Below are 115343 nucleotides of genomic sequence, written 5' to 3'. Positions count from 1 at the left end.
TCGGCGACGATCGAGGGGACCGCCTCGCGGGACGCCTTCAGGTAGGCGGCGCGGACGTCGGGCGGGATCGTGGTCGGGTCGCCGGCCCAGAGGTCGAGGAAGTGGCCGAAGAACGCGTCCGCCGAGGCGCTGATCATGGTTTCGGGCAGGCCGGGCGGCTGGGCCATCAGGTAGAGGTGGAAGCCGACGGCGGCGGTGGTGCCGCGCAGGACGTCCCACATGTCGAGGGTCGGCAGGACGTCCAGCGAGGCCAGGTGGGTGACCGCGTCGGGGTGGTCGAGCCCGGCGCGGATGGCGACCAGGGCGCCCCGGTCGTGGCCGGCCAGCGCGAAGCGGTCGTGGCCGAGGGCGCGGGCGAGGGCGACGACGTCGGCGGCCATGGTGCGCTTCGAGTAGGTCTGCCCGTCGGTGTCGGCCGGTTTGTCGCTGTCGCCGTATCCGCGCAGGTCGGGGCAGATGACGGTGTGGTCGGCGGCCAGGTCGGCGGCGACGTGCCGCCACATCAGGTGGGTCTGGGGGAAGCCGTGGAGCAGCACGACGGGGCTGCCCGAGCCGCCCACGGCGACGTTGAGCGCCACGTTGTCGGCGACGGTGACGCGCCGTTGGGTGAACGAGGTGATCTTCGGTGTCATTTCTTGTGCTCCCTGTGTGTCCGGGTCGTACGTGACGAATCTGCCGGGCGCCGATCAGTGCTCGATCAGCGCTCGATCAGCGGTGGATCAGCGCCGGCTCGGGCGGCCGGCGTCCGGTGGGTCGGCGTCCGGTGGGTCGGATACGTTGTCCGCGATGGTGCGTTTCAGGGTGTTGGGGCCGCTGGAGGCCGAGGACGAGCGCGGGCCGGTCGACCTCAAAGGGCTGCGGCACCGGGCCGTGCTGGCGCGGCTGCTGGTCGCCAGGGGGCGGGTCGTGCCGGTCACGCGGCTGATCGACGACCTCTGGGACGACGGCGCGCCGGAGGGTGCCCTCGGTGCGGTGCAGACGTTCGTCGGCGCTTTGCGGAAGGCCCTGGAACCGGACCGCCCGCCACGTGCGCCGGCGCGCCTGCTGGTCACCGTGCCTCCTGGTTATGCGTTGCGTGCCGAGCCTGGGGCGGTGGACGCGTGGCGGTTCGAGGTCGCGGTTCCGGAGTCGGCCCGGTTGTTGGCCGACGGTCGGGCCGAGGACGCCCACGGGCTGTTGGACGAGGTGCTGGGGCTGTGGCGGGGACCGGCTTACGCGGAGTTCGCCGAGCACGGCTGGGCACGTGGTGAGGCCGCTCGGTTGGACGAGGTGCGACTGCTGGCCGTGGAGCGGCGGGCCGAGGCGGCGATGGCGCTCGGGAAGGCCGCCGAGTCGGTGCCGGATCTGCGGGCCCACGTCGAGGGGCATCCGCTGCGCGAGGACGGCCGACGGCTGCTCGCCCTCGCACTGTATCGGACGGGACGGCAGGGCGAGGCGTTGGCCACGCTCCGGCAAGCGCGCGAAGTGCTGCGCCGCGAACTAGGCGTCGACCCCGGCCCAAGCCTGCGCCGGCTGGAGGCGGACCTCCTGGCCCAAGCCCCACACCTCACCGCTCAGCCCACTCCACCACCGCACCCCGCTCGGCCTCCGCAGTCCGCTTCATCCCACCCCGCTTCACCACAACCGCCGAGCCTGCCGCCGCCGAGCCTGCCGTCGTCGAGCCTGCCGTCGTCGAGCCCGCGACCGACCGGCCTGCCCACCCTGGTCGAGCGTCCGTTCGTCGGCCGTGCCGATGAGATCGCGGAACTGGAGCGAGCGGCGGCGGCGGCCGTTGCGGGCGGCCGGCCGCGTCTTGCGCTGATCTCGGGAACCGCCGGAGCGGGCAAGACCGCGTTGGCCCAGACCCTGACCGAACGTCTGACCGCCGCCGGCTGGACCACCGCCTGGGGCGCGTGCCCCGAACTCCAAGGCGCACCCGCCGCCTGGCCGTGGACGCAGATGCGCGAAACCCTTGCCGCAGCAGGAAACGAGCCCACACCCACCGACCCCACCGCCGACGACCCCCTGACGGCACGGTTCCACCGGCACCGCGCGATCGGCTCCTACCTGGCCACGATCACGACGAACAGCCCGGTCCTGCTGGTCTTCGACGACCTGCACTGGGCCGACGAGGAAACCCTCGCCCTGCTGACCGCGTTGGCCGCCGACCCCGACACCGGGCCGCTGCTGATCCTCGGCACGTACCGTTCGACCGAGATCTCCGCCGCCCTGGCCGACGCGCTGGGCCGGGCCGCCCGCACCGAACCGACCCGCGTCTACCTGAGCGGACTGACCGAACCTCAAGTGCGCGAACTGGTCGAAGCCATCACCGACCGCCCGATGACGGCCGCCGACGCACGCACGATCCACGCCCGCAGCGCCGGTAACCCGTTCTTCGTCCGCGAACTCACCCGGCTCTGGGAAACCGAGGGCGACCAGGCCCTGCGCACCGTCCCCGCCGGCGTCCGCGACGTCATCCGCCACCGCCTGACCGGGCTCACCGAGACCGCGCGCACCCACCTGCGCCAGGCATCGGTCCTCGGCCAGGACATCGACCTCGACATCCTGATCCCCCTCGCCGGCGATGAAAACGAGGTCCTGGACTCCGTCGAATCGGCACTACTAGCGGGTTTCCTGGTCGAGCAGAACGCCGACCGCCTGCGGTTCGCCCACGCGCTCGTCCACGAAACGCTGTACGACGACATCACCCGCGCCCGCCGTGCCCGGTGGCACGCCGCAGCCGCCGACGTCATCGAGCAGACCCGACCCGACGACGTCGAGGCCATCGCCCACCACCTCCTGCGCGCGGAAAACCGGGCCACCGCCGCACGCACCGCCCACTACACCCGTGCCGCGGCCGAACGGGCGGAACGCCGATTCGCACCGCACCAAGCCGTATCGCTGTGGCGGGAGACGGTCGCGGCCCTGGACCGGTCCGGCCAGGTCGACACCCGCCTGGAAGCCGTCATGGGCATGGTCCGGGCGCTGGCCGTGACCGGTGATCTGGAGCAGGCACGGCGGTATCGAGCGGAGGCGGTGGCCGAGACCACCGACGATCCCGTGTCGGCCGCCCGCACGATCGGCGCCTTCGACGTGCCCGCGATCTGGACCACCAACGACGACGAGGCCCTGTCCGCCCGACTCGTGACGGCGGCCGAACGCACGCTGGAAGTCCTGCCGCCCGGTCACGAGACCGAGCGCGCCCGTCTCCTGATCACCATCGCGATGGAACGACGTGCCGACACCGAACAGCGCGGGGTGGAGGCCGCACGGGAAGCCGAGGCGATCGCCCGCGAACTGGACGACCCGTCGTTGCTGGCCTTGGCGCTCAACGGCCGTTTCATGCAGACCTTCCACCGCGCGGGCCTGGCACCGGATCGCGCCGCGATCGGCGAAGAACTGCTCGACCTCGCCCGCGGTCACGGCCTGGTGACCTTCGAAGTGCTCGCACACCTGATCCTCGTCCAAGCCCGCACCGCGCTGGCCGACCTGACTTCCGCCGACCACCACGCCGCCGCGGCGGACGCGCTGGCCGAACGCCACGACCTACCGCTCGTCGGCGTCTTCACCGCCTGGTGCTCCGCGCTCCGCCTCGCCGTAACCGGCCGACCGGACGAGGCCAGAACCGCCTACCGCGCCGCCGCGACCCGGCTCACCGGCACCGGCATGTCGGGGTTGGAGCGAGGAATCCTCCCGCTGGCCCTGCTCGGCCTTGGCGACGTGGACGACGCCGACTGGGGCCCGTACGAGCCGTGGGCGCGCCCGATCGTCCTGCTGGCACAAGGCAAGCGCGACGAAGCCGCAACCGCCGCCCGAGCCGTCCCGGATTCCCCGCACGACCTGCTGTTCGAAGCCAGGACCTGCCTGCACGCCATGATCGCGATCGAGCTCGACGACCGCCCGACGATGGAACGCCTCTACACCCGACTGCTCCCGGCGGCCGAAGAACTGGCCGGCGCGGGAAGCGGCCTGCTCACCTTCGGCCCCACCGCCCACCACCTGGCCAACCTCGCCACCGCCCTCGGATGGCACGCCCAAGCCGCGGAGCACTACGCGAAATCGCCGACAGACTCCGGCATGCGACATCCCGTCCTCAGGCGGATCTCACAGGTCGGTCGGTGATCCGCTGGGGCTCACCAGACCGGTCTCGTAGGCGACGACGACGGCCTGGACGCGGTCGCGCAGTTGGAGCTTGGCCAGGATGCGGGCCACGTGGGTCTTGACGGTCGCCTCCGATAGGTGGAGCCGGCCGGCGAGTTCGGCGTTGCTCAACCCCTGTGCCAGCAGGCGCAGGACTTCCAGTTCACGAGGCGTCAACGCGGCCAGGTCGCGGTGGAGCGCGGCGGTGTCCGCGCCGCGGTGGGCGAACCGCTCGACCAGGCGGCGGGTGATGGCCGGCGCGAGCAACGCGTCACCGGAGCGGACCATGCGGACGGAAGCCACCAGGTGTTCCGGCGTCACGTCCTTGAGCAGGAACCCGCTGGCACCGGCGGACAGCGCCGCGTACACGTAGTGGTCGAGGTCGAACGTGGTCAGGATGATCACGCGTGGTTCCCCGTCCGCACCGGTCAGGATGCGCCGGGTGGCTTCCAGGCCGTCCAGCTCCGGCATCCGGATGTCCATCAGCACCACGTCGGGCCGGGTGCGCCGGACCGCGTCGACGGCTTCCGCGCCGTTGGTCGCCTCACCGACCACGTCGATGCCGTCGGCGGTGAGGATCATCCGGAAACCGGTGCGCACCAGCACCTGGTCGTCGGCGACCACCACGCGCAGCGAGCCGGTCACGGTGCCTCCAAAGGGACCTGCAGGGGTATCGACGCGGTGACGCGGTACCCGCCGCTGAGGCGTTTCCGAGCCTCCAACGTGCCGCCGTACACGGCCAGGCGTTCACGCAGGCCGATCAGCCCGTGCCCGTTGCCGGTGGCCGCGCCCGGACCCGGCCTGCCGCCGGTGTCGACCACTTCCACCCGGAGGTGGTCGACACCGTAGTCGACGGTCACCGACGCCGACCCGCCCGCCGCGTGCTTGACGGTGTTCGTCAACGCCTCCTGCACCACCCGGTACGCGGCCAGCTCGACCCCGGACGGCAGCGGGCGCGGCTCGCCGGTCACGGTCGACGAGACCGACACACCGGTGTCCCGCACCCGTGCGACCAGGGCGTCCAGCTGGTCCAGACCCGGCTGCGGCGCGAGATCGGCCGGGTCGGGGCCGCCCATCGTCAGCAGGCCCATGACGTGCCGCAGCTCGGTCATCGCCGCCCGTCCACCCGCCTCGACCGCGAGCAACGCCTCCTGCGCCTGATCGGGCGCCGTCGCCATGACCTTGCGGGCCGCGCCCGCCTGGATCGTCATCACGCTGACGTGGTGCGTCACCACGTCGTGCAGCTCGCGGGCGATCCGGGACCGTTCGTGCTCGACCGCCCGCCGCAGCGCCTCGGCCCGCTCCCGTTCCAGCGCGGACACCTGCGCCCGGCCCTCGTCGGTCCGGATCTTCCACGTGCGCAGACCGTTCGCCGCCACGATGAGCGGGACCAGGACGATGAGCGGGACGTACTGGTGCGGCACGGCCGGCAGCGCCGAATCCCGGAACACGGCGACCGTCAGCACCGTGGCCGCCAGGGTCGCCAACGCCGGGGGCCGGTACGGGCTGTAGGCGGCGGCGGAGTAGGCGGCGATGACGCAGGCGTAGAACGTGAGCCTCGGCGACTCGGTCGGCGCCGGCAGGGTCAGGATCAGCACGGCCCACAGCACGGCCAGCGGATACCTGCGGCGCAGCGCCAGGGACGCCGAGGCGAGGAACGCCACGAGCACCGCGCCGATCACATTGCCCGGTTGGGGCGGGCCCACGGGGTGGACCACGCCGAAAACCACCTTGTACGAGACGTCGTCCCCGTGTTCGATCGCGTAGTCCACCGTGCCGACGGTGACGACCAGCGCGAGCAAGACGTCGAACACGTAGTTGCGCGTCGTGGGCCGGGGCAGCGGACCGGTCGGGACGGCCACCGAGGAGATCCAGGCCCGCAGTCGGTCCACCGCCGGCGCGTTCGTCACCGGCCCATTCTCGCGGACGGTCCCGGCACCGGGCATCCACCCGGCAGACCCCTTCGGTACACCGCTCGCCTACATCTCAGGGATGACCCGGACCGCCCTCATCCCGGTGGGGTACCGGAAATGCCTCGGTCGACCGACGCGCCCTGACCGGCCGCGCTCCTAGCGTCCACCGCGCCAGAGCGAGGCCGACTTCCAGGCGGCCTCGCCGCCGTCTGCGGAGCAGCGGCCATGAAGCACTGACGACACAAGGAGCCGAACATGACCACGCCGGTGATCGAACTGCGCGACGTGAGCCGCAGGTACGACGACGGGCCGCCGGCGTTGAGCGACGTGTCGCTGACCGTGCACGCGGGGGAGGCCGTCGCGATCCTCGGCCCGTCCGGCAGCGGCAAGTCCACGCTGCTCAACCTGATCGCCGCCCTCGACCGACCGGACACGGGCACGGTCACCGTGGACGGCGTGCGCGTGGACGGGATGGGCGAGGCCGCGTCGGCGCGCCACCGGCGGGCCAAGATCGGCATGGTCTTCCAGTTCTTCAACCTGCTGGACGACCTGACCGTGGCCGACAACGTCGTGCTGCCCGCGCAACTGGCCGGCATGGCGCGCGGCGAGGCGGGCAGACGTGCGGCGGAACTGCTCGAAGCGCTCGGCGTCGCCCGGCACGCCCGCGCCTACCCCGGTCGGCTGTCCGGCGGTGAGCGGCAGCGCGTCGCGGTGGCCAGGGCGTTGATGAACCGCCCCGCGCTGCTGCTGGCCGACGAACCGACCGGCGCGCTGGACACCGCGTCCGGTGAGGACGTGAGCGCGCTGCTCACCGAGCTGAACGCCGACGGCCAGACCATCGTCGTGGTCACGCACGACCTCGCGCTGGCCCAGTCGTGCACGAGGCGCACGATCCAGCTGGTCGACGGCCGGATCGCCGGTGACGTCGTGGCGGAGCCCACCCGATGAGCGCGCTGGGACGGGTCGTGCGCTCGGGCGTGGGACGTCGCCGGGTGCAGACGGTGGTGATCGGGCTCGCCACCACGATGGCGGTCACGTCGTCCGTGTTGGGCGGTTCGCTGCTGGTGGCGTCCACCGCGCCGTTCGACGACGCGTTCGCCGAGCAGCGCGGAGCGCACCTGTCCGCTCAATTCGACGCGGGCAAGGCGACGGTCGAACAGGTGTCGGGGACCGCGACCCTCTCCGGTGTCACCGACGCGGCCGGACCGTTCCCGACCGCGTCGGTCACCCCGGACACGAGCGTCGGCCCCGAGAACCCGCCGACCTTGACGGTCGTGGGCCGGACCGATCCCGGTGGCTCGGTGGACGCCGTGACGTTGACCGAGGGCACGTGGGTGGACGGGCCGACCGAGATCGTGCTGTCCGCCGACGGTCCGCTCTCGAAGACCCCGACCGGGTCGGCGGTCGGCACCCGGTTGACGTTCCCCGACCTGCCGGGCGCACCGACGTTGACCGTGGTGGGCCTGGCCCGGTCGGTCAGCCGCACCGCCGACGGCTGGGTGGCGCCGTCCTGGATCACCTCGCCAGAGGGGTACCAGATGCTCTACCGCTTCTCGGCCGCGGACACCGCCGAACAGGTCGACGCGGGCCGTGCGGCGGTGACGGCGGCGGTTCCCGAAGGGGCGTTGAACGGGTCGCAGTCCTGGCTCGTGCTCAAGAAAACCGCCGATCGCAGCATCGCGGTGTTCGTGCCGTTCCTGATCGCGTTCGGCGTGCTCGGCCTGTTCATGTCGCTGCTCGTGGTCGGCAACGTGGTCGCCGGCGCGGTCGGCGCGGGGACGCGGCGGATCGGGATCCTCAAGGCCCTCGGGTTCACGCCCGCGCAGGTCGTGCGGGCGTACATGGGGCAGGCCCTGATCCCGGCGGCGGTCGGCACCGCTCTCGGCGTCGTCGCGGGCAACCTCCTGGCCATCCCGATGCTCGCGGAGACCGAGGAGGTCTACGGCGCCGTGACGTTGACCGTGGCGCCGTGGGTCGACGTCGTGGTGATCCTCGGTGCGCTGGCGATGGTGTCGGTGACGGCGTGGGTGAGCGCGTTGCGGGCCGGGCGGTTGCGCACGGTGGACGCGATCGCCGTCGGACGCACGCCGCGTCCCGGCCGGGGCCAGTGGGCGGCCCGCCTGACCGCACGGCTCCCGTTGCCGCGACCGATCAGCCTCGGGTTGGCCAGGCCCTTCGCCCGTCCCGCCCGTGCGGTGGCGATGACGGCGGCGGTCCTGTTCGGCGCCACCGCGGTCACGTTCGCCGTGGGGCTGGCGGCGTCGCTCAACCAGGTGCAGATCGCCAGGAACCACGACTCGGCCGACGTGACGGTCGGCTCCATGGGGCCGGGCATGATGGGGCCCGGTGGGCCGAGTCGCCGACCCGCGGCCGATCCCGCTGCCATCTCCGCCGTGATCGACGCCCAACCCGGGACACGCGCGCACTACAGCACCGCCACCACGCGGATGACCGTCCCGGGAGTGGCCGATTTCACCAAGGTGGTGGCGTTCGACGGTGACGCCACCTGGGACGGCTACCAGATGACCTCGGGGAGGTGGTTCGACAAGCCGGGCGAAGCCGTCGCGCCGACCACGTTCCTGACCGCCACCGGCACGAAGATCGGGGACACCGTCACCCTGAAAGACGCCGACCGGACGTACACCGTCAAGATCGTCGGCGACGTCTTCGAGATGAGCAACGACGGCATGGTGCTCTTCACCGACGCCCGGACGGTGACCATCACCGACTCGGAGCCTCAGCGCGCCGGCCATTTCATCGCGCTGCAGCCGGGCACCGACGTCACCGCGTACACGAACACTTTGGACACCGCGCTGAAGCCGCTCGGGGTCAACGCCGAACCGGGCGGCAAGAACCAGGCCAGCGAAACGCTCATCCTGATCAACAGCCTGACCGCGACGCTCACCCTGATGCTCGTCGCGGTCGCCGCCATGGGCGTGCTCAACGCCGTCGTGCTCGACACCCGCGAACGCGTCCGCGACCTGGGTGTCCACAAAGCACTCGGCATGACCCCGAGGCAGACCATCGCGATGGTCATCGCGTCGGTCGTCGTGATCGGTGCGGTCGGGGGTGCGGTCGGCGTGCCGGTCGGGGTCGCGCTGCACGACGTGGTCCTGCCCGCCATGGGCGACAGCGCCGGCATCGGCCTGCCCGCCTCGGTCTTCACCGTCCACAACCCGACCGGACTGGTCCTGCTCGGCATCGGCGGCCTCCTGATCGCCGTCCTGGGCGCCCTGCTGCCGGCGACCTGGGCGGCCAGGACCCGCACCGCCACCGCCCTGCGCACCGAGTAGCGCGTCGGCCTACCGGGAAGCGGTGCTTCCCGGTAGGCGCGTCGGCGGGTGTGTCGGTGAGCGTGTCGGCGGGCGCATCACAGGGACGAGGGCGAGGGCGGGCAGCAACAGCAGCGGCACGACCAGCAGTGCGCGCAGGATGCCCACCTGGTCACCCAGCAGCCCGACCACCGGTGGACCGGCGAGGAATGCCGTGTACCCGATGACCGCCACCACGCTCACCCGTGCCGCCGCACGGCTCTTCTCGTCGGCCGCCGCGCTCATCCCCACCGGGAACCCGAGCGACGTGCCCAAGCCCCACAGCGCCACCCCGGCCACCGCCACCGCGGGCGATCCACCCAGGACCGCCACCGCCACCCCGGCGATGGCCAGCACCATCGTGACGACCAGCACCGGCACCCGTCCCCAGCGGTCGAGCGCGAGGGTGCCGACCACCCGCCCGAACGTCATCGTGGCCACGAACACGCCGAACACCACCGCGCCCGCCGCCGGCCCGAACGAGTACCCGTCCACGAACGCCACCGCCACCCAGTCGTTCGCGGTGCCCTCGGTGAACGCCAACACCAGCACCAGCAACCCGATCAGCAACGTGCGCGGCTCACGCCAAGCCGCCAGCACACCGCTCCCGCCCTTCGCGCCGACCGGGTCACCGCCGTACCGGAACGAACGCGCCGCGACCACCGTGCCGACCAACACCACCACCGCGACGCCCGCCAGGTGCGCGGTCACCGGCACACCCGCCCACGCCGCCGACGCGGCCAACCCGGCGGCGGCCACCGTGCCCAGGCTCCAGACCGCGTGGAACCGGGGCATCACCGTCCGCCCGACGACCCGCTCGACCGCCGCCGCCTCGACGTTCATCGCCACGTTGCAGACGCCCGTCCCGTAGCCGAGCACGAACAGCCCGACCGCCGTCGCCGGCACCGAAGGCCAGGCGCCGATGGCGACACCGGTGACCACCAGCCCGGCCGAAACCCCCGCCGTCGACACCCACACCGCCCGCCGCGGCCCGAGCCGGTGCGTCACCTCGCCCGCCGTCAGCATCGCCAGCGTCGCGCCGGCCGACATGGCGAGCAGCAACAACCCGAGCGCGCCCGCGCCGAGCCCCAACGCGTCCCGGGCGGCGGGGACGCGGGCGAACCACGACGCCACGGCCACACCGTTGAGCCCGAACGTCACCGCCACACCGATCGCGGTAACCCGGACGGCGGCCGGATCAGGCTTCGTCTCAGCCAACGGTGTCGACATGCGGACTCCTCTCCCAGATGTCCCGACCCCACACGTGGAAGCGCTTCCACCACAAGAGCCGGCACACTGGCGCGGTGGTCGGGAAGCGGCGTGATGCGACTCTGGACGACGTGGCACACCTCGCCGGCGTGTCGGTGGCGACGGCGTCCCGGGTGCTGAGCGGCCGGGGACCGGCGTCGAAGGCGGCGCGCCAACGGGTCGCCTCGGCCGCCACCGAACTCGACTACGTCCCGCACGCCGCCGCACGTGCCCTGGCCACCCGCAGCGGCACGCGCCTCGCGGTGGTGGTCGGCGGCCCGACCGCGCACGTGCTGAACGACCCGTACGTCGGCCGGGTCCTCGCCGCAACCGCCGAAGCCGCCGCCGCCCGCGAAGTCGGCGTGTCCCTGCACTGGCAACCGCTGCACGACCCGGCCGAACTCGGGCGGTTGGCGGAGAACCGGGGCATCGGCGGCGTCATCCTGGTCAACCCCACCGAACCGGCGCTGGCCGTGGTGCCGAAATCCGCGCGGGTCGCGGCCATCGGCATCGGCACGCGCGACATCCCGTCCTTCGAAGTCGACAACCGCACCGGCACCGCCCGCGTGGTGGAACACCTCCTGGCCGGCGGCCGGCGCAGGGTCGCCATGGTCACCGGCCCGTCCTGGCTGCCGTGCACCGGACGTGCCGTCACCGCCTACCTCCGGGCGGTGGACGAGGCAGGCGCCCCACCCCGGCTCGTGCCGGGCGACTTCACCGCCGCACGGGGCGAGGCAGCGGCGGCGGAGATCATGGCCCGCTGGCCGGACACCGACGCCGTCTTCGCGCTGGGCGACCTGTCCGCGCTCGGCGCACTGGACGCGCTCCGCCGCGCGGGCGTGGACGTGCCGGGCGACGTCGCGGTCGCGGGCTTCGACGACATCGCGTTCGCCGCCCTGAGCCGCCCCGGGCTGACCACGACTACGAACCCGGTCGAGGACATCGCCGCCGGCGCCGCGACAGCGGTGCTGGACCGCCGCCGGTCGAGCCCGTTGACGTTCTACCCGTCCACGTTGGTTCTGCGCGAGAGCGCCTGACGCCGACCGGATGTCCACCCACGCCGACTTCGGGCGCCGAACAACCCCTTCTGCGTAATGCCCCTGGCCGAAGGGGACCAGGCGGCGCGCGTCGATGAGCAGCGTCGGAAGCATGTGCATGAGGGTCGTATGCCGGCCGTTCACACAGGCTCGCCAGGCTATGTTCCGGACACTCTCGCCGCTCTGGGTCTGATGGGGCGTTACAGTTTGATGCCCGCCCAGCGGGCGAAGCCCGAGAGTGAATCGGATCGGCGCCGGTCGTGCGCGGCCAAGGTCAGCAGGGTTTCCCGGACCTGGGGGTTGTACCGCGCCTGCTGCGGAGTGGTTTTGCGTGCCTTGTGCAGAACGGACAGTGCACGCTCACGGTCGCCGTGAAGCTGGTATGCCCGTGCGAGGTCGATCCAGTGGTGTCCGATGCGCTCGCGGGGCGTGCTGGCGCTGAAACGCAGGCCCTGTGCCCGCTTCACCGCTTCGGTTCCATCGAGGCGCTCGACGGCCAGGCCGACAGCCCAGATGTTTACGTTGTCCTCGTCGAACGCCAACCGGTAGTGATCACTCCCCAGGCGCACCCGCTTCGCGGCACTACGAGCCTCTGTGAGATGAGCGTCGGACGTGGTTGTATCGCCGGCTCGGGCTGCAGCGAGGCCGGATTTGAGGTGCAACATGCCGTACATCGCCAGAGCCGCCTCATCTCCGGTCCGGACGAAATCCTCAATCCGGCCTCGGGCGCGTTCGCAGAAGATAAGTGCGGTGGACCACTGCGCAGTAATGATCAGTTCGCCGGCGACGCAGAAGTCGGCTGCGGCCGCGGCGAGCGGATCTTGCGACTGATGAGCGGCCCATTCGAGGCGATCGGTTATCAGCGAAGAGAGGTCGGCGTAGCCCAGCTTCCAGGCGACCTGACCGGCTGCGGCATACGCCTCGGCCAACAATCCGAACAACCGCTCGCGCTCGTTCCCCGTCGCCTCGGCGATGGCCACTCTGATTTCTGAGAGTAGGCCTGGTATTTCGACGCCGAGGGAATCCAGGGCCACCGAGTGGCGGAGCTTGGATGCTTTCGCCACTGATTCCGATATCTCAGAAAACGACCGTGGGTGAACTCCGTCGTCCGATGGCATGCGGTACGCGGCAATTTCACGCCGGAGGTCGGGAATCACGGCGTGGACACGGTGGCCTTCGCTGTCATCGGCTCTTTGTGGCAAGTCCAACAGGTAGGCGCTGTCGGTCTTCAGTGCGCGTGCCACAGCGGCCACGAACGCAGGAGAGGCCGGGACCCTGCCCTGCTCGACTGCCTTCACGAGGCTCAGGCTCACGAGAGCGTCTGTCGCCAATCGCTGTTGGGTCATTCCGGCGAGGAATCGGGCCCGTTTTACGCGAGCGCCGATACTGTCGACCTGCTCATTAGCTGACATGGGAGACCTGCTTCCCACTCGGGATCAACCAAGACCGATGGTACAGCGAACCGGGCGCGCGACTTCTTGTCCCTTCTTTGTCCCTTCGGGACATAGCGATGACCTACCGTCACACTTCGCTACAGACCGTAGCTATCTAAGGGGAGTTGATGGAGACCGACGAGAAGAGCACCACCGCCCCGTCGCGGTTGAGCACTGCCCACAGCCGTGAACTCGGTGAGGAGCTGCGTCGGATCCGGCACCGGGCGAGGTTGTCGTCCGGGTTCGTCGCCGAGGCTCTGGGTTGGTCGCTGGGCAAGCTGTCCAAGCTGGAGACCGGCAGCAGGGGCACCAGTCCGTGGGAGATCGGCAGCCTGATCGGGCGGTTGGGTGCCGACAAGCCCACCCGTGACCGGATCCTGGCCATCGCCACCGAGCCCGACACCGGCAGCTTCCTGCGACCCCACGGCGACGCCCCGGACACGCTGGTCGCCCTGTCGCTGCACGAGCGTGCGGCGCGGAGCATCACCGCCTACGAGCCCCTCACCATCCCGAGTCTGGCCCAGACCGAGGACTACGCCCGTGCCCTGACCGGTGACGGGGAGCTTGTCCGGGCCCGGATCGCCAGGCAGGACGGGCTGCGGGGCTTCGGGCACCCGGACACGGTGCTGTACCTGTACGTGCACGAGGCGGCGCTGCGTTCGCTGGTGGGAGGCCCTGCGGTGATGCGGGACCAGATGTTGCGGTTGACGCTGATGTGCGGGTGGACGCGGTTCACCCCGCGTCTGGTCCCGGCGTCCGCGCGGTTCGCCCCGGCTCTCGCGCGGCCCGTGGCGGTGCTGACGTTCGCCGCTCCGGCCAGGCCGTTGGCGTATGTGGAGACCGACACGGTGACCGTGTTCCAGGACGATCCGGACGCGGTGGCCCGCTACGAGGCGAAGATGCGGCACCTCGACTCGCTGGCCCTGTCCCCGACCCGGTCCCGCGAGGTCTTCGCCCGCTGGGCCGACGTCTACGACCGGGAGGCGGGCTGATGCGACCCCCGCGCCCGTTCCGCCGGCTGCCCCACGACTCGCGGTGCCGGGACGGGCACCCGGGTGAGTGACGCCAGGCGCGCGGCCTCGCGGCTGCGTCGGGACCTGCGAGGCACCCACGACCACGAGGGCCGCGCCCGGCTCGCCCCGGACCGTGTCCTGACGACCCTGCACGCGGTGACGGGCGAGCCGGAGACAGCGGTGGCCCTGCTGGCCGAGGTATGGTCGGCGGTCCCCGCCGACACGGACCAGGCCTGGCTGCACCGGTTGTGTGACGTCGGGACCGAACTGGCACTTGTGCTGCCCACCTCGCTGCTGCTGGCGGCGGCGTTCCGCCGCGCCGCGCAATCCCTGCGCGCCCACGGGCTTCTCCGGCTCGCCGCCGTCCAGGGCATGCGGGAACTGGCGATCCACCGATTGCGGGACGACGACCCGGACGCCACCGCCGCCGCGCTGCACGACCTGGCCGACACCTACCGCGCCCAAGGCCGCCCGCACAAGGTCATCGACTGCGCCGACGAAACCCTGGAGACCTACCACCTGCACCACCACCCGATCGGCATCGCACACACGCTGGCCCGCCTCGGCACCCTGATGATCGAAGTCGGCCGGCACGACTCGGCAGTCGGCTACCTCACCCGCGCGGACAAGGCGTTCGAGCACATGCCCGACACCACCGGACGGGCCGAGTGCCTGGTCCTGCTCGGCCGCGCACTATGGCTGTCCGGCAACCAGACCACCGCCCACCGTGCGTTCAACCGTGCCCTCGCCCTGGCCATCCGCCTCGACACCACCACCGCACAGCGCGTGCGCCACCTCGTGGAGGAAGCTCGGCAGCCGGACTTCGATGATCCCGCTGGACACGGCGAAGCGAATACGGATTTCCCATTCTCTCCAGACGATCGTTGAATCACACGAGGGGATGGCTGACGGCGGCACCAGGACTCCACCGGACGAAGGTGACAACTGCTCGACAGCCTCCAACTGGCAGTCGACGTCTCGATCCACCCGTCCACGTTGGTTCTGCGCGAGAGCGCCTGACGCAAGTGGAGCGACTGACGCCGGGTGGTTGGTCGCGCGGTCCTCGTTGTTTCAACCGACGTTTCAGTTGAAATATTACGCTGTTTTCGTAGGGTCACGGGTCATGATCACTCGATCGTGTACCCCGCAACCAGGTAAAAGCCCTGGTCAGCGGCGCGTATGCGGTCCTCGCTCGAACGGTCGACAGCGTACCGATGCGCGTGCCTCGCGTGCCTATGGCGAGTGGTGCGATCTGATCAGGCGGATGCCTCCGGGTGGGTTCTCGGTCGGGTCGGTGAACTCCTCGGTGACCGGTTCGGAGCACCGGTCGCGGTTCGATCCGCCGTTGCGGTGACCGAGGGGTGGTCGGCCAGGCACGGCAGCTGTCCGTGGGTGCTGCGGTGCCCGGTCGACGGCGCGGGGCCGGCATCGGTCATCGTGAAGACCAGGCGACCGGACGGCCACTTCCGTGCGGGTGACACGACGAGCCGCGAGTCGGCGGCGTTGGCGTTCCTGGAGGAGATCGGGTCCGACGCGGGGGCCGCGCTTGTTGGCCCACGTCGACGCCGCGCAGTTGCGTCTGCCGTTCCACGGTGGCCCGTGCTGGTCGCGGATCCCCGCCGAGGTCGGTCACCAGGTCGAGCCCGCGTATCGCGACGAGTTCGGCCGGAGCCGGCCGGACGTGCTCGATGACGTGACCTACGCGGCGGGCATGGCGGCGGCGACCGCCGCGTGGACGGTGACGAGGCTGGTGCGACTGCCCGAACTCCTCGCCCGCGACGACCCGCACCCGATGGGCATCTCCCGGCGAGGACAACTGCTCGACACCCTCCAGACGGCCGTCGACGCCTCGACCACCTCGGGAACCCTGCCCGACCTGCGCGCCTGGTTCGAGCAGATCACCGCCGCCCTGCGAACCCGATGGCCACACCTACCGCCGACCCAGGACGTCCACCCGGCCTACCGGTGAGTGCCGGCGGTCGACCGCCACTGCCGCCATCAACACGCAACCGAGCATCGGCAGCAGCAGCGGAGGCAGCTGCCACGTCACGACCAGCAGCACCCCGAGCGCCATGACGAGCAGCAACGACCCACCAAGATCCGCAACGGCACGACGTGGCGCCTCCCGCACCAGAACCGCCCACCGCACGCCCGGCGACCAAGCCGCCGCCGCACGGAGGACGACCACCGCGAGCCCGACCGCCGCAACACCGCACACCACAGCCACGAACCCGCCGCCGACAACGCGGTACCGCAAGAACACCACGTCAACGGCCAACACCGCGAACCCGACGATCACCCCGATCGACACGGGCCAACTCCCCGGAAGCGCCGCCCGGAAGCGCAAGAAGAACGCCCGGACAGCCGTCGTCTCCCCGTCGACGTGAGCCTTGATGTGCGCGCACCCGGCGGCCAGCGCCGGCAGCAGGGTCACCACCGGCAGCGCGACGAGCAGGACCAGCAGTCCGGCCGTCAGGCACTCCCCGAACAACGCGAACCGCCTCATCCCGTCACCCCTTCAGCCCCGACGTCGACACGCCCTCCACCAGGAAGCGTTGGAAGAACAGGAAGAACAGGATCACCGGCACCAACGCCAGCATGGACATCGCCATCAGCGCGCCGAAGTCCGATCCCGTCGACTCGTCGATGAACAGCTGCAACGCCAACGGCAACGGGTACTTGTCCGGTGTGCTCAGGTAGATCAGCGGCCCGAAGAAGTCGTTCCAGCTCCAGATGAACGTGAAGATGGCGGTCGTGATGAGCGCCGGCCGGCACAGCGGCAGGATGATGTGCCAGAACACGCTCCAGTGGTTCGCCCCGTCGATCTTGGCCGACTCGTCCAGCTCGCGCGGCAGGTTCCGGATGAACTGCACGATCAGGAAGACGAAGAACGCCTCCGACGCCAGGAACTTGCCCGCCAGCAACGGCACGTAGGTGTCGATCAGGTCGAGCTTCTGGAACACGATGTACTGCGGGATGATCAACACGTGGAACGGCAGCAGCAGCGTGCTGATCATGATCACGAACATCGTGGTCCGCCCGCGGAACCGCAGCCGCGCGAACGCGTACGCCGCCAGCGCCGACGACGCGACCGTGCCCACGACCGACAGCACGGCCAACACGGCGGAGTTCAGGAAGAACCGGCCCACGCCGATCCCGACGACACCCTCGAACACGCGGTCGTAGTTCGCCGTGGTCGCCTCGCTCGGCAGCAGTTGGAGGCTGCCGATGATCTCGGACGACGGCTTGAACGTCGCCGCCGCGACCCACACGATCGGGTACAGCACGATCGCGAGCAGCGCCAGGACACCGACGTGCCAGGCAACCCTGCTCAGATTGCCGCCTCCGCCGGCGGTGATCACTCGCTGCCTCATCGTTTGTCCCCCGAGTCCCCGGAGTAGTAGACCCACCCGCGCGCGGTGCGGAACAGGAACACGGTCACCAGGCCGACGCCGAGGAGCAGCATCCACGCCATCGCCGACGCGTAACCCATGCGGTAGTCGCCGAAGCCCCGGTCGAACAGGTAGATGGTGTAGAACAACGTGGTCCCGGCCGGCTGGCCGTTCGGCCCGCCCACCACGTACGCCGACGTGAACACCTGGAAGGCGTTGATCGTCTCCAGCAGCAGGTTGAAGAACACCACCGACGAGATCATCGGCAACGTGATCGACCGGAACCGCCGCCACCGGCCCGCGCCGTCGACCTCGGCCGCCTCGTAGAGCTCCCGGGGCACCTGCTTGAGCCCGGCCAGGAAGATCACCATCGGCGCGCCGAGCTGCCACGCGGCCAGCAGCACCAGCATCATCAGCGAGAAGTCCGGGTTGCCCGCCCAGCCGCCGGTGTCGATGCCGACCGTCAGCAGCAGCTGGTCGACCACCGAATCGTCGCTGAACATCATCTTCCACACGATCGCCACGCCGACGCTGCCGCCGATGAGCGACGGACCGTAGAACGCGGCCCGGTAGAAGCCCTGGCCCCGCCGCTTGCCGTTGAGCAGCAGGGCGACGGCGAGCGCGGCGGCCAGCTTGATCGGCACGGCCAGCGCCACGTACAGCGCGGTGACCTCCACCGACCTCAGCCACCGCGCGTCGGAGAACATCCGCTCGTAGTTCTCCAGCCCGACCCACTCCGGGCTGTTGAACAGGTCGTAGTCGGTGAACGAGAGGTACAGCGAGGTCAGCATGGGGCCGAGGGTCAGCAGGACGATCCCGATGATCCACGGAGACAGGAACAGGTAGCCCGCCAGACCGTCGCCGGGCAGACGGGCCCGCTTGCGCGGACCCGTCCGTTCCGTCGTGTAGACCTCGGCGCTCCGGTCCGGCGTGATCGTCGCCCGGCTCACGACCCGAGGGTTTCTTCGGCCTCGGTGAAGAACTGGTCGACCGCCTCGTCCACCCCGATGCGGCCGTACTGCAGTTCCTCGGCGATCCGGATGAACGCCTGTTCCAACGTGCCCGCGCCCTTCGGCGGTGCGGGCGGCGTCTTGCCGAACTTGTCCTTCAGGGCGTCCTCGTACGCCGCCACGGCCGCGAGCGGTCCTTCGAGCTGGGCGGCAGCGCGCTGTGCGTTCGTCGGCGGCAGGCCCCGGTTCGCGCCGAAGATCTTGCCGACCTCCGGGTCGTTGACCATGAACGAGACCAGCTTGGCCGCCGCCGCCGGGTGCTCGCTCTTCTGCGACACGCTCAGCAGCATCGACGGCTTCAGGTACTGGCCGAGCGTCCCCGGGTGGTCGGTCGGCACGGGCCCCAGCTTCAGCTCCGCCTTGGCGCCCTTGTCGTAGCGGGCCATGAAGTTGTCCCAGCCGAGGTCACCGGCCACCAGGTCCAGTTCGAGCGAGTGCGAGGGCTTGATCTGCACGCCCTTCTCGATCGGCAGCACGACCTTGGCGTCGGTCAACAGCTTGCCCTCCTTGAAGAACTCGGCCAGCCGCGCCTTGTCGAAGCCGAGCTTGCCGTCCTCCGTGTAGAGCAGGGAGCCCTCCTGGCGCAGCTGGAGCTCCAGGTTGTAGTAGCTGCCGATGTAGTTGCCGCCGCCGGGCACGCCCGTCTTCTCCGCGATCCGCGTCATGGCGTCGCGGTAATCGTCCCAGGTCCAGCCCTCTTTCGGCTCCTCGATACCGGCCTGGGCGAACAACGCCGGGTTGTAGATGTACCCCCAGGTGTTGCCGCCGGTCGGCACCCCGTACAACGCGCCGTCGATCTCGCCCGCGCCCTTGAGCCCTTCCAGCAGGTCCCCGAGTTCGAGGTTCTTGCCTTCCTGCTTCTTCAGGTCGTACAGGGCATTGCGGTCCGAGTACTCGCGGAGGTAGGAGAAATCCATCTGCATCACGTCGGGCGCGTTGCCGCCGGCGGTCTCGGTGGCCATCTTCTGCCAGTAGGCCTCGAACTCCTGGAAGCTCGGCGTGACCTTGATATCGGGGTTCTTGCTCTGGAACAGGTCGATCGCCTTCTGCATCAGCTCGGCGCGCTCGGCGTTCCCCCACCACGAGAAACGCAACGTGGCGGGGCCGGCCTCCGTCTCGTCACCGCTGCCACCGCCACCGCAGGCAGCGGCCGAGGCGACGGCCAACAGCGCGACCACCGAGGTCGCCGCGCTTCTGAAACGTTTCAGTGCACCCATTCGGATTCCTCCGGTCTCGACCGCGTCGTGACGTGATGCGCGGTGCAGAGGGGAAAGCGCTTTCCGGGAGGCTACGAGCACATTACGTCAACGTCAATGCCCGTATCGGAAGCCGGATGCCCGCTGATCGGACGATTTCGCGAGTCCGCAGTGCAATTCGACGGACGTTCGACTCCCGCCCTTGACACCCCCTGGAACGCGTGCGTCGTGGCGGGGGTCGTTCCGGGCGTCAACCCGCCGCCGTTGGGGTATGGCAAGGACATGAACCACCAGGAACCGCTGGACCTCGGCGCGACCGAACTGTCGGACGCCGAGGAGGAGCGCATCAGGCGTGAGCACGACCTCGACCGACCGGAGGTGTTCGACCAGCGCAACGACGTCGACCGCCGCGCGCGGACGCGGGCCAACCTGCTCCCCGAGGAACTCGACACCGGCAGCGCCGACGCCGAGGCCCAGGCGCGCGAGGTGCTGCGCGACTCCGACGTGCGCACCGAGATCCCCGAGTCCGCGCCCGACACCGTGGTGGAACGGCGTGAGTCCGGCGACTGACCGGGCGGTCGGCGTTCAAAGTGCTCATCCGGTGAGCACTTTGAAGCCGCACGATGGGTCCTGTCACCACCGGACCTGGGAGATCGCATGGAGACGCTTGATGGCGCGGAGATCATCGCCTTCGCCGACGCCGCTGAGTGGGAGTCGTGGCTGGCCGAGCACCACGAGGTGGCGGCCGGGGTCTGGGTGAAGATCGCCAAGAAGGGCTCGGGCCGGACGTCGGTCACGATCACCGAGGCGCTCGACATCGCCCTCTGCCACGGCTGGATCGACAGTCAGCGGAAAGGCCTCGACGAGAACTACTACCTGCAGCGGTATTCGCCGCGCCGGTCGGGCAGCTCGTGGTCGCGGGTCAACGTCGAGAAGGTCGAAGCGCTCGTCGCCGCCGGGCGCATGAGGGAACCCGGCCTCGCCGCGGTCCGTGCCGCCAAGGCCGACGGCCGGTGGGACGCGGCGTACCAGTCGCAGCGCGACGCCACCGTTCCACCCGATCTGGCGGAGGCGCTGGCGAACGACGAACGCGCCCGCGAACGCTTCGAGCTCCTCGACCGGACACAGCGGTACGCCTTGTTCCTCCGCCTCATGAAGGCCAGGACGCCGGCCGTCCGAGCCGGCCGGCTCGGACGGATCGTCGAGGAGTTGGGCCGGTAGTCGGCGCGGACGGTCCACAGAGGACCGGAGGGGCCGGGTGGGCGGACGAGGGGAGAGGCACGTCCGCCCACCCGGCGAGTCGGGGGTGCGACCGGGGTCGCGTTGGCGGCAAGGTAGCGCACGCGTTTTCCGGTCGACAACCCCTGTCGCACACCGCCCGAGAGTGGTCCCTGTTATCGCTAACAGTGCTGTTGTGCATGGATCATGCTCATGACCAGGGCGTTTGGGTCACGGATGTGAACACGGCGGCGGCTGCTGACCTGGCTTATTAGCTAAAGCAACGCACTTTCGAGCCGTCGTCCGGTCAACGGTAGGACGGTTGGGCTAGTCGGGCGGCAACTGTCTCGTAACGAGGTATTGAGGTTCGCGAAGGCCCGCTGTTAGCGTTAACAGCAACATCGGTGATGCGCGCAGCCGCCGGCCGAAGTGCTCCACACCCCCTTGATGATGTGCACCGACCCCACGATGGAGTGGAACCGATGAACAGTGGTGTTCCCCGGTGGATCGTTCGCAGGCTGGCTGTCGTGGCGGTGGTGACCACGACCGTGTTGGCGGGTCTGGTCGTGACTCCCGTGGCGCAGGCATCGCCGGCGGTGCAGTACACGAACCCGTTGGCCGAGCAGCGGGCCGATCCGCACATCTTCAAGCACACGGACGGCTTCTACTACTTCACCGCGACCGCGCCGGAGTACGACCGGATCGTGTTGCGCCGCGCCACCACGATCCAGGGCCTCGCGAGCGCGCCGGAGACCGTGATCTGGCGCAAGCACACCACGGGTGAGATGGGCGCGCACATCTGGGCGCCGGAGATCCACTTCATCAACGGCAAGTGGTACGTGTACTTCGCGGCGGGTCGTGCGGACGACATCTGGAAGATCCGGATGTACGTGCTGGAGAGCTCCAGCGCCAACCCGTTGACCGGCGCGTGGACCGAGCGCGGGAAGATCACGACCCCGTGGGACACGTTCGCGTTGGACGCCTCGACGTTCGTCGCCAACGGGGTGCGCTACCTGACCTGGGCCCAGTCCGAACCGGGGATCTCCACCAACTCCAACATCTACCTCGCCCGCATGGGCGCCGACCCGTGGACGATCACCGGCACGGTGGCCCGGCTGACGGTGCCCACCCTCAGTTGGGAGACCGTCGGCTACAAGGTCAACGAAGGACCGGCGGTGATCGAGCGCAACGGTCGGCTGTTCCTGACCTACTCGGCCAGCGCCACCGACGCCAACTACTGCCTGGGCATGCTGTCCGCGTCCTCGACGGCCGACCTGCTCAACGCCTCGTCGTGGACCAAGAGTCAGACCCCGGTGTTCGTCAGCAACAGCGCGACCAGCCAGTACGGCCCCGGCCACAACTCGTTCACCGTCTCCGAGGACGGCCAGAGCGACATCCTCGTCTACCACGACCGCAACTACCGCGACATCTCCGGCGACCCGCTCAACGACCCCAACCGGCGCACCCGCGTGCAGAAGGTCTACTGGAACGCCGACGGCACGCCGAACTTCGGCATCCCCGTGGCGGACGGCGTCACGCCGGTGAGGTTCAAGTCGTACAACTACCCGGACCGGTTCATCCGGCACTGGGAGTACCGGGCCAAGGTCGAGACGAACGTCAACCCGCTGGCGGACTCGCAGTTCCGCATCGTGACCGGTCTCAACGGTTCCGGCACGGTGTCGTTGGAGTCGACCAACTTCCCCGGCTACTACCTGCGGCACCGCAACAACGAGTTCTGGGTCGAGCGCAACGACGGCACCGCCCTCTTCCGCGCCGACGCCAGTTTCTTCCAGCGCGCGGGCCTGGCCGACAGTTCGGCCGTGTCGTTCGAATCGCAGAACTTCCCCGGCCGGTACATCCGCCACAACGGCACGACGGTCAACCTCACCACCACGCCCGACACGGTCGCCCGCGCCGACGCCACGTTCATCCTCGAGTGACGTCCGAGAGCGACAACCGCCCGACCGCCCCCCCATCACCGCGGAACGTGAGAGGAACTCCATGACGTCGACCGAGCGGCCACGACGTGTGCGCCGTCGGCGGTGTGCGGTGTTCGCCCTCACGGCCGTCGTCGCTCTGATGGGGGCGGTCGGTTGCGGCACGAGTGATGCCGAGTCGTCCGGTCGGGTGGTCCGGTTGTCGTTCTGGAGCGGTTACGCCGGTCCGGTCCCGGCGGCGTTGGAGACCATCGTCGGTGACTTCCACGCCGCCAACCCGGACATCCGGGTCGAGATGAACTTCATGCCGTGGGACCTCTTCTTCGGCAAACTGCTGCCCGCGTACGGGTCCGGCGGCGGTCCGGACCTCGCCGCCTTCGACAGCACGCACCTCGCGCAGTACGCGAAGAAGGGTGTGCTGGCGCCGATGGACGACTGGTTCGCGTCCGACCCGGCGTCGAACGTCCTCGTCACCGCCGCCACGGAGGCCGTCACGTACAACGGCACCAAGTACGCCGTGCCGATGACGTTCAGCAGCCTCAAGCTGTTCTACAACCGCTCGATGTTCGCCGACGCCGGGCTCGACCCGGACCGGCCGCCCACGACGTGGGACGAGTGGCGGAACGCGATGAAGAAGTTGACCAAGGACGAGAACCGCGACGGCACGCCCGAGCAGTACGGCATGGCGCTGCCAGACCACGACTCGATCCCGGTCTGGCCGATCCTGCTGTGGGGCAACGGCGGGGACGTGCTGGAACCCGACGGCGCCAAGTCCGCGCTCACCCGTCCCGAGACGGTCGACGCGGTGCGGGGCTGGACGGACCTCCTGCGGGAGAAGGAGATCTCACCGGTCGGCCTCACGGGTGAGGACGCGGACCGGCTGTTCCAGACCGGCCAGGCCGCGATGACGATCACGGGCCCGTGGATGACCAGCGGTTTCGCCGACGTCGACTTCGACGTCGCACCGGTGCCGGCTGGTCCGGTGCGGCAGGCGACCCTGGGGTCGACCACCTCCGTCGCCCTCAACGCCAAGGTCAGCCCGGAGAAGAAGCAGGCGGCGCACCGGTTCCTGTCCTACTGGGTCGGCGAGCAGGGCCAGGAGGACTGGATGATGGAGTCCGGCTACCCGTCGATCCGGGTCGACCAGAACGCGTTGGCCGACAACCCGTTCGTGGCCGAGTTCGCCGCCGACGCGCGCATCGCGCAGCCGCTCATGCCGGGGGTGGTGGAGTTCGACAAGATCTACGACGATGTCTTCGAATCCGCGATCAAGGGCATCGGCAGCGGCGAGGTCGGTGTGGACGACGGCTTGGCGAACGCGGCCCGCCGGGTGGACGAGATCCTCGCCGCGTCACGATGAGCCCCGCGTCATGATGAGCCCCGGACGCGTGGGTCCCACCGTGGGTTCCACCGCTATCACATCGAGAGGTCGTCAGAAGTGTTGCGCTACCCCTTGCTGCACCCGCCGCTGCTCAGCGCCCTGGCCACGGCAGGCCACGGGTCGAAGGTCCTGATCGCGGACTCCAACTACGCGCACCGGACCAACATCCACCACCGGGCCACCCTGATCCACCTCAACCTGCGGCCCGGTCTGGTCACGGTCGACGAGGTGCTGGAACCGGTGCTGTCGGCGATCCCGGTCGAGGCCGTGCACACCATGCGGCCGGACGACCTGAGCACCCCGGAGGTGTGGGCCGACTACGAGCGGCTCCTCGGCCCGGACCTGCCGTTGCAGCCGCTGGCGCGCCAGGACTTCTACACGGCGTGCCGGGAGCCGGAGCTGGCGGTCTGCGTGGCCACCGGTGACGGCCGGCTCTACGCGAACCTGTTGCTGACCGTCGGTTTCGTGGCCTGACCTGGGTCTCCGGCCCGCACAGGTCCGGTGCGGGCCGGAGCCTGCGTCACGGGGTCGCGTCCGCTGTGGACAACCATTCGGCGACCAGGCCGGTGAGGACGGCTCCGCCTTCCTCCGGCCCGGTTTCTTCCTGTCCAGCTTGCCGCTCATGCCGTCCCCCCAGGGGTTAGTGAACACTAGCTCCATGGTGAGCTAGTATTCACTAACGTGTCAAACGGTGAGGTGAGACGGCATGAGCACACGGGAGCGGATCCTCGACGCGGCGGCGGAGATCCTGCGGACGCGCGGCGTCGCGCACGCCACCACCAAGGAGATCGCGCAGGCGTCCGAGGTCTCGGAACCCACGCTCTACAAGTACTTCGGCGACAAGGAACGGCTGCTGCTCGCCGTCCTCGAGGAGCGGCTGCCCGGCCTGTCCCGGATCTCGATCCGCCCCGGTGAGGGTGGCGTCGAGGCCAACCTCGCCGAGCTCGCGCACGCGGTCCTCGACTTCTACCAGCGGTCGATCCCCATGCTGGCGGCGCTCCTGTCCGATCCGCAGCGGATGGCGGCGCACCGGGTGGCGATGAGCCGGCACGGCGGCGGGCCGGAGAGAGCGGTCACGCCCTTCGCCGCCTACCTGAAAGCCGAACAGACCCTCGGCCGTGTCGCGCCGGACGCCGACCCGGACGCGGCGGCGTCATTGCTCGTCGGCGCGTGCTTCCAGGAGGCGTTCCTGCGTTACTACGCCGAAGGGCCGGGCGCCGAGGCCGCGCCGCGCACGTTCGCGGAAGCCCTGGCCCGAGCGGTCGTCAGACCATTGCTGTGATCGCTGCGGTCCATTTCGGACGCTGTTACCCGCCGGGTCCGGCGGGGGAGTGGAAGACGACCGCACGTGCCGCCGGATTGTTCGCGGTCGGCCTCGTGCGGTCGTAGTCGCTGCCGGGTCAGCGGTTTGGTCGGTCAGCGGTTTTCGTCGGTCGGCGGTGCGGTCTCGCCTTCGTCCGGCGCTTCGTCCGCCGCGAGTTCGGGGTCGCGCCATTCCTCGGACCGGCTGGGGCGGTTGGCGCGCAGGGTCCCCTGCAGTTCGTGCTTGAGCTCCTCGTCCTTGATCGGGCCGTGCTTGTCGCTCTCGCGGTGCATGGGCGGGTCCTCCTCCATGCTCCTTGGGGCTCCGGGCATTACCCGGTTGGAGTACCCGTGGGCGTTCGGCCGAATCACGCCGGGCCGCGCATGCCGTGACAGCGCAGTGTGTTCACCCGTTCGCCTGAGAGTGGGCTCCTGGAGGCCGGGGTAATTCCCGTTGAGACGTCCGGGTAAACGAAAGGGTGACGTCGTGGTCGAGCGGCTGACGGTGCGGCGGCGGAATCCCTGCGCGGGCTCGGAGTCCGGTCGGGATTCGGACCCGGTGGGCGAGATGGACGTGTGGTGGGACCGGATCGGCAGGATGACGGGGCGGGAGTGGGACCTGGCCACCGCCGACGACTGCCCGCTGTTCGTGGACGTCGCGGTGACCGAGCAGGCCTACTTCTTCGCCACGATGCTGGAGGACGTGCGCCGGGACGACGTGCGAGTGGAGATCCGCGACCACGACCTGCGGCCCGACGGGACGCAGATCAGACGTGACCGGGTCGGCATCACGGTCCGGCCGACCGCCTCCTCGGGCCCCTACTACTACTGCGCGACCGTCCCGGCTGTGGCGGTGGACGTCGAGCGGATCGACGCGTGGCTGCTCGACGGCGTGGTGGTCGTCCGGGTGCCGATCGGGTAGCCGCGAAAACCCCTGGTCGGGACGACCGCCCGCGGGCTCGTCGAGGAGGCCGGGAAGCGTGTTGACGCCTACCGTTGGAGGTAGCAGTACCGGCGGGTCCTCGACGTGGACGAGGGGGTCACGACGATGATGAAGCTGCGGGTCGCCGTCGTGGTGGACAGCGACACGTTCGGCGGCGGGGAGGCCTACGCGCGCAACCTCCTGCGATGGCTGCCCGCGTGGTGCCGTCGTTCGCTGGTGGTGAGCGAGCCGGTGGCCGAGCACTTCACCGGAGCCGCCGAGGACGTGACCGTGGTGCCGTTGTCGCGGCACCGCCGGTCCGCGCCGGCGGTAGCGGAAGCCCTCACCGGGGTGGCACCCGATGTGGTGCAGGTGAACCTGGTCGACCCGGCGAGCAACCTGGCGAGCCTGGACGCCGCGGTGAGCGTCGCGCCGACCGTCGCCACCGTGCACCTGCACGATCCCCTGCCAGACCGCCCGTTCCCGCTGGTCAGCTACGCGATCGCACCGTCGGCGCCGATCGCGGCGCAGCTGACCGCGCTGGGCGTGCCGCCGCCGAGGGTGGTGCGCATGCGGCACGGCGTCGAACTCCCCGACCAGGTGACGCGCCGACGCCCCGGTGACGCGCCGGTGACCATCGGCGCGGTGGCGCAGCTGACCGAGCAGAAGGGGCTGGACCTGCTCCTGGAATCGGTGCGTCCCCTGGTCGAGGAGGGGCAGCCACTGAGGGTGCTCATCGCGGGCGAAGGGCGTGACGAGACGGCCCTGCGCGAGCAGGCGGACGGGCTGCCCGTGCACTTCGCGGGCTTCTGCCGGGACGTGCCCGCGTTCCTGCGGCAACTGGACGTGTTCTGCCTGCCGTCACGTCGTGAGGCGCTGTCGTTGGCGCTGCTCGAAGCCGCCGCGCACGGCCTGCCCTGCGTCACCACCGCCGTGGGCGACACGGTGGAGGCCCTGGGCGGCGCGGCGTTGATCGTCGAGCCGGAGGACACGGCGGCGTTGACGAACGCGTTGCGGCACCTGGTCGACGTGCCGCCGTTCCGCCGCGACATGGGGGTGCGTGCGCGGGCACGTGCGACGCGGGAGTTCGACGTGCGGATGATGGCCGCCCGAACGTCGGCGGTGCTCAGCCAGGCAGCTCGTCGGCCGGTCCGACTGCCCGGCTGAAGGGGAGCGTTCGAGGGCCTCAGCCGACCCCGGTCAGACGTGGTTCATCCAGGTGGCCACGTCGACCTCGTTGCCCTCCGGGTCGGCCAGGGTCCACCACGCGGGCGCCTGCGCGTCGCTGACCAGCCGACCGCCTGCCGCGATCGCCGCCGCGACCCGCGCCTCCGCCTGGTCGTGCGGCACCCAGACGTCGACGTGGACCCGGTTGCGCTGGGTGCGTGGCGCGTCCATCTCCTGGAACCACAGCGACGCATTGCGGCCGAGCGGGTCGACCAGGTCCTCGGGGCTGTCGCGGCGGTCGGTGTACCCGAGCACGGCGCGCCAGAACGGCATCACCTCGGGGCCGACGAGCGCGTCGATCGTGAGCTGGACGGTCTGCACGGCGGACGGATCGGCGGCCACGCCCAGTTCACGCGCCACCGCCGAGATCCGCCGGGCCGACTCGACGTGGCCCTCGGTCAGCCCGTAGTGGTCGTCCTCGATCGTGATCAGCCGCACGACCACGCCCTCGCGCCGCACGTCGACATCGGGCTGGTGGTCGTCCGCGCCGGCGGACTCCGCGATCGCCGCCACCAGCCGCGCACCGGCCGCGAACGACCCGGTGCGGAAGTACGCGCACGCCCCTTCACCCAGCACGCGCCAGTCCTCGACACCGTCGGCGTCGTGGAACTGCCGCGGCGTGATCCGCTCGGTCATGCCCGCCAACGTACTGTCGGCGGACCGGCCGGACTACCGGATCGGACCACCCGATCAGGGTGCGGCGACATCGACACCGCGGAATTCGAGTCGACCACGTGTGAAAGCACGGCCATTGCCCGCCGTCCCCACCCGGTTCGGAACACCGGCAGACGGGCAGTGGCCGTGCTGTCACGGAGCCGGCGTCGAGGGCCGGCGTGTCAAGGGTGGGATCAGCACCACTTCGGCTTGTTGTACTCCGCGATGCCCTTGAGCCTGTTGTACTCGAACTTGCGGGTTTCGCCGAACGGGATCTTCTTGCAATCCGGGTCGAAACCGCGGCTCACGTCGATGCTCGCGTTGCGCTTGGTCGCGTGGCAGTTGAGGAGCGTGACGATTCCGCTGCCGCCGAAGTTGGCGTCCTTCTCACCCATGAAGTGCAGCTTCTGAGAACGGCCGGAGCAGGGGCGGTCCGCCAGGGCGGGCGAGGCGGTCAACGTCATCAGCCCGGCCGCGAGCAGCGCACCGGTGAGCGCGCCGACGATCCGCTTGGTCTTTCCCACGTGGAGTCCTTTCAAACCTTCGGAGAAAATCCTGTGTTCTTCGATCTGGCACAACCGTAGCCGGCGGCGGTATATCCACCCGTATAACGGCTCTACAATGGAATTGCGCGGCCGGCGGATTCGTTGTGGTCCTCTTGCGACTCACGACCGGCGAGCCGGCGGTCACCGTGAACGGTCGGGGGCCGCAAGCGCTCGCCACGCGGGCCTGGGAGCGGACCCGGTGCGGGAGCGGTTCTTGCCGTTCCTAACGAGACGTGGAGGCACGAGCTTCGGCCGCCCGGCCGCGCTAGAGTCGCGCGTCTACTGGTTGTTCGTGTGCACGGTCGGTCCGCGTGCCCCTGAGATCCGCACTGCACCGCGGACGAACACCCGCACCGCGAGCGAACACCAAGCACGAAGGTGGTGGTGGGTGCAGTTCCGCATGCTCGGGCCGCTGGAGGTCCAGTCCGCCGGCCGACAGGTCAGGATCAACGCGGCCAAGCAGAGGACCGTCGTCGCGATGCTGCTGGTGAACGCCGGTCGGGAGGTGCCGGTCGACGCGCTGGTGACCGAGGTGTGGGGCCAGGATCCGCCCAGATCCGCCGTGCCGAACCTGCGCACGTACGTCATGAAGCTGCGCGCGCTGCTGTCCGCCGACGCGGTCGGTGTCGAGCAGGTGCTCACCACCCGGTCGGGATACCTGCTGCGGGCCGATCCCGACGACATCGACCTCCACCGGTTCGAGAGCACGCTCGGACGGGCGCGCAAGGCGATCGCGGACGCGGAGCTCGACGCCGCCGAGACCGCGTTCGAGTCCGCGCTGGCCCTGTGGCGGGGCGAGGCGGCCCAGGACGTCGCACTCGGGCCCTCGTTGCGGGACGTGGTCGACAGGCTCGCCGAACAACACGCCGAGGCGGTGGAGGACTACGCGGACATCAAAATCGCGATGGGCGACCACGTGGCGGCGATCGAGCGGTTGCGCGGTCTCGTCGACCGGTATCCGTTGCGGGAACGCGCGTACGGCCAGTTGATGTCGGCGCTTTACCGGCGCGGTGACGTCAACGCGGCGCTGTTGATGTACCGCAAGGCCAGGAAGATGCTGATCGAGGAGTTGGGTGTCGAGCCCGGACCGGACCTCTCCTCGTTGCACCAGGCGATTCTCCGGCGTGATCCGGATTTGGCGCCCGCCGATACGGCCGCGAAGCCCGCCGTCGTGCGCGGGATGACCGCCGGGCCGCCACCACGTCCGCACGAACTGCCGAGGAATCCCGCGACGTTCGTGGGTCGCGTCACCGAGTTGGACCGCATTCGAGGGGTGCTGCGGACGTTCGGCGCGGTATCGCGTGTGGTGGTGATCCACGGAGCCGGTGGGATCGGCAAGTCCGCGCTGGCGCAGCGTGCCGCGTACACCGTCGTCGACGATTTTCCGGACGGACTCCTGTACGCCGATCTCCAGGGCGCCACCCCCGGTCTGGTGCCGTTGGCTCCGGCCGAGACGCTGGGTCGTTTCCTGCGCGCGCTCGGTGTGGCGCGCGGGGACCTGCCCGCCGGCCAGGCCGAGGCGGAGACCCGTTTCCAGTCGATGCTCGCCGGGCGACGCCTGCTGCTGGTCCTGGACAACGCCGCCTCCGCCGGCCAGGTGACGCCCCTGCTGCCCGCCTACAGCGGCTGCGCGGTGCTGGTGACCAGTCGTGTCGTGCTGCCCACGTTGGACGCCCTGCCCGTCGGACTGCACGTGCTCCAGGAGACCGATGCGGTACGCCTGCTCGCACTCACCGCGGGCGAACGGCGGGTGGCCGCCGAACACGACGCGGCGGTGGAAATCGCGCGTCGGTGCGGGTACCACCCGCTGGCGCTGCGGATCGCCGGCGCCCGGCTGGCGGGCCGTCCCGACTGGTCGCTCGCCCGGTTCCACGCACGGCTGGGCGACCAGCGGCGGCGGCTGGACGAACTGCGCGTCGACGACCTGGACGTCCGCTCCAGTTTCGCGGTGAGCTACGAGGCCCTGCGGTCCGGCACCGAGCCCGGCAGGGCGGAGTACAGCAGGACCGAGTCCGGCAGGACCGGGGCGGCCACGGCCTTCCGGTTGCTCGGCACGCTGGGCGTGCCCGAGTTCGGCGCCGAGTTGGTGGCCGCGCTGGTCGGCGTCGACCTGCGGACCGCGGAGGACGCGCTGGACGAACTGGTCGCCGTCCGCTTGGTGGAAGCGGTGGCCGAGGGCCGGTTCAAGATCCACGACCTGCTCCGGTTGTACGCCGCGGAGGTCGCCGAGCAGGAGTTGTCGGCGGACGAGCGGAACCACGCGCTGGCGCGGGCACTGGACTGGTACCTGGAACGTGGCCGCGCGGTCGTGGACGACCCCGACGACCCCGACGACCCCGCCGACGAGGCCGGGCCGTCACCCGACCGCACGGCCGCCTTGCAGTGGTTCGACACCGAGTTGCCGTGCCTGGTCGCCGCGGCCACCCACGCGTCGGCCCTCGAACCCGAGCCCGCCCGGTTCGTCATCGACCTGCTGGCCCTGGTCAAACCACTCGCCCACAAGCGCGGCTGCTGGCACGAACTGGAAGTGCTGTCGCGCCTGGCGCTCGATGTCGCCACCCGACTCGGTGACACCGCCGGTCAGCACGTCGCGCTCGCGACCCTCGCGTCCGTCGACTGGCGGGCGGGCCGGGTCGACGAGGCCAGGGAGAGCCTGCTCCGCGGCCTGGAGCTGGCACGTGCGGCCGGTGATCTCGAACTCGAAGTGCGCGCCGTGCACAACCTGGGCTGGCTCGGCATGCGCCAAGGCGACACGACCGGAGCGTTCGAGCACATGACCGCGGCCGTCGAGTTGCTCGGCGACCGCCGCGATTCGCCCATCACCGGAGTCCTGTGGCACAACCACGCGGAGATCCTGCTGCGCCTGGACCGTTGCGCGGAGGCACTGGACAGCTTCACCGTGTCCCTGGCCGCGCGGCGGGCGCGTGGTGATCGGCTGGGCGAGAGCATCACGCTGGCGGGTCTCGCGCGTGCGCACTGCCTGCTGGACCAGCAGGACCGGGCCCTCGCGGTGATCGACGAGGCGATCCGGCACTGCCAGGAGGTGGGCAACCAGGAGGACGAGTGGGAAGTCCTGCTCTGCCGCTCGGAGATCTGGTTGCGGCGCAACGACACCACCGCCGCCGTCACCGACCTGCACCGTGCGGCCGAACTCGCCGCCGCCGTGGGCGACCGGTACGGGCAGGCCGCGATCCTGCGCCAACGGGCCAGGGCACGCGCGGCCGAGGGCGACCGCACCGGCGCCGCACTGGACGCCCGCCGGGCCGAGGCACAGCTCGCCGCACCCGCCGTCCAACCCGACCCGGTGCTGGAGAAGCTGCTCAACCCGTGACGGCGTTCGGGCAACCCCGCCGTTCAGGCACGTGGTCGGAGCCGGTCGAACCGGAACGGGGCCAAGGCGTCGCTCCGGTCCTCGCCGAGCGCCTCGGCCGCGACCAGATCGCCGGCGTGCACGCTCAGGGTCGCGCCGCTGTGCGAGACGGCGAAGTGGAAGTTCGGCAGCTCGACCACCCGTCCCAGCACCGGCAGGCCGTCGCCGGGGATGGGGCGTTCACCCACCCGGACGCTTTCCACGGTCGCGGCTCGGGTTCCGGGGTAGAGCGCGCGGGCCGCGTCCAGCACCTCGTCGACCGCCGACTGGTCCACGGTGATCTCACCGGTGTCGGACACGTGGGCCGCCTCGTCGGTATCGGGGGTGTGCAGCAGCAGTCGTCCGGCGCCGTCCGGGCGGAGGTGGACGTGCGGTGCGTGGATGACACGGGACACCGAGACCGCGACCGGCGAGGTGTAGACGAGCACGCCGCGCGTGTTGCGCATCGGGAGAGCCAGCCCGGCGAGTTCGGCGATCCGGGCGGCCTGCGGCCCCGCGCAGTTGACGACCGCGTCCGCCGGGAGCCGCCGTCCTGAGGCGAGCTGAACAGCGCGCACTGAACCGGCGTTCACCTCCAGGCCGGTGACGGCGTCATCGCTCACTACCTCGGCGCCACGGGAGACGGCGTTCGAGAGCAGGTGACCGATCAGACGGGTCGGTTCGATCCAGCCCTCGCGCGGGAAGTAGGCGATCTCGTCGGCGGGCAGCCCGGCAGGGTCGATGTCGGGTTCGAGCTCCAGCGCCTCCGCCCGAGTGAGCCAACGCGCCTCGTACCCGAAGTCGAGGACGTCGGCGACCTTCTTGCGCAGCTCCTCGCGTTCGCTGTCGTCGGCGGTCCACTCCAGGTTGCCGCCCTCGTGGTACCAGTCGGCGCCGGGCACGTCGGCAGCCAGTCGCCGGTGAGCTTCCATGCTCTCGACGCTGAAGTCGTGGTACGACCGCGGTTTCTTGCCGCACGAGTTGGTCCACGAGAACGTCGCACCGGACGTCCCGCTCGCCGGCGCACCCGCATCCACCACAGTGACCCGGGCACCCCGTCGCGTGAGCGACGCGGTCACCGCCGCGCCGTAGACACCGGCACCGATCACGACGACCTGTTCGACCATGCTGACCAGTCTCCTGTTCTCGCAGGACTCCGACGGCGGTGAGTGGATCGGCGAAGACGAGCTGTGGCACGGCCCGGTCGCGCACCGGGCCGTGCGGGAAAGGCTGCCATTCCAGGATCGGCGAATCGTCCGGCGTTGTCTCCCTGGTTGTGCGAAGGCGAACCGGTCGGGGCACACCGGTTCGCGCCTGAAGCAGCCGTGACGCGGCCCGCCGGAGCGGGCCGCGTCCGTGCGGCGGTCAGTCCCGGTGAGCCACGCGGGGCCGGGGTGAGTTGGACGGCGCGGACGTCGGGCGTCAGTACACTCGGCCCAGGTGTGCACGATGCGCACACTCGGGGAGCCGGAGGGAGCATGGCCGAACCGCCGATCGGGCGTCGTGAGGACCACGGACCGCACTTCGTGCAGTCGGTGGCGCGGGCGTTGGCCGTCATGCGCTCCTTCACCGCGGCCCGGCCCAGGCAGTCCCTCGCGCAGGTCGCGCGGGAGACCGGGTTGGACCGCGCGACCGCGCGCCGGCTGCTGCTCACGCTCGCGGACCTAGGCTACGTGGCGGGCGACTCCCGGGGGTTCGAGCTCACGCCCCGCGTCCTCGAACTCGGCTACGCCTACCTGTCCGGCCTGTCGTTGCCCGAGATCGCGTACCCGCACCTGCGGAAGCTGGCGGGCGAGCTGAACGAGACCGCCGCGCTGGCCGTGCTGGACGGCGACGACATCGTGTACGTGGCGCTGGTGCCCAGCACCCGGCTGGCCACCGTGCGGATCAACATCGGCACCCGGTTCAAGGCCTACGCCACGTCGATGGGGCGGGTGCTGCTCGCGGGCCTGTCGCCGGCGGAGCTGGACGACTCCCTCGCCCGCCTGCGCCTGGAGACCCGCACCGACCGGACCGTTCGCACGGTCGACATGCTCCGCGAGGAGATCGACAAGGCCAGGGCGCAGGGCTGGGCGCTGGTCGACTCCGAGCTGGAGCACGGCCTGCGCGGCGCCGCCGCACCCGTGCGCGACCGGGCGGGCCGGGTCGTGGCGGCGGCGAACGTGTCGGTGCACGCGGGCCGCACCACCCCGGAACTCGTGGAACGCGAGTACGTGCCCTCGATCCTGCGCACCGTCCGCATGATCGAGGCCGACATGATGGGCCTGAACTGACGGGCCCGAACGACTACGCGGTGAGGTCGATCCAGCACTTGCCCGCGGTGGAGCGGACGGCGGCGAACGCGTCGGGCGCGGCGGCGAGGGGGAATCCCGGCCTCAGCACGCGGTGTGGTGCGACCGCGCCGTCCTCCAGTGCCGCGACGGTGCCGGCGAAGTCGGCCGGGTGGTCGTAGATCAGCGAGCCGACGAGCTTGAGCTGCCGGTAGACGATCGTCCACAGGGTCAGGTCCAACGGCTGCGCGCTGATCCCGATCAGCACCGCCGTGCCGCCGGGCGCGAGCCGGGACAGCGCGGGCGGCAGGGCGGCGGGCACGCCCGAGGTCTCGAACACGAAGTCGACGTCCCGCACCGCGTCGTCCGCGACCACCGCGCCGAGGGACACCGCCAGCTCCCGGCGTCCCTCATGAGGCTCGACCACGTGCGGCGTCACGCCGAGCGCGACCAGCGCCGCGCACAGGAACAGACCCTGCGACCCCGTCCCGACGACCAGGCACGAGTCGCCCGCCGCGATGCCCGCGCGGCGGATCGCGGCCCGCGCCACGGTCAGCGGCTCCGCGCACACCAGGTCCACCAACGCCACGTGCTCGGCCACCGGGAAGGTGAACGCGGCGGGCACCGCCACGCGTTCCGCGATCAGCCCCGGCACGCCGATCCCGATGACGACCCGGTTGACGCACGCCGAGGTGAACCCCGAGCGGCACGGCGGGCAGTCGAAACAGCAGTAGTTCGGCTCGATCGCCACCCGCTGCCCGACGCGCCGGTCGCGCACCCGCCCGCCGACCTCCACGATCTCGCCCACACCCTCGTGGCCGAGCACCCACGGCGTCCGGGGGACCGGCCTGCTGCCCGAGTACACGCCCAGGTCGGAGCCGCACAGCCCGACGCCGAGCACGCGCACCACCACCTGGTCCGGGCCGCACTCGGGTTCGGCGACGTCGACGAGCTCGACGATCCCCGGTCGGACCAACGCGGCGGCCTTCATGTCGGGCTCCTCTCGACTCGCATAGCGCACGAATGTGCACTATGCGCACATATCGACGAATGGTGCCGATGGTAGGTCGTCGGGCAACACACCTCAAGCACGTGGGCCCGCGACGTGGCCCCGCGCTCACCAGGTGATCAACAGGAAAGACAGCGGAAACAAGGTGTTGACGGTGCTCTGGAGCACACTTTACCGTCCCCATGCGTACTCAGCACGTTTGTGCGCATAGCGCACAGCTGGCCCCAGGCAAGCGACGCCCTTCAAAGGAGAAGATCGTGAACGCCTCTACCCCACCCCCGCCGCCGACGAACGCCAAGCGAACCCCGCGCAAGGCGGCGGCGAGCGGCTGGATCGGCAGCGCGCTGGAGTACTACGACTTCTTCATCTACGCGCAGGCCGCGGCACTGGTGTTCCCGAGCGTGTTCTTCGCCAAGGACAACCCGACGGTGGGCGTCATCGCCTCGCTCGCCACGTTCGGCGTCGGCTACGTCGCCCGGCCGTTCGGCGCGTTCGTGCTCGGGCACTGGGGTGACCGGCACGGCCGCAAGAACGTGCTGGTGCTGTGCATGTTGCTGATGGGCGTCTCGACGTTCCTGGTCGCACTGCTGCCGACCTACCAGTCCGTCGGCGTGCTGGCCCCGGCCCTGCTGGTCCTCCTCCGGCTCGTCCAGGGCTTCGCCGTCGGCGGCGAGATCTCCGGCGCCAGCGCCATGATCGTGGAACACGCGCCGTTCGGCCGGCGCGGCTTCTACGCGAGCTTCGCCCTCCAGGGCGTGCAGGCCGGGCAGATCATCGCGGCGGCGGTGTTCCTCCCGATGTCGATGATCCTGCCGAAGGACGCGTTCGAGTCGTGGGGCTGGCGGGTGCCGTTCCTGCTCAGCGCGCTCGTGGTGGTGGCGGGCTACGTGATCCGGCGCCGGGTCGACGAGACGCCCGCGTTCCAGGAGGAGAAGGAACGCGACGGGGTGCCCAAGGCGCCGATCGTGCAGGCCGTCCGGGAGAACGGGTCGGACATGCTGCGGGTGATCTGCATGGCGCTGATGAACGTCGTGCCGACGACCGCGACCGTCTTCGGGGCGACGTACGCGACCAACAAGGCCTACGGGCTCGGCTTCAGCACGACGACCTACCTGTGGATCTCGGTGGTCGGCAACGCCGTCGCCGTGCTGCTGATCCCGTTCGTCGGCAACCTCAGCGACCGCATCGGCCGCCGACCGTGCATCATCTTCGGCGCGTTGTCCTCCGGCGCGCTGTCCTACGCCTACCTGTGGGCGGTCAGCGAGCAGAACGTCGGGTTGGCGTTCGCCTTCGCCATCCTCATGTGGGGCGTGGTGTACCAGGGCTACAACGCGGTGTTCCCGTCCTTCTACCAGGAACTGTTCCCGACCAGGACGCGGGTCACCGGGTTCGCCGTGTCGCAGAACATCGGCACCGCGATCACCGCGTTCCTGCCGACCGTCTACGCGATCGTGGCCCCGCCCGGCGCGAACGTGCCGCTCATCGTCGGCACCTTCACGTTCGGCTGCGCGGTCATCGCCGCACTCGCCGCCCTGTCGGCGCGCGAGACGTTCCGGATCCGCCTGGACGACCTCGGCGTCAAGGACGCCACACCGCTCGCCCAAGAGGACTACAACCGGCTGCGCGCCGCAGCCGCCGCCGTCTGAGCCGAGAGGGGAAACCAAGCCCATGCCCGACCGCCCGAGGACCCGGCGCGGCATCGCCACCGTCTGCCTGTCCGGCACGCTGGAGGACAAACTGACCGCCGCCGCCGACGCCGGGTTCGACGGGGTGGAGATCTTCGAGAACGATCTGATCGCCGCACCGTCCACACCCGACGAGATCCGGCGGCGGTGCGCCGACCTCGGGCTGTCGATCGACCTCTACCAGCCGTTCCGGGATTTCGAGGCGGTTCCTGACGCGGTGTTCGAACGCAACCTGCGCCGCGCCGAGCACAAGTTCGCGTTGATGCGGCAGCTCGGCGCGGACACCGTGCTGGTCTGCTCGTCGGTCTCGCCGGACGCGGTGGACGACGACGACCTGGCCGCCGGGCAACTGCACGTGCTCGGCGAACGCGCGGCCGAGCACGGGATCCGCGTGGCGTACGAGGCGTTGGCGTGGGGCCGGTTCGTGAGCACGTGGGACCACTCGTGGCGGATCGTCGCCCGTGCCGACCACCCGGCCGTCGGCCTGTGCCTGGACAGCTTCCACGTGCTGTCCCGCACCTCCGACATCGCCGGTATCGCGGACATCCCCGCCGAGAAGCTGTTCTTCCTGCAACTGGCCGACGCGCCACGGCTGGACATGAACGTGCTGCAGTGGAGCCGCCACCACCGGCTGTTCCCCGGTCAGGGCGCGTTCGACCTGCCCGACTTCCTCGACCACGTGCTGCGCGCGGGCTACGCCGGGCCGTGGTCGCTGGAGGTCTTCAACGACATCTTCCGCCAGGCCGAGCCACGCCGGACGGCGGTGGACGCGTTCCGGTCGTTGCTGCACCTGGAGGAGGCGCACGGGCTGCGGTCGGGCACGGCGAGCTTGCCGGCCGCGCCGGAGTTGGCCGGTCACGCCTTCACCGAACTGGTCGTTGACCAGGACTCCGGGGCGCGGGTCGGCGCAGTGCTGGCCACGTTGGGGTTCGCGCACACCGGGCAGCACCGGTCCAAGCCCGTTCAGCTCTGGCGGCAGGGCGAGGCCCGCGTGCTGGTCAACGCGACCCGCCCGGACGAGACCGCCGAGATCGGCGCGCTGGGCCTGGAGAGCGCGGACCCGACGCGCTCGGCGGAACGGGCGGAGGCGCTGCTCGCGCCCGTGCTGCCGCGCACCCGTGGCGGGACGGAGGCCGACCTGTCCGCGATCGCCGCGCCGGACGGGACGTCGCTGTTCTTCTGCCGCACCGAAGCCGACTGGCTGTCGGACTTCACGCCAACCGGCGCGGGGGCGGGCACAGTGGACGCGGGTACGGGGGTGGGGCTGACCCGCACCGACCACGTCACCCTCGCCCAGCCGTTCGACGCCTTCGACGAGGCGACCCTGTTCTACCGCTCGGTGCTCGGCCTGGAACCGCATGACGACGCGGAGTACGCCGCGCCGTTCGGCCTGGTGCGCAGCCGGTCCGTCGGCGACGCGGCCGGGACCGTGCGGATCATGTTGACCGGCACGCTCCTCCGCCGTGGCGACTGGGCTCCCGGCGTGCCCGATCCGCAGCACGTCGCCTTCGCCACGGACGACATCTTCGCCTGCGCGGCGGCCATGCGCGCGCTCGGCGCACCACTGCTGTCCATTTCGGACAACTACTACGCCGACCTCGACGCGAGGCTGGCCCCCGACCCCGGCCTGTTGACCAGGATGCGCGAGCACGGCGTCCTGTACGACCGCGACCAGCACGGCGAGTTCTTCCACCTCTACACCGAACTGGTCGGCTCGCGGGTCTTCTTCGAGGTGGTGCAACGCATCGGCGGCTACGCGGGCTACGGCGCCGTCAACGCCCCGGTCCGCATGGCCGCCCACCGCCGCCACCGCCTCGCCCGCACCGGCTGACCCGGTCTGGTCGGGACCCCGCGGGTCGATCGGTAGCCGATAACCGGTCCCATCGGCCGATCAATTCTGATCGCTTTTGATCGAAGGGGCCCGGTGGTCGATCGGACTGAGCGGATGCTCAGGACGACGAGCGGACGATCAGCTGGGGCTCTATCACTATGCGGTGCGCGGGTCGGTGCGGATCGGGGTCGCGCAGGCGTGCGGCGAGCAGCGTCACGGCGGCCCGGCCCACGGCGGCCTTCGGCGGCCGGATCGCGGTCAGCGGCGGGTCGGACAGCTCGGCCCACTCGTCGTCGTAGGTGACCAGCGCCAGGTCCTCCGGCACCCTGATCCCGCGCTCCTGGCAGCGCTCCACCAGCGAGATCGCCTCCGGGTCCGAGTGCACGACCAGCGCCGTCGTGCCGGAGTCGAGGCAGGAGTCCAGCAGGGCGTCGAGGGTGACCGGCCAGCCGGCGTCCCGCTGGTCCACCGTGCGCACGTCGGGGGTGCCGTCGATCGGGAGGCCGAGCCGTTCGCACGCCTCACGCCAGCCCTGCCGGACGTGCGGTGCGGTCGGGCTCGCCAGCGTCGTGCTCAACCCGATGCGCCGGTGGCCGAGTTCGGCGAGGTGGCGCACGGCGATCGCGGCGCCGCGCACGTGATCGCTCACCACGGACTCGACCGAGTCGCGGTAGCGGTCGGCGGGCGTCCGCTCGATCAGCACCACGGGCACGTCCACCGACTGCAGCCACCGCACCAGGGCCTCGCCCTCGTCGCCGGTGGTCGTCGGGACCACCAGCAGGCCGTCCACGCCGACCGTCTCGACCAGCCGGGCGAGTTGGCGGCGCTCGTCGGCGGCCTCGTAAGTCGCGCCGCGCAACACGATCCGCACGTCCGCCTCGGCCGCCGCCTCGCGCGCGCCCTTGATCACGTCCGGGTAGTAGTAGTCCAGCGACGGGACCACCATGCCCACGGTCAGCTGCTCGGAACGGTCCCGGGGCCGCGGTGCGGGCAGCCGGCGCTCGACCACGGGCAGGGCGCTGCCGTTCGGCTCGGTCGCGTACCCCTGCGGCCGGACGCCGGCCGGTCCGGTCGCGGTGACCGTGGCGCCGCCCCGGACCCGCCGCACCAGGCCCTGCTCGGCCAGCAGGGAGATGTCGCGGCGCACGGTGATCGCCGAGACGTCCAGCTCGTCGGCGAGGTCGTGCACGCGCACGGTGCCGCGCCGGCGCAGCAGCTCCACGACCTTGGCGCGCCGCTCCGAGGGCAACATGGCGGACGGTTCCGACGTCGTCATGCGGACACCTCCACCGTGATCACGAGGCCGCCTCGCGCCGTGTCGGGCAGGTGCAGCTCCAACCGGGTCAGATTGTCCCCCCAGACACTCGTGAGCAGCGGGTCGTCGAGTTCGCGAACGGTGAGGTCGGCCGACGCCAGGCTCGGATCCCAGGCGAGGAGCGTAGCGCGCGTCTCACCTGGCGGATGGACTACCAGACGCCCCGGTGAGTCGTGCGTGACGCGGCCGGCGAGCAGGTAGTGCAGCGTCGACGGCACGCCGCCGTCGGTGAAGTCCCACTCGTCCTCGACCGTCACCCGCTGCCGATCGCGGTGCAGGGTCGCGGTGCGCCACCAGGACCGCAGCGCGGGCACGGGGTAGGCGGGGGCGAGGTCCATCCGCACGCGGTACCGGTCGGGGGTGTCCTCGACGGTGACGTCGCGGGCGCGGTGGTCGCGTCCGGCGACCTGGGGCGTGCCGCGCACCTCGGGGACGCTGTGCCAGCTGCTCTGCATCGTCCAGATGTCGTAGCGGTCGGGGCCGAACGTCTGCGCGGTGTAGGTCGGGCGGCCGGCGTCGACCACGACGGGCACGCCGTCCACCGCCACGATCACGCTGCCGACGTCGTTGTGGTTGTGGTTCTCGCCGTTGTGCCCGCCTTTGACGACGAGGGTCGGCCCGGCGTTCGACCCGGCGGCGACGCGGGCGACACCGACCTGCGTGCCCGGCAGCCAGACGCTCCCGACCAGCGGTTCGGCTGCCTGGTCGGGCAGCGGGGTGGCGAGGTCGCGGAGCGCGCGCCCCAGCTCGTGGTCCGGGATCGTGGTGGCCCGCTGGGCGGCGGCGTGGCGTTCCGCGTCCCGGTCGCCGATGCGTCGGGCCCACAGCTGCGGCACGTGCCACGGCTGACCTGCGGGCGGCTTGGCGCGGGCGTCGGCGAAGTTGACGTACCAGGGGCCGCCGAGGTGCATCCGGTGCGGGAAGCGGACGGTCTCGCGCACCACGGGCACCTCGACCGCCGACAACGCGCCGCCGGTGGCGTGCTCCAGGACGTCGAGGGCTTCGAGCGCGCGGCACGCGCCGTTCCACCAGTACTCGTAGCCCTCGTCGATCGAGCCGTCCGGTGGCAGCGCGGCGAGGTAGCGGTCGATGGCGCGCACGGTCCCGGCGACGATCCGGGCGCGGTCGGTGACGTCGCCGACCAGGCGCAGGGCCGCGACCATGACGTTGCCGCAGATCCACGGGCACCAGTTGTGCACGTCGCCGTCGAGGCCGAGCCAGTGCCAGTCGTGGCGCGTGGTGAACGGGTCGAGCACGCGGATGCGCACCTCGCGGCGCACGCGGGCGCGCAGGCCGGGCCACCGGACGTCGAGCCGGTCGCCGAGCACGTGGTCGAGCCAGGCCAGCTGCGCGGCGACGCCCGCCGCGCCGAGGTCCAGGTACGGGACGTCGGGGTCGGGCACGACGGTGCCGCGGGTCCGGTGGTGCTCCTCGTGGGCGGACCAGCACCAGGTGCTGCGTTCGCACAGGAGGACGACACCGTCCGCCACCTCGTCCAGCCAGTCGTCGTTGTCGAGGACGAGGGCGGCGAGGGCCGCTCGGGTGAGGCGGTCGTCGTGCTCGAACACCGGGGTCTCGTAGCCGGTCCGGTTGCCGTCGCGGAAGTAGCGGGCGTACCGGGACGCGGTCGCCTGCGGCCACGGCGTGCCACGCTCGGCACGGGCCTGGTCGAGGACCGAGGCCAGCCGTGCCGCGGCGGTCGGCGGCCACCGCTCGGGGTCGCCGAGCGGTGGAAGGGCTGTCGCGGGCGGCCGGAGCAGGTCCACGAGAGCCGACGTCTCCGCCCTGGCGCCCCACACGGCCCCTAACGGACCTGCCGCGCTCGCGTTCGTCGTCATCTCGGTCCGCCTTTGCTCACTCCCGCGATCATTCTGATCGTAACTGTTCGAAACAAGTCTTGACTTGAAAAATTTGATCACACATGATTCGGCCCACTGTTCGAGCGTTCCGGCCCGCAAAGGATTCCGCGTGACCGACGGACCACGACGACCCGAGGCCCTGCTGGTCATGGAACCGGCGCACTTCCGGGTCCAGTTCCAGCAGGCGCAGTTGGACCGGCTCGACCGCCTCGTCGGCTTGGCCGACCCGATCTCGACCGACGAACTCGACTCGCCCGCCGTGCGGAGCAGGCTGCGTGACGTCGAAGTGCTGCTGACCTCGTGGGGCTGCCCGACGCTGACCGCCGACCGCCTCGCCGCGGCGCCCCAGCTCCGCGCGATCTTCCACTGCGCGGGCACCGTCCGGCCCCTGATCACCGACGAGGTGTGGCGGCGGCAGATCCTCGTTACCAACGCGGCCGACGAGAACGCCATCCCGGTCGCCGAGTTCACCCTCGCCGCGATCGTGTTCGCCGGCAAGAAGGCGCCCTTCCTCGCCCAGGACGCCCGCAAGCACCGCGACGACTGGTCCTACGCGTCCAAGCGCGGCGAACTGTCCAACCGGGACCGCACGATCGGCGTCGTCGGCTACTCGCGCGTCGGCCGCCGGGTCGTCGACCGGCTGCGCACGCTCGACGTGACGGTCCTGGTGACCGACCCGTACGCGAACGCGGCGCAGGTGGCGGCGGCCGGGGCGCGGCTGGTCGAGCTGCCCGAGCTGCTGCGGGCCAGCGACGTGCTCACGCTGCACGTGCCCGCGCTGCGCTCCACGCGCCACCTGATCGGAGCCGAGGAGCTGGCGCTGCTGCGCGACGGCGCGACGATCGTGAACACCGCGCGCGGCGCCGTCGTGGACACCGCGGCCCTCGAACGGGAGTGCGCCACCGGGCGGCTCGACGCGATCCTCGACGTCACCGACCCGGAGCCGCTGCCCGCCGACTCGATCCTCTACGACCTGCCCAACGTGATGATCACCCCGCACATCGCGGGCTCGCTCGGCTCGGAGACCCGGCGGATGAGCGACAGCGCGATCGACGAGCTGGAGCGCTACCTGTCCGGCCGTCCGCCCCGTGCCGCCGTCACGCCGGACACGTTCGGGATGAGCGCGTGAGCGCCGGGCTCGCGCCGATCACGGGCTGGACCCGTGACCGGTGGGCGGGACTGGCCGACCGGATGCTGCTCGACGTCCGCCCGCACGCCTCGGCGAAGCACGCCCGGATCACACCGCCGGGAGCGCCCGGCGGCTACGGCACCGCCGTCGACGGCCTGGAGGGGTTCGCCCGCACGTTCCTGCTCGCGGGCTTCCGCCTCGCGGGCGAGGGTGGACGCGACCCGCACGGGCTGGCCGAGTGGTACGCGCAGGGCCTCGAAGCGGGCACCGACCCGGCCTCCGAGGAGCGCTGGCCGCGTCCCGAGGAGGACGCGCAGGCCAAGGTCGAGGCCGCCTCGATCGCGCTGATCCTCGACCTGACCCGGCCCTGGCTGTGGGACCGGCTGACCGACTCCGTCCGCGACCGCGTGGTCGACTACCTCTCCGCCGTGGTCGGCGACGACACCTACCCCCGGTGCAACTGGGTGTGGTTCCGGATCGTGGTTGAAACGTTCCTCCGCTCGGTCGGCGGACCGTGGCGGGCCGAGGACGTCGAGTCCGACCTGGCCGCGCACGACTCCTTCTACCGCGGTGACGGGTGGTTCGCCGACGGCGACGAGCGGTCGTTCGACCACTACTGCGGCTGGGCGCTCCACCTCTACCCGGTGCTGTGGGCGCGGATGCGGGGCGCGGCGGACCTCGCCGGCGACCGCACGGCCCTGGACGTCGGCAGGCTCGACCGCTTCCTCGTGGACTACGTGCGCCTCATCGGCGCGGACGGCGCACCGCTGGTGCAGGGCCGCAGCCTGGTCTACCGGTTCGCGGCAGCGGCGCCGCTGTGGGCGGGCGCGATCGCGGGCGTCGACTCGACCGCGCCCGGCCTGCTGCGCCGTGCCGCGTCCGGGATCGTGGGGCACTTCGCCGACCGGGGCGCGCCGGACGAACGCGGCCTGCTGACCCTCGGTTGGTACGACGAGTGGCGTCAGATGGCACAGAGCTACTCGGGACCGTCCTCGCCGTACTGGGCCGCGAAGGGAATGCTCGGGTTGGCTCTCCCGGCGGACCACCCGGTGTGGACGGCGGTCGAGGAGCCGCTCCCCGTGGAGCGGGAGGACCGGGCTTGGGTCGCCTCCCCGCCCGGGTGGCTCGTCTCGGCCACTCGCGTGGACGGTGTCGTCCGGGTCGTCAACCACGGCACGGACCACGCGGTCGTCGGCGCGCCGGTCGGGGACTCGCCGCTCTACACGCGCCTCGGGTACTCGACGGCCACGGCTCCGCTGCTGTCGGAACGGGCGTGGACGTCGCCGGTGGACCAGTCGGTGGTCCTGCTGGACGCGGCGGGCACGGTCACGCACCGCGCGGGTATGCGGACGTTGAGCGTCGAGCAGGTCGGGGACGCCGTGGTCGGCGCGTCCGAGGCCCGTGTCCACTGGCTCGACGCGGAACCCGGACAACGTGATCACGGATCAGGACGCCAAGGCGTGGCGCGGGATGTCGCCGTGGTCACGACGCTGTCGGTCGTACGCGGGCCGTGGGAGGTGCGGTGCGTGCGGGTGGACCCGTTGCCCGACCCGCCGCCGTCGCCGCCGGACGCGTCGCGTGAAGCGACCGCGCTGCGGATCGGCGGCTGGCCCCTGGCCGGTGACGGCCCTGCCGTCGTGCGGGAACCCGGTCGGGCCGAGGTGCGGTCCGGGGATCTGCGCTCGGTGATCGTGGCCGGACCCGGCCTGGACCGACTCGGTGTCCACACCGAGGACGACGCGAGCCCGTTGGGCGCGCACAGCGCCACCCCGTGGGCAGCGGGAGCGGTGACGCCCGGCAGCTGGACTGCCGCGGCCATCGGACTGGGCGCGGGCAGCCTGCCCGACAACGCCCCGGAGATCGTGCTGGACGAGGCGGCCCGCCAAGTGGTGGTTCGTTGGCCGGACGGTAGCTCGACCGCGGCGGACCTGCCGCACCACGACAGTTGAGGTTGGGAAGGAGACGGGATCAATGGTGACTCCGAACAAGCACCGCGGGGGCGGGCGGCCGGGCCGGTTCCGCAGGGCGCTGGTCGCGCTCACCGCGGTGGCACTGGTCACCGCAGGCTGCGGGTCGGGCGGCGAGGCCGCCGAAGAGAGCGGACCCGTCACGCTGACCGTGTCGGTCTGGAACCTGGCGGCCACGCCCGAGTTCCAGGCGGTGTTCGACGCCTTCGAGAAGGCCAACCCCGACGTGACGGTGCAGCCGGTCGACATCCTCGCCGAGGACTACCCCGCGAAGGTCACCACGATGCTCGCGGGCGGTGACACCACCGACGTGATCACCATGAAGAACGTCACGGACTACTCCCGCTACGCCAGCCGCGGCCAGCTCGCCGACGTCACCGACCTGGTGAAGAGCAAGCAGGACCTCAAGCTCGCCGGCCTGGAGGCGTTCGACGTCGAGGGCAAGTACTTCGCGATGCCCTACCGCAACGACTACTGGGTGCTGTACTACAACAAGAAGATGTTCGACGCGGCGGGCATCGCCCACCCGGACAAGCTGACCTGGGACCAGTACGCGGAGATCGCCAAGAAGCTCACCAAGGGCGAGGGCGAGCAGAAGGTCTACGGCACCTACCACCACACGTGGCGCTCGGTCGTGCAGGCCATCTCGGCGGCGCAGAACGACGGCGACCAGATCACCGGCGACTTCGAGTTCTTCAAGGACCAGTACGAGATGGCGCTCGACGTGCAGAAGGCCGGCGCCACGCTCGACTTCGGCAGTGCCAAGCAGGCCAGCTACCGCACCATGTTCGAGACCGAGAAGACCGCGATGATGCCGATGGGCACCTGGTACGTGGCGGGCATCCTGAAGAACAAGGCCGAGGGCAAGACCGCCGTCGACTGGGGCATCGCGCCCATGCCGCAGAAGCCCGGCGCGTCGGGCGTCACGACGTTCGGCTCGCCGACCGCGTTCGCGGTCAACAAGAACGCCAAGCACACCGCCACCGCGAAGAAGTTCGTGGAGTTCGCGGCGGGTCTCGAAGGCGCGAAGGCGATCACGAAGGTCGGCGTCGTGCCGTCGTTGCAGAGCCCCGAGATCACCCAGGAGTACGCGGCACTGGAGGGCATGCCGAGCGACGAGCTGGCCAAGACGGCACTCGCGCCCGACAAGACCGTCCTGGAGATGCCGGTCAGCGAGCACACTTCCGACGTGGACACGATCCTCAAGGAGGAGCACGAACTGATCATGGTGGGGGAGAAGTCGGTCGAGGACGGCATCGCGTCCATGCGCGACCGCGTCAAGAAGGTCCTCGACTAGTACCGGTTCCCCGTCCAGCCAGGATCCAGGTCGAGACCGCCGACACCAGCACGAGGACGAGATGGCTAACGCAGTGACCGAGGCGCCGCGGGGTGCACCGCCCCGCGGCTCGGCGCAAAAGCGCCGGAAGCGTCGCAACACCCTCATCGGGTGGAGCTTCATCCTCCCGAACTTCGTCGGGTTCGCCCTGTTCACCCTCGTGCCGGTGATCGCGGCGTTCGCCCTGGCGTTCCTGGAGTGGGACTCCTACAGCGCCCCTGAGTGGGTCGGCCTGGACAACTTCGCCGAGATGCTGGAAGACGAGAACTTCCGCGTCGCGCTGGGCAACACGCTGTACTACGCGGCGGGGCACATCCCGCTCACCCTGATGGCCGCTCTCGGGCTGGCCATCGTGCTCAACGGGAAGCTCCGCGGTGTGGGGTTCTTCCGCACCGCGGCCTTCTTCCCCTACGTCACGTCGCTGGTCGCGGTGGCCGTGGTGTGGCGGATGCTGTTCAACCCCACGGCCGGGCCGGTCAACCAGTTCCTCGCCGCGGTCGGCTTCAGCGACCTGCCGACCTGGCTGTCGAGCACCGACTGGGCCATGCCCGCGGTGATCGTCACCAGCGTGTGGCGGGACATGGGCTACTACATGGTGCTCTACCTCGCCGGCCTCCAGTCGATCCCGGAGGAGTACTACGAGGCCGCGCGGATGGACGGCGCGAACGCGTGGCACCGGTTCTGGCACATCACGCTGCCGTCACTGCGGCCGACCACGTTCTTCGTGCTGGTCATGCTGACGATCCAGAGTTTCAAGATCCTCGACCTGATCGTGGTGATGACCGACGGCGGGCCGGGTCGCAGCACGCTCGTGCTCGCCCAGCTCGTCTACCGGGAGGGCATCGTCGAGGGCCACTTCGGCTACTCGTCGGCGATCGCGCTGGTGCTGTTCGTCATCGTGCTGAGCGTGACCGTCGTCCAGTTCCGCCTCAACGAGCGGAGGAACCGCTGATGACCGCGTTGCGCACCGCACCGGAACCGACCGCGCGCCCGGTCGGGCCGCCGCCCGCGACGAAGCCGCGCGAACGCGGTTCGCGCTTCGTCCGGCCGGTGGCGACCTACACCGCCCTGATCGTGGTGGCGGCACTCGTGCTCGTGCCGTTCGCGTGGATGGTGTCCTCGTCGCTCAAGCGCGACAACGAGGTCCTCACCGTGCCGATCCAGTGGATCCCCGAGGAGTTCCGCTGGTCGAACTTCGTGGAGATCTGGGACCGCATCCCGCTGGCCACCTACCTGGGCAACTCGGCGTTCCTCGCGCTGACGATCACCCTGCTCCAGCTGCTGACCGGCAGCTTCGCCGCCTACGGGTTCGCCAAGGTGAAGTTCCCCGGGCGGGACGCGCTGTTCGTGGCCTACATCGCCACGATCGCCGTGCCGTGGCAGGCGTACATGGTGCCGCAGTACATCATGATGCAGAACGCGGGCCTGACCAACACGTACTGGTCGATCATCCTGCTGCAGGCGTTCGGCGCGTTCGGCGTGTTCCTGATGCGGCAGTACTACACGACGATCCCGGACGAGCTGTGCGAGGCGGCGAGGATGGACGGGCTGACCGAGTACGGGATCTACTGGCGGATCATCCTGCCGCTGTCGAAACCGGCGCTGGCCAGCCTGGCGCTGCTGACGTTCGTCAACACGTGGAACGACTACATGGGTCCGTTCATCTACCTGACCAGCAACGAGCTGTGGACCGTCCAGTTGGGCATCCGCTCGTTCGTCGGCCAGTACGACGCGGAGTTCGCCATGATCATGACCGGTGCGGTGGTGTCGGTGCTGCCGATCCTCGTGGTGTTCCTGCTGGGGCAGCGGTACTTCATCCGCGGCATCGCGACGAGCGGGCTGAAGGGGTGAGCGGGGTGGCCGCGCGACTGCTGCGCCCCGCCTCCCAGGAGACCTACGAGAAGGTCTTCGGGATGGTGTACGTCGGCCTGATGGCCAACGTGCTGCTCGCGGTGAGCTGTGCCCCGCTGCTGCTGGCGCTGGCCGTCGTGCGGGACCCGCTCGCGTCGTGGCCGTTCTTCGTCGTGCTGTCGGGGTTCTGCGCGCCGGCGTTGGCCGGGGTGTTCGGCTGCTTCGCGGCCCTCGGCTCGGGAGCGGCGTCGGAGGTGTGGCGGCCGTTCCGGGACGCCTACCGGCGTGCGTTCGGGCGCGCCCTGGCGGTGTGGTTCGGTGGCGCGGCCGTGTTGGTGGTGCTGGGTTTCGACGCGGTCATCGTGGCCCGCACCGCCTGGGGGCCGGCGCTGGCGCCGTTCTTCGTCACGGCGGCCGTGCTGGTCGTGTCGACGGTGGTGGCCGTGATCGTCGTCCTCGCCACCGCGGAGACCCCGGTCCGGCTGCGCGACGTCGTCTGGCCGTGCCTGTGCCTGGTGGCACGGCGCTGGTACCTCGCCGCCGCGAACGCGGTCGTGCTCGGGCTCGCCGTCGCGGTGGTCTCGGTCCAGCCGGTCGTGGGCCTGTTCGTGGCCTGCGCCCCGTTGCTCTACGTCGTGTTCGGCAACACCCGCGCGACCGTCGCGCCGCTGTCGGAGCGGTAGCCGGCGCGACCCGACCGCGTACCTGCGGACGTCCAGTCGGAACAAGTGGTAAGCGCTTTCCGGACAGGAGATCAACGTCGATGAACCGGTTCCGAACAGCCCGAAGACTCCTCCACCTCGGTCTGGCCGTCACGGTGGCGGGCGCGCTCGCCGCCGCCGGTCCGCCCGCGGCCGTCGCCCAAACGGCGGAAATCCAGTCCGTCACGGTCCGGCCCGACCCGTCCTACCAGCAGCCCGCGTTCGAGGGCTGGGGCACGAGCCTGGTCTGGTTCGCCAACGTCACCGGCGGATACCCCGACGAGATCCGCAACCGTTTGGCGGACCTGCTGTTCGGCGACGACGGGCTGCGGCTCAACATCGCCCGCTACAACATCGGCGGCGGCAACGCGCCGGACGTCCGCAAGGACTACATGAAGGTCGGCGCGACGATGCCGGGCTTCTGGCGGGCGCCGGAGGGCACCACGCGCGAGGACATGGACTGGTGGGACCCGGACAACCCGGACCACTGGAACTGGGACGCGGACGCCAACCAGCGGTGGTGGATCGACAAGATCAAGGACAAGGTGGACCACTGGGAGGCGTTCAGCAACTCGCCGCCGTGGTTCCAGACGGTCAGCGGGTACGTGTCCGGCGGGTTCGACTCCAACGCCGACCAGATCCGCGCCGACAAGGTGGACGAGTTCGCCACCTACCTGGTCCGGGTGTCCGAGCACATCGAGCGGACCCACGGCATCGAGATCGACACCATCGACCCGCTCAACGAGCCGAACACCAACTACTGGGGCACCCAGCTCGGTCCCGACGGCCAGCCGACGGGCGGTCGGCAGGAGGGCGCGCACGCCGGACCGGCACTCCAGCAGAGCGTCGTGCTCGCCCTCAAGCGGGCGCTGCAGGAGTCCGAGCTCGGCTCACGACTGTCCGCAATGGACGAGACGAACCCGGGGATCTTCAGCACCAACTGGAACGCCTACAGCGCCGAGGCGCGTGCCGCCGTGGACCAGCTCAACGTGCACACGTACGGCACCGGCAACCGGACGTCCGCGCGGGACATCGCCAAGGGCGCGGGCAAGCCGCTCTGGATGAGCGAGGTCGACGGCACCTGGGGCAACGGCAACAGCTTCACCAGCATGGAGCCGGGGCTGGGCATCGCCGAGCGGATCGTCGGCGACATGCGTGAGCTGGAGCCGTCCGCGTGGGTGCTGTGGCAGCCCATCGAGGACTACAACCCGCAGCACGCGGCCGGGAAGAACTGGGGCAGCATCCAGATCCCGTTCGACTGCGCCGCCGACGCCACCCCCGAGACGTGCCCGATCCGCACGAACACGAAGTTCAACACGATCCGGAACTTCACCCACTTCGTGCGCCCCGGTGACCACGTGGTCAAGGTGGACGACACGTCGAGCCTCGCCGCCGTGTCCGCCGACGGCAAGTCCACCACCGTCGTCCACGTCAACAGCTCGGACCGGCAGCGCGCCGTGACGCTCGACCTGTCGCGGTTCGGCGTGGTCGGGCCGCACGCCTCGGTCACCCCCGTGGTGTCCGACGTCAACGGCGCCCTGGTGCGCGGCACGCCGGTCCTGGTGCGTGACCGCTCTGCCACGCTCACGGTGCCGGCCAAGTCGGTGACCACGTTCGTGGTGGACCGGGTCCGTGGTGTGGCGAAGGACGCGGCGCTGGTCCAGCCCGAGCACGTCTACGGCCTGACCGGTGCGCACAGCGGCAAGGCGCTGGTGCCGGCGGCCGACGGCGGTTCGGTGGTGATCCGCACGGCCGACCAGTCGGACGCGAGCGCGTTGTGGCGGGTCGAGCGGGTCGCCAAGGGCGTGGGCAACCGTGACCGTTACACGGTGTCGCACGCGGTGAGCGGGCGGCGGCTGGCGGAGCGCGGGGGCGGCCTCGTGCTCGAACCGGCCGGGGGAGAGGACCCCGCGGCCCAGTGGGTCATGTCCACGACCGGCGACGGCAGCTACACGTTCGTCAACGCCGCCACCGGCCGGCTGTTCGACGTGACCGGCCAGGCCACCGGGGACGGCGCGCCGGTGGGCCTCTACCTCCCGTCGTCCGGGGCGAACCAGCGGTGGGCCGTGGTGGACCGGACGGTGCTCGGGGCGCAGGACGCGGCGGTGTTCACGGTGCCGGGTCTGGCGCCCGTGCTGCCGCCGACCGTGCCCGCGACCCTGCGTGACGGCGTGGGCGGTGCGCTGCCCGTGACGTGGCAGCCGGTGCCCGTGGAACGGTGGGCGCGACCGGGGACGGTGCGGGTGCCGGGTACGGCGACCGACCCGCTCGGCCGGGCGTTCCGCACCACGGCGGTCGTCACGGTCGACACCATCGCCTCGACCCGGCCCGCGCGGGCGAAGGCGTACGTCGGCGGGACGCCCACGCTGCCCGCCACCGTCACCGGGGTCGGCACACGTGGTGGGACCACGGAACTCCCGGTGACGTGGAACGCCCCGGCCTTCACCGAACCGGGCGTGACGACGGTCCACGGCACGGCACGGGTGGTCGACGGTTCCTCCGTCGCCGCGACGGCACAGGTGCAGGTGACCGCACCGGTCGAGGTCAACGCGGCGCTGGACAGCGGCGTGGTGGCCTCGGCCACCTACACCGAGAACGGCTACTCAGCCGACCGCCTCCGCAACGGCGTCACGACCGACAAGGCGTGGTCCAACTGGAGGTCGGGGACGAAGAACCCGTCGGACACGCTCACGTTCCAGCTGCCGCAGCGTCGCGACATCAGCCGCGTCGTCGTGCACTTCCACCGCGACAACGGCTCGACCGCGAGCTACGCGCAGTCGCTCCGGGTGCAGGTCCGGGACTCCGGCGGCACGTGGGTCGACACCGGTGGCGAGGTGCCGGTCATCGGTGACGGCGCGCCCGCGCCCGTGGTGGAGGCGCCGGTGCGGGCGTCGGCCGCCGACGCGGTCCGGGTGGTGCTGACCGCACGTCCGGCGATGTACATGACGGTCAGCGAGATCGAGGTGTTCGCCAAGGCGCCCGGGAAGTCGTCGGAGGCCTCGGCGGCACAGCTCTTCGTCGACGGCGCACCGATCGCCGGCTTCGACCCGGACACGACGGACTACCGGGTCGACGGACGCCGGGGCGTGGTGTCCGCGACCGCCGCCGACCCGTACGCGGCGGTGGAAGTGCGGCAGGCCGACCGTTCCGACGGGACCGCGACGGTGACCGTGACCAGCGAGGACGGGACCGCGCAACACCGGTACACCATCCGTTTCCGGCGTTGACCGGGGTGGGCGGTGTGGTCTCGTCCGACCACACCGCCCTAGTCCACGGGACCGCGCAGGGTCAGCACCACCCGCAGCACGTGCTCGACGGCGGTCGGGAACACCGCACCGCGCAACTCACCGCGAGTGGCGAGGTTGCGGGAGGCGAACTCCAGCATGCGATCCGCACCCATCCGCCGGACGACGAGCGCGGCGATCTCCTCCAGGTCGAGATCGGGGTTGTCCAGGCGGGTCAGGGCGAACTCGACGACGAGCTCCTCGTCCGTCATGTTCCCTCCTCCCAACCCCGTCGAGCGTAGTTCAGATTGGAGTCGCCGTCCGGCGACCGAGTCTCAGGTCCGCGCGATCGACTGCAGGAAAGGCAACCCGGGGAGTCGGTCCGGGCCGTAGAGGAAGCTCGACAGCAGGACGACCAGCCAAGGGACCTGTGGACCGGCCAGTTGCAGCGGCTCTGCGTCGTTGAAGATCAGGTAGCAGACGCTGTTGAGCATGTCGGCGTTGAAGTCCACCACAGCCGGGTGCGGGAATCGCAACCACCTGCCGTGGGCGAAGCACATGGTGCAGTAGGTCGTCACGACCACGCGTGCCGGGCAGTGCTCTCGCCACTGGGGCGCGGCCTGTTCCTCCGCGCGCCGTTTGGCGAGGGAATTTCCCATCGCGTTGACCGCCAGGCCGGCCGCGACGAACAGGGGCGACCCGAGGAAGAAACCGCTGGTCTGCCGGTAAGTGACGTCCATGCCGTAGAACCGGGCGTAGCCGAGCGTGAGATCGGAGTACGCCGCCTCGCCCTGTGCGAGCAACAGGGAGGTGCTGATCTCGTCGGGTATGCCGCCCTCCACGAGGTGCCGGTAGAGGTGAACCGCCGCGTTCCAAGACGCCATCTGCTCGTGGTTCGGCGGTAACGACCCGATGGTCATGGACTTCTACCTCGCTGATCATGGATGACTTCGTGGGGCAGTTTACGGTGGGCCGTGGGATCCCGAGAAGGGCGAGGACATCGGCAAGCGCGTGGGTGTCATGCGTGGCGGTGGAGGAGCTCCTGGACGGCGGGGCTGCCGGCGATTTCGTCCGGCATCGGTGTGCCGGCGGCCAGCAGTGCGGCGACTACGCCCGGGTAGTCACCGTGGGTCACCTCCTCGAAGGGGCGCATGCTGATCCCGCCGCGCGGATCGGTGCAGTGCTCCGAGCCGAAGACCGCCGCCTGCAACGCGGTGCCGCCGTAGTGGTTGAGCGTCGTCGGGTCGACTCCCGCGGCCAGGAGCGCGATAACGGCGTCGCGGTGTCCGCGATAGGCGGCGGCGTGCAGTGGCGGCAGGTCCGTGCCGCGGGAGGTGCCGTTCACGTCCGCGCCGGCGTGGACCAACCGGTTGATCAGCTCGACGTCGCCGCGCTCGGCCGCTCGCTCCAGCAGGTCGAGGTCCGGCCGGCCGGGACCGGGCGGGGCGTCACCGGTGGAAATCGCACCCATCCAGCGGTCCTCGTCGGTGACCGCGTCCGGATCACCGCCACGTGCGGTCAACAGTCCCGTGATCTCACGTTCGCCGTACCGGACGGCGTAACGCAGCGCGGTGAGCCTGGCGTCGTCGACCGCGTTGACGGAAGCGCCGGCGTCGAGGATCCGGGCGACGGTCCGCGCCGCATGGCCTCCGATCACGGCGGAGATCAGCGCGGTCCGGCCCCGGCCGAAGCTCGGGACGAGGTTCGGGTCGGCGCCGTGCCGCAGGAACGCCTCGATCATCGGCGGGTTGTCGAAGTCCAGGGCCCGCCGGAGGCAGTAGGAGACCCGGATCGGATGCGGTTTCGCGTCGAGCAGCAACTCGGCGCACGCGGGGTCGGGGAACTCGGCGGCGTGGTAGAGCGATTCGTTGCCCCACGGTCGTCCGGGCGCGAGCGCGTCGTCCGGGTCCGGCAGTGGCAGACCCTCGTCGGGATCGGCGCCTGCCGCGAGCAGCATCGCGGTCAGCTCGGGATCGTTGACGACCCCGGCCGCGCCGTAGATCGGCGGCGCCTCCTCGTACGCGTCCACGGTGGTGTTCGGATCGGCGCCCGCGGCCAACAGGAGGCGCACCACCTGGCGGACACCCGCCGCGCGGTCCGGATCGGATCGCAAGAGCCGGGTGAAGCAGGCGTAGAGGATCGGCGGTATCCCGTTCGGACCGGTCGGCCGGGTCGCCGCACCCGGCCGACCGGCGAGGATCCGGGCCACGACGTCGGCTTCACCGGTGACGCAGGCCGTCGCCAGGTCGTGCCGGGCCAGTTCGGGCTCGGCGGCCAGCAACGTGCGCGCGGTGCGCACGTCGCTCCCGCACGCGGCGCGAACCAGGGCAGCCGCCCGTTCCGCGGTGCTCAGCCTGCGGGTCCGGATGAAGGTCGCCAACTGCGGCCAGGACCCGAACCCGTGCTCCCGCGCGATGGCGAACTGCGCCGCGGCCAGCGAACCGAACTCACCGCCGCGCCGCCGACGTTTCGCCTCGTCCTTGAGGAACCGCACATCAGGACGGATGGGCAGAACCCGAACCGGACGATCCACCACGACGATCCCCTCTCGTGCCCGGGGGTCCGCACGCCGGGTGAGAAGAGGCGTCATCACGTGGACGAACAGGTGAACCAGGTGGGCTTGCAGCCCTTTCCGCGGACCGGCGGCGCTCCTGAGCGCCGGACAACACTCTAGCGCCGGGCCCGGGAGAACCGAAGACGCCGATCGCGGGAACCAGGCCCCGTCGGGCTCGGATGACAACGGTGTCGACCCGACTGGGAGATGTCGAACGGTAGCGAAACCGACACTGTCCGCACGCACCACTGTGGACTCGCCGGGCTCTCGACCCTGAGACCGCCACGATCGGGTGGCAGTCGGTTTCTCTCAGTGCTGCCAACGTCCCCCAAGGGTGTGCGGGGGTTTGGCGGTTCCGCTGGGTGGCATCCGTCGTGGACCTGGTCGGACGGGAGAAGCGCCCGGGACGCGAAAGGCCACCACGGTTCGGCAGCCCGTTGTCCGGCGGCGAGAGGAGGCAGGCGATGACCGACGGTGGTTGGGCATTCGACGGCGAACCCGTCATGCTGTCGTCCGACACTGTGACGCTGGTCCACGGAACGTCGTTCTGCGTGTGCGGCAACAACGGCGAAGTGGACGGTGCCGCCGCTCAGGGCACGTTCTTCCAGGACGCCCGGATCGTGTCCGGCTGGTCCTTGCGCGTGGACGGCGCGACCGTGGAGCACATCACGACGATCGCGCCGGACCCGTTCCGGATGACGTTCGTCGGTCGTGGACGGCCCCGCAAGCGCGATGCCGAGAGCACGCTCCTGGTGCGTCGCGAGCGGTACGTCGGAGCGGGTATGCGCGAGGACTTCGTGCTGCGCAACTTCGGCCGGGAACCCGTCTCGCACGTGCTGACGGTGCACGTGGAGGCGGATTTCGCGGACCTGTTCGCGGTCAAGGAAGGCCGGGTCCGCGAACTGGGGGAGCACCGCTCGGAGGTCGCACCGGACGGACTGCACCTCAGCCGGCTGCTGGAGGACCAGAGCCGGGGCATCCGGGTGCGCGCGGACGGGGCCGAGTACTCACCGTCCACGCTCACGTTCCGCGTGGTGATCCCCCCGAGGGGGGAGTGGAAGACGAGCGTGACCGTGCAACCCGTGGTGGACGGCGAGGCGACGGAATCGATGTACCCGCCCGAGCGCCCCATCGACGAGTCGGTGCCGGTCCTGCGCGCCAGGGTGTGGCACGAGGCCGTCCCCGTCCTGAGGTACACGGGCAAACCGGCGCTGGCCGCGACGCTGCAGCGCAGCAGGCAGGACCTGGGCGCGCTGAGGATCTTCGACCCGGAGCGCCCTTCGGACATCGCGGTCGCCGCGGGCGCCCCCTGGTTCATGACGCTGTTCGGCCGCGACTCGATCCTGGCTTCGCTGATGTCGCTGGCCATCGACCCCAACCTGGCACTCGGGACGGTGCGGACGCTGGCCCACCACCAGGGCGTGCGGGTCGAGCCGAACAGCGAGGAGGAACCCGGCCGCATCCTGCACGAGATGCGCTTCGGCCCCGACGTCTCGCTGGCGCTGGGCGGCAGCAACATCTACTACGGCACCGCGGACGCCACGCCGCTGTTCGTGGTGCTGCTGGGCGAGCTGTCGAGGTGGGGCATCGACCGCGACCAGGTGGCGGCGATGATCCCGCACGTCGACCGCGCGCTGGAGTGGATCGAGCGGTACGGCGACCGGGACGGTGACGGGTTCGTGGAGTACCACCGCGCGACCGAGCGCGGACTGGCCAACCAGGGCTGGAAGGACTCCTGGGACGGGGTGAACTTCGCCGACGGCCGGATCGCGCGGGGACCGATCGCGCTGTGCGAGGTCCAGGGCTACGTCTACGCCGCCTACCTGGCGAAGTCCTGCCTGTGCGAGGACTTCGGCGACCCGGACGGCGCACGGTACTGGCGGGACCGCGCGGCGCGGCTCAAGGAACTGTTCAACGAGCGCTTCTGGCTGCCCGGACTCGGCCGCTACGCGGTGGCCCTCGACGGTGACAAGCGACCGGTGGACGCCCTCACCTCGAACGTCGGCCACTGCCTGTGGAGCGGGATCGTGGACGACGACAAGGCCGAGCGGGTCGTCGAGTCCCTGCTCTCGCCGGAGATGTTCACCGGTTGGGGCGTGCGGACCCTCTCCTCGGACATGGGCGCGTACAACCCGATGAGCTACCACAACGGTTCCGTGTGGCCGCACGACAACGCCATCGTCGCGGACGGGCTCATGCGGTACGGCTTCGTGGAGGGCGCGCAGCGGGTGGCCACCGCCATCCTGGACGCGGCCGAGGCGTTCGGCGGCAGGCTGCCCGAACTGCTGTGCGGTTTCGACCGCGCCGAGTACCCGGAACCGATTCCGTACCCGACTTCGTGCTCGCCCCAGGCCTGGGCCTCGGCCACACCCGTGCACCTGCTGCGCGTGCTGCTGCGTGTGCATCCGTACGCGCCGCACCGCCGCGTGTGGTTGTCGCCCGTGCTGCCCGAGTCGTTCGTACCGCTAGCCCTCGACGGCGTGCCGATGGTCGGCGCGCGGGTCTCCGTGGAGATCAACGGTGACGACGTCAGGGTGAGCGGTCTGCCCGACGACGTCGAGTTGGTCCTCGAGGCCGCCGACGCCTACACCGGCCCGGACGGGAGGTCGAGCTAGATGGACCCGCTGCGCATCGCGATGATCGCTCCACCCTGGTTCGAACTGCCACCCGCCGCGTACGGCGGCATCGAGTCGATGTGCGCCGACCTGGTGGACCGGTTGATCACCCGAGGCCACCACGTGACCGTCATCGGGGTCGGCGCCAACGGCACGACCGCCGACTTCGTGGCGACGTCGGACAACCCCCAGCCGGACCGGTTGGGGCAGGCCCTGCCGGAGGTGGTGCACGCCGCCGCGGTGCCCGACATCCTGTGCGAGCTGGAGATCGACGTCGTGCACGACCACAGCCTGGCCGGACCACTGCTGGCCCGCGGCCGCCCGGTGCCCACCGTGGTCACCGCCCACGGGCCGGTGACCGGTGAAATGGGCTGCTACTACCGGAGACTGGGCCGCAGCGTGCACCTCGTGGCCATCTCGGACGCGCAACGGCGGCTCGCCGTGGACCTCGACTGGGCCGGCACCGTGCACAACGCGATCCCGGTCGGCCGCTTCCCGTTCCGGCGCGACAAGGAGGACTTCGCGCTGTTCCTCGGGCGGACCACACCCGACAAGGGGATACCGCAGGCGATCGCGGCCGCCGCCGAGGCGGGTGTCCGCCTGCGCATCGCGGCCAAGTGCCGTGAGCCGGAGGAGCAGAAGTACTTCCACCGCGAGGTCGCGCCACTGCTCGGCCGGGGCGTGGAGTGGCTGGGTGAGGTCGATCGCGCCTGCAAGCTGGAACTGCTGACCGCCGCACGGTGCCTGCTGTTCCCGATCCGCTGGGACGAACCGTTCGGGATGGTGATGGTCGAGGCGATGGCCTGCGGCACCCCCGTGATCGCCTGCCGCCGCGGTTCCGTGCCGGAAGTGGTCGCGCACGGTGAGACCGGCTTCGTGTGCGACGACCACGCGTCGCTGGTCGAGGCGTTGCGCCGGGTCGGCGAGTTGTCGGCCGACCGGTGTCGCGCCGAGGCGGTCCGGCGGTTCGACGTCGACCTGATGGCCGCCCGCTACGAGCAGATCTACCGGAGGGCCGTCGCCAGGCCGTGGCAGACGACCGAGCCGGTGAGCCCGGACCTGGCCGCGGTGCCGCCGAGCCGGTCGCCCCTCCGCCGCCCGGCGTCTCGCTTGTCCACTGTGGACGGTGTTGTCCCGGGCTGGAGCGAGAACGGTGCGGGTGGTCAGGACGGCGCGAAGTTGATCCGCGGGCTGGATTGAGTAGTTCCACGGTGGGAGCGGGCGCACGACGCGTTCAGGGTCGGCGGTCTGGGGGCTCACCGCTGCGAGCACACCGGCTCCGACCACGTCGGCGTCCGCCACGACCACCGCACCGACCGGGGGCAGCGCGGTCGTGACGACGTCCCCGCCGGCTCCGGCTCCTCCCGCCCGGGAGATTCCGCCCGCACAGCCCGCACAGCCGGCTCCTCCGGTGGGGACGACTGCCGCCCGCACCCTGCCGCCGGTGGGCGTGGCCCTGATCAGGAGGATGGACAACACCTCCATCACCTGGGCGCCCGCGCGGATCGTGCCCGCGGAGAGCAACAACACCACGGCCGAGCCGACCTCCGAGGTGACCACGACGACGCGGATCGCCGCCGGGGCCGCGTTCCGGACGCCGCTGGGGTGCACGCCGAACTCCGCCTCGGGGCTCCGACTCGACGGCAACGGCTTGGGGCTGGTCCCGTGCACCCGGCAGGACTTCACCAGCGGCTCGTACTACTCCCCCTACGCGCCGATGCTCACCTTCGACTCACGAGGCGAGATCACCGAGGTCGCCGACCGTTATCACCCCTGATACCGCGTGGACACCTCGGTGAACCGGGCTCCGCCGCGGTTCGCCGGCGGCGGAAACGTGTGGATGCATCATGATCCGCGCGGGTAGTGTTGAGGACGATGGGCGTCGTCGCCCTTTCTCGCATCCGTTTTGCTTCTGGGGGATTTTTCGCATGACTTCCGCAGGTGTGTCCGACGCCGTGGCGTCGCCGCCCGCACTCGGCCGCGGCGACCGCGCCGCGATCGGCGTGCTGCTCGTGGCCACGTTCGTGGTCATCCTCAACGAGACGATCATGGGCGTCGCACTGCCGGTGCTGTTGACGGAACTGCACGTGACGGCCGCAGTGGGCCAATGGCTCACGGCCGGCTTCCTGTTGACGATGTCGGTGGTCATCCCGATCACCGGCTTCCTGATCCAACGGGTGCCGACGCGCACGCTGTACGGCGTGGCGATGAGCCTGTTCAGCGCGGGCACCCTGCTCGCGGCGCTGGCGCCGGGCTTCGCGGTGCTGCTCACGGCGCGCGTCGTGCAGGCGTCCGGCACCGCGATCATGCTCCCGCTGCTGATGACGACGGTGATGACGCTGGTCCCGGCCGAGCGCCGCGGCGCGGTGATGGGCAACATCTCCATCGTCATCTCCGTCGCGCCGGCCATCGGTCCGACGGTGTCGGGTGTGCTGCTGGACCTGTTCGGCTGGCGCGCCACGTTCTGGGCGGTGCTGCCGATCTCGGTGACGGCGCTGGTCCTGGGCCTGCGCCGGGTGACGCGCATCGGCGAGGCGACCGGCGCGCCGATCGACGTGCTGTCGGTCGTGCTGTCGGTGTTCGGCTTCGGCGGACTGGTCTACGGCCTGTCGAGCATCGGGCACGCTGACGGCGGGTCCGCCGCCACGCTGTGGGGGGCGCTCGCGGTGGGCGTGGTGGGCATCACGGCGTTCGTGCTGCGCCAGGTGTCGCTCCAGCGCCGCGAACGCGCCCTGCTGGACCTGCGGACGTTCGCCTTCCGCACGTTCACGGTGGCCAGCGCCCTGATGATGGTCATGATGGGCCTGCTGCTCGGCATCGCCACGATCCTGCCGATCTACACCCAGAACGTCCTCGGGCTCGACCCGCTCGCCACCGGCCTGTTGCTGCTGCCCGGCGGCCTGCTGATGGGCCTGCTGTCGCCGTTCGTCGGCCGGCTCTACGACCGGGTGGGCCCGCGCCTGCTGCTCATCGTCGGCACGGTGGCCACCAGCGCGTCCCTGTGGTTCGCGACCGGTTTCGACGGCTCGACGCCCGCGGCGCTGGTCCTGGTGTTCCACCTCGTGCTGAGCCTGGGGCTGGCGTTCTCGTTCACCCCGCTGTTCTCCGCGGGTCTGGGTGCCCTGCCGGCCCGGCTCTACGCCCACGGCAGTGCCATCTTCAGCACGACCCAGCAGCTCGCCGCCGCGGCGGGTGTGGCACTGCTGGTGAGCGTGATGAGCGCGCGTGCCGCCGAACTGGCCCTGGCCGGTCAGCCCGCGGTGAGCGCCGAGACGGGCGGCATGCACAGGGCGATCCTGCTCGCGGCGATCCTCTCCGTGGTGGCGGTGGCCGGTTCCCTCATGGTCAACGGCGGCAAGGCCGAAAGCCCGGCGTAGGGCCACGACGAACCGGGGCGGTGACCAGCACCGCCCCGGTTCACGGCCGCGCGGGGGACGCGAGCACGGGTCCGTCGCCGAAGCGCGGGTCGCGGTTGTCCCGCGTCGACGGGGTGGGCGGCGTCACCTATGAGCACGATCCGGTCGTCGTCCCTGGTGGGCCGCACCACGTCGACCCGGTCGTCGTCGAGGGCATCACCGAGTGGCTGTCGGCGGTGTAGAGGACCCCCGTTGTGAATGACCATGCAGCGCCGTGCATAATTCGGATCGTGTCCAAGGTGCTCACTTCCCTCCCCGCCGGCGAACGCGTCGGCATTGCCTTCTCCGGTGGCCTCGACACCTCGGTGGCGGTCGCGTGGATGCGTGAGAAGGGCGCGGTGCCGTGCACGTACACGGCGGACATCGGCCAGTACGACGAGCCGGACATCGACTCGGTGCCGGGGCGCGCCGAGTCGTACGGCGCGGAGCTCGCCCGACTGGTCGACTGCCGGGCGGCCCTCGTCGAGGAAGGCCTCGCGGCGCTGGCCTGCGGTGCGTTCCACATCCGGTCCGGCGGCCGTGCCTACTTCAACACCACCCCGCTCGGACGGGCGGTCACGGGCACCATGCTGGTGCGCGCGATGCTCGACGACGACGTCCAGATCTGGGGCGACGGCTCCACCTACAAGGGCAACGACATCGAGCGGTTCTACCGCTACGGCCTGCTCGCCAACCCCTCCCTGCGGATCTACAAGCCGTGGCTGGACGCCGACTTCGTCACCGAGCTCGGCGGCCGCAAGGAGATGTCCGAGTGGCTGCTCGCCCGTGACCTGCCGTACCGGGCGAGCACGGAGAAGGCGTACTCCACCGACGCGAACATCTGGGGCGCGACGCACGAGGCCAAGGCGCTCGAACACCTCGACACGGGCATCGAGATCGTCGACCCGATCATGGGCGTGCGGTTCTGGGACCCCGAGGTCGAGATCGTCACCGAGGACGTCACGATCGGCTTCGAGCAGGGCCGGCCGGTGACGATCGACGGCAAGGAGTTCTCCTCCGCCGTCGACCTGGTGCTGGAGGCCAACGCCATCGGCGGCCGGCACGGCATCGGCATGTCCGACCAGATCGAGAACCGGGTCATCGAGGCCAAGAGCCGCGGCATCTACGAGGCGCCGGGCATGGCGCTGCTGCACGTGGCCTACGAGCGGCTGGTCAACGCGATCCACAACGAGGACACCCTCGCCGCGTACCACAACGAGGGCCGGAAGCTGGGCAGGCTGCTGTACGAGGGCCGCTGGCTGGACCCGCAGGCGCTGATGCTGCGCGAGTCGTTGCAGCGCTGGGTCGGCACGGCGATCACCGGCGAGGTGACGCTGCGCCTGCGTCGCGGTGACGACTACTCGATCCTCGACTCCACCGGCCCCGCGTTCAGCTACCACCCGGACAAGCTCTCCATGGAGCGGACCGAGGACTCCGCGTTCGGCCCGGTCGACCGCATCGGCCAGCTGACCATGCGCAACCTCGACATCGCCGACTCCCGCGCCAAGCTCGAGCAGTACGCCGGGCTCGGCATGGTCGGCAGCAGGCAGACGATGTTGATCGGCGCCGCCCCGGTGACGCCGACCAAGCTGATCGGCGCGATGCCCGAGGGCGGAGCCGAGGCGATCGCCTCCCGCGGCGAAACGGCCGACGACGAGCTGCTCGACCACGTCGCCATGGAGTCCGGCAACGACTGACCGGCGTCACCTCCCGGTTCAGCGGAGCAGCTTCAGCGGAACAGCACGCGGTCGACCGCTTCGGCGAGGGTGTGGGCGTCGGTGGCGGTCGGGGTGCGCCAGGCGATGAAGCCGTCCGGGCGGATCAGGACCGCGCCGTCGTCGGTGATCCCGTATCGGCGGGTGAAGGTACCTGTCGGGTCGCGCAACGCGGGGCCGATCCGGTGGTGTTCGACGGGGACACCGGATCGGTCGGCGACCTCGGCCGCGATCCGGTCCCAGCCGGGGCCGCCGGGGCCGGTCAGGAGTGCGAAGCCCCGGCCCATCAGGTCGGTGGGCGATGTGGGCCTGCCGTCGTGTTCCAGCGGGACGTGCGGTGCCCGGGTGCCCGGTGCGCCGGAGGGGTGGTCGGGGTCTTCGACCAGGTGCGGCGTGGCGTCGTCGGGCACGAACGCGCCGGCGGGGTAGGTGTAGCCGAACATCATCATCCGCTGGCGCACGGCGCTCTCGCGCGCGTCGCCGGGGCCGCCGTTGACCAGGCAGTACCGCTCCACGGTCAACCGGGTCGTCTGCCGTGCCACGGGCAGGCGCTCGGTCTCGTAGCTGGCCGTCAGTCCGGGTCCGGCCAGGCCCCGGTGGTGCAGGGCGATCTTCCACGCCAGGTTGAACGCGTCCTGCACGCCGGTCGCCACGCCGAACGTGCCGACCGGTGGCATGGTGTGGGCGGCGTCGCCGGCGACGAACACGCGGCCCGCGCACATCCGGTGGGTGACGTGGCCCGAGATCTCCCACGGCGTGTCGGACACCCGGTCGATGACGATCGGCAGGTCGTCCACGCCGATGGCCGCCCGGACCAGTGCGGCGCACCGGTTCTCGCTGGGCGCGGTGTCGTCGTCGGGTGCCAGGGAGATGGCGAACCGCCAGCGCTTCTCGCCGTCGATCGAGGTGAGGAAGCCGTGCACGGCGGAGTTGCGCAGGGTCATCACGACGACCTTGCGCCCGCGCAACGGTTCGCTCAAGTCGGCGTCGAAGTAGACGTTCACCTTGCGCGCGAGCGTCCCCGGACCGTCGTGCCCGATGCCGAGCATGCGGCGGACGGGGCTGCGCGCCCCGTCGGCGGCGACGAGGTGGTCGGCGCGCACGGGTTGTTCGTGTCCCGTGCGGTGGGAACGCAGCAACGCGACGACGCCGTCCGGTCCGTCGTCCACCGCCACGACCTCGGTGCCGTACCGCACGTCCACCCCGGCCGACACGGCACGGTCGCGCAGCACCGGTTCGAGCTGGTTCTGGTCGATGGCCACCCACCCGCACGGGCTGAGCGCGGTGGTGTTGTCGTCCATGCGGCAGGGCAGCCGCATGAGTTCCGGGCCGGCCAGGGTCTCGGCGTGCGCGACGACACCGTGGCCGGCTATCGGCGACCGCACCTCCTGGATGGCGTCCTCCAGGTCCACGGCGCGGTAGAGCTCCATGGTGCGTGGGTTGAGCGCGCGGGCCCTCGGATCGGTCAACGGCTCGCGGTGGCGTTCCACCAGCAGCGTCGGCACGCCGTACCAGGCGAGGAACACCGCCGCCGACAGACCGGTCACGCCACCGCCGGCGATCAGCACCGGGATGTGAGGGCCCGCTGGAACGCGCTCACCCATGGCGTTCCCACCGGTAGAACTCGTGCGCCATGGCGTCCTTCGGCGCACGCCACGTCTCGGGGTCGTACGGGGTGACGAACGGCCGCAGCTCCTCGCCGATCCGCTGGAACTCGGGGTGGTCGCGGTACGCCATCACCGCGTCTTCGACAGGCCTGTCGCTCTCGATCAGGTGCATGTACACGTCGCCGAACTGGAACAGGCTGCGCGCCCGCACGCCGATCGAGGCGGCCAGGTCCGTGTGGTGGTCCGAGTTCGCGAACGCCGCCGCGATCTTGTCGGCGGCGTCCGGGACCATGCGGGCGACGATCAGGGTGCGGTGCATGCGAGCTCCTCGACCTTCAGCTTGATCAGCGACATCTGGACGCGGCTGTTCTCGTTGATGTGCCTGGTCATGCCGGCGTCGTCCACGGGCGCGTCGGGCTTCATCTCGAAGTCCTGCGTCCAGCGCATCCGCACACCCCCGTCGACCTGCTCGTAGGTCCACCGGATGTCCATCCGCTCGAACGGGCCGGTGGTGACGCGCCGTGCGGTGACCGTCCTGGTGGTGGGGTCGGCGACGCGTTCGGACACCCACGTCCACACGTGGCCGTCCGCGTCCGGGTGCATGGTGAGCCGGAACAGGACGCGGTTCCCGTCGCGTTCCAGTACCTGCGCCGACGCGTACTCGCTGAACAGCTCCGGCCAGCTCTCCACGTCGTTGGTGCGTTCCCACACCAGGTCCATCGGCGCGTCGATGACGATCTCGTTGTCGGTGTGCCCGGCCATCTCAAGCCCTCCCGCCCAGCAGGGCCAGCAGTTCTCGCGGCGACTGGTTGGGCTGCATGTCGACGCTGCGGGACATGCCGTGGTTGCGTTGCAGCTCGGCCAGGACGCCCATCAGGCCGAGGGAGTCCACGCCGAGATCGGCGAAGCTGCGGCCCGCGTCGGTGACCTGCTCACCGGTCACGGTGACACCGGTGCAGCGGCTGATCAGCGCGGCCAGGTCGTTGGGTGAAAGTTGCTTGTCCACGTCAGTTGCCTCCTCAAGATCGGTTACGGATGCCGGAGCACCAGCGCCGAGTTCCCGCCGTGCAGACCGCGGGACAGGACCAGGACGGTGCGGATGTCGGCCGCGCGGGCGGCTCCGGTGACGAGATCGAAGTCGAACCGGCAGTCGCGCACGCCCGGTGTGGGCGGCACGGCGCCGTGCTCGATGGCCAGGACCGCGGCGGCGACGTCGAGCACGGCGGCGCCCGCGTAGCAGCGCCCGTACCCGGTCTTGGGCGCGGTCACCGGCACCCGGTCGGCTCGTTCGCCGAACAACCGGCGCACGGCCTCGGCTTCGGCGGCGTCGGCGTCTTGGCCGGCCATCGCGTCGAGGAAGACCGCGTCCACGTCGGCGGCGTCGACGCCGGCCTCGGCCAACGCGCCCTCGGCCGCCCGCAGCAGTCCTTCGGCCGACCGGTCGAAGCGCTGCGTGCCCGTGTAGGTGGCGCAGTGCCCCGCGACGACGGCCCGTGCGTCCGCGCCCCGCGCACGTGCGGACTCCTCGTCCTCGACGACGAGCATCGCGCCGCCCTCGCCCGGTGTGAAACCGTTGGCGTGCGTGGTGAACGGCAGGTAGGCGGTGGTCGGGTCCTCACCCGGGCTCAGCAGGCCGAGCCCGAGTTGGCAGCACACCGCGTACGGGCAGAACGGGGCCTCGGCGCCGCCCACGAGCATCGCCTTGGCGCCCCGGGACAGCTCACCGCCGGCGGTCGCGAAGGCGTCGAGACCGCCCGCCTCGTCCGCCACCAGGACCCCGGACGGCCCGCGCAGGCCGTTGCCGATGGAGATCTGGCCGGTGCAGGCGGCGTAGAACCACGCGATCGACTGGTACGGGCCGACGTGCTCGGGTCCGTTCTTCCACAGCCGTTCGATCTCCCGCTGGCCGAACTCCACACCGCCCGAGTAGCTCGCCGTCACCACGCCGAACCCGAACGGCGGCACGGTGGCCGGGTCGAGATCGGCGTCGCGCAGCGCCATGGCCGCCGCGGCGAGCGCGAAGTGGGTGAACCGGTCGGTCTGCACGGTGATCCGCGGGTCGATCCAGGCGTCCGGCTCGAACCCGCTCACCTCGCCCGCGACGACCACCGGGTACGGGTTGGGCTCGATCCGGCCCAACGGACCCAGGGCCACGTGCCCGTCCCGGACGGCGGGCCAGAACTCGTCGACCCCGATACCGCTCGGGGCGATCACACCGAGACCGGTCACGACGGCGTTCATGACCGCCCCACTCGGGTCAGCACCACCGCGGACTGGAACCCGCCGAAGCCGCTGCCGACCGACAGCACCGCGCGCAGATCCCGTTCCCTGGCGGTGTGCGGCACGTAGTCCAGGTCGCACTCCGGGTCGGGCGTGTCCAGGTTCGCGGTCGGCGGGACGACGCCGTTGGTCAGCGCCAGCACGCAGGCCGCCAGTTCGATGGAGCCGATGGCGCCGAGCGAGTGGCCGATCATCGACTTGATCGAGCTGACCGGCACCTCGTACGCCCGCTCGCCGAACACCCGCCGGAACGCGTCGGTCTCGTGCCGGTCGTTCTGCCGGGTGCCGGAGCCGTGCGCGTTGATGTAGTCCACGTCGGACGGTCCCAGCCTCGCCTGTTCCATGGCCCGCCGCACCGCCTCGGCCATCTCGACGCCGTCCGGCTTCAGGCCGGTCATGTGGTAGGCGTTGCTGCGGGTGGCGAAGCCCGCCACCTCGGCGTGCACCACCGCGCCCCGGCGGTGGGCGTGCTCCCACTCCTCCAGCACCAGCACCGCCGCGCCCTCGCCGATCACGAACCCGTCCCGGTCGCGGTCGAACGGTCGGGCGGCGTGCGCCGGATCGTCGTTGCGCGCCGACGTCGCGCGGATGGCGTCGAAGCAGGCCACCGCGATCGGCGAGATCGGGGACTCGGACGCGCCCGTGACGACCACGTCCGCCCGGTCCTCCTCGATGAGGCGCGCGGCGTGGCCGACCGCGTCCAGTCCGGCCGTGCAGCCGGTGGACACCGTGCGCACGGGCCCGCGTGCGCCGACTCGGTCGGCGACCTCGCCGGCGAGCGCGGCCGGCGACAGGGCGCGGTGCAGGAACGGTGACGCCAACCGCTCGTCGACCAGCCAGTCGGCGCCCGCGTGGGAGGTGGCCACGTAGTCCAGCTCCAGCAGCGTCGTGCCGCCAACGGCCGAACCCATGCACACCCCCAACCGCCACGGGTCCTCCACGTCGACCTCCGCCCGGCGCCACGCCTCGTCCGCGGCCACGGCGGCGAACTGGACGTACCGGTCCATGCGGGCGACCTCGGCCGGGCCGAGCCCCGCGTCCACCGGGTCGAAATCGCACTCGGCGGCGATCCTCGACCGGAACCCCTCCGCGTCGAACAGGCTGATCGGCCGGGTGGCGGTGCGCCCCGAGGTCAGCAGCTCCCAGAACGCCTTCGTGCCGTTGCCGCCCGGTGCCACCACCCCCAGGCCGGTGACGACCACCCGGCGCGTCACGGCGACCGCTCCGTGTCCACGTGCCCCAGTTCGGGCCGGGGCGCGAGCGGGCACAGCTGGAACACCGCGCGGGCACGCGTGGAACCGGTGTTGCGCACCCGGTGGCGGACCCCGATCGGGACCATGATCGCCTGGTCGGCGCGCAGCGCGTGCGGCACGTCGTCGAGGTCCACCTCGATCTCGCCCTCGACGACGTACAGGAACTCCTCGGAGTACGGGTGGTAGTGCTCGTTCACCTGCTCACCGGGCTCCAGCAGCAGCACCCCGAGGAACCCGCCGGTCGCGCCGACGGTCGTCGGGCTCAGCAGGACCCGGAGCTCGCCGCCGCGCGCCCGGTTGGGTGGCACGTCGCGCGGGCTCACGGTTCGGTGCAGTTGGCCGGTCATGCCATCGCCCCCACAACCCGATCGGTCACCAACGTCATCGGGCGCGCCAGCCGGACCAGCGGCGCGAGCAGGCCCGCCAGCGGCACGGCGATCATCCCGTCGGGCGACTCCAGCAGGTGCACCACCATGTCGCGCCGCCGGAACACCGTTGCGCCGCAACCGGGAGCCGGGCCTTCGGCCGCGAGCAGCCGGGCCACCTCACGGCCCTGCCGCGGCAACGTCTGGTAGAGCGCGGCGGTGCGGGGCAGGTGACCGGTGTGCCCGTTCCGGTTGGCCACGACCCGCATCACGGAGGTGGCCAGGAAACGCCGCCGACCGGCGGCGTCGGACAGGTCGCGGTCCTCGGCCAGGTACGGCCGCAGCTGCTCCTCCACCGCCCGGATCTGCGGCTGCCCGGCCAGGTGCCGGATGGCCTCCGCGGGTGGACAGGTGATGTCCACGACGCGCACCACGACCGTTCCGGCCATGAAGACCGACGTCCGGTCCAGCAGGGGGAGCGCGGCCTCCGGTCGGCCCGCGGGTGGTGCGGCGTAACCGGACAGGATCTCGGCCACCGTGGCCTCGGACCCCGGCCGCACCGGGAACGTCAACGCATAGCGGTTCACGACTTCGCCTCCAACAAGTCCGTGCTCGACATCGCCGCCGCCGCCGCGGTGGCGAGGCGGACGCGGTACCGCAGCGACTCCCGCGCCGTCACGCACGCCATCAGCGGAGCCGCGAGTTCGCGGTGGCCCGCCCCGGCCTCCCACGCGTGGAAGTGCGCCGGGGTCGACCACTCGCTGGTGATCACCCAGTCGGCGGGATCGTCCTCCGACTGGCACAATTGGTCGCCCAGGTAACCGTCCACTTGCGCCACTCGGTGGCGGATCTGCCGGTAGGCAGCGAGAAAACGGTCCTCGGCACCGTCCGCCACGCGCAGCCGGAAGATCACTCGCAGGCGGTCAGCCGTCGAAACCATGACGCCTCCTCAGGACGCGCAGGACGAACTCGGCCACGCGACCGCACGCGACCCCGTGGGTCGATTCGCGGTCACGCCGTTCGTTCGGTAGCTGTCGTTCGCAAGCTGTGGGGAGCACCTGACGCGCCTTGTTCACGCGACAAGGCGCGGGAGCGTCACGCGGACGTCGGCTCCGGGTGCGAGGCGATCCGGCACGCGTGCTTCGCGACGTCGGCGCTCACGCCCTCGCCGGCCAGCATTCGGCGGCATTCCTGGACGTCCGCCTTCTTGCCCGTCTTGCCGATCTTGCACGCCTTGAGCACCGCGTCGGTCGCCTCGTGGCCGTTCTCCATCACGTGGTCGATGCAGATGCCGGGGTCGGCCTGGGCCGGTGCCGCGGCGAGCGACGAGAGCGCGGAGGCGGCGAACGCCGTGCAGGCCACAACGGCCGCACGTGCCACTGCTGCGCGGGCCACTGCCGCACGGGACTTCCGTGTACGGGACTTCGCTGTACGGGATTCACGCGACATCGGGTCATCCCTCCCTGTTGGCGGCCGAGCGCGGTACCGGACCGTCCGGCACGTTCCGCGTCGGGGCCGTCGGGACCAGGGGTGCCCGCTTGGTGACCGACTAGCCGATCAAGCCTTCCAAGTCCTCCGACGGCGTATCACACCACCCGATTGGGTTACGTCGATGCTACGTTTCGTGTTCCACGGCCCGTTCTCGCGCGGCCCGTCACACCACAGTGGAGTGTTCGCCCGGTCGAGTCGTCACGCGGTCGAGTCGTCACGCGGTCGAGCCGGGGCGCACGATCATCAGAACGACGACGGCCGCCCACAACAGGTTGTAGATGCCGGCGAGCATGGAGAGCGCGCGCAGCCGCGTGCCGTCGTCCGGCTCGTTGAGGGCGTCACGCTGGCGCGGAGCGATCTGCAGGGCGAGCATTGCGCCGGCGGCGGCGGTCAGGACCATGGAGACGGTGATCCAGATTTCGCCCATCCGGTCCTGCGCGGAGGCCAGGACGATCCCCGCGACCGGGACGATGATGCCGGCGATGCCGTAGCCCCGGGTGATGCGGTGCAGCGCGACGGCCACCGAGCGGTTGCGCTCTCTCGGTGCACCCTCCTGCTGGGCACGCTCCGGTTGGGGGCCGTCCGCCGGCGCACCGCCCGCTGGTGCACCGGCGGGAACGCCGACGGCGACCGGCGCGTAGCGGGGAAACAGGCTCGTCGCGACGGCCGACCCGCCGACGAACACGATGGCGGCCAACACGTGCACCGATAGCAAGAGGTGTTCCATGATCACTCCACGCTCGTCAACCTTCAGGGTGACTGAAGCCTAGCACCGAGCTTCAGTCACTCTGAAGGTTTGCCTGGAAAGATCGCCCCCGGGACGTCGTCGTGCGATCAGGTCAGGACCCGGCGATGCCCTCGAACGCGGCCCGGACGGCATCGCCCACCTGCCGCTGGATCGGATCCGAGTCGGGTCCGAACAGCCGGTCGTCGACCTCGGCCACCGCGGCTCTCGCCGACTCGAGCAGACGGGCGCCCTCCGGGGTGACCTCGATGGCGGAGGCGGAGCCGGGACGGGCGGTGTTGTCGCGCACCAGCCCGGCGGCGGCGAGCGCCTTCACCGCCGTGTGCGCGCTTTGCACCGTGGTCCCGGACATCCGCGCGAGGTCGCTGAACGACACCCCGGGCACACCGGCGATGTGACCGAGCAGCCCGAGTCGGCTGACCGTGAGGTCGAGCGGTGCGAGAGCGGCGTTGAGCTCGGTCTCGATCCGGCGCGCCAACGTCAACACGACGATGGAGGTGCTGGTCACCGGTGGAGCGGAGCGGCCGTTCTCGTTGGTCACCCGGTAAGTGTCTCTTACCGCGTCACCCACCGCGCGAGTGCGCGTTCACCGAAAATGCCCTCAGCTACGACGATTGCCGAACGCGTTGCGGAGTTGGCCGCGGACCCGGCGGCCGGCCAGCCGGACCGGTTCGACCATCGACGTGCGCACCAGGCGGAGGGGAGCCACCACCGCGACCCGCCACACCTGACGGGTCAGCCGACCGGCAGGTGCCAGCACCGCGCGGTGGACCCACTTGGCCGGGGTGACGACCAACGTGCGGTATGCCCATCTCACCGGGATGACGACCAGCGCGCGGAACGCACTCGCCAGCAGTCGCCACAGCGGCAGCGCCACCCGCCGGCCGGCCCGGACGAAGGCGTCGCGGACCGCCCGGCCGAGCACCGCCAGCACCCGTCCCACCCGGCGGAACGCCCAGACCAGGGCCGCGGCGAAGAGCCGAACCAGCCACCACAGCCCGGCGCCGATCGCCCGTCCGGTGGGCACGGCGACGTTTCGCCACAGCCACCGCAGCGGTTTCACGACCAGCGTCCGCCAGCACCAGACCACGGGATTGAGCAGCACCACCCGCAGCAGCCGACGCGTCGACGCCACCGCACGGCGCAGGAACCCCGCAACGGCCACGGCCGCCGCGCGCAAACCCCGCCCTACCGGCCCGAACAGCCGGCGCAGACCACGCCCCGCAGGCCGCAGCGCGAACCGGGTCAGCGCGCGGAATCCCCGCCGCAGCCCGTCGGCCAACGCCCCGAGCCCACGGCCCACGAGGCTGGCCAACGCCCGCAGCAACGCCCCGGTCGGCCTGAGCAAGTACCGCATCAGCAGCCCGCCGCCGCCGCGCAGCCCGGCACCAAGAACACCGAACACCCGCCGCAAACCCGTGCCGATCGGTACGACGACCCGGCGCCACAGAAACCGGGTCAGCGCGGTCACCGACGTCCAGATCCGCCTCAGCACCCCCGACAGCGGGCGCAGCACGAACCGGTGCACGGCCCGCCCGACCGCCTTGAGCCCCTCCCACACCAGCCGCACCGGCACCACGACCACCACGGCGACAGCACGCGCCACCCACACCGCCCAGCGTGGCGGCAGCGGCTCTTCCTCGGTGTTGTTCCCCCTGGTCACACCCACTTGAACGCGGCACGGCAACGATCGGTGCCGTCAGAACAGTCACAAATCGGGTGCCCACGGCGCCCTCAGGCCGGTGACCCGAAGAGCATGACGCCCGCGCCGGTTTTCGTCCCACCGCCGGTGCAACCTCCGGCCGACCTCGTGAGTCTCCGTGGGGAAAGCGCATTCACTTCTGGGGAGGACACGTGCGTCGAGCACGCTGGTTGGTGGTCGCCGCGCTGACCGCTGGGCTGTTGAGCCCGGTGGCGGCGCAGGCGGCCCCGGTGGGCCAGGGCCAAGGTCAAGACGAGAGCCAAGGTCGAGGCCAGGCCCGCACCATCACGTTGATCACCGGTGACAAGGTGGTCGTGGACGAGCAGGGGGCACTCGTCCGCATCGAAGGACGCCCGGGAGTGCAGTTCGTCCGGTACGTCAGGGACGGTCACCAGTACGTGGTGCCGGAGGACGCCCTCGACGAGTTGGCGCAGGACCGGCTCGACAAGCGGTTCTTCGACGTCACGGCGTTGCACGACTTCGGCTACGACGACACGGAGATCGACCGGATCCCGCTGCTCGACGCCGGGTTCCGGGCCGCGGCCGCCATCCCGAAGGCCGAGGCCGCGCAGCGGTGGGCGGACCGCCGGCCGGGCATCCGGAGCGCCGACAAGATCTGGCTGGACGGCAAGGCCGAGGTCACGCTCAACGAGAGCGTGCCGATGGTCAGCGCGCCCGGCGCCTGGCAGGCCGGGTTCGACGGCGCCGGGGTGACCGTCGCCGTCCTGGACACCGGCTACGACCAGGAGCACCCGGAGCTGAAGGACGTCGTCACGGCGGCCCGGGACTTCACCGGGGAGGGCATCCAGGACAACGACGGCCACGGCACGCACGTCGCGGCCACCGTCGCCGGGCGCGGCGGCACGTACACCGGCGTCGCCAAGGGCGCGAAGCTCGCCATCGGGCGGGTCTGCGGGGCGTGGGACTGCCCGGAGAGCGCGATCATCGCGGGCATGGAGTGGGCCGCCCGCGAGGTCAGGGCCAAGGTCGTCAACATGAGCCTCGGCGGCGACCAGAGCGACGGGTCCGACCCGTTGTCGCAGGCCGTGGACCGGCTCACGGCGGAGACCGGCACGTTGTTCGTTGTGGCGGCGGGCAACAGCTACACGGTCCGCAAGGTGTCGGCGCCGGCCGCGGCGAACGAGGCGCTGGCGGTCGCGAACCTCACCAAGCAGGGGCAGCTCGCCGAGTCGTCCTCGCGCGGGCCGAGGTTCGGCGACTACGCGGTCAAGCCCGACATCGCCGCGCCCGGCACGGACATCGTGGCGGCGCGGGCGAAGGGCACGTTGCCGGACGAGGCGGTCGACGAGTCGCACGCACGGCTGACCGGCACCTCGATGGCCGCGCCGCACGTGGCGGGTGCGGCGGCGATCCTGGCCCAGCGCAATCCCACGTGGACCGCGCGGGAGCTGAAGGCGCACCTGATGGGCTCGGCCAAGGCGGTCGCGGACTCGCCCGACCACGTGGGCACGGGATTGCTGGACGTGCGCCGCGCGGTCGAGCAGAAGGTGCGCGCGGATGTCGGCAGCCTCTCGTTCGGGCTCCTGGAATGGCCGCACACCGAGGTGCGTGAGAAGACGATCACCTACCGCAACGACGGTGACCAGCCCGTCACGCTGCAGGTGCGGCACGACCTCGGGGCCGACTTCACCGTGCCGTCCAGTGTCACGGTGCCCGCGCACGGCACCGCGCCGGTCGTCGTGCAGCTCGACCCGCGCAAGGGGCTCGGCACGTTCTTCGGGCACGTCAAGGCGACCGCCGAAGGCATCAGCCTCATCACGTCGGTCGGCGCGTACGTGCAGGACGAGCGCCACACGCTCACCGTCAAGATGACCGGGCGTGACGGCAAGGCGCCGCGCAACGAGTACCTGCTGCTCGTCGACCTGAAGACCGGCCAGGGCAGCTCCCTCCCGATCAACGCCGAGGGCGTCGGCACGGTCAACCTGCCGGTCTCCGACTACGCCGTGCTCGGCCGCGTCGAAGAGCACTCCGCGCTCGCCGGCTGGTACACGCCGATCACGGTCACCGAGGTCGCGGGCAAGGTGTCGATGACCACCGATGTCGACGTCGAGCTGAACGCCAAGGACGGCAAGCCGATCACGGTCGCCCTCGACGACGACAAGGTGCGGCCGCTGCACCGCGAGGTCGACCTGAGCGTGCCGATGGTGCCGGGCAAGCTCGGCGGCGTGAACGGGCCGATCGAGGGCTCGACGCCGGTGTTCGGCATGTCGTTCGGCGACCCGCTGCCGGAGCTGAGCTACTCGACCACGCTCAAGGCCGCACAGCCGCGGCTGTCGGTGGGCGAGTTCGGTTTCCCGGTGCGCTACGCCGACGCGAGCCCGTTCCTCTCGCCGGGCGCGCACAAGTTCCGCACGGTCCGTCGCGACGGTGACGTCAAGGGCGCGCTCGTGGTCGTCGACGGCGGCAACGACGACCTCTACGTGCTGGCGCAGCAGATGAAGGACGCGGGCGCCGCGGCCGTGCTGCTGCTCGGACCGTTGCCGTTCGCGACGCCCGAGCAGGCCGCACTGCCGCTGCTGAACGCGTCCGACCACGGCGCGGCGGAGCTGGTGGAGCAGATCGGCCGCGAGGTCACGATCAACGCGATCGACTCCTCGCCGGTCAGCTACAACCTGTTCTACCCGGAGCAGGGCGCGCTGCCGTCCGGCAAGGCGTACCAGGTGAAGCGGGGCGAGTTGGCCGAGGTCAAGGCCCGCTACCGCTCGTCGGGCGCGGACGGCCTGGTGCGCCAGCGCCTGTACCCGATGCGCTTCGGCGCCGCGGCGAAGAACCTCCAGGTCCTGCTGGACGAGGTGTTGGTCGCGCCCTTCGCCCGTACCGAGTACTACAGCGCGGGCAACGGCATCGGCTGGTACCAGGAGGGCAACATCGGCCGCAGGTTCGGCGAGGACGCGCGGGACCCGCTGGTCGGCATCTGGTCGGACCTCGAGCCCGTCACGTTCGAGCCGGGCAAGCACTACCGACGTGACTGGGGCGCCGCGGTCACCGCGCCACGGCTCAACGGGACCACGGTCGTGCAGTGGGCGACCGGGGGCGGTGTGACCCGCAGCGGCAACGGCATCCAGGCCAGGGTCTCGCCGTTCGCGACCGGCACCGCGGTCGAGTCCTGGACGGCCACCGGATCGGGCAGCATGGAGCTCAAGCGCGACGGCGTCTCGCTCGGCATCGCGGGCAACCCGTGGGAGGCCTGGTGGGAGGTGCCGGCCGAGTCCGGCCGTTATGAGCTCTCGCTCAGCGCGGCCCGCAGCGCGCCGCAGCTGGAGCTGTCGTCGAACGTCTCCACGACGTGGGGCTTCACGAGTGCCGGCACGGCGGAGGGCAAGCTGCCGCTGTTGCAGGTGGACTACGAGATCCCGCTCGACATCCGCAACAGCGCGCGGGCCGGAGTGCCGCTGCCCGTGCGGTTCACCGCCTCCCGGCAAGCCGGGGCGGGCCAGGCGACCCTGCGTGAGCTCAAGGCGTTCGCGTCGTTCGACGACGGGGCCAACTGGGTGCCGGTCAGGTCCATCGTTCCCCCTGGTGGGAAGCCCGGCGGTTACATCTCGCTGCGAGTCGTCGCCACCGACACCGAGGGCAGCACGATCGACCAGACGGTCCTGAGGGCCTACCGGCTCAGGGCGTGACCACCGGTGGTGGGGACCGTTGCCGGTAAACGGCCGCGGTCCCCACCGCCGGCGCGTCAAGCGATGTCGGCGTTGCCCTCGCGGTAGATCTTCGCCGACGCGATGCGCCCGCCGCGCAGCTCGTAGAACCCGGCGATGGAGAAGATCCGCTCCTCACCACCGGCACGCTTTTACGACGTCCGGACTGCTGTCACCAGCGGTCGGAGGTGGCGATCGCGATCAGCTGGTCGATGGTCAGCGGTGGCTGCGGGGCGAGTTGTTCGCCGCTGCCCTTGGGGGAGCGCTGGTTGCTGAGGTGCATGGTGAACACGACGCCGTCGGGGCGGATGAGTTTCACCTCGTAGGTCATCCCGTTCGCCGCTTCCAGCGGCACCTGCCCGGTGGCCAGCGAGGAGCCGTCGGGCAGGTCGCGTGCGGTGCACATGGTCGCCGGGTCGGGGGCGTTGCACTCGGCCTTTTTGCCGGCGGTGCCGGGGTACACCGCCAGGTCGAAACCGCCGGTGACCCCGGACGCGGTCAGCGTGCCGGTGATCGACGCACCCACCGCCACCGTGGGCTGGGGGGCGTTCGTCACCCTGGGCACGGCAGGCGGGGCCGGGGGAGCGGTCATCACCACCGCACCGGGCCCGGTCTCGGTCACCACGAACGTCGCCGTGTCGCCGAGCACGGCCCGGAACCGTTCGGCCAGCTCATCGGGGTTGGCCGGGACGGGAGGCGGCGGCTCCGACGTGACCGTGGACAGGGTCGTCGACGAGGCCGCGGGCGGGGCGGCGGTCTGCGTGGCCGGTGGGCCGTCCGGCACGAGCAGCACCGCGCCGGTGGCCAGCCCGGCGACCACCGCGACCGCGGCGACCACCGGCACCAGCCGGGGCAGGGGCGCACGGCGTGGCCGCGCGCGTGACGGGAGTTCGAACGGCATGCCGGCGGTCGCGGCGTCGGCCCGCCGTTCCAACTCGGCGAACGCGTCGGTCAGGGCGCGCAAGTCGCTCATCTCGCCTCCTGGTAGGTGTGCGGGTTGGCGGTCAGGTCGATCCGGAGGGTCGCGAGTGCCCGGGAGATCTGGCTGCGCACCGTGGTCACCCGGCAGCCCAGTTCGGCGGCGATCTCGGCGTCGGGCAGCCCGGCGTAGTAGCGCAGGACGACGGCCGCGCGTTGTTTCCGGGGCAGGTCCGCGAGACGGCGGATCATCGCGTCCCGCTCCGCGCGCTCGTCGGCGCCGTCGCTCAGCCGGGTCGCGTCCGGCTCGACGTCGGCTCTGGGTGACGTGCGGGCCAGCCGCCGGCGCCAGGACAGGTACTCGTTGACGACCATCCGCCGGACGTAGGCGTGCGGCTCGTCCATCCGCGAGATCCGGTCCCACCGCTCGAACGCCCGGCCCAGCACGTCGCTCACCAGGTCCTCGGCCAACCAGGTCTGGCAGGTCAGCACGGTGGCGAACCGCATCAGCGCCGGACGTTGCCGGTACACGTACTCACCGAACTCCATCGGCTCACTTCCGATCCGCGACTTGAGCTGTGATCACGCCCCTCAACGGCGCAGCCGGCCGATCCGTTGCACGCCGCCCGGAAAACGGTTGTGAACTCACGAGTGACGCCCGTCGATGGCCGGAACATGCCGATACCCGTCGCAACCGGGGATCCGTCCCGGTGACCGCGTGATACTCACCGTCGAGTCGCCGCATGAGGAGGGCATCCGTGCACACTGTCGAGGAGATCCGCAGCCGACGTCCCCGGGAAGTCGTCATCGCCCGGGTGCTGTCGATCATCGCGGCGCTGCTGTGGGTGCCGATGTCGGGGTACCTCTTCAGCCAACCCGCCTACATCGGCTTGCTGCTGGTCCTGTACGTCTTCGGTTCGTTCGGCGCGGCCAAGGGCAGGCAGGCCGCGCGGGTCATGGTCACGGTCTCGTTGGCCTTGATCTACTTCTTCCTCCTGCCCTACTGCTGGCTGGGCTTCTACGACTCGTACCTGAACGGGCCGGGGTACGCGGTCATGGACATCGTCGCGGTGCTGCTGTCCGCGACCGGGCTCGTGCTGCTGTACCAGCCGCGCAGCAACAGGTATTTCCACCTCGTGACCGTGGCGCGGCAGAACCCGGAATCGTAAAGACCGACGTGGCCTGGAAGCGGCGGCTTCCAGGCCACGTCGGTGTGCTGCGGGGTCGGGTGCGTGCCCGGCCCCGGCGGTCAGGTCACGCGTTGGACTGCTTCCACCGCGACCTCGCCCTCAGCCGCGAGGCGGGCAACCAGCACGGGGAGGCGGTCGCACTGGGGAACCTGGGCGCGTTCCACCTGGACATCGCGCGCCACGCCGAAGCGATCTCCTACTTCGAGCAGACGGTCACCGCGATGCGCGAGGCGGGCGATCGGCTCGGCGAGACCATCACCCTCGGCAACCTCGGCCACGCCTGCCTGCAGACCGGTCGACTCCCCGACGCGCTGCGATACCTCCGGCGGGCGCTGGCGAACTGCCGGGACCTCGGCGATCGACACGGTGAGGCGCGCACGCTCACCAGCCTCGGTGAGACCTACGGGCGACTGTCCCGACCCGACGAGGCACTCGCGCACCACCGGCAGGCGTTGGAGCTGATCTCCGACATCGGCCACCACAGCCTGAAGACCGCCGCCTACAACGGGCTCGGCGACACCCTGCGCGCGTGCGGACGGCCGAAGCGCTGTCACACCACCGGAACGCCCTCGCGCTGGCCCGCGAGATCAGCGAACCGCTCCAGGAGGCGAAATCGCTCGACGGTGTGGCGCACTGCCTCGACGAGATGGGCGAACACCACGACGCGTCGACGACGTGGCGTCAGGCGATGGCCCTCTTCACCACCCTGCACCACCCCGAGGCGGCCCGGATCGCAGACCGCCTCCGGCTGCGCGAGCCGACCACGGCGAACGGTCAACCGCTACCACGCCCCTCCTGACCGGAACCCGTGGTCGGCCAGACCGTCATCGACAAGCCGCCCGTTCCCTGACGGAATGAGCGATCTCGATGTCCGCCAAGCAGCGGACTTCGCCCGTTCCCCGAATCGTGGAGGCCGCATGGGGCCGCGATGTGGCTCTACAGGCCGGAACGGGTGGCGGACCGCATCGTGTCCGCCACCCGTTCCGGCCTCGCGATCGCCGAAAACGAGGCCGGTCAGGCGTAGGGGTCGAACGGGATGCCGCTCGGCTTCGCCTTGGCCAGGTTGCTCTCGAAGGCGCCGTCCTTGATGGCCAGGCTCGCGCTGCCGAAGTCGGCGCGGACCAGGGTGTCGCGGACACCGGACGGGAACCGGTCCCAGCTGACCAGGTCGGGGTACTGCCAGGCGCGGTAGTGGTTCTCCGGCTGTTCGGTCGCGCCGGCCAGGCGGAAGCAGTGCGTGCTCGCGCCGTCCTTGTGGTAGACGACCTTCGGGTGCGTACCTTCCCAGGCGACCTGGGAACGGGGCTGTGTCGAGTAGTTGCCGTGCGCGGAGGTCGACACGTACTGCGCCTGGCCGCCGCTGACCCAGACCACGACGTGCTCGATGTCGTGCCGGTGCCCGCAGCAGTCGATGCCCGCCACGGCCTGGTCCTTCTCGAAGTACAGGTCGTACAGGTGGGCGCACCAGTTGTTGTTGCACTTGGACCGCGCGTACGAGTTGGTGTTGTCGAGGTCCGACTGGTCGCGGCACTCGCCGTTGAGCGCGCCGGAGTTCTTCAGACCGCCGGCGACCACGCCGGCCGGGGAGATCGCGGGCGTCGGGTAGCAGCCGTCGGTGTCGTAGTCGAAGGCGGGCTGCCACCTGCCGTCGGCCTCGGTGTAGTTCGCCGGCAGTGCCTGCGGCGGGGCGGCCCACGCGGCTCCCGGCACGAGCACCGCGATCAGGACGGCGCCGAGCGAGCCGGGCAGCAGGCGTGAGACGAACGTCCTGCGTGCGGCCGGCCGCCGCCCGTCGGTGGTGAACGCTTTCACGGCGTGAAACCCCTTCATCCGGTGTCGGTGGGGTGGCGGCGGCTGAGGGGAGCCGGCACACGGACACCGGCCGAGCCCGAGGCTTCAGCACCCACCGGGCCCGGTCAACCCGCCGATGGTTGCGAGAGGTGGAACATTCGGCGGGCAAGACCCGCACCGCGGTCGACCAGGGCTCGGTCTCCAGCGACGCGTTGACCACGAAGTCCACCGACGGCACGTCCGCCACCGCCACGGTCCGAAGAGGAGCATCAGGGTTGTGGACATGGCCGTTCTCCCGGGTGATGAAGGTGTTCACGCTGCGTTGGCCGATGCTGCATCGACCGCGCCCATCCGGTCCCCGAACTCCCGGCTCCACGCCGTAATCCGACACCGGCATACCCTGACCCGACTCACCGCCGTGACAGACACCCCGGCCGCGCACCGCGAGGCCGCTTTCGTCGGCGCGACGACCGGCCCGCACAACCTGATCGCCATCGTCGTTGCCGTCTACATCATTCCCGCCGCGCGGAAGAGCCGGTCGTAAATCTCATGGATTGCCTTCTGCTTCCGCGCGTTGTAGTCCATGACGTGCCCGCCTCCGGGAACCGCCGCCCGTTTCGCGTCCTCGTAGAAGGCGCGATCCTCGTCGTGGGCGCGCAGCCAGTCGCGGAACATGCGGTGTCGGATGGTCTCGGGGCAATCCGGGCCGAACACGTGCAGGTTGACGTGAGGGGCGGCGAGTCTCAGGCACCGGTGCTCGTGGAAGGACGGTTCCCGAACCGTGAGGACGTAGCCGAGGCGTTCGAGCGGGGGAACGTACACGTCCTCGTCGCGCGGGTCCGCGACAGTGAGGTCGATGTCGATGACGTCTTTCGCGGCGAGCCCCACGACGGACGTGGATCCGACGTGCTCGACGCCCAGGGCGGCGTCACCGAGCGCTGTGCGGATCTCCGCCGAAAGGGCCTGGTAGCGGCGGGGCCACTCCGGGTCGTACGGGACGATCGAGACCGTCACGGGCGCGGGCGGACCGGTGACCCAGGGGTTCTCGGACGGGTCGGGGTCGTGGTGTCGCGTGATTTCCTCATTGGTGGGCACCGGTCGGAACGTAGCAGCGTTCGACCGGGGTGTCGATCCCTTTACATCGGTTCGAAAACCGATTCACGTCAATGAGTGAGCTGACTTCGTCGTCAGTGAACAACGAGCGTGAGATAAGCAAACCCGCAAAATGCACACGGAATGCGAAGTATTACCCGGTGGCCTGACTTATTCGTGCGCTTGCTGAAGTCTGCCCCGGGGAGCCGGGCTGTCGCGCCTGGACCTCTGGTCGGCGGGTGGCGGCTGTACGACTCGCCGTCAGGTGGAACCTGTTGTGTAACGGCCCCCCTCCGGGGTACGCGAGTGGGGGAGTCGGCCGAAGAAGTGATCGACACATGGCCACTGCGAACGCTGCGCAAGACCCCCGACCGGTGACGTTGTTCCTCGGTGGGGACGTCATGACCGGCCGCGGTATCGACCAGATCCTTCCGCACCGGGGGGACCCGCGGCTGTGGGAGCGGTACGTCACGGACGCCCGCCGTTACGTCGAGCTGGCGGAATCGGTCAACGGGCCGGTCCCTCGACCGGCTGACTTCTCCTGGCCGTGGGGAGACGCCCTCCAGGTGTTGGACCGCGTCGCCCCCGACGCGCGGGTGGTCAACCTGGAGACATCCGTCACGCGAAGTGACGACGTCGCCCACGGGAAGGCGGTGCACTACCGGATGGTTCCGGAGAACATCGGCTGTCTGACCGCCGCACGGCTCGACGCCTGCGTCCTGGCCAACAACCACGTGCTCGACTTCGGCCGCCGGGGTCTCGCGGACACCGTCGACGCGTTGCGCGCGGCGGGGATCGCGGCGGCCGGCGCGGGACGTGATGCGGAGGAGGCCGAACGGCCGGTGGTCGTCCGGACCGGAGCCTCCCGGGTCGTCGTCTTCTCGTTCGGCGCCGGCTCCAGCGGTATCCCACGCGAGTGGGCCGCCGGCCGGGGTCGGCCCGGTGTCGCGTTCATGCCCGACCTGTCCGACGCCACCGCCGAGCGGATCGCCGGCCGGGTACGTCACGTGAAGCAACCGGGGGACGTCGTGGTGGCCTCCCTGCACTGGGGGTCGAACTGGGGCTACGACGTCCCGGCGAGTCACGTCGACTTCGCGCACCGGCTCATCGACAACGGGGTCGACATCGTGCACGGGCATTCGTCCCACCACCCCCGGCCGATCGAGGTCTACCACGGCAAACTCGTGCTCTACGGGTGCGGTGACCTCATCGACGACTACGAGGGCATCAGTGGCTACGAGGAGTACCGGGACGACCTGCGCCTGCTGTACTTCCCGTCGGTGGACCCCGGCACGGGCAGGCTGCTGTGGCTGCGCATGGCCGCGATGCGGGCCCACCGGTTGAGCCTGCGCCACGCGTCCACCGACGACGCCGAGCACCTGCGTGGCGTGCTCGGAGCACCGGTCGAACTCGCCCCGGGCGGCTTGCTCCAACTCCGGCCGCAGGTTGCGCCGTGACGTCGCTCAGACGATCTTCCGGTTGAGCCCCGTGCCGGTGTGTCAGTTGGCGTCCGGCCCGGGTGCGCTTGCGCGTTTGTCGGTGGATCGCTGGTTGATCGCCTCGGAGACTTCGCTGATCGCTCGCCGGATGAGCGTGCCGTATCCGTCGTCCGCGAGAGCGTCTTGATGCTGCTGCGCGGCGGTGATGTGGTCGCGTGCGGCTGCGAACGATCCGAGTCGGCGGAAGTTGTCGGCGAGGTTGAGGTGAAGCGAGGGGTAGAACCCGGCGATGCGCAGGGTGCCGTGGTGGCGTTGAACGCGTTCGTCGGTGAGGGCCGCTGCCGCGTCGAGAGCGCGTACGTCCCAGACGATGGCCTGTGCCGGGTCGTCGTAGAGGTCGGCCATGTAGTGCGCAAGAGTGCAGCGGTGGAGGGGGTCTCCCGCCGGGCCGATCCGATCCCACAGGTCTTGTAGGCGTGTGCGCGCCGCGGTGGTGTCACCGGTGTGCGCGAGCGTGACGGCCGCGCCGATGTCGGTCATGACGGGATCCGGGGATTCGGTGGTCGCGGAGGTCATGTGGCGGGGCCTTCCTGTGCACGGGGGCTGCGGTGGGATTCAGGTCGGACGGGCATCGTCAGGGTCGTGAGGTCGCCGTTGTCGGCGGAACGGACGACGACCGGTTGGTCTGCTCTTGCGATGTCGAGCATCACGTCCGGGCCGACAGCTGTGCTGATCGCCGGGTACAAGGTGGTGACCGCGAATTCCAGCTCGACTGCCGGGCCGGTGACCACGGCGGTGATCGGCAGGGCGGCGGTCCCCTTCGACGAGACGGTCACGGTCGAGTCGGCATCGGATACGTGCAGCCGAACTCGGTGGTGCTGCCGGCTTTCCAGGCTCCGCACGAGCGCGTTCCGGGAGATCAGGACGCGGGTGCGCACGTCAGGCAGAGATGCCAGCACCAGTCGGTAATCGGGAAAGGGCTCCGCCAGGGTTCGGCACTCGCGCGCAGCCGCGTCGTCATCGTCGTCACCTCGGAAGCGGACACTCCCGGGTTGGGTGCTCAGCCGCAGTTCGTGCTGACGGCGTGTCCACGGCATTGCCAGTCGCAGATCGTCGGCGTGGACCGTTGCCGACCAGTCGGTCTCGATGGGCCGCGTCGACACCAGCGTGCGGGTCGACAGCCGGTACCGATCGGTTGCCGTGAGCACGATGCCGTCGGCGGACACTTCGACGCGCACGCCGTTGAGCACGGGCAGACCTGGCTCGTGGGTCGTCGCGGTGAGGATCTGCTCGACCGCCGTCGTGAACACCGATCCGTTCGCCCGCACCGGTGGGGACTGTGGTGCCGAGCCCAGTCCGGCCTTGATCGCCGCGGCCGTTTCGCGCGCCTGGTGTGCTCGGTGCGCCAGGCTCGCCACGTGGTCGTCGATGATCCGAGCAGCATCGCGGCCGCCCGCATCGAGGACCTCGGCGATCCGCTCCAGGGGCATGTCGATCTCGCGCAGGCGGCGAATCGTCACCGCGCGTTCGACCTGGTCTGGTGCGTAGTAGCGGTACCCGGACGTCTGATCGACACTGGCCGGCTCCAACATGCCCGAATCCGCGTAGAACCGCAGCGCACTGGCGGTCAACCCGCTGGAACGGGCGAAGACGCCGATCGTGAGCAGCCCGGATCTCGACACCCGCCCATCATCGGGCTTCAAGTAACTCGAAGGTCAACCCCGCGGTGATCGGACTCGGGGTCACGAGATCCGATCTTCCTGTGGGTGCGTCGAGGATCACGTGACCGTCTGAACCGGAACAAGGTCCGCTTGTCGGGTGTTGGCGCCAGGTATGGAACAGGCCACTCTGCACAGTCCATCCACACCGGACCGTCCAGGGCAGTTGGCAGAGTCGCCGACCGGAGCCGCCAGGATTCGGATCATCCTCGTCCTGGGTGCGCTCATCGCTCTCGGTCCCTTCACGATCGACATGTACTTGCCGGCGTTGCCGGCACTGGGTGCGGACCTCGGCGCGTCCGAGTCCGCCGTGCAGCTGACGCTCACCGGCACGCTCGTCGGCCTCGGGCTGGGGCAACTGGTCATCGGCCCTCTCTCCGACGCCTTCGGCCGGCGGCTGCCGCTGATCATCGGCACGGCCGTGCACATCGGCGCGTCCGTGCTGTGCGTGGTGGCGCCGAACGTGGTCGTCCTCGGCCTGCTGCGCACGCTGCAAGGGGTCGGCGCGGCCGCGGCCATGGTGGTGGCCATGGCGGTGGTGCGCGACTTGTTCACCGGCCGTGCCGCGGCGACGATCCTGTCGCGGCTGATGCTCGTGATGGGTGCGGCGCCGATCCTCGCGCCGTCGGTCGGCGCGGCGGTGCTGCTGACCGGCTCCTGGCGTGGCGTGTTCGCCGTGCTCGCGGCGCTCGGCGTGGCGTTGATGCTGGTCGCGATCTTCCTGTTGAAGGAGACGTTGCCGCCGGAGCGGCGCAGGACGAGCGCGTTCCGACCGGTGCTGCGGACCTACAAGGCGCTGGTGACCGACCGGCAGTTCGTGGTGCTGTCGCTGGTCGCCGCGCTCGGCATGTCGGCGCTGTTCTCGTACGTCTCGGGCTCGTCGTTCGTGTTGCAGGACACCTACGGGCTGGACCAGCAGCAGTTCGGGCTGGTGTTCGCGGTCGGCGCGGTGGCGCTGATCGGGGCGTCGCAGGTGAACGTGGTGCTGCTGAACCGCTGGTCGGAGCGGCAGATCGTGTTCGGCGCGCTGGGTGCCGCGCTGGCGTTCGGCGCGGTGTTGATCCTGTTCACGACTTCCGGTTTCGGCGGTCTGCCCGGTTTCCTCGTGCCGTTGCTGTTCCTGCTGGCCGCGGTGGGTCTCGTGCTGCCGAACGCGCCCGCGCTGGCGCTGTCCCGCCACGGTGAGGCGGCCGGCACCGCCGCCGCGCTGCTGGGTGCCGCGCAGTTCGGCATCGGCGCCCTGATCGCGCCGGTCGTCGGCGTGCTGGGCAACGACGGCCCGGCGATGGCGCTGACCATGACCGGCGGCGTGCTGGTCGCCTGGGTGGCGCTGGGGGCGACGATGGTTCGCCGGCGGGTGCCGGTGCCCGCCTGAACTGCGGGTTGTGCGCGGCCGATCAAGCGGAACGACGTCGACAGCCGGCTGTACTAGGGTCCCGGAGCAAGGAACGTCGTAGCTGCGAGGCGACCTGGGCAGGCGGCTGACACCGCACGAAAGGCGTCCCTCAAAGGCCGCTTCCAGCGTCGCCGTCCGGAGCTGCCATTCGGCGCCGGGGCGTAGGCGGCGCGCCGGCGTCTTCGGTTCGCCGCCAATCCGTCCCCGGCAGGTCGAAGGAATCAGGTCACGGCGACGGTGACCGCGGCGGTGTGCGTCTTCCCGCCGTGTGCGAATTCCAGGAACAGCCGGTACTCGCCGCGGTCGGCGAACACCGCCTGGAAGCTCAGTTCTCCGTTGACCAGGGGCGTGCCCAGCGGTTCGACCGGGTGCAGGTGGGTGGCCGACAGCAGCATGGTGTGGAACCCGGTCATGTGTCCGTAGGCGCCCAGGTGCGGGTCGAGTGCGCGGACCGGGGCGCCGTCGGGGGTGCGGATGGCGAACCGCAGCGTCTGCGGGCGCATCGGCGTGGGCTGGGCGGGCTCGTCCACCCGCGTCACCGTGAACCCGGTGTCGGTCACCGCCTCGGCGGCGGGTGCGGGGACCGGCACCAGCGTGGTGTCACCGGGCACGCTGAACGGCACACCGAGCACCACCGGGTGCCGGGGGTCCTTGGTGTCGAGCGGGACGAACTCGGCGAACATCCGGTACGCGCCGCCGTCGGTCAGCGCGAGCGTGGTGTGCCACGTGTCGCCGACCAGCGTCGGGTGCACGTGCTGGAAGACGTGCATGTCGTCGCGGACGGCGAAGAAGTGCACCTGCTTGGTCTGGTTGTCCAGGAAGAGGGTTTCCGGCTGCCCGTCCGGCCCGAGGATCCGGAACGCGACCGGCACGGCGGGACCGCGGGTGGACGGCGTGGTCACCCGCTCGAACCGGTAACCGCTCTCCGCCTCCGACAGGCCGTCGCTGTGCGCGGCGGGCACCAGGTCCGCGGGCGCCACGCGCTGGTGCGCCGAGTGCGCGGGGCCGGACGACGGTCGGAACAACGTCAGCGCCCCCACCACCACCATCGCGGCCGCGACCGCGACGAACACCCAGTCGGTGAACCGCAGGTTGCGCATCATCACTCCTCACCTCGACTGGACGGCGATGGACCCCATGCGTGGTGAGCGGCGCTGCCGGTCGCCCACCACGCACGGGGGTCATCTCCGTGACATCGACCTGTCCGGGGCGGACCAGGTCACCTCGGAGCGGGTGACGGCGAGACGGCGCCGAGGTTGGGCTTGACCACGACCAGGCCCTGCTCGATGCCGTTGACCAGGACGATGCCGCTGGCGAAGTACGGGTAGTTGCTCCACGCCCCGTTGAACCTCGCCGCGTCACCGGAGGGGTAGATGTCGAAGTACCCGACCTCGGTCAGTTGCGCCGAGGAGACCCTGCCGACGTCCAGGACGCGCAGGCCCGCCTGGTAGTTGGCCTGGTAGGAGTACCCGTCTTTGACGTACTGGTTGTGGTCGATCGCGGTGGCCGGCGAGCTGTAGGTCCCGGTGTGCACCGGGGAGGCCAGGTTGGCGAGGTCCCAGATGTAGGTCTTGGTGCGCTTGTCGGTGCCGCGCGACTCGTCCAGTTCGTCGTCCAGCAGGAAGTACCGCTGGTCCTCGGTCAGCCAGCCCTGGTGCGAGTACTGCGCGCCGGAGTAGCCCTTGCGCGAGATCTGCACCGGGGTGGTCTTGTTGGTCACGTCGACGATGGTCAACGTGTCCTCGTTCGAGTTGAAGCAGATCTCCTTGCCGCGGTACGCCGCGTCCGGGCCGCGGTAGACGACGCACTGGGTGTCGTGGGTGTAGCCGTCCTGGGAGACGCACCCGGCCCGCGTCGGGGACTTCGGGGTCCGGATGTCGACGATGTGCGGTCCGCCCCGGCAGGTGTTGGAACCGACCGCGTAGGCGAAGCCCGTCTCCTCGTTGATGGCGATGTTGTGCGCCGGGCCGAACTCCCGGTACAGCGCGTCCGCCGTGAACGTCTGCGGCGTGGTGACCGTGCGCAGCCGGGTCAGGTCGAACACCTGCATCCCGTGCCCGGCGATGGCGTCGGCCACGATGAACGCGTGGTCCTTGTAGACCTTCATGTCGCGCCAGCTGCTGCTGCCGCCGTTGGACGGCAGGTTGCCCAGGTACCTGGGCGAGGTGGGCGTGCTGACGTCGACGAACGCGGTGCCGTTGGTGCGGCCGACGATGGCGTACTCCTTGCCGGAGGACGGGTCGGTCCAGCCCCAGATGTCGTTGCCGTTGCCGCCGCCGATGCTGGACAGCGGCAGGACGCTGAGCAGGTCGACGTTCTTGCAGGGGTAGATGTCGGCCTTGCCGTTCACGCACGGCACGCCGGCCGCGGTGCCGACGACGGCGTGCCGCTCGGCCGGGAGGTGGTCGGCCAGGAAGGTCCGGACCGCCGCCTGCCCTTCGGGTGTGTCGGGGTCGTGCGCGGACGCGCTCGTCATCGATAACGCGAGCGCGGAGGCCGTGAGCACGGCCAGCCCCGCCATTCGCAGGATTCTCATGGTGGTGCGCTCCTCACCGGAAATCCCGGACCGCCGAGGTGGACCGAGAACAGGGTTTTCCGATCAGGTTCGACGGTAGGAGGATCGGCGGCCCGGGATGAACCCCCGATCGTCTGCTCTCCGGCGGTTTGCCCGTACGTACCTCTTTCGGAGGCATGTCGACTACCGTCCGTGTCGCTCCACTGTGGACTTGTCGATTGGTTGACCACCTGTGCCTCAGCCCTTCGGCGCGAGGGTGATCGAGTCGGCGATCGGCGTGGTGGACCGCCCGGTCAGGCGGGACAGGTCGCCGCTGGTGCCGGCGGCCGGCCAACGCGGCCTGACCTCCCGCTCACCCGCGCGCGAGGTTAGGCTTTGGCGCATGTCGAGGCGGCGATGGAGCGGCCGGACGGCGGACACGGCCCTGGTGCTCGCCGTTGGCCTGGTCGCCTTCGTCGGCCTGGTGGTGCAGTCGCGCGGCATCGACACCGCCGCTGAATGGGCGGCGCTGGCGGTCGTGCTGGCCTCCTCCGGCGCGCTGTACGTCCGCCGCCGCCACCCGGTGCCGGTGGGCGTGGTGGCGCTGGCCGCCGTCGGCGCGTACGGGGCGTTGCTGCAGCAGCCCGGTCCGATCATGCTGGTGTTCGTCGTGGCGCTCTACACCGTCGTCGACGAGGGGCACGTCGCGGTCGCCATCGGGCTCGGTCTGGCCTCGGTGGTCGCCTTCGCCGTCGCGGACGGCTACAGCAGAACCGGGAACACCGGGAACGGGGCGACGCTGCTGCACGCCGGTTGGCTCATCGCGGTCATCGTCGGCGTGACCCGCAACCGCCGGGCCTACCTCGCCGAAGCGCAGGCCCGCGCGCTCGCCGCCGAGCAGCGGATGGAGGAGGAGGCCCGGCGACGGGCCACCGAGGAGCGGTTGCGCATCGCCCGCGAGCTGCACGACGTGCTCGGCCACCACCTCTCGCTGATCAACGTGCAGGCCAGCGCCGCGCTGCACCGCCCGGACCCCACCCGGTCCGAGGAGGCGCTCACCGCGATCAAGCAGACCAGCAAGGAGACGCTGCGCGAGTTGCGCACGACGCTGGGCGTACTGCGGCAGGAGGGCGAGGCGCCGACCGCGCCCGCGCCCGGCCTGAACCGCCTCGGCGACCTGGTCACGACGGCCGGGCGGTCCGGGTTGGAGATCCGCATCGAGCTCGCCGAGACCCGGCCGCTGCCGCCGGAGGTCGACCTGGCGGCGTACCGGATCGTCCAGGAGGCGCTCACCAACGTGAACCGGCACGCGGGCGCGACCGCCGCGGTGGTCCGCGTCCGGCCCGACCGCGACGACGTGCTGGTGGAGGTCGAGGACGACGGCACCGGCGCACCCGGCGAGCCGGGCAACGGGATCCTCGGCATGCGCGAACGGGCCCAGGCGCTGGGCGGTTCGCTGACCACGGGCCCGCAGCCGGACGGCGGCTTCCGGGTGTGCGCCCGCCTGCCGCTGCGGCCCGGCCCGGTACCGGCGGGAGCGCCGACGTGATCCGGGTGCTGCTGGCCGACGACCAGAACCTGGTGCGCGCCGGGTTCCGGTCCATCCTGAACGGCGAGGACGGCATCGAGGTGGTCGGCGAGGCCGCCGACGGCGCCGAGGCGGTGCGGCTCGCCCGGCAGCTGCGGCCGGACGTCGTCCTCATGGACATCCGGATGCCCGGCCTGGACGGCCTGGCCGCCACCCGGGAGATCGCCGCGAGCTCCGCTGTCCGCGTGATCATCCTGACCACGTTCGACCTGGACGATTACGTCTACGGCGCGCTGCGGGCCGGCGCGAGCGGCTTCCTGGTCAAGGACACGGAGCCGGAGGAGCTGATCCACGGGGTGCGGGTGGTGGCGCGCGGTGACGCGCTGATCGCGCCGTCGATCACCCGCCGGCTGATCGCCGAGTTCACCGCTCGGGCCGAGCACCCGGACCCGGGGCCTCGGCTGAGCGCGCTCACCGAGCGGGAACGTGAGGTGATGGCGCTGGTCGCCGCCGGCCTGTCCAACGACGAGATCGCGGCGCGGCTGGTGCTGAGCCCGGCCACCTCGAAGACGCACGTCAGCCGGATCATGACGAAGACGCAGGTGAGGGACCGGGCGCAGTTGGTGATCCTCGCGTACGAGTCCGGCCTGATCGTCCCCGGCTGGCTCACCCGCTCCTGACACCACGACACGGGCACCGACCCATCACCCATGGCCGGTCAGGCGGTCAGGCGGCCGGTGCGGCGGGAGCGGGCCAGCGCCAGCCCACCGACGACGACGCTGATCAGCCCAGCCACCCCGGCCGCGATGGCCCCGCGTGGCCCGTTGCCGGTGCCGATGCGACTGGCGGGCCGGGCCAGGGCCAGCGCGCCGAGGACCACACCGATCAGCCCCACCACCGCGGCGGCAGTGGGCACGAGTCGCCCGGAACCGATGCCGGTATCACCAGCGGCGGCCAGCTGGACCGAGACGTGCGCGGCTGCCGGTGCGGCAAGCAGATGATGGACGTACATGGTGACGATTCCTTCGCTCGTACGACGGATACGGGCGGCAGCGTATGTAGCGGCGTGGTCACGCGTCGTCATGCCGGAGTTGCCGATGGGCATACCACCGGGGTTGTACGCCCTCACGGCGTCGTACCGCCCCAGTTGTCTCCCCGGTGATTCAAGGCCCGTTCAGTTGGCCTGAAAGGGTTTCAGCGGAAGGCGTCGGCGTTCTCCGTGGCCCACTGCCGGAACGATCTGGCCGGTGAGCCGGTGACTCGCGCTACCGTGTCGCGCACCGTCAAGAGCTCATCGTTGACGTCTCCGCCCATCAGGTCGAGCACCGCGTTCGCGGTCTCGTCTCCCATGAGAGGAGCCATCTGCTGATGGGCCTCTTCTCGGCTGATCTCGTCGACGGACACTTCCTGCCTCAGAGCCACCGAGATGGCCTCGACCTGTTGACGGGCCGTGATGCGTGCCGGCCCGGTGAGCGCATATGTCCGCTCTCGATGACGTGGCTCGGTCAGCGCCGCTCGGGCCACCGCCGCGATGTCCGCGGGGTGGATCGTCGGGAGTCCGATGTCCGCGTACGGCAACCGGACCGTCAGGTGCTCGCGGATCGAGGCCGCCCACCACAGGGTGTTCGAAGCGAATTGGGTCGGCCGCAGGACGGTCCACGTCATGCCGCTGTCCTGGAGCAGCCGCTCGACCGCCAGGTTCTCGCCGGCGGCAGGTAGGTGCGGATGGGTCTGGACCGTAATGGACGACACGAGCACCACGTGCTCCACACCCGCTTGTCGGGCAGCCGCGAGGATGTCGGCATCCTCGCCCATGCGCGACACCAGGAATAGTGAGCGCACTCCGTCCAACGCGGACTTCAGTGAGGACGTCCGCGCGAGATCGCCTTCAACAGCTCCGACTCCGTCAGGGAACGAGGCTCGGGCAACGTCACGAGTCAGGCCTCGCACTGGCACGCCACCGGATTCATGCAGCTCCTGCAGCAGGGCACTTCCGATGTTCCCGGTCGCGCCGGTCACGAGGATCATCGTTGTTCTTCCCGTCGTCAGTCGTTGATCATCGCTACGCTAAGACCTCGACTTGACTTCAGGTCAAATGTGAGGGGCGGACCCCGCGAACTTCGGCCGATGCCTGGTCCAGGATGTCCAGGCCCTCGTGCGCCTCGCCGTCGGCACGCCGCCAGGATCGCGGCCATCTCAGGGCTGCTCGCACCGTGGGGCGCGAGCGCTTCGCGCGTGGCCCGGTCGCCGATGAGTTCGACTGCCCAGAACGCTCCGGTGCCGCGAACGTCTCCGTCAACGGCGTCAGTCCGCATTTTCGGGTAGGCGAGTACGTCCCGACAGGGTAGAGGTAACGGTTGTCCGGCGATCAGCGGTAATGCGAACGCCGCAGCCGTCAGTCGATCCGGAGTGGTCCGCCGTATGAAGTCGCCGTCGTCCCGCGTGGTGCGTGCCGTGCTGCTCGGCCTTCTCGCCGTCGCCTTCGTGGTGCTCACGGTGCTGCTCGCGGCCGGTGACCTGGAGCGCGGTGACAAGCTGGCGAGCGTGTCGGCGCTGTTCGTGTCCATGGTGGGGCTCGGCATCGCCATCGCGGGCATCGCGCCGCCCGCACCCGTGGTCATCCGGGACAGCGCGTCCCTCGCGAACGACCTCGCCACCACCCTGCGCGAGCAGTGGCTGGACGAGGTCGCCGCGCGCCGCGTCAAAGAGCCGCACGTGCTGCCGCTGACGTGGACCGACGGCACGCGGACCAGTCGGCTGGAAGGGCCGTTCGAAGACGTCAGCGACGACCTGGCCCGCGACTACCTCGACATCTACAGCAGGCGGCTGCTGTTGCTCGGCGAACCCGGCTCGGGCAAGACCGTCGTCGCGATCGTGCTCACGTTGGGCCTGCTGCGGGCGAGGGAACTCGGCGATCCCGTGCCGGTCCTGCTCGCCATCGCCTCCTGGGACCCGGTGGACGAGGCGTTCGACACGTGGCTCGTCCGCACCCTCGCCACCGAGTACTACGACGGCCGTCGCGACGTCCCGTCGGCGTTGCTGCGCGATGACAAGCTCATCCCCGTGCTCGACGGCCTGGACGAGATGCCCGAGTCGGACCGGCGTACCGCGGTCAAGGGCATCAACGCCGCGCTGGGACGGAAACGGCCGATCGTCCTGACCTGCCGGACGGCCGAGTACGACGACGCGATCCGCGCCGGGGCCGCGGCGCTGCGCAAGTCCGCCACAGCGCGCATCCTCCCGGTGTCCGGGGCCGACGCGGTCGCCTACCTCACCGAAGTGGCCCCGTGGCCCCCGGGAACGTCCTGGGAGCCGGTGTTCGAGGTGCTCCGGACCGGGCGCGACACCCCCGTCGGCAACGCCCTGTCCACCCCTCTCATGGTGAGCCTCGCGCGCACCGGCTACCAACGGTGCGGCGGCGACCCGGCCGACCTGCTGGACAAGGACAAGTTCTCCGGCCGTGACGCGATCGAGCACTTCCTCATCGACCGCGTCGTCGACGCCGCGTACGCGCCGGACCCGCTGCCGACCGGCGAGCTCGGCGTCGTCGGCGACGCGCGGTGGACCCCGGACCAGGCGCAACGCTGGCTGGCGTTCCTCGCCCGGCACATGCACCGCCACCGCGAACGCGACCTCGCGTGGTGGCGGCTGGCCGACCGGTTGGTGTCGCCGTGGACCGCACCGGTGTTCGGCGTGGGCATCGGAGTCGTCCTGATGCTCGTGGTCGCCCTGGGCGGTCTGACCGTGGGGTCGGGGGATGCCGAGGACGTCTTCACGTTCGGCCTCGCGCTCGGCGCGGTCGTCGCGGTCCTCGCCACCGCCCTGTGGTTCGGCGCGACCGGCCGTGAGCCCCGGCGGATGAGCTTCCAGGTCTCGGGGTCGTTCGAACGGCTGCGGAAGGGGTTCGCGGCGGGGGCGGCGTTCGTGCTGGTGCCGACCGTGCCGATGCTGGTCGCGGCCATCTCGATGCAGTGGGCGAACCAGACCGTCTCGTACGCCGACGTCACGTCGATGGCCATGAGCGTGGCGGTCGTCCTCGGGCTCGCGGTCGTGGTCGGCACGGCCGTCGCCGCCCACCACTGGACCGGCGCGCGCCCGGAACGCTCCGCGAAGGCGACACCGACCCGGTTCCTGACCCAGGACCGCCGGTCGTCCCTGGCGGGAGCGGCGATAGCGGGTGTCGTCGCCGCACTCGTCGGCCTGCCCGTGCTGATCGTCGCCGGCTTCCTCAGCACGGTCTTCGGCGCGGTGGCCGCGAGCCTGCTCGACATCGAGGGCACGCCCGCGTTCGACGTCGACCTCCGCGCGCTGGACTCGCCCTTCGGCGCGATCGGCATGGCCACCGTCCTGCCCGGTCTCGCTGTCATGTTGCTCGTGCTGCTCACGAGGGCGTGGCCTCGGTTCGTCCTGGCCCGGATCGCACTGGCGGTGCGGGGCTCGCTGCCGTGGCGGCTCCCGCTGTTCCTCGCCGACGCGCGCGACCGCGGCCTGCTCCGCCAGTCCGGCGGCGTCTACCAGTTCCGGCACGTCCGCCTCCAGGAGCGGCTCTACACCAAGGCCTCCGACACCGGTTCGGTCAAACCGGCGAAGACGCCTCGACGTCGACGCGTCACCGCCCTGGTGGGCGCGACCGCGATCATCGGCGCGACGCTGGTGAGCTGGGGAGCGTTCAACCACTACCGCTGCGCGTCGGCGACACGGCTCGGGTTCGAGGTCGACCAGGTGCTGGCCAACACCCGAAACGGTGAAGAGTGCGTGGGTGTCGTCCCGGAATCCGACTGGGTGGAACTCGGGCTCGCCCCGGAGCTGGCGGACCGGCTTCGGCAGGGCAACGAGGAAGCAGCGGGCAAGGCGGACGCCGTGGCGGTGGCGGTGATCGGACCGCTGCGGTCACAGGGCCTGGACGACCTCGACCGACGACTGGACGGGATCGCCCGCGCGCAGGAGGCGGTGCGCGACCGTCACCCCATCCGCGTGGTGCTGGCGTCCTATCCGCAGTCGACGCTGGACGCCCGGGGCCCCGACGCGCGGCCGTTCGACGTGGCGATGGATCGGCTGAACTCATGGGCCGCCCAGGAGGGCTTGAGCATGCCCGTGGTCTTCGACTCGGCCCGCCCGGAAGTCGCTCCCGTGGCGAATCACACGTCGCAGCTCCATGTGGGGAGCGTCATCGGCGGAGATTCGCTGCTCGCGTTGCACGCGTGGATGGCAACGGTACGACTCGCCGACGCCGAAGAAGGGTTGATCGTCGTCGACGACAGCGCCGGGTACCGATGGCTGTCCGCCGACTGCGGGGTCGACTGGTCGGGGTTCGTGTTCCTGGCCACGCCGAGCCATGCCGTGCAGGCGAGAATCGGATCAGGCTGTCGTCGCTCGAAGCTCCAAGTGGTGCTCGGCTACACGCCGGACGACGAGGAGAAGGCGCTGCTCTCCGATGTCGCCGCACGACTCCACTACCCGGCGGCCGGCGCGAGCTTGATGGAGTCCTCCACCTGCCCGGACGCGTGCGGGAACGTGGAGATCTGGGCATACGAGGCAGCGCTGGCGCTGACGGGGGAGCGGGCGGTCGAGATGGTGAGCGAGAACCGCTGACCGGTGCAGCCGCCTGGACCACGCTGTACCTCGACCGCTATCCGAGCATCGCCCGGTACGCGCCGGGCGGCAGTCCGTAGCGTTGCCGGAAGGCCCGGTTGAAGTGCGACGGGCTGGTGAAGCCGGACGCGGCGGCCACCCGTTCCACCGGCAGCACGGTGTCCTCCAGCAGCCGGGCGGCGTGGCGCAGCCTGGCGTGCGCCAGTGCCCGCATCGGGGACTGGCCGAGCTGTTCGGTGAACAGGTGCGCGAACCGGGACGGCGAGAGCGAGACGCTCCTCGCCAGTGATCGCACCGTGTGCGCCGCACCCGGGTCGGCCGCGATCAACTCCTCGGCCCGGCGCACCCGCGGGTCCACGTTCGGTTCGGGGCGCGCCGCCGCGGCGGTCACGGTGGCGAACAGGACGATCTCCTCCAGTGAACAGAGCGTCAGATCGCGCGCCGCGCTGCTGTGCGCCACGGCGGCCTTGTTCACCGTGGGTTCCGAGCGGGGCACAACGGCGCCGCCGGTCCGTTGGGCGTCGGCGAACAGTCTGCGAAAGGCCGTCTCAAGGCGGCCCCACCCCTCGGTGGGTACCGACGTGACCGCGTGCAGGCGGTCCGCGACGGTGTAGGGCCGCAGCCAGGCGGACCAGGCGACCCTGGCCTGGCAGTGCACCCACCAGAACGCCCAGTGCTCCGCGCCCGGTGAGACTCCGTACCAGTGGGCCACACCGGGACCCAGCACCACCAGATCGCCCGCGCGCGCCTGCACCGCGGCCGCACCCTGGCGCAGCAACCCCCGTCCGCTCGTGGTCCAGGTGAACAACCAGGTGTCCGCGCCCTGCGGGCGGTTCACGCGGTATCCGTGCGATTGGTGGAAGCAGCCGGCGATCACGAGCCCCGGCGGTGGGGACGGCGCAGCAGTTTCGGGCAACGCGTCAGCATGCACGGGCATCCTCCCCACGTGTCGTGCGGTCCTAGCGTGGCACCTGTGGGACACGGATCGGACCAGGAAGGGCGTGCGCATGACAGCCAAAGGCAATGAGGCCACCCGCACCGGCGTGCCGCCGGAGGCCGGCCGCCTGGAGTTCGAGGAGAACGGCTTCACGGTGGTGCGCGGACTGTTCAGCCCGGCCGAGATCCAGCGTTTGCGTGCCGAGTTCACGGCACTGCACGCCGCCGGGCCGATCCCCGGGCACTTCGAGCCCCGGGAGTCCGAGACGGCCGGGCCCGACGATCCGCTGAACGCCTATCCGCGCGTGATGCACCCGCACCTGATCAGTGAACTGGCCCTGCACTACCTGCTCGAACCGCGGCTGCGGACCGTCTTGGAGACGCTGCTGGGCGAGGAAGTGCTGGCCGCCCAGAGCATGTTCTACTTCAAGCCGCCGGGCGCTCGGGGTCAGGCGCTGCACCAGGACAACTTCTACCTCCGGGTGGAACCGGGCACCTGTGTCGCCGCGTGGATCGCCTGCGATGTGATCGATCGCGAGAACGGCGGACTCGAAGTCGTCCCGGGCACGCACCGGATGGACCTGTTCTGCCCGGAGACCGCGGATCCGGAGCTGTCGTTCGTCAAGGAGTACGTTCCCCCGCCGCCGGGCCTGGCCGTGGTGCCCGTCGACATGGACCCGGGAGACGTGCTGTTCTTCAACGGCAGCCTGGTGCACGGCTCCCAGCCCAACCGCACCGCCGACCGCTTCCGGCGCTCGCTGATCTGCCACTACGTCGGCCGCTCGGCGGAACGGATAGGGCGTTGGTACCCGACCCTGTCCATGACCGGCGACCGCGTCAGGCTGCCGGAGAGCGAAGGCGCCGGCCCTTGCGGTACGGAGTTCGCGCCGTCGGGTCCCCACTGAGCCGATGACGGCCCGGCGTTGCCGCGAGTGGTCGCGGCAACGCCGCAGCCGACGTGGTTGCTGTCTGTTAACGCTAACAGCGTTATTGCGCCTTCCAGCGACTTGTCGAGCTCGTCGGGGTCGCCGGAGTGTTGACAGCCCGGCAATGGAGCTGTTACTTATATGCCCCACCCGGTCAGGCATGACTCAGTTCACATCTCAACTGAATGTTAGCGTTAACATTCCTGGCTCCGTCCCGGATCAGCGCAGATGCGAACCCGCCGGCCCTAGCCGGCCGGTTCTGTCGACGTACTGGCACGAGGGTGGGCTGAACCGAGAGGACCACCTCAATGGAGAGTGCGTGTCTTCCCCGCCGCGGCAGATCACGACCCGCGGTCGCCCGCGGCGCTGACAGGTCTCCCGGTCGTCTTGGTGCGTCCGTCCGGCTCGGTACCGCGCGGTGCGGCGCCTGCTGATCCCGCCGCGCTGATCCCGCCGCGGCGAAACCATCGCCGACCGTGATCCGCCGCGGACCCGTCGTTGATCAGTTCCTGTTCACGAGCACAACGGTGCGCTCCGGGTGCTGTCCCGGTGGAGCGCACCGGCACTGCCGATCGGCTGTCGTGGCAGCCGTGGCAGCCGACCCTGGGAGCACCATTGTCTTCTTCACCCTTGAACCGCCGCAGGTTGCTGCAGGCCGCGGGCGTCGCCGCCCTCGCGACCGCCGCGCCGGCCCTGGTGCCGTCGGTGGCTCCGGTCGCCGGTGCCGCGGTGGTGCCGCCGGTCCGCAACGACATCGGCGTCTCGGCGTTCCCGTTCGAACTCGAGCAGGTCCGCCTCACCGCGGGCCGCTGGCTGGACAACCAGAACCGCACACTCTCGTACCTGCGGTTCATCGACGTCGACCGGTTGCTCTACAACTTCCGCGCGAACCACCGGCTGTCGACCAACGGCGCGGCCGCGTGCGGCGGGTGGGAGGCCCCGAACTTCGAGTTCCGCACCCACAGCCAGGGGCACTTCCTCAGCGCGTGGGCCAACGCCTGGGCGGTGCTGGGCGACACGACGTGCCGGGACAAGGCCAACCACATGGTCGCCGAGTTGGCCAAGTGCCAGGCCAACAACGCCGCGGCGGGCTTCAACACCGGCTACCTGTCCGGGTTCCCGGAGTCGGACCTGGACTCGGTGGAGGCGGGCACGCGCCGGGGTGTGCCGTACTACTGCCTGCACAAGACCCTGGCCGGTCTGCTGGACGTGTGGCGCTACATCGGCAACACGCAGGCGCGTGACGTGCTGCTGCGGTTCGCGGGCTGGGTGGACTGGCGGACGGGTCGGTTGACCACCGCCCAGATGCAGACCACGCTCCAGACGGAGTTCGGCGGCATGAACGCCGTCCTCGCGGACCTGTACCAGCAGACGGGCGACTCCCGGTGGCTGACCGTGGCCCAGCGGTTCGACCACGCCGTCGTGTTCGATCCGTTGGCCGCCAACCAGGACCGGCTCAACGGGCTGCACGCCAACACGCAGGTGCCGAAGTGGATCGGGGCGGCCCGGGAGTACAAGGCCACCGGCACCACCCGCTACCGCGACATCGCCCGCAACGCGTGGGACATCACCGTCGGCGCGCACACCTACGTGATCGGCGGCAACAGCGAGGCCGAGCACTTCCGCGCCCCGAACGCCATCGCCGGGTTCCTGGACCGCGACACGGCCGAGGCGTGCAACACCTACAACATGCTCAAGCTGACCCGGGAACTGTGGCTGCTGGACCCGAACCGGGCCTCCTACTTCGACTTCTACGAACGCGCGCTGCTCAACCACCTGATCGGCCAGCAGGACCCGAACAGCAGCCACGGCCACGTCTGCTACTTCACCGCGCTCAACCCCGGCGGCCGGAGGGGCGTGGCGGGCCCGGTGGTGGGCGGCGGCAGCTTCAGCACCGACTACGGCACGTTCTGGTGCTGCCAGGGCACCGCGCTGGAGGTCAACACGCGGCTGGCCGACTCGGTCTACTTCCACAACGGCACCACGCTGACCGTGAACCTGTACACGCCGTCGGTGCTCACCTGGTCGCAGCGCAACATCACCGTCACCCAGACCACGGGTTTCCCGGTCGGCGACACCACCACGCTGACCGTCACCGGCAACGCGGGCGGGTCTTGGACCATGCGGTTGCGCATCCCGTCCTGGACCAGCGGTGCGACCGTCAGCGTCAACGGGGTTGCCCAGAACATCACCACCACGCCGGGCACCTACGCGAGCCTGACCCGGTCGTGGACCTCCGGCGACACCGTCACCGTGCGCCTGCCGATGCGGATCGTCATGCAGCCGGCCAACGACAACCCCGAAGTCGCCGCGGTGACCTACGGTCCGGTCGTGCTGTCCGGCAACTACGGCGACACGGTCTTCAGCACGCTCCCGTCGCTCAACACCGCCTCCGTCACCCGCACCAGCTCCTCGGCGCTGGCCTTCACCGCGACCGCGAACGGGGCCACCGTCAACCTCGGCCCGTTCTACGACGCCCACGGGCACAACTACACCGTCTACTGGAACACCGGCAGCAGTGCCGATGCGGGCTACCGGCTGTTCAACGCCGCCTCCGGCATGGTGCTCGGCATCCGGGACATGTCCACCGCGGACGGCGCGGACGCCCTGCAGTGGGGCGACACGGGCACACCGGACCACAACTGGCAGCTGGTCCCCGACGGCACCGCGGTCCGGCTGCGCAACCTCAACAGCAACAAGGTGCTCGGCGTGGACAACATGTCCACGGCCGACAACGCCCGCGTGCTGCAGTGGTCGGACAACGGCACCGCCGACCACCGCTGGACGATCGTCGACAACGGCGACGGCACCCACAAGATCCGCAACGCCAACAGCGCCAAGCTGCTGGGCACCCTCAACGGCTCCACCGCGCAGGGCGCGCAGGCCGTCCAGGACCCGGACAACGGCACCGCGGACAACAACTGGCGGTTCGTGCCGACCGGCGCCCGCCGCATCCAGAACCTCGCCAGCGGCCTCGTCCTCGGTGTGCAGAACATGTCCACGGCGGACGGTGGCCTGGCGATCCAGTGGGACGACAACGGCACCGCGGACCACCTGTGGACCGCGCTGCTCGACCCCGACGGCTACTTCCGCCTGCGCAACAGCAACAGCGGCAAGGTCCTCGGCGTCGAAGGAGCGGCGACCGGCAACGGCGCCCGCGTCCTGCAGTGGGCGGACAACGGCACCGCCGACCACAAGTGGCGACTGCGCTACGGTGCGAACGGCTACTTCCGCATCCAGACCGCCAACGGCGGCCGGGTCCTCGGCCTCAGCGGCGCCTCCACCTCGCGAGGCGCGCAAGTGGTCATCTGGGACGACAACGGCACCAACGACCACCTCTGGCGCTTCATCTGACCCTCTCGCACCCCGTACGCGGCGGGCGTCACCCTTGGTCAGTCGACGGAACAGGCCCACCACCGGTAGCGGTGGTGGGCCTGTCCCGTCTTGCGGTTCTCAGAGTTGGTACTTCAGTTCCGCCGCGATGGTCTGCATCCGCGTCCGGGCACCTTCGTCACGCACCTGGACCGCCGCCAGGCGCCCGAGGTTGTCCAGGACGGGTGCGGCGACCTGGGGCAGGCCCCCGCTTTGAGCGGTTTCGGCGAGGGTCAGGTGCAGCTGGGCGAGCATGGCGACGATCGGGCTGATCCGGCGTGCCTTCTCGAAGTCCGCGATCTCCGCCTTGGCCTGCGCGTAGGTCAACGGCTGGACCGCCAGCGCCCACACCTCGCTCCAGACGAGGTTGACGCTCTGGGCGCGGTACTCGACCGTGTGGCTGCCCTTGCCGACCGTGACCGGGCCCTGGTACTTCGCCCACGCCCCGCCGTCGACCCGGTACTCGACGGCCGCCACGCCCTGGCCGCCCGTCAGCGTGACCGTGCCGAGGCTCACCGCCGTCGTGATCGGGCCGCCGGTGTAGGACAGCGGCTCGACGCTCTCCAACGTCGGCACGACCTTCCGGATCGAGCCGTCGGGCTCGAAGTGCAGCCGGTCGATCGTGGTCTCCCGGTGCATGCCGTCCCCGCCGGGGATGGCGAACCGGTGGTAGGCGATGTACCAGTCGTCGGTCCCGGGCACCTGGACGATCGAGTGGTGGCCGGTCCCGAGGATGCCGCTGCCCGTGTCCTTGGTGAGGATCTCGCCGCGCGAGGTCCACGGGCCGGTCGGGCTCGGGCCGGTGGCGTAGCCGACCCGGTAGTTCTCACTGCGGGTGTCGTCGACGGACCAGGACAGGTAGTAGACCCCGGCCCGCTTGTTCAGGAACAGGCCCTCGCGGAAGTCGGTCAGCCCGCTCAGGGTCCGCTCGGTGCTCTTGTCCAGCGACACCATGTCCGCGTTCAGCTGGGCGATGCGCGGGGTCCCGTTGCCCCACAACAGGTAGCTGCGGCCGTCGTCGTCGGTGAACACGGCCGGGTCGATCTGCTGGGCGTTGTTGTAGTCGGCCTTGCTGACCAACGGCCGGCCCAGCGGCTCGGTGAACGGCCCGAGGGGCGAGTCGGCCACCGCGACGCCGATGTTCTGGTCGGCGGAGAAGTAGAAGTAGTACTTGCCGTCCTTCTCGATCGCGGTCGGCGCCCAGGCCCGGGAGTCGGCCCAGGACACGTCCGGTCCCAGGTCGAGGATCGTGCCGTGCTCGGTCCAGTCGACCAGGTTCTTCGACGACCACACCTTGAACGACGAGCTGCTCCAGCCGGGGAACCCGTCGGTCGTGGCGTAGATGTAGTACGTGTCGCCGAACCGCACGATGTTCGGGTCGGCGTTGAAGCCGGGCAGCACGGGGGAGCGCATCTCCACTGCCCGCACGGTCCACTGGCGTGACGCGCCGTCCTTGGCGGTGACCGTCACCGTGACCGGCTTGGAGTAGTCCTGCGGGCCGGACGGCGTGACCGTCGACCCCGACGCCACGACGAACTGCGGGGCGAGGGTCTTCAGGTCGGTGCCGGGGCGGACCGGCAGCACGACGGTCCCCGCGGCGGTGTCGATCCGCGCGTCGACCTTCAGGCTGTCCAGCCCGACCCCGATGACCCCGGTGGTGTTGCCGCTGAGCTCCGCCACGTCCTGGGCCGACAACGCCCTGGCGTACAGGGAGAAGTCGCGCACCTGGCCCTTGAGGTACTTGTCGGCGGCGTACAGGGACCGGCCGATGTAGTTGGCCGCCGTCCGGCCGCCGCCGATGTCGCCCGGGTCGACGGTGACCCCGGTCTTGGTGCCGACGAGCACGCCGTCGAGGTAGACCTTGGCGGTGTCCGACTTGTCCAGCGTGTAGGTCAGGTTCCGCCAGCCGCCGCGCGGGACGGCCGCCCCGGACGTGACGGTCTGCTCACCGGTCCAGTTGCCCATCGAGATGGACGACCGGTAGTTGTCGCCGGTGGTGAACAGGTAGCCGTCACCCGCGTTGTTGGTCGTGTTGCCCAGGCCCCAGATGAAGTAGGGCGTCGGCTGCGTGGGGTCGATGTTGACGTCCAGCGAGACGGTGATCTCGTCCAGCCCGGCCATGATGTTGTCCGGCAGGCGCACGTGGCCGTTGGAACCGCCCAGCCGCAGCGCGCCGTCCGACCAGGTGGCGTCCCCGGACAGGGTGCCGTTGTAGCCGTTGCCGGACGTGTCGGTCACCTGCGTGCCGCTGGTCTGGTCGAGGTCGTAGTGGGCGACCAGGCCGTTGGCGTCGCGCTTGATCGGCTCCGGCGGGATCGGGCCGTTGAGCGCCTTCAGCAGCGCGGTGTGCTCGGTCGCGGTGACCGGCACGACGGTGCCGTGCCGCGGGCTGGCGGGCAGGTCGAACGCGGCCGGGACGCGCCAGTCGGGCGTCTCGAGGTTCGCCGTGCCCAACGGGATGTAGCCGCGGCCGCCGTACTCGTCCACGAACAGGTAGTACGGGGAGCCGGACTTGTCGCCCGGGTTGGCCTTGAACACCGTCGGGCCCTCGACCGCGGAAGTTCCCGCGTCCCGGCCGATGCAGCCCTTCTGGAACGCCCACGCCGGCGCGCCGGGCAGGTCGATCGCGGTCAGCGAGGTCGCCTTCTCCTGGATGATGTCCGAGCAGCCGGTGCCGCCCGCGCCCTCGTCCTTGGTGAACCGGTAGTAGATCCCGTTGTCCTTGATCACCGTGGAGTCGATGCGCGAGGACCCGCGGTCCTGCCAGATCTTCGGCTCGCTGAACGTCGTGAAGTCGCGCGTGGTGGCGTAGAGCATCCGGTTGTACGTGCTGCCGACGTGCTGCGGGTCGTTCTCCGCGTACAGCTTGGACGCCCAGAACACCACGTACTGCTTGATGGTGTCGTCCCAGTACGCCTCGGGCGCCCACGTGTTGCCCGCCGTGGGCGGGGAGATCTTCACGTGCCGCTGCTCGGACCAGTTCACCAGGTCCGTGGACTCCCACACCTCCAGGTACAGGCTGCCCTGGCGCTGCGCCCGGTCCCAGTCGCCGTCACGGCCGATGGACAGGTCGGTGGCGATGAGGAAGAACCGGTCGCCCTCGGGCGAGCGGATCAGGAACGGGTCCCGCAGGCCCTGCGTGCCCTTGGTGGACGTCAGCACCGGGGCGCCGTTGTTGAGCTCGTCCCACTGCAGGGCGTTGTTGCCGCGACTGGCCGCGAAGTAGATCTTCTCGCCGCTGATGGAGTTGCCGGTGAAGTAGGCGAACGCGTAGCCCGCGTAGGGCTCGACCTTGGGCAGTTGGCGCACGGTCAGGTCGAACGCCCGCGTTGTCGTCGCGGTGCCGACGGTGACGGTCGCGGTGAGGCGGACCGCCGCGTCGCCCGCGCCGTTGGCGGGCCGCGTCACGACCCCGTCCGGCGCGACCACGGCGGGCGCCGAAGACGACCACGCCACGGTCGCGTTGTTCAGGCCCGTGGTCGGCAGGGTGAGGTGCCCGCGCACGTCATCGGCGTGCGCCACGCTCAGCGCGGCGGCGGCCTCCTCCGCCCTGGACCGGTCGCCGGGCATGGGGAGCACAGTGGCCTGGAAGGACCTCTGCGCGGTCAAGCCACCGCGCGTCAGCGTCGCGGTGAGGGTGACGTTGGCCGGGTCGGCGTCCGGCGCGGGCCGCGTGACCTTGCCGCTCGGCGCGATCACGGCGGGGTTGTCGGACGCCCAGGTGATCGTCGAGCCGTACGCCGCCTTGCCGGGCAGTGCCAGGTCGGCGGTGACGGCGGACAGGCCGCCGAGCGCGAGACCGGTGAAGTCGCCCTGCAACCGCTCGGCGTCGCCCAGCGCGATCGCGGCGACCTCGGCGTCGTTCAGCGCCCGGTTGTAGATCCGGAAGTTCTTGACCTTGCCGCGCAGGGTGTTGTCGGCGGCGTAGTTCGACTCGCCGAGCACGTTGCCGGTCGTCGTGCCGTTGCCGATCTGTCCGGGCTGGGTGGTCACCGAGGTGTTGCGCCCGACGGCGACGCCGTCCTCGTAGAGGGTTCCGGTCGTGCCGGTCTGGGTGTAGGTCACCGACTTCCACACGCCCCGGTCGAGCCTGCCGCCGGAGGACCGCGCGGTCACCTGCTCGCCGGACCAGTTGGTCTTCGACGCGGCGGCCCGGAAGTTGTCACCGCTGGCGAACAGGTACCCGTTGCCCGAGGAGGACGTCGCCGGGTTGCCCAGACCCCAGATGAAGTACGGCGTGGCCTGCGCGGGGTCGATCAGCACGTCCACCGAGACGGTGATCGACGACAGCCCGGCGGCGATGTTGTCGGGGATCTTGACGTGGTCGTCCACGCCGTCGAGCGCCAGACCTTCGGAGGCGGACCACGTGCCGCCGGCCACGGTGCCGTTCCTGCCGTTGCCGGAGCTGTCCACAACCACCGAACCCGACGTCTGGTCCAGGTCGTAGCGCAGCACGAGGCCGTCGGTGACGTCCTCCGCCGCGGCGACCGCCGGCTGCGGTATGGCCACTATGCCCCAACACAACGTGACGGCCACGCCCGCGGCCAGTTGTCGGAACATCCGTCTGTCACGGGCAAAGCGCCGCATGCGGTCCTCGCTACGTTGCGATGGTGTTAGCGTTAACATGAGGAGTGTGAGAGCAGGCGCTGGCTATGTCAACAACGTCTGCGGGGTGGAGTGATCGCTAACAGCCGGCGGGCGTCCGGGGCGGGCTTCCGCCCCACGGTCTGCGACGCGACGCGGTGCCCAGTTCCGCCACCTGGTGGCCGGTCTGCATCCACGACATGACCACGGGTGCTGATCGCACGAGGTTCGGTGACTCTGCGCGCGTCAGCTTGCAGTGCAGCGATGTCGCCGGAATGCAGTAGCGCCGTGAGGCGATTCATCACGTTCCGCTGTCGAAACCAGTGGTATTCGCTCTTTCGTGCTCGCATTCCAGGTGAACGGCGAACGTTTCGGCCTGCGACCACCCGTCCCGGCGGGACCTGCGATCCCATTGTTCACGCCCGAATGGGTTAGGCTTGATTCACCTGAAAGATGGGTAACTCTACTCTGAATGCTGCGATAAACCTCATATCGTCCCTCGAAAGTTCTGACGAATGAGGTCGCCATGAGTCTGCAGCGCGTGATCACCGATGAGCAGGATTTGCAGATCGCTCCCGTCTTCGCGCAGCGGATCGACGAGGATGTCGTCCCGAAGGGCAGGCTCCCGGAGAACCCGATGCCCGCGAGCGTCGCGGCGGGCATCGTGCAGTCGAGGCTGTTGCTCGACGGCCGGGCGGCCCTCAACCTCGCCACGTTCTGCACGACGGCCGCCGAGCCGGAGCTGGAGCGGATCTACGCGGACACCGCCTCGATCAACCTCATGAACCGGGAGGAGTACCCGGCCAGCTCCGACATCGAGCAGGAGTGCATCAACGCGCTCGCGAACCTGTGGCACGAGGACGACGGCCGGTTCATCGGCTGCTCCACGAGCGGCAGCTCGGAGGCGGCCATGCTCGCCGGCCTGGCCATGCTGCGCCGCTGGCGGGAGCGGGGCGGCACCGGCAGGCCCAACATGGTGTTCGGCAGCCACGTCCACGTCTGCTGGCCGAAGTTCTGCAACTTCTGGGACGTGGAAGCGCGGATGGTGCCGCTCGCGGAGGGCCGCACGATCCTCGACCCGGCGCTCACCGCCGAGGCGGTGGACGAGAACACGATCGGCGTCGTCGCGGTGCTCGGCAGCACGCAGGACGGGCGCTACGACCCGGTCGCGGAGATCGCGGCCGCCCTCGACGGCGTGGCGGCCGACCGGGGCGTCGACGTGCCGCTGCACGTCGACGCGGCGAGCGGCGGGTTCGTCGCGCCGTTCCTCGACGTCGACTTCGCCTGGGACTTCGCACTGCCGAGGGTGGTGTCGATCAACGCGTCCGGCCACAAGTTCGGCCTCGTCTTCCCGGGCTCCGGTTGGTGCCTGTGGCGCGATCCCGAGTACCTGCCCGAGTCGCTCATCTTCGACTGCAACGTGCTCGGCGGCCACCACCCGACGTTCACGCTGAACTTCTCCCGGCCCGCATCCGGCGTGATCGCCCAGTACTACCAGTTCCTGCGCAACGGGCTCGCCGGCTACCAGATGATCGCGCAGCGGTGCCAGGAGGTCGCGCGGCAGGTCGCGAAGGGCGTCCAGGCCGTCGGGCCGTTCGAGGTCATCAGCGACGGCGAGGACCTGCCGGTGGTGGCGTTCCGCCTGCGCGACCCGGAGGACGTGGGCTTCACCGTGTACCACCTGTCCGAGGCGCTCAAGAGCGACGGCTGGCACGTGCCCGCGTACAGCCTGCCGCCGAACCTGGAGCACGTGCACGTGCTCCGCGTCGTGTGCCGGCAGGGGTTCACGCTCGACCTCGCGTCGAAGTTCTTGGAGAGCCTCGCCAAGCACAGCGAACGGCTGTCCGGCCACCCGTTCCCGCTGCCCGAGGCGACCGCGCTGACGTTCACGGACTGACGCCGTGGTCACGATCTCGGAACTGGAGACCGACCCCTACCCGGCCTACGCGCGGCTGCGCCGGGAGGAGCCGGTGAGCTGGGTGCCGGAGGCACGCCAATGGCTGGTGACCGGCTGGCACGACGTGCTCGCGGTCCTGACGGACGCGGAGCGGTTCACCACGGACCAGCCGGCGTCGCCGCTGCACGGCCTGTGCGGCGGGACGCCCATGCTGTTGCGGGAGGGCGAGTCGCACCAGGACGTGCGGGAGGCGTTCCGGCACGACCGCGACGCCCACCGGGTGAACGACTACGTGGACACGATCGTCCGACCGGTCGCGCACGAGGTCGCCGACGACGTGTTCACGTCCGGCCGCGCCGACCTGGCCGCGGACTACTTCGAGCCGGTCGCGGCGATCGCCGAGGCCACGCTGCTCGGGGTCGGCCCCGCCGGCGCGGACACGTTGCGCCGGTGGGGAAGGGCGCTGACCAAGGTGGCGAACAACTTCGGGCGCGACCCGGCGGTGGACGCCGACGCGGCCGCGGTGATGGCCGACGACGCGGCCGTGACCGCGGTCGTCCGGCGGCTGCGGGAGCAGCCGGACGGGTCGGTGATCTCCCACCTGCTGCACGCGAACCGGCGGCGTGGCGACGCCCGAACGGACGCCGACGTGCTGCCGGTGTTGAAGCACATCGCGCTGAGCGCGATCGAGCCCGGCTGGCTGGCGGGCTGGACGCTGGTGGCGTTGTGGTCCGCGCCGGACCAGTTCGCCGCGGTCCGCGCGGACCGGGCGCTGCTCGGCGCGGCGGTGTACGAGGCGCTGCGGTGGAGCGGTCCGGTCGGCGTGCTGGGCAGGCGCACGACCCGGGCGGTGACGCTGGGCGGGCGGGAGATCCCGGCGGGCAGCACGATCGCGGCGGCCATCGCCTCGGCCAACCGGGACGAGGCGGAGTTCACCGACCCGGACCGGTTCGACCTGCACCGCGACGTCCGCATGCACCTCGGGTTCGGCGCCGGGCCGCACGACTGCCCGGCGCACCCGCTGGTCACCGCCGTGGCGCGCACCGCGCTGGACGTGCTGTTCGAGCGGATGCCCGGTGTGCGGCCGGCGCCGGGTTGGCGCGCGGCGCCGCACGGCTGGAAGCTGCGGCTGCCGGGGTCGCTCGACGCGGTGTGGGACGCGGCGGCGAGGAGGGCGTCATGACCGGATCGACGGCGGAGGGCTCCCTGCTCGCGGAGCTCGACGCCGACCCGTACCCGGTGTACGCGCGGCTGCGGGCGGAACAGCCCGTGTCCCTGCTGCCGGAGGCGGACCAGTGGCTCGTGGCGCGCTGGGACGACGTCCAGCGGGTGCTCACCGACTCCGGGACGTTCACCACGGACATCCCGGCCGCGCCCGTCGTCCGGCTCTGCGGCGGGCCGCCGTTGATGAACCGGAACGGCGCCGCGCACCAGGACCTGCGGGAGGCGATCGAGCCGGACTACGCACCGCACCGCGTCAACGACCACGTGGACGCCATCGTCCGGCCGTGGGCGGAGAAGGTCATCGCCGGGCTGGCCCCGGCCGGGCGCGCGGAGCTGGTGTCGGCGTACTTCGAGCCCGTCGCCACGCTGTCGCACGCCGAGCTGTCCGGTGTGGACATCGCGGATGCCGGCCGGCTGCGGTGGTGGGGCATCGCGCTCATCGACGCGCTCACCGACTTCAGCCGCGACCCGGCGAAGGAGACCGCGGTGGCGGACGCGATGGCGGACATGGACGACGTCCTCAGGCGCGCGCTGGCACGGGTGCGGGCCACGCCGGACCGTTCGGTGCTGTCGCACGCGGTGCACGCCCACCGCCCCACCGGCGAACCCCGGTCGGACGCGGACGTGCTTCCGGTGATCAAGCAGCTCGCGCAGGCACAGCTGCAGGCGGGCTGGGTCGGCGCGTGGACGCTGAGCGCGCTGCTCGCCGACCGCGACGTGCTCGCCGAGGTGGCGGACCAGCGGTGGCTCGTCGGCGCCGCGGTCAACGAAGCACTGCGGTGGACTCCGCCGCTGGGCAACGTGACCAGGCGGACCACCCGTGCGGTGACGCTCGGCGGCGCGGACGTCCCGGCCGGGGCGATGCTGTCGGTGAGCGTGGCGTCGGCGAACCGGGACGAGCGCGTGTTCGACGATCCGGACCGGTTCGACGTGCACCGCGATGTCCGGACGAACCTGGGGTTCGGTGCGGGGCCGCACGGGTGCCCGGCGTTCGCGTTCGTCATGGCCATCGCGCGCACGTCGGTGGACGTGCTGCTGGACCGGCTGCCGGACGTGCGGTCCGCACCCGACTGGCGGTCGGCACCACACGGCTGGAAGCTGCGCCTGCCGGGCCCGCTGAACGTCGTCTGGTGACCACGCCCACTTGACCGGTCGGCCACGGGCACCGGCCCCGCGTACCAGTACGGGGCCGGTGCCCGTGGCCGGGCCGTGACCGGCAGGCCGCCGGTGATCATGACGTGCGCGTGGAGCCGGTGCACCAGCCGTGATTTTTGACGTCGCCGACGCCGGCACTCCTCCTGTCGCATTCGTGGCCGCGCGGCGGCGGGTTTCGCATTGCGCGGCCACGTTTGCACAGATTCCCGACCGGAATGTCAAGCACTGTTGTCGGCGCAGACCGGCACGACCGGGCGGTCCAAGAATTTGAGCAAGTGGTCAATCGACTAGTGCTGATGTGATGTAGATCATGCGTCAGGTGGCTGACTCGTGCAGGTGGATCACTGGGTACGCTGGCCTTTCAGAGGAAAAGGACTGGTGAAAGCGGGACGTGTCTTCCAACGGGTGCCGCTATGACAGCCACAGCCGCCCTCGTCGCCCGGGTGGCAAGGCCCGAAGTGAGCCCAGACCCTTGATCACCACACCCCTCGGCGCAGAAGGAGTCTCATGACCACCCGCAGGGCCTTCGGATCCCTCGTGGCCGGAGCCGCACTCGCGGCACTCGCTCCGGCGTTGACCGCGAACGCCTCGCCCGGCCGTCGTCGCGGCCGACTGATCGCGGCTGACGACTTCCGGCGCGGACTCGGCCAGTGGGCCACCGAGTTGCAGGACGGCGGCACGGTGAAAGCCGAGCGCGGGGCGCTGGAGATCGACGTGCCGAGCGGTGCGACGGTCTGGTTCCGGCGCAGGCTCGAAGGGCCGTACGTCCTCGCGTACACCGCCACCCCGGTCTCTGCCGGCGGCGTCAACGACCGCGTGTCGGACCTCAACAACTTCTGGAACGCCCTCGACGTGCGGTCTCCGGACGACCTGTTCGCCACCGCGCGGGGCGGCGCGCTCGCGGAGTACGACTACCTGAAGACGTATTACGTGGGCTACGGCGCCAATTACAACACCTCGACGCGGCTGCGCCGTTACATCGGCGAGGCGGGCGTACGGCCGCTGATCTACGACTACGCGGAGCCGCTGCTCGTCGCGAACGAGCCCAACCGCGTCAGGATCGTCTCGGACGGCTCCACGGTGCAGTGGTGGAACAACGGGCGGCTCATCTTCGACTACGCCGACCCGGAGCCGTACACCAGCGGGCACTTCGCCTTCCGCACGACCTGGAGCCACTTCCGGATCGCGGACTTCCGGGTGTGGCGACTGTCGGACAGCCACTGACCGCCCGCCGACCTGCGAAACAGGTTCGGCGGGCGATCTTGTCAGGCGGAGGGTGCCGAGCTCCCGCTCTTCGGGGCGCGACACCCTCACGTTGAACCGCGCACGACGGAGTCACGTCGTGTGCGGTGCCGGTTCACAGGGCGAGCCGTGGCCAGGATTCCGTATCGCGCAACAGCTGCCGGTCGTGCGTGGCGATCACCACCGCGGCCGGGGTGGACCCGAGCGCGGCGGTCAGCTCGTCGACGAGCGCGGCCGACAGGTGGTTGGTCGGCTCGTCCAGCAGCAACACGTGCGGGCGGCAGGCCGGCACCAGTGCCAGGTCCAGCCGCCTCCGGGCGCCGACCGACAGCTCGGCCACCGGCCGGTGCCCGTCGTACCCGTCGAGCAGGCCCAACTCACCCAGCCCCGGTCCGGGCACACCCGACCGGGCGAGCTGTTCGTCGTACAGCTCCACCGCCGTGCGCCGGCCCGGCGGGTCGGACTCCTGGCCCAACCGCCCGACCCGCACCGACCGGGCGCGGGTGACCGTGCCCGCGCTCGGCTCCAGGTCGCCGGCCAGCACAGTCAGCAGCGTCGACTTGCCCGCGCCGTTGGGCCCGGTGACCACCAGCCGGTCCCCGGCGTCCAGCGCCAGGTCGACCGGGCGCGCGAGCCTCGCGGTCACGGTCACCGCGGCGGCCCGCAGCAGGGTCGCACCGCGGTGCTCGGGCAGATCGGGCATGGCGAACCGGGCCGGCGGTGACGGGACCGCCACCACGTGCGCGGTCAGCTCCTCCTGCCGTCGGTGCACGGCCCGGACCAGGCCGGGCGCGCGGGTGGCGCGGGTGTGCTTGCCGTACCCCTTGGCGGGCCGCCAGTTGTCGCGCAACCGGTTCTGCGCCGCGGACAGGTCGTCGGCCAGGCGCTGCCGCTCGGCGACCTGCTCGGCGTGCAGCGCCTCCCACCGGGCACGCTCGGCTCGGCGGGCCTCGGCATAGGCGGTGTAGCCACCGCCGTAGACCCGCGGCCGATCGTCGCTGGACGGGTCGAGGTCGATCACCGAGGTGGCCACATCGGTGAGCAGCGCCCGGTCGTGGCTGACCAGCACGACCACGCTCGGGTGGGCGCGCAGCCGCTCGGTGAGGTGGTCGAGCCCGCCCGCGTCGAGGTGGTTGGTCGGTTCGTCGAGCAGCAGCACGGAGTGCCCGGCGCCGAGCAGGCAGGCCAGCCGCACCCGGTGGCGCTGCCCGACCGAGAGGGTGCCGAGCGGGCGAGTGCGGTCGTCGACGGCGTTCAGCGCGGCCGGCGAGACCTCGACCCGCCTGTCGGCGTCCCACGCGTCGAGCGCCTCGGCCTCCGCGAGCGCGGCGGCGTAGGCGTCGTCCGCGCCAGGACGGCCGTCGGCGAGCGCGGCGGTGGTGCCCTCCAGGCGGGTCAGAGCGCCGCGCACGGCGGCCAGTTCGAGGTCGATCAGGGTGCCGACGGTGTCGGTGGCGCCGAGCGGGATCTGCTGGTCGGCGACGCCGATCGAGCCCGCGCGGTGCACTTCGCCGCGGTCGACGGGCAGGTCGCCGGCGAGCACCCGGAGCAGGGTGGTCTTGCCGCGACCGTTCTCACCGACGACGGCGACGCGGTCACCGGCGGCGGCGACGAGGTCGACCCCGGCGAGCACGGCCGTCCGCCGAAGGAGACGTGGACGCCGGACATGCGGACGTGCGCCGCGCGCACAAGGGCGGGCGAAAGGTGGGACGACATGAAGGAACTGCCTCCACGAGAGGTGATGAGCAGAAAGGACGAAGTCCGGTACGCGGCTCGCGGTACCGGTGGAGGCGTTGTCCCTCAGAGGAAGAACAGGTGCTGCATCACGATCACCAGGGTAGGACAACCCCCGTGATCCGCGCATCCGGATTCCGCCTGACAGGTGTGGTCCTGCGGGCGGGGGTGTTCCCGCACCGCGCTGATCCCTCGTATCCCCTGGTCGCCGGGGCGTGACGCCGGAATTGTCGGTGTCGCTCGATAGCGTGCGCGCAGTTCATGTGAAGGGGGAGGGAACGCATGTCTGCCACGACGTACCTGGAGCTGTCCGAAACCGGCGGTGGCGCGCACAAGTTCTACGAGGTGCGGGTCGACGACACCGAGGTCACCATCGTCTACGGGCGCATCGGGGAACAGGGGCAGGTCAGGAGAGCGACCTTCGCCGACCACGCCAAGGCGCTCAAGGCGGCCGAGAAGAAGATCGGCGAGAAGGTGCGCAAGGGTTACGCCCCCGCCGTCAAGGGGGTGCGCCAGAGCCGGCCGGTGAGCCGGCGGCAGATCGTCAGCACCCGCTCGACCGCCCACCAGGCGCCGGTGCTGTGGCGGTTCGCCTCCGGGGCCCCGGCGTTCGGGATCTTCATCGGCGAGGACCACGCCTGGGTCGGCAACGAGAAGGGCGATGTCTACACCCTCACCCACGACGGCCGGGTCACCGGGCGGTTCGGGTTGCCCGACTCCGTCAAGTGCATCGTGGCCGACGACTTCTGGATCTACGCGGGGTGTGACGACGGCCAGGTGTACGACCTCGGCGCCAAGGTGCCCCGGGTGGCCTACGAGATCGCCGACGACGTCGACATCTACTGGCTCGACATCCACGACGGCGTGCTCGGCGTGTCCGACCGGCAAGGTCGGGTGACCGTGGTGGACCACGAGGACGAGTTCCAGTGGTCGGTCCCGGCCACCGGCGACAGCGCCTGGATGGTCCGCTGCTCGGCGGAAGGTGTTTTCCACGGCCACTCCCGGGGCGTCACCCACTACACCGGCCGCGGTCACCGGGCGTGGCACGCCGACACCGTCGGCCAGGTGCTGTTCGGCTGGCAGGAGCGCACCGAGGTCTTCGCGGGCACCAGTCGTGGCCGGGTGCACCGGTTCGCCAAGTCGGACGGGCGCGAGACGGGCAACTACCGCTGCGACGCACCCGTGTTCTCCTGCGCGACGTCGCCCGACGGCGAGTTCGTCTTCGCGGGCGACAACCAGTCCTCCGTGTACTGCTTCGCCGCCGACGGGACCCGGCTGTGGAAGCTCGCCACCGGGTGCGGCTCGGCGTTCTCCATGCAGTACCGCGACGAGCGGCTCTACCTGGTGACGACGGACGGTTCGCTCGCCTGCCTCGACGCCAGCCCGGCCGCCGTGCGCGCGGCCGAGCAGGGGCAGCTCCCGCAGCGCCAGGACATCAAGGCAGGCAGCATCGACCGCGTCGAGGCGACCGCCGAGGTCGAGGTCGTCTCGCACGTCGCCCCGGGCGAGGGCGTCGTCGTCGAGTGCGTGCAGGATGGCGGCCGGCTCAGGGTGCACGTCGTCTCGGACGGGTACGACCGCACGTGGGGCGTGCAGTTCCCCAAGAACATCCGCGTGCCCGGCGCCCGGTACCTGGTCGCCGAGGTGCTCACCTCGGCCGGCGGGTCGTTCTACCGCACCCGCGGCGAGATCAAGCGCCTCCGTTGACCGGCGCCGGAACAACTCGTTCCCGACCACACCACGGGGGCGTAGCGGCGGTCGGCGACGCGTTCCTCCACCGGGATCAGAGCGTTGTCGGTCCCTTCGGAAACAGGACTCTGGCGGCTTACATGGGCAGTCAACCTGTTCCCACAGTGCTGCTCCCATACGGCTGGTCGAGTGTGAGCGGCAGTGACGTCCGCATCTCACACGTGATGGACAGGAGGCTGAAGTGGCCGAGACGACGGTGGCCGAGGTGATGGCGGAGCTGGCCGCGCTCGAGGACCCGAAGGCACGCGAGGTGAACGAGAGACACGGTGACGATCACGGTGTGAACCTCGGCAAACTGCGCGCGCTCGCGAAGCGGCTGAAAACGCAGCAGGAACTCGCGCGCCGGCTCTGGGAGACGGCTGACACCGCGGCGAGACTGCTGGCGATCCTGATCTGCCGCCCGAAGGCGTTCGAGCGTGACGAGTTGGACGTCATGTTGCGCGAGGCGCGCACCCCCAAGGTGCACGACTGGCTCGTGAACTACGTGGTGAAGAAGAGCCCGCACTCCGAAGAGCTGCGCCTGGCCTGGTCCGCCGATCCGGATCCGGTGGTCGCGAGTGCCGGCTGGGCGCTGACCACCGAACGCGTGGCGAAGAAGCCCGAGGGCCTCCACCTCGCGGGACTGCTCGACGTCATCGAGGCGGAGATGAAAGACGCCCCGGATCGCCTGCAGTGGGCGATGAACCACTGCCTGGCGCAGATCGGGATCGAGCACGCCGAGCACCGCGCCCGTGCAATCGACATCGGCGAGCGCCTGGAGGTGCTCAAGGACTACCCGACGCCCCCGAACTGCACGTCTCCGTTCGCGCCCATCTGGATTGCCGAGATGGTGCGCCGACAGCACGACAAGTAGGAAGGTTCGTGCCCACGCTCGTGCCGCTACCCGTCAGAACGCGGCAAGGGACGACCTGTCCCTGGACGAGCGCCCACCAGACGCCGTGTCGCCTGCGGGCATCGGGCACCACCGCCCCGTGACGCGGTGCCCTGAATCTCAGTCGAGCACGGCGAACGCCTCGACCTCGACGAGCACGTCGGGCTCGAACAGGTAGTCGACGCCGATCGCCGACACGGGCGGCAACGGCTGCGGGATCCCGAGTTCGTCTGCGACGCGCTCGATGCCTGCGATGAAGTCGTGGTACTTGTCCGGGCTCCAGTGCGTGACGAAGAACCGGAGGCGTACGACGTCGGCGAAGTTCGCTCCGGCGCCGGCCAGGCCGCGCGCCGTGTTGCGCAGCGCGTGCGCGACCTGCCCGGTGAGGTCACCTGTCGCGACCGGGTTCCCCTCGGCGTCGCGCGCGATCTGGCCGGCCACGTGCACCTGACGAGCACCCGTGCTGATCGAGACGTGGTGGTACGGAACGGGGGCGAACATGCCCTCCGGGGTCAGCAACTGCACTGCCATGGGTTGTCCCTTCACTGTCGGAGTAGGTATCCAATGTCTACCTGGTATCTGAAGGGAACTTCAACGAGACTAGTAGTACTTTGTTAAGTTTCGGCGTGTCGAGTTGATTGGCCATTGTGGATGGTGGTTCGGTTGCGGGGTGACTCCGGAGGAGATTGAGCGGGTGCGGCCCCGGCTGGTGGAGTTCGCTGCGCAG

Annotated in this window: 94 protein-coding genes and 4 pseudogenes (1 of these 98 running past the window's edge); 50 read left to right on the top strand and 48 right to left on the bottom strand. The window is 70.7% G+C overall.

The genetic code is table 11. The features are described from left to right. On the bottom strand, nt 1–632 hold the 5' portion of the coding sequence (locus FM051_RS28735) for an alpha/beta fold hydrolase (RefSeq protein ID WP_158848759.1). Its footprint begins 247 nt before the window's first position; only the first 632 of its 879 coding nucleotides appear in the window; it begins with the start codon at nt 630–632; its stop codon lies off the left edge, out of view. A 154-nt stretch (nt 633–786) separates the two neighbouring features. Here FM051_RS28735 and FM051_RS28730 point away from each other — a divergent pair, with 154 nt between their 5' ends. After that, nucleotides 787–4101, top strand: coding sequence for an ATP-binding protein (locus tag FM051_RS28730; RefSeq protein WP_158848757.1), 3315 nt, complete (start codon nt 787–789; stop codon nt 4099–4101). Here FM051_RS28730 and FM051_RS28725 read toward each other — a convergent pair. Beyond that, a complete protein-coding gene (locus FM051_RS28725) occupies nt 4084–4764 on the bottom strand; it encodes a response regulator (RefSeq protein WP_158848755.1) in 681 nt (226 codons plus the stop codon). The genes FM051_RS28730 and FM051_RS28725 overlap by 18 nt on opposite strands. Beyond that, on the bottom strand, nt 4761–6029 hold the full coding sequence (locus FM051_RS28720; RefSeq protein ID WP_238412716.1) for a sensor histidine kinase: 1269 nt from the start codon (nt 6027–6029) through the stop codon (nt 4761–4763). Before FM051_RS28720 ends, FM051_RS28725 begins: the two co-directional genes overlap by 4 nt. A 258-nt stretch (nt 6030–6287) precedes the next feature. Between FM051_RS28720 and FM051_RS28715 the strand changes: the two genes are divergently transcribed. Then, nucleotides 6288–6980 carry an ABC transporter ATP-binding protein gene (locus FM051_RS28715; protein WP_158848751.1) on the top strand — a complete coding sequence of 231 codons (693 nt, stop codon included), beginning with the start codon at nt 6288–6290 and terminating at the stop codon, nt 6978–6980. Beyond that, on the top strand, nt 6977–9325 hold the full coding sequence (locus FM051_RS28710; RefSeq protein WP_158848749.1) for an ABC transporter permease: 2349 nt from the start codon (nt 6977–6979) through the stop codon (nt 9323–9325). The genes FM051_RS28715 and FM051_RS28710 overlap by 4 nt, the downstream gene beginning before the upstream one ends. A 9-nt stretch (nt 9326–9334) precedes the next feature. On the opposite strand, the gene FM051_RS28705 is transcribed toward FM051_RS28710, so the two are convergent. After that, entirely contained in the window at nt 9335–10573 is a 1239-nt protein-coding gene (locus tag FM051_RS28705; protein ID WP_158848747.1) for an MFS transporter, read from the bottom strand. Between the two features lie 74 nt (nt 10574–10647). On the opposite strand from FM051_RS28705, the gene FM051_RS28700 reads away from it, so the two are divergent. Continuing rightward, nucleotides 10648–11628 (top strand): LacI family DNA-binding transcriptional regulator, encoded by a 981-nt coding sequence (locus FM051_RS28700; RefSeq protein ID WP_202919062.1) that lies wholly within the window; start codon nt 10648–10650, stop codon nt 11626–11628. Nucleotides 11629–11828: 200 nt separating this feature from the next. On the opposite strand, the gene FM051_RS28695 is transcribed toward FM051_RS28700, so the two are convergent. After that, a complete protein-coding gene (locus FM051_RS28695; protein ID WP_158848742.1) occupies nt 11829–13040 on the bottom strand; it encodes a helix-turn-helix domain-containing protein in 1212 nt (403 codons plus the stop codon). Nucleotides 13041–13189: 149 nt separating this feature from the next. On the opposite strand from FM051_RS28695, the gene FM051_RS28690 reads away from it, so the two are divergent. The 3 genes from FM051_RS28690 (at nt 13190) to FM051_RS28680 (ending at nt 16043) form a co-directional block, all read left to right on the top strand. Beyond that, the gene (locus tag FM051_RS28690; RefSeq protein ID WP_158848740.1) at nt 13190–14053 is read left to right on the top strand and encodes a helix-turn-helix domain-containing protein; all 864 of its coding nucleotides are present in this window, start codon (nt 13190–13192) and stop codon (nt 14051–14053) included. Between the two features lie 63 nt (nt 14054–14116). After that, complete coding sequence (locus tag FM051_RS28685) at nt 14117–14962, top strand: tetratricopeptide repeat protein (RefSeq protein WP_158848738.1); 846 nt, start codon at nt 14117–14119, stop codon at nt 14960–14962. Nucleotides 14963–15620: 658 nt separating this feature from the next. Then, nucleotides 15621–16043, top strand: a complete 423-nt coding sequence (locus tag FM051_RS28680; protein ID WP_158848737.1) for a hypothetical protein — start codon at nt 15621–15623, stop codon at nt 16041–16043. Here FM051_RS28680 and FM051_RS28675 read toward each other — a convergent pair. Genes FM051_RS28675 through FM051_RS28660 form a run of 4 tightly spaced genes read right to left on the bottom strand, consistent with a single transcriptional unit; the run spans nt 16005 to nt 19693 of the window. After that, nucleotides 16005–16580 (bottom strand): hypothetical protein, encoded by a 576-nt coding sequence (locus FM051_RS28675; protein WP_158848735.1) that lies wholly within the window; start codon nt 16578–16580, stop codon nt 16005–16007. The two genes, FM051_RS28680 and FM051_RS28675, sit on opposite strands and share 39 nt — an antisense overlap. 4 nt (nt 16581–16584) lie before the next feature. Next, nucleotides 16585–17448, bottom strand: a complete 864-nt coding sequence (locus FM051_RS28670) for a carbohydrate ABC transporter permease (protein ID WP_158848733.1) — start codon at nt 17446–17448, stop codon at nt 16585–16587. Beyond that, nucleotides 17445–18416 carry a carbohydrate ABC transporter permease gene (locus FM051_RS28665; protein WP_238412715.1) on the bottom strand — a complete coding sequence of 324 codons (972 nt, stop codon included), beginning with the start codon at nt 18414–18416 and terminating at the stop codon, nt 17445–17447. The genes FM051_RS28670 and FM051_RS28665 overlap by 4 nt, the downstream gene beginning before the upstream one ends. Further along, nucleotides 18413–19693, bottom strand: a complete 1281-nt coding sequence (locus FM051_RS28660; protein ID WP_158848731.1) for an ABC transporter substrate-binding protein — start codon at nt 19691–19693, stop codon at nt 18413–18415. The genes FM051_RS28665 and FM051_RS28660 overlap by 4 nt, the downstream gene beginning before the upstream one ends. 207 nt (nt 19694–19900) lie before the next feature. Here FM051_RS28660 and FM051_RS28655 point away from each other — a divergent pair, with 207 nt between their 5' ends. The 6 genes from FM051_RS28655 to FM051_RS28630 all read left to right on the top strand — a co-directional run bounded on the left by FM051_RS28655 (nt 19901) and on the right by FM051_RS28630 (nt 25490). After that, nucleotides 19901–20242, top strand: a complete 342-nt coding sequence (locus FM051_RS28655; protein ID WP_238412714.1) for a hypothetical protein — start codon at nt 19901–19903, stop codon at nt 20240–20242. Nucleotides 20243–20329: 87 nt separating this feature from the next. Beyond that, a complete protein-coding gene (locus FM051_RS28650; RefSeq protein WP_158848728.1) occupies nt 20330–20893 on the top strand; it encodes a YdeI/OmpD-associated family protein in 564 nt (187 codons plus the stop codon). Between the two features lie 479 nt (nt 20894–21372). Beyond that, on the top strand, nt 21373–22830 hold the full coding sequence (locus FM051_RS28645) for a family 43 glycosylhydrolase (protein WP_158848726.1): 1458 nt from the start codon (nt 21373–21375) through the stop codon (nt 22828–22830). A gap of 61 nt (nt 22831–22891) precedes the next feature. Continuing rightward, the gene (locus FM051_RS28640; RefSeq protein WP_158848724.1) at nt 22892–24187 is read left to right on the top strand and encodes an ABC transporter substrate-binding protein; all 1296 of its coding nucleotides are present in this window, start codon (nt 22892–22894) and stop codon (nt 24185–24187) included. Nucleotides 24188–24265: 78 nt separating this feature from the next. After that, entirely contained in the window at nt 24266–24682 is a 417-nt protein-coding gene (locus tag FM051_RS28635; protein WP_158848722.1) for an RbsD/FucU family protein, read from the top strand. Between the two features lie 232 nt (nt 24683–24914). Then, nucleotides 24915–25490: a TetR/AcrR family transcriptional regulator gene (locus FM051_RS28630; RefSeq protein ID WP_158848720.1), complete on the top strand. Its 576-nt coding sequence runs from the start codon at nt 24915–24917 to the stop codon at nt 25488–25490. 134 nt (nt 25491–25624) lie between these two features. Here the strand turns inward: FM051_RS28630 and FM051_RS28625 are convergent, their stop codons facing one another. Further along, nucleotides 25625–25804 (bottom strand): hypothetical protein, encoded by a 180-nt coding sequence (locus FM051_RS28625; RefSeq protein WP_158849000.1) that lies wholly within the window; start codon nt 25802–25804, stop codon nt 25625–25627. 193 nt (nt 25805–25997) lie between these two features. Here FM051_RS28625 and FM051_RS28620 point away from each other — a divergent pair, with 193 nt between their 5' ends. Together FM051_RS28620 and FM051_RS28615 are read left to right on the top strand one after the other, a co-directional pair. Next, nucleotides 25998–26432: an Hsp20 family protein gene (locus FM051_RS28620; protein WP_158848718.1), complete on the top strand. Its 435-nt coding sequence runs from the start codon at nt 25998–26000 to the stop codon at nt 26430–26432. A 105-nt stretch (nt 26433–26537) separates the two neighbouring features. Beyond that, nucleotides 26538–27599 carry a glycosyltransferase family 4 protein gene (locus FM051_RS28615; protein ID WP_238412713.1) on the top strand — a complete coding sequence of 354 codons (1062 nt, stop codon included), beginning with the start codon at nt 26538–26540 and terminating at the stop codon, nt 27597–27599. 33 nt (nt 27600–27632) lie between these two features. Here the strand turns inward: FM051_RS28615 and FM051_RS28610 are convergent, their stop codons facing one another. Then, nucleotides 27633–28295: a VOC family protein gene (locus FM051_RS28610; RefSeq protein ID WP_158848716.1), complete on the bottom strand. Its 663-nt coding sequence runs from the start codon at nt 28293–28295 to the stop codon at nt 27633–27635. 212 nt (nt 28296–28507) lie between these two features. Beyond that, on the bottom strand, nt 28508–28837 hold the full coding sequence (locus tag FM051_RS28605) for a hypothetical protein (RefSeq protein WP_158848714.1): 330 nt from the start codon (nt 28835–28837) through the stop codon (nt 28508–28510). 409 nt (nt 28838–29246) lie between these two features. Here FM051_RS28605 and FM051_RS28600 point away from each other — a divergent pair, with 409 nt between their 5' ends. Then, on the top strand, nt 29247–32189 hold the full coding sequence (locus FM051_RS28600) for an AfsR/SARP family transcriptional regulator (RefSeq protein WP_158848712.1): 2943 nt from the start codon (nt 29247–29249) through the stop codon (nt 32187–32189). A 23-nt stretch (nt 32190–32212) separates the two neighbouring features. On the opposite strand, the gene FM051_RS28595 is transcribed toward FM051_RS28600, so the two are convergent. After that, nucleotides 32213–33334, bottom strand: coding sequence for an NAD(P)/FAD-dependent oxidoreductase (locus FM051_RS28595; protein WP_158848710.1), 1122 nt, complete (start codon nt 33332–33334; stop codon nt 32213–32215). 351 nt (nt 33335–33685) lie between these two features. On the opposite strand from FM051_RS28595, the gene FM051_RS28590 reads away from it, so the two are divergent. Then, nucleotides 33686–34480 (top strand): IclR family transcriptional regulator domain-containing protein, encoded by a 795-nt coding sequence (locus FM051_RS28590; protein WP_158848708.1) that lies wholly within the window; start codon nt 33686–33688, stop codon nt 34478–34480. A 13-nt stretch (nt 34481–34493) separates the two neighbouring features. Here FM051_RS28590 and FM051_RS28585 read toward each other — a convergent pair whose 3' ends face one another. Next, complete coding sequence (locus tag FM051_RS28585) at nt 34494–35468, bottom strand: zinc-dependent alcohol dehydrogenase (RefSeq protein ID WP_158848706.1); 975 nt, start codon at nt 35466–35468, stop codon at nt 34494–34496. Nucleotides 35469–35743: 275 nt separating this feature from the next. Between FM051_RS28585 and FM051_RS28580 the strand changes: the two genes are divergently transcribed. Beyond that, a complete protein-coding gene (locus FM051_RS28580) occupies nt 35744–37132 on the top strand; it encodes an MFS transporter (RefSeq protein ID WP_238412712.1) in 1389 nt (462 codons plus the stop codon). 22 nt (nt 37133–37154) lie between these two features. Beyond that, nucleotides 37155–39002, top strand: a complete 1848-nt coding sequence (locus tag FM051_RS28575) for a bifunctional sugar phosphate isomerase/epimerase/4-hydroxyphenylpyruvate dioxygenase family protein (protein WP_158848702.1) — start codon at nt 37155–37157, stop codon at nt 39000–39002. Between the two features lie 118 nt (nt 39003–39120). Here the strand turns inward: FM051_RS28575 and FM051_RS28570 are convergent, their stop codons facing one another. Further along, nucleotides 39121–40278 (bottom strand): substrate-binding domain-containing protein, encoded by a 1158-nt coding sequence (locus tag FM051_RS28570; protein ID WP_238412711.1) that lies wholly within the window; start codon nt 40276–40278, stop codon nt 39121–39123. Next, the gene (locus FM051_RS28565; protein WP_158848700.1) at nt 40275–42155 is read right to left on the bottom strand and encodes a heparinase II/III domain-containing protein; all 1881 of its coding nucleotides are present in this window, start codon (nt 42153–42155) and stop codon (nt 40275–40277) included. Before FM051_RS28565 ends, FM051_RS28570 begins: the two co-directional genes overlap by 4 nt. A gap of 130 nt (nt 42156–42285) precedes the next feature. On the opposite strand from FM051_RS28565, the gene FM051_RS28560 reads away from it, so the two are divergent. The 7 genes from FM051_RS28560 to FM051_RS28530 all read left to right on the top strand — a co-directional run bounded on the left by FM051_RS28560 (nt 42286) and on the right by FM051_RS28530 (nt 52387). After that, nucleotides 42286–43305, top strand: coding sequence for a hydroxyacid dehydrogenase (locus FM051_RS28560; protein WP_238412710.1), 1020 nt, complete (start codon nt 42286–42288; stop codon nt 43303–43305). After that, nucleotides 43302–45254: a DUF2264 domain-containing protein gene (locus FM051_RS28555; RefSeq protein ID WP_238412709.1), complete on the top strand. Its 1953-nt coding sequence runs from the start codon at nt 43302–43304 to the stop codon at nt 45252–45254. Before FM051_RS28560 ends, FM051_RS28555 begins: the two co-directional genes overlap by 4 nt. A 22-nt stretch (nt 45255–45276) precedes the next feature. Next, nucleotides 45277–46569, top strand: coding sequence for an ABC transporter substrate-binding protein (locus FM051_RS28550; protein WP_158848698.1), 1293 nt, complete (start codon nt 45277–45279; stop codon nt 46567–46569). A 61-nt stretch (nt 46570–46630) separates the two neighbouring features. Continuing rightward, nucleotides 46631–47560, top strand: a complete 930-nt coding sequence (locus FM051_RS28545; RefSeq protein WP_158848696.1) for a carbohydrate ABC transporter permease — start codon at nt 46631–46633, stop codon at nt 47558–47560. Continuing rightward, on the top strand, nt 47560–48459 hold the full coding sequence (locus tag FM051_RS28540) for a carbohydrate ABC transporter permease (RefSeq protein WP_158848695.1): 900 nt from the start codon (nt 47560–47562) through the stop codon (nt 48457–48459). Before FM051_RS28545 ends, FM051_RS28540 begins: the two co-directional genes overlap by 1 nt. 5 nt (nt 48460–48464) lie before the next feature. Further along, entirely contained in the window at nt 48465–49142 is a 678-nt protein-coding gene (locus FM051_RS28535; protein WP_158848693.1) for a hypothetical protein, read from the top strand. A gap of 80 nt (nt 49143–49222) precedes the next feature. Beyond that, nucleotides 49223–52387 (top strand): RICIN domain-containing protein, encoded by a 3165-nt coding sequence (locus FM051_RS28530; protein ID WP_158848691.1) that lies wholly within the window; start codon nt 49223–49225, stop codon nt 52385–52387. Nucleotides 52388–52425: 38 nt separating this feature from the next. Here FM051_RS28530 and FM051_RS28525 read toward each other — a convergent pair whose 3' ends face one another. The 3 genes from FM051_RS28525 to FM051_RS28515 all read right to left on the bottom strand — a co-directional run bounded on the left by FM051_RS28525 (nt 52426) and on the right by FM051_RS28515 (nt 54917). After that, nucleotides 52426–52656 (bottom strand): hypothetical protein, encoded by a 231-nt coding sequence (locus FM051_RS28525; protein WP_158848689.1) that lies wholly within the window; start codon nt 52654–52656, stop codon nt 52426–52428. 63 nt (nt 52657–52719) lie between these two features. After that, nucleotides 52720–53304 carry a hypothetical protein gene (locus FM051_RS28520; RefSeq protein ID WP_158848687.1) on the bottom strand — a complete coding sequence of 195 codons (585 nt, stop codon included), beginning with the start codon at nt 53302–53304 and terminating at the stop codon, nt 52720–52722. 98 nt (nt 53305–53402) lie between these two features. Next, nucleotides 53403–54917 (bottom strand): ankyrin repeat domain-containing protein, encoded by a 1515-nt coding sequence (locus tag FM051_RS28515; protein WP_158848685.1) that lies wholly within the window; start codon nt 54915–54917, stop codon nt 53403–53405. A gap of 485 nt (nt 54918–55402) precedes the next feature. Here FM051_RS28515 and FM051_RS28510 point away from each other — a divergent pair, with 485 nt between their 5' ends. The 6 genes and pseudogenes from FM051_RS28510 (at nt 55403) to argG (ending at nt 62645) form a co-directional block, all read left to right on the top strand. Next, nucleotides 55403–57553: an amylo-alpha-1,6-glucosidase gene (locus FM051_RS28510; RefSeq protein WP_202919061.1), complete on the top strand. Its 2151-nt coding sequence runs from the start codon at nt 55403–55405 to the stop codon at nt 57551–57553. Next, nucleotides 57554–58564 (top strand): annotated as a pseudogene (locus tag FM051_RS28505) (glycosyltransferase family 4 protein); the annotation flags it as partial. It abuts the gene before it with no gap. Between the two features lie 400 nt (nt 58565–58964). After that, entirely contained in the window at nt 58965–59330 is a 366-nt protein-coding gene (locus FM051_RS28500) for a hypothetical protein (protein WP_158848681.1), read from the top strand. A gap of 151 nt (nt 59331–59481) precedes the next feature. Then, nucleotides 59482–60930: a DHA2 family efflux MFS transporter permease subunit gene (locus FM051_RS28495; RefSeq protein ID WP_158848679.1), complete on the top strand. Its 1449-nt coding sequence runs from the start codon at nt 59482–59484 to the stop codon at nt 60928–60930. 20 nt (nt 60931–60950) lie between these two features. Continuing rightward, nucleotides 60951–61151 carry a hypothetical protein gene (locus FM051_RS28490; protein ID WP_158848677.1) on the top strand — a complete coding sequence of 67 codons (201 nt, stop codon included), beginning with the start codon at nt 60951–60953 and terminating at the stop codon, nt 61149–61151. 48 nt (nt 61152–61199) lie between these two features. Then, entirely contained in the window at nt 61200–62645 is a 1446-nt protein-coding gene (gene argG / locus FM051_RS28485; RefSeq protein ID WP_158848675.1) for an argininosuccinate synthase, read from the top strand. Nucleotides 62646–62677: 32 nt separating this feature from the next. Here the strand turns inward: argG and FM051_RS28480 are convergent, their stop codons facing one another. The 13 genes from FM051_RS28480 to FM051_RS28420 all read right to left on the bottom strand — a co-directional run bounded on the left by FM051_RS28480 (nt 62678) and on the right by FM051_RS28420 (nt 72067). Further along, the gene (locus tag FM051_RS28480) at nt 62678–64267 is read right to left on the bottom strand and encodes an FAD-dependent monooxygenase (protein WP_158848673.1); all 1590 of its coding nucleotides are present in this window, start codon (nt 64265–64267) and stop codon (nt 62678–62680) included. After that, a complete protein-coding gene (locus FM051_RS28475) occupies nt 64260–64589 on the bottom strand; it encodes a TcmI family type II polyketide cyclase (protein ID WP_158848671.1) in 330 nt (109 codons plus the stop codon). Before FM051_RS28475 ends, FM051_RS28480 begins: the two co-directional genes overlap by 8 nt. Next, the gene (locus FM051_RS28470) at nt 64574–65032 is read right to left on the bottom strand and encodes an SRPBCC family protein (RefSeq protein WP_158848669.1); all 459 of its coding nucleotides are present in this window, start codon (nt 65030–65032) and stop codon (nt 64574–64576) included. The genes FM051_RS28475 and FM051_RS28470 overlap by 16 nt, the downstream gene beginning before the upstream one ends. A 1-nt stretch (nt 65033) precedes the next feature. Continuing rightward, nucleotides 65034–65276: an acyl carrier protein gene (locus FM051_RS28465; RefSeq protein ID WP_158848667.1), complete on the bottom strand. Its 243-nt coding sequence runs from the start codon at nt 65274–65276 to the stop codon at nt 65034–65036. A 23-nt stretch (nt 65277–65299) separates the two neighbouring features. Then, a complete protein-coding gene (locus FM051_RS28460) occupies nt 65300–66511 on the bottom strand; it encodes a beta-ketoacyl synthase N-terminal-like domain-containing protein (protein ID WP_158848665.1) in 1212 nt (403 codons plus the stop codon). Beyond that, entirely contained in the window at nt 66508–67764 is a 1257-nt protein-coding gene (locus FM051_RS28455; protein WP_158848663.1) for a beta-ketoacyl-[acyl-carrier-protein] synthase family protein, read from the bottom strand. The genes FM051_RS28460 and FM051_RS28455 overlap by 4 nt, the downstream gene beginning before the upstream one ends. After that, entirely contained in the window at nt 67761–68150 is a 390-nt protein-coding gene (locus FM051_RS28450) for a cupin domain-containing protein (RefSeq protein ID WP_158848661.1), read from the bottom strand. Before FM051_RS28450 ends, FM051_RS28455 begins: the two co-directional genes overlap by 4 nt. Next, complete coding sequence (locus FM051_RS28445) at nt 68147–68755, bottom strand: SchA/CurD-like domain-containing protein (protein ID WP_158848659.1); 609 nt, start codon at nt 68753–68755, stop codon at nt 68147–68149. The genes FM051_RS28450 and FM051_RS28445 overlap by 4 nt, the downstream gene beginning before the upstream one ends. Next, nucleotides 68752–69108, bottom strand: coding sequence for an antibiotic biosynthesis monooxygenase family protein (locus tag FM051_RS28440; protein ID WP_158848657.1), 357 nt, complete (start codon nt 69106–69108; stop codon nt 68752–68754). The genes FM051_RS28445 and FM051_RS28440 overlap by 4 nt, the downstream gene beginning before the upstream one ends. A 155-nt stretch (nt 69109–69263) precedes the next feature. Further along, entirely contained in the window at nt 69264–69563 is a 300-nt protein-coding gene (locus FM051_RS28435) for a hypothetical protein (RefSeq protein ID WP_158848655.1), read from the bottom strand. Between the two features lie 310 nt (nt 69564–69873). Further along, the gene (locus FM051_RS28430) at nt 69874–70386 is read right to left on the bottom strand and encodes a hypothetical protein (RefSeq protein ID WP_158848653.1); all 513 of its coding nucleotides are present in this window, start codon (nt 70384–70386) and stop codon (nt 69874–69876) included. A gap of 112 nt (nt 70387–70498) precedes the next feature. Beyond that, nucleotides 70499–70945, bottom strand: coding sequence for a MarR family winged helix-turn-helix transcriptional regulator (locus FM051_RS28425; protein WP_158848651.1), 447 nt, complete (start codon nt 70943–70945; stop codon nt 70499–70501). Nucleotides 70946–71005: 60 nt separating this feature from the next. Further along, on the bottom strand, nt 71006–72067 hold the full coding sequence (locus FM051_RS28420; protein ID WP_158848649.1) for a hypothetical protein: 1062 nt from the start codon (nt 72065–72067) through the stop codon (nt 71006–71008). Between the two features lie 191 nt (nt 72068–72258). On the opposite strand from FM051_RS28420, the gene FM051_RS28415 reads away from it, so the two are divergent. Then, entirely contained in the window at nt 72259–75750 is a 3492-nt protein-coding gene (locus FM051_RS28415; RefSeq protein ID WP_158848647.1) for a S8 family serine peptidase, read from the top strand. Between the two features lie 190 nt (nt 75751–75940). Here the strand turns inward: FM051_RS28415 and FM051_RS28410 are convergent, their stop codons facing one another. Together FM051_RS28410 and FM051_RS28405 are read right to left on the bottom strand one after the other, a co-directional pair. Then, nucleotides 75941–76741, bottom strand: a complete 801-nt coding sequence (locus FM051_RS28410; protein ID WP_158848645.1) for a hypothetical protein — start codon at nt 76739–76741, stop codon at nt 75941–75943. Continuing rightward, a complete protein-coding gene (locus tag FM051_RS28405; RefSeq protein ID WP_158848642.1) occupies nt 76738–77235 on the bottom strand; it encodes a SigE family RNA polymerase sigma factor in 498 nt (165 codons plus the stop codon). Before FM051_RS28405 ends, FM051_RS28410 begins: the two co-directional genes overlap by 4 nt. 209 nt (nt 77236–77444) lie before the next feature. Between FM051_RS28405 and FM051_RS28400 the strand changes: the two genes are divergently transcribed. The 3 genes and pseudogenes from FM051_RS28400 (at nt 77445) to FM051_RS52075 (ending at nt 78675) form a co-directional block, all read left to right on the top strand. Continuing rightward, on the top strand, nt 77445–77855 hold the full coding sequence (locus FM051_RS28400) for a hypothetical protein (protein ID WP_158848640.1): 411 nt from the start codon (nt 77445–77447) through the stop codon (nt 77853–77855). A gap of 8 nt (nt 77856–77863) precedes the next feature. Next, nucleotides 77864–78358 (top strand): annotated as a pseudogene (locus tag FM051_RS54040) (tetratricopeptide repeat protein); the annotation flags it as partial. A 47-nt stretch (nt 78359–78405) separates the two neighbouring features. Continuing rightward, entirely contained in the window at nt 78406–78675 is a 270-nt protein-coding gene (locus FM051_RS52075) for a tetratricopeptide repeat protein (RefSeq protein ID WP_238412707.1), read from the top strand. A gap of 215 nt (nt 78676–78890) precedes the next feature. On the opposite strand, the gene FM051_RS28390 is transcribed toward FM051_RS52075, so the two are convergent. Further along, complete coding sequence (locus tag FM051_RS28390; protein WP_238412732.1) at nt 78891–79628, bottom strand: NPP1 family protein; 738 nt, start codon at nt 79626–79628, stop codon at nt 78891–78893. Between the two features lie 188 nt (nt 79629–79816). On the opposite strand from FM051_RS28390, the gene FM051_RS28385 reads away from it, so the two are divergent. Continuing rightward, the gene (locus tag FM051_RS28385) at nt 79817–80050 is read left to right on the top strand and encodes a hypothetical protein (protein WP_158848635.1); all 234 of its coding nucleotides are present in this window, start codon (nt 79817–79819) and stop codon (nt 80048–80050) included. A gap of 124 nt (nt 80051–80174) precedes the next feature. Here FM051_RS28385 and FM051_RS28380 read toward each other — a convergent pair whose 3' ends face one another. Beyond that, the gene (locus FM051_RS28380) at nt 80175–80762 is read right to left on the bottom strand and encodes a GrpB family protein (protein WP_158848633.1); all 588 of its coding nucleotides are present in this window, start codon (nt 80760–80762) and stop codon (nt 80175–80177) included. Between the two features lie 335 nt (nt 80763–81097). On the opposite strand from FM051_RS28380, the gene FM051_RS28375 reads away from it, so the two are divergent. Further along, entirely contained in the window at nt 81098–82216 is a 1119-nt protein-coding gene (locus FM051_RS28375; protein ID WP_158848631.1) for a CapA family protein, read from the top strand. Between the two features lie 42 nt (nt 82217–82258). Here FM051_RS28375 and FM051_RS28370 read toward each other — a convergent pair whose 3' ends face one another. From FM051_RS28370 to FM051_RS52070, 3 genes and pseudogenes are all read right to left on the bottom strand, one after another. Beyond that, on the bottom strand, nt 82259–82738 hold the full coding sequence (locus FM051_RS28370) for a hypothetical protein (RefSeq protein ID WP_158848629.1): 480 nt from the start codon (nt 82736–82738) through the stop codon (nt 82259–82261). Between the two features lie 32 nt (nt 82739–82770). Beyond that, nucleotides 82771–83616 (bottom strand): DNA polymerase III subunit beta family protein, encoded by an 846-nt coding sequence (locus FM051_RS28365; protein WP_238412731.1) that lies wholly within the window; start codon nt 83614–83616, stop codon nt 82771–82773. A 48-nt stretch (nt 83617–83664) separates the two neighbouring features. After that, nucleotides 83665–83880, bottom strand: a pseudogene (locus tag FM051_RS52070) (MerR family transcriptional regulator); the annotation flags it as partial. 202 nt (nt 83881–84082) lie between these two features. Between FM051_RS52070 and FM051_RS28360 the strand changes: the two are divergent. After that, on the top strand, nt 84083–85291 hold the full coding sequence (locus FM051_RS28360) for a multidrug effflux MFS transporter (protein ID WP_238412706.1): 1209 nt from the start codon (nt 84083–84085) through the stop codon (nt 85289–85291). 242 nt (nt 85292–85533) lie between these two features. Here FM051_RS28360 and FM051_RS28355 read toward each other — a convergent pair whose 3' ends face one another. The 3 genes from FM051_RS28355 to FM051_RS28345 form a co-directional block, all read right to left on the bottom strand. Next, nucleotides 85534–86415, bottom strand: a complete 882-nt coding sequence (locus FM051_RS28355) for a hypothetical protein (RefSeq protein WP_238412705.1) — start codon at nt 86413–86415, stop codon at nt 85534–85536. Nucleotides 86416–86531: 116 nt separating this feature from the next. Beyond that, nucleotides 86532–87848, bottom strand: a complete 1317-nt coding sequence (locus tag FM051_RS28350; RefSeq protein ID WP_158848623.1) for a choice-of-anchor B family protein — start codon at nt 87846–87848, stop codon at nt 86532–86534. 216 nt (nt 87849–88064) lie between these two features. Beyond that, nucleotides 88065–88211, bottom strand: a complete 147-nt coding sequence (locus tag FM051_RS28345) for a hypothetical protein (protein ID WP_158848621.1) — start codon at nt 88209–88211, stop codon at nt 88065–88067. Between FM051_RS28345 and FM051_RS28340 the strand changes: the two genes are divergently transcribed. Both FM051_RS28340 and FM051_RS28335 read left to right on the top strand, forming a co-directional pair. After that, nucleotides 88210–89355 (top strand): sensor histidine kinase, encoded by a 1146-nt coding sequence (locus FM051_RS28340; RefSeq protein WP_158848619.1) that lies wholly within the window; start codon nt 88210–88212, stop codon nt 89353–89355. The genes FM051_RS28345 and FM051_RS28340 overlap by 2 nt on opposite strands. Continuing rightward, nucleotides 89352–90014: a response regulator gene (locus FM051_RS28335; protein WP_158848617.1), complete on the top strand. Its 663-nt coding sequence runs from the start codon at nt 89352–89354 to the stop codon at nt 90012–90014. The genes FM051_RS28340 and FM051_RS28335 overlap by 4 nt, the downstream gene beginning before the upstream one ends. Nucleotides 90015–90052: 38 nt before the next feature. Here the strand turns inward: FM051_RS28335 and FM051_RS28330 are convergent, their stop codons facing one another. Beyond that, the gene (locus FM051_RS28330) at nt 90053–90439 is read right to left on the bottom strand and encodes a DUF6223 family protein (protein ID WP_238412704.1); all 387 of its coding nucleotides are present in this window, start codon (nt 90437–90439) and stop codon (nt 90053–90055) included. An 89-nt stretch (nt 90440–90528) separates the two neighbouring features. Next, the gene (locus tag FM051_RS28325) at nt 90529–91353 is read right to left on the bottom strand and encodes an SDR family oxidoreductase (RefSeq protein ID WP_238412703.1); all 825 of its coding nucleotides are present in this window, start codon (nt 91351–91353) and stop codon (nt 90529–90531) included. 402 nt (nt 91354–91755) lie between these two features. Here FM051_RS28325 and FM051_RS28320 point away from each other — a divergent pair, with 402 nt between their 5' ends. Further along, complete coding sequence (locus tag FM051_RS28320; RefSeq protein ID WP_158848613.1) at nt 91756–94926, top strand: NACHT domain-containing protein; 3171 nt, start codon at nt 91756–91758, stop codon at nt 94924–94926. A gap of 37 nt (nt 94927–94963) precedes the next feature. On the opposite strand, the gene FM051_RS28315 is transcribed toward FM051_RS28320, so the two are convergent. After that, a complete protein-coding gene (locus FM051_RS28315; RefSeq protein WP_158848612.1) occupies nt 94964–95863 on the bottom strand; it encodes a helix-turn-helix domain-containing protein in 900 nt (299 codons plus the stop codon). A gap of 70 nt (nt 95864–95933) precedes the next feature. On the opposite strand from FM051_RS28315, the gene FM051_RS28310 reads away from it, so the two are divergent. Both FM051_RS28310 and FM051_RS28305 read left to right on the top strand, forming a co-directional pair. Next, the gene (locus tag FM051_RS28310; RefSeq protein WP_158848610.1) at nt 95934–96767 is read left to right on the top strand and encodes a phytanoyl-CoA dioxygenase family protein; all 834 of its coding nucleotides are present in this window, start codon (nt 95934–95936) and stop codon (nt 96765–96767) included. Between the two features lie 651 nt (nt 96768–97418). Next, complete coding sequence (locus FM051_RS28305; protein ID WP_238412702.1) at nt 97419–100142, top strand: beta-L-arabinofuranosidase domain-containing protein; 2724 nt, start codon at nt 97419–97421, stop codon at nt 100140–100142. 99 nt (nt 100143–100241) lie between these two features. Here FM051_RS28305 and FM051_RS28300 read toward each other — a convergent pair whose 3' ends face one another. Beyond that, nucleotides 100242–104669: a family 43 glycosylhydrolase gene (locus tag FM051_RS28300; protein ID WP_238412701.1), complete on the bottom strand. Its 4428-nt coding sequence runs from the start codon at nt 104667–104669 to the stop codon at nt 100242–100244. A gap of 601 nt (nt 104670–105270) precedes the next feature. On the opposite strand from FM051_RS28300, the gene gad reads away from it, so the two are divergent. From gad to FM051_RS28280, 4 genes are all read left to right on the top strand, one after another. Then, nucleotides 105271–106641, top strand: coding sequence for a glutamate decarboxylase (gad, locus tag FM051_RS28295; RefSeq protein WP_158848604.1), 1371 nt, complete (start codon nt 105271–105273; stop codon nt 106639–106641). Between the two features lie 4 nt (nt 106642–106645). Next, nucleotides 106646–107824 (top strand): cytochrome P450, encoded by a 1179-nt coding sequence (locus FM051_RS28290; protein ID WP_158848602.1) that lies wholly within the window; start codon nt 106646–106648, stop codon nt 107822–107824. Then, nucleotides 107821–108999 (top strand): cytochrome P450, encoded by a 1179-nt coding sequence (locus FM051_RS28285; RefSeq protein WP_158848600.1) that lies wholly within the window; start codon nt 107821–107823, stop codon nt 108997–108999. Before FM051_RS28290 ends, FM051_RS28285 begins: the two co-directional genes overlap by 4 nt. A gap of 528 nt (nt 109000–109527) precedes the next feature. Then, a complete protein-coding gene (locus FM051_RS28280; RefSeq protein WP_158848598.1) occupies nt 109528–110244 on the top strand; it encodes a DUF6250 domain-containing protein in 717 nt (238 codons plus the stop codon). A gap of 133 nt (nt 110245–110377) precedes the next feature. On the opposite strand, the pseudogene FM051_RS28275 reads toward FM051_RS28280, so the two are convergent. Further along, a pseudogene (locus FM051_RS28275) lies at nt 110378–111978 on the bottom strand (ATP-binding cassette domain-containing protein). A 300-nt stretch (nt 111979–112278) separates the two neighbouring features. Between FM051_RS28275 and FM051_RS28270 the strand changes: the two are divergent. Both FM051_RS28270 and FM051_RS28265 read left to right on the top strand, forming a co-directional pair. Beyond that, nucleotides 112279–113703 (top strand): WGR domain-containing protein, encoded by a 1425-nt coding sequence (locus tag FM051_RS28270; RefSeq protein WP_158848596.1) that lies wholly within the window; start codon nt 112279–112281, stop codon nt 113701–113703. 223 nt (nt 113704–113926) lie between these two features. Further along, on the top strand, nt 113927–114598 hold the full coding sequence (locus tag FM051_RS28265; protein ID WP_238412700.1) for a DNA alkylation repair protein: 672 nt from the start codon (nt 113927–113929) through the stop codon (nt 114596–114598). Between the two features lie 138 nt (nt 114599–114736). Here FM051_RS28265 and FM051_RS28260 read toward each other — a convergent pair whose 3' ends face one another. Beyond that, nucleotides 114737–115147, bottom strand: coding sequence for a RidA family protein (locus FM051_RS28260; protein WP_158848594.1), 411 nt, complete (start codon nt 115145–115147; stop codon nt 114737–114739). Between the last annotated feature and the right edge of the window lie 196 nt (nt 115148–115343).

It is taken from the genome of Saccharothrix deserti, from assembly GCF_009769385.1.
In the GTDB taxonomy this organism is placed as follows: domain Bacteria; phylum Actinomycetota; class Actinomycetes; order Mycobacteriales; family Pseudonocardiaceae; genus Actinosynnema; species Actinosynnema deserti.
This window is presented reverse-complemented; position numbering and strand designations above follow the sequence as displayed.

Excerpts from the sequence above, each read along its gene's own strand:
- FM051_RS28730 (WP_158848757.1), top strand. The coding sequence starts at position 787 with ATGGTGCGTTTCAGGGTGTTGGGGCCGCTGGAGGCCGAGGACGAGCGC.
- FM051_RS28715 (WP_158848751.1), top strand. The coding sequence starts at position 6,288 with ATGACCACGCCGGTGATCGAACTGCGCGACGTGAGCCGCAGGTACGAC.
- FM051_RS28710 (WP_158848749.1), top strand. The coding sequence starts at position 6,977 with ATGAGCGCGCTGGGACGGGTCGTGCGCTCGGGCGTGGGACGTCGCCGG.
- FM051_RS28705 (WP_158848747.1), bottom strand. The coding sequence starts at position 10,573 with ATGTCGACACCGTTGGCTGAGACGAAGCCTGATCCGGCCGCCGTCCGG.
- FM051_RS28695 (WP_158848742.1), bottom strand. The coding sequence starts at position 13,040 with ATGTCAGCTAATGAGCAGGTCGACAGTATCGGCGCTCGCGTAAAACGG.
- FM051_RS28690 (WP_158848740.1), top strand. The coding sequence starts at position 13,190 with ATGGAGACCGACGAGAAGAGCACCACCGCCCCGTCGCGGTTGAGCACT.
- FM051_RS28675 (WP_158848735.1), bottom strand. The coding sequence starts at position 16,580 with ATGAGGCGGTTCGCGTTGTTCGGGGAGTGCCTGACGGCCGGACTGCTG.
- FM051_RS28670 (WP_158848733.1), bottom strand. The coding sequence starts at position 17,448 with ATGAGGCAGCGAGTGATCACCGCCGGCGGAGGCGGCAATCTGAGCAGG.
- FM051_RS28660 (WP_158848731.1), bottom strand. The coding sequence starts at position 19,693 with ATGGGTGCACTGAAACGTTTCAGAAGCGCGGCGACCTCGGTGGTCGCG.
- FM051_RS28650 (WP_158848728.1), top strand. The coding sequence starts at position 20,330 with ATGGAGACGCTTGATGGCGCGGAGATCATCGCCTTCGCCGACGCCGCT.
- FM051_RS28645 (WP_158848726.1), top strand. The coding sequence starts at position 21,373 with ATGAACAGTGGTGTTCCCCGGTGGATCGTTCGCAGGCTGGCTGTCGTG.
- FM051_RS28640 (WP_158848724.1), top strand. The coding sequence starts at position 22,892 with ATGACGTCGACCGAGCGGCCACGACGTGTGCGCCGTCGGCGGTGTGCG.
- FM051_RS28630 (WP_158848720.1), top strand. The coding sequence starts at position 24,915 with ATGAGCACACGGGAGCGGATCCTCGACGCGGCGGCGGAGATCCTGCGG.
- FM051_RS28625 (WP_158849000.1), bottom strand. The coding sequence starts at position 25,804 with ATGCACCGCGAGAGCGACAAGCACGGCCCGATCAAGGACGAGGAGCTC.
- FM051_RS28610 (WP_158848716.1), bottom strand. The coding sequence starts at position 28,295 with ATGACCGAGCGGATCACGCCGCGGCAGTTCCACGACGCCGACGGTGTC.
- FM051_RS28595 (WP_158848710.1), bottom strand. The coding sequence starts at position 33,334 with ATGGTCGAACAGGTCGTCGTGATCGGTGCCGGTGTCTACGGCGCGGCG.
- FM051_RS28590 (WP_158848708.1), top strand. The coding sequence starts at position 33,686 with ATGGCCGAACCGCCGATCGGGCGTCGTGAGGACCACGGACCGCACTTC.
- FM051_RS28585 (WP_158848706.1), bottom strand. The coding sequence starts at position 35,468 with ATGAAGGCCGCCGCGTTGGTCCGACCGGGGATCGTCGAGCTCGTCGAC.
- FM051_RS28575 (WP_158848702.1), top strand. The coding sequence starts at position 37,155 with ATGCCCGACCGCCCGAGGACCCGGCGCGGCATCGCCACCGTCTGCCTG.
- FM051_RS28570 (WP_238412711.1), bottom strand. The coding sequence starts at position 40,278 with ATGACGACGTCGGAACCGTCCGCCATGTTGCCCTCGGAGCGGCGCGCC.
- FM051_RS28565 (WP_158848700.1), bottom strand. The coding sequence starts at position 42,155 with ATGACGACGAACGCGAGCGCGGCAGGTCCGTTAGGGGCCGTGTGGGGC.
- FM051_RS28550 (WP_158848698.1), top strand. The coding sequence starts at position 45,277 with ATGGTGACTCCGAACAAGCACCGCGGGGGCGGGCGGCCGGGCCGGTTC.
- FM051_RS28545 (WP_158848696.1), top strand. The coding sequence starts at position 46,631 with ATGGCTAACGCAGTGACCGAGGCGCCGCGGGGTGCACCGCCCCGCGGC.
- FM051_RS28540 (WP_158848695.1), top strand. The coding sequence starts at position 47,560 with ATGACCGCGTTGCGCACCGCACCGGAACCGACCGCGCGCCCGGTCGGG.
- FM051_RS28530 (WP_158848691.1), top strand. The coding sequence starts at position 49,223 with ATGAACCGGTTCCGAACAGCCCGAAGACTCCTCCACCTCGGTCTGGCC.
- FM051_RS28525 (WP_158848689.1), bottom strand. The coding sequence starts at position 52,656 with ATGACGGACGAGGAGCTCGTCGTCGAGTTCGCCCTGACCCGCCTGGAC.
- FM051_RS28520 (WP_158848687.1), bottom strand. The coding sequence starts at position 53,304 with ATGACCATCGGGTCGTTACCGCCGAACCACGAGCAGATGGCGTCTTGG.
- FM051_RS28510 (WP_202919061.1), top strand. The coding sequence starts at position 55,403 with ATGACCGACGGTGGTTGGGCATTCGACGGCGAACCCGTCATGCTGTCG.
- FM051_RS28495 (WP_158848679.1), top strand. The coding sequence starts at position 59,482 with ATGACTTCCGCAGGTGTGTCCGACGCCGTGGCGTCGCCGCCCGCACTC.
- FM051_RS28480 (WP_158848673.1), bottom strand. The coding sequence starts at position 64,267 with ATGGGTGAGCGCGTTCCAGCGGGCCCTCACATCCCGGTGCTGATCGCC.
- FM051_RS28475 (WP_158848671.1), bottom strand. The coding sequence starts at position 64,589 with ATGCACCGCACCCTGATCGTCGCCCGCATGGTCCCGGACGCCGCCGAC.
- FM051_RS28470 (WP_158848669.1), bottom strand. The coding sequence starts at position 65,032 with ATGGCCGGGCACACCGACAACGAGATCGTCATCGACGCGCCGATGGAC.
- FM051_RS28460 (WP_158848665.1), bottom strand. The coding sequence starts at position 66,511 with ATGAACGCCGTCGTGACCGGTCTCGGTGTGATCGCCCCGAGCGGTATC.
- FM051_RS28450 (WP_158848661.1), bottom strand. The coding sequence starts at position 68,150 with ATGACCGGCCAACTGCACCGAACCGTGAGCCCGCGCGACGTGCCACCC.
- FM051_RS28440 (WP_158848657.1), bottom strand. The coding sequence starts at position 69,108 with ATGGTTTCGACGGCTGACCGCCTGCGAGTGATCTTCCGGCTGCGCGTG.
- FM051_RS28430 (WP_158848653.1), bottom strand. The coding sequence starts at position 70,386 with ATGGAACACCTCTTGCTATCGGTGCACGTGTTGGCCGCCATCGTGTTC.
- FM051_RS28410 (WP_158848645.1), bottom strand. The coding sequence starts at position 76,741 with ATGAGCGACTTGCGCGCCCTGACCGACGCGTTCGCCGAGTTGGAACGG.
- FM051_RS28405 (WP_158848642.1), bottom strand. The coding sequence starts at position 77,235 with ATGGAGTTCGGTGAGTACGTGTACCGGCAACGTCCGGCGCTGATGCGG.
- FM051_RS28375 (WP_158848631.1), top strand. The coding sequence starts at position 81,098 with ATGGCCACTGCGAACGCTGCGCAAGACCCCCGACCGGTGACGTTGTTC.
- FM051_RS28370 (WP_158848629.1), bottom strand. The coding sequence starts at position 82,738 with ATGACCGACATCGGCGCGGCCGTCACGCTCGCGCACACCGGTGACACC.
- FM051_RS28355 (WP_238412705.1), bottom strand. The coding sequence starts at position 86,415 with ATGATGCGCAACCTGCGGTTCACCGACTGGGTGTTCGTCGCGGTCGCG.
- FM051_RS28350 (WP_158848623.1), bottom strand. The coding sequence starts at position 87,848 with ATGAGAATCCTGCGAATGGCGGGGCTGGCCGTGCTCACGGCCTCCGCG.
- FM051_RS28340 (WP_158848619.1), top strand. The coding sequence starts at position 88,210 with ATGTCGAGGCGGCGATGGAGCGGCCGGACGGCGGACACGGCCCTGGTG.
- FM051_RS28345 (WP_158848621.1), bottom strand. The coding sequence starts at position 88,211 with ATGCGCCAAAGCCTAACCTCGCGCGCGGGTGAGCGGGAGGTCAGGCCG.
- FM051_RS28330 (WP_238412704.1), bottom strand. The coding sequence starts at position 90,439 with ATGCCCATCGGCAACTCCGGCATGACGACGCGTGACCACGCCGCTACA.
- FM051_RS28320 (WP_158848613.1), top strand. The coding sequence starts at position 91,756 with ATGAAGTCGCCGTCGTCCCGCGTGGTGCGTGCCGTGCTGCTCGGCCTT.
- FM051_RS28315 (WP_158848612.1), bottom strand. The coding sequence starts at position 95,863 with ATGCCCGTGCATGCTGACGCGTTGCCCGAAACTGCTGCGCCGTCCCCA.
- FM051_RS28310 (WP_158848610.1), top strand. The coding sequence starts at position 95,934 with ATGACAGCCAAAGGCAATGAGGCCACCCGCACCGGCGTGCCGCCGGAG.
- gad (WP_158848604.1), top strand. The coding sequence starts at position 105,271 with ATGAGTCTGCAGCGCGTGATCACCGATGAGCAGGATTTGCAGATCGCT.
- FM051_RS28285 (WP_158848600.1), top strand. The coding sequence starts at position 107,821 with ATGACCGGATCGACGGCGGAGGGCTCCCTGCTCGCGGAGCTCGACGCC.
- FM051_RS28280 (WP_158848598.1), top strand. The coding sequence starts at position 109,528 with ATGACCACCCGCAGGGCCTTCGGATCCCTCGTGGCCGGAGCCGCACTC.
- FM051_RS28270 (WP_158848596.1), top strand. The coding sequence starts at position 112,279 with ATGTCTGCCACGACGTACCTGGAGCTGTCCGAAACCGGCGGTGGCGCG.
- FM051_RS28260 (WP_158848594.1), bottom strand. The coding sequence starts at position 115,147 with ATGGCAGTGCAGTTGCTGACCCCGGAGGGCATGTTCGCCCCCGTTCCG.